This window comes from Acinetobacter sp. SFA (assembly GCF_001647535.1).
Lineage (GTDB): Bacteria > Pseudomonadota > Gammaproteobacteria > Pseudomonadales > Moraxellaceae > Acinetobacter > Acinetobacter pecorum.
Genome location: NZ_LSZI01000002.1, coordinates 77,849 through 168,833, shown reverse-complemented (window position 1 = coordinate 168,833; position 90,985 = coordinate 77,849). Strand labels below are relative to the sequence as shown.

The window sequence follows — 90,985 nt, the reverse complement described above, 5'->3', positions numbered from 1 at the left end:
TAATCCACCCGATCGCAATGGACCCAGGTCTACGTTTTGCGATCCGTGAAGGCGGTCGTACAGTTGGTGCTGGTGTAGTTTCTAAAGTAACTGCATAATCACTTGATTGTAAAAAAAGCGCTCCTTTGGGGCGCTTTTTTTAATTCTTATTTTTATGAAACCAAAAATAAATTGTCTGACAATTTTATCTAAAGCTGTCCTTAACTGATATTGGCTTGACCTAAACAGCGCTTATGTAAAAAAAAATCCCACGTAATATACAGATAAGAATATGAATATTACATTTTCAGGCCTGGACGGGCTTGATGGGAGTAGTCACATGAACGCTAAAGTAAATATTACCAATCGTGCGGGTGCAAGTTTTCCAGTTCGTCGCATGAACTTCGATTTTGATGCTGTACCAGAATACTGGATGAATGGTTCAGCTGGTCTTACTCATTTTATGACCGCATTATCTGCACTGTTTCCAGCAGGTGAAAAGTTTTTTATAGATTCAGTCCGCGCGGTGCGTAAACATCCTGCGATTTCTCACAATGAAGCCTTACAAAAAGAAATTTCCGCCTTTATTGGTCAGGAAGCGATGCATACTCACGAGCATATCGGCTTTAATGCTTCTGCGCAAAAGTATGGTCATGATGTCGATACGCTTGATCATTACACCGATAAAGTCATTCAAACAACGCGAAAGTTCATGGCAAAGTTGGCTAAACCTGTGGGTATTAGCCAGGAAATGATAGATTTAACCGCGACAACAGCACTTGAACACTTTACCGCAACCATCGCCTCACAGCTGTTAACCAATAGCCATATTCAGGAACTGATGACAGATGAGACCATGAAAACCATGTGGTTATGGCATGCAGTCGAAGAAAATGAACATAAGGCAGTCGCTTATGATGTCTTTGAGGGGGTTTTTGGCAAAGGCTTAAAAGCATATGCACTGCGTACGTCTTCCTTGGTCATCGCAATGGCCACCTTATTTGTGGTGCAAAGCTATTTCCTTGCACGATTACTCAAACAGGATCAGCAGCTCAATCTTGAATCCTTGAAGGCCATTTATAGCTATGCCTATAGTCCTTCCAAAGGCATCATTACCGGCATGGCTAAGGAAATGCTGATGTATTTTAAACCGGGATTCCATCCGAATGATCATTATACAGATCAACTGCTGGCGGGCTGGAAAGCAAAATTGGGTATTTAATAAAGATGAAGAGTGAAGAGCGACAGGAATCGCTCTTTTTTTTTGCTCGATTTTTTTTATGAAGTTTCTATAATGCGGAGGTTGAATCTATATAAGATGAACGAAGATGATTCGTTTGATGCAAGCAGCGGATGTAGAGGCCGTTGTAAAAATTGAAAGATTGGTCCAATCACATCCTTGGACCTTAAAGCAGTTTCAGGATGCAGTGACTGCTTATCAAAGTACCGTGATTGAAGTGCAAGGGCAGGTAGCCGGATTTTGTATTTTACAACCGGTGCTGGATGAAGCCAATTTATTGCTGATGGCGATTGATCCGGCACAACAGGGCCAGGGCCTGGGCTATCAGTTGCTGGAGGCGTCAGTGGCGATGCTGAAAAATAATCCGGTGCAGATTTTCCTGGAAGTACGCGAGAGTAATCAGGCTGCGATCAAGCTATATGAAAAATCAGGCTTTCATCAGATTGATCTGCGCAAGAACTATTATCCAAATGCCAATGGCAGTCGTGAACATGCCATCATTATGGTCAAGGCATGTACGGATGATTTTGCCAGCCTGTTTAAATAAGAGAGACGGGCCATCTTATTTAATAATCTGATGATTCCATCCGCTAGGTAAGGTCGTCATTAATGAGTTTCCCAAATGCTGAATCTCTGCGGCACTCAAGGCATGATTTAAGCGTCGCCATTGTCCATCGATCAGTAATTCAAGCGGCAGGTATTGGGATTTGTAGTTCATCTTGGCTGAATGGGGAACCCAGTAGCCCAGATAAACAAATTTCAAACCAAGCTTTTGTGCGTGTTCAATCTGTTTCAAGATTGCAAATGCGCCCAGCGAACGGCGATTTTCATTTGGGTCAAAGAAGGTATAGACGGCCGAAATGCCATCATCCAGCAGGTCGCAGGTGGAAACGCTGATTAAACGCTGATCCTGCCATAATTCCAGAAAGAAGCTGTCAGTACAGCTTTGCAATAAAAATTTTTCAAACTGATCGCGAGTCGGAGGGAACATGTCGCCATCTGCGTGACGTTCGTTTATGTAGCGTTCATACAATGCATAATGTAAATCACCCGCCTGCTCTGGAGTGGTAATTTTCATCACCAGATCCTGATTACGTTTCCAGGCTTTTTTTTGTGAACTGTTCATGCGAAATTCAGTAACAGGTACGCGCGAAGACAGGCATTGACGGCAAAGATGGCATTCAGGGCGATAGACGAAATCACCACTGCGGCGGAAACCGGTACGCGACAGCTCGGATAAAGTTACCACATCAATACGATGTGCAGGATCCAGAAAAACCATGCGCGCCGACTTATTGGGCAGATAGCTGCAATCATGCGGCGGCGTAATATAATACTGTAAATCGTTCAGTAGGGCCTTGGGCTGATAAGAGTTCATAACAACTACCCTCTGTTATTTTCATTCACTTAATCGCGCGTTTTGCGCTATTGTTTTACTTGAAAATACACCTTCCTGATACTTTTTCCAATCAATCGCCGGCTTTTTTACGATATCTTGTAACGAATTAAGATAGGCTTGGCGAGAAAGTGTACAGGCACCCAGACTTAACAGATGATCATTAACCAGTTGGCAGTCAATCCAGGGCAGTTTATTTTCTTGCCCAATCAACATTAAAGTGTAGAAAGCCATTTTAGAAACATCAGTTTGTGTACTAAACATGGACTCACCAAAACAGCCCTGACCGATGGTCACACCATAAAGTCCACCGACGATGCGATTTTCATCCCAGACCTCAATGCTATAGCCGTATCCGGCTTCAAACATGTCGCAATAGCCTGCGATAATATCTTCACTGATCCAGGTATCTTCAGCATAAGCACGCGGCAGGGAGCAGCAACGGATTACCCTTTCAAAAGCATGGTTGACTGTAATTTTATAATCCTGCTTTTTCATATTGCGTAGCAGGGATTTGCTTGGATGATAATCTTCGGGGCGAATAATGCAACGCGGTTCCGGACTCCACCAGCAAATCGGATCACCTTCTGAAAACCATGGAAATAAACCATGCGTATAGGCTTCAAAAAGTGTGGAAGGGGAGAGGTCTGCACCAATACAAATCAGGCCTTCACCTTCAGGATTAACCTCGAGCGGATTGGGAAATATATACTGTGAAGGAGGAAGGAGATGCATGCAAAAATCCGATCTTTAAATAGGCTATTTTTATCATACATAAAAAAACCGCCCAAGATGGACGGCTTTTTATAGTTGCTGCTTAGTCCAGTTTGCCCATTGCATCAAGATATTTATCTGCGTCCAGCGCAGCCATACAGCCTGAACCTGCAGAAGTAATGGCCTGACGGTAAATACTGTCAGCAATGTCACCAGCTGCAAATACACCCGGTACAGAAGTTTGTGTTGCATTACCTGTAGTACCGCTTTGCACCTGGATATAACCATCACGAAGCTCTAACTGGCCTTCAAACATGCTGCTATTTGGCTTGTGACCAATTGCGACAAACATGCCGGTCACGTCGACATTTTGAGTCGAGCCATCCAGGGTTGATTTAATACGTACTGAGGTTACGCCGGATTGTGCATCGCCCAGGACTTCATCGACCTGATGATTCCAGATAATACTGATCTTGCCTTCTTTTTCTTTAGCAAATAAATGCTCTTGCAAGATTTTTTCAGAACGTAATGAGTCGCGGCGGTGAACCAGGGTTACGTGAGAAGCAATATTAGATAAATACAACGCTTCCTCTACAGCAGTATTACCACCACCTACGACCATCACTTTCTGATTTTTATAGAAGAAACCATCACAGGTCGCGCAAGCGCTGACACCTTGACCCATAAAGGCAGCTTCAGATTCCAGGCCAAGGTATTGTGCAGTGGCACCGGTACAGATGATCAGGGCATCACAAGTAAACTCTTCCATATCACCTTTTAATACGAACGGGCGCTGGTTAAGATCCACTTCATTGATATGGTCATATACGATTTTGGTGCCAAAGCGCTCTGCATGGGCCTGCATACGTTCCATCAAGGCTGGACCGGTTAGGCCTTCAGGATCACCCGGCCAGTTATCTACTTCTGTTGTCGTGGTAAGCTGACCGCCCAGTTGCAAACCTGCAATCAGGGTAGGTTTCAAGTTTGCCCGCGCTGCATAGACTGCTGCACTATAGCCTGCAGGACCAGAACCTAAAATAATCAGTCGTGAGTGACGTGCGCTCATCAGCTGTATCCTTTTTTATTTAGAAATTTATTGAATTATACGTGAAACTGTATAACAGTGGTGTGAGATTAAAGTCGATATTATTGATCATTGAAATCGATTTGGGCTATATAGCATAAGTAACATTGTGCTTGCACAATAGTGCATCTTTTTTTATAGAACAGGTGCATAATATATAGATTATTGCGTCGCTTTTTTTAAGTATTAAAGCAAAAGAATATTCATGAAGAATTGGTTACAGGACAGTATATGACAGCGGTGTCGAGTGCCTATGCACAGCGCTTAATAATGACATTATTTTTAGTCTCATTTGGGATTTATCTGTTTCTTGCAACAGTGACCTATACGCCATTTGATCCGGGATGGATGCACATTTCCAGTGATACACAAACCGTTTCGAATGCGAGTGGGGTTGCGGGTGCCTGGATTGCAGACCTTTTGTTTGGCTTTCTCGGTTGGGCAAGTCTGCTGATTCCTGTCTATCTGTTTATGGAAGCAATTCAGGTCTGGTGGCCGCGCAGCTTCCTGAACCGGCCATTTCGCTATGCTGCCCAATTCTTCCTGTTACTGACCACCTCAGCATTGCTGTTTTTATTTTGGCAAGTGCCTGCAGATACGCTGGATAATTCTTCCGGCGGTATTATTGGCTATGAATTAGGTCAGAGTCTGGAACAACTGCTGACTGTATATGGTGCAGCATTCTTCCTACTGGTGCTTTGGGTGGTATTATTTACCTTGGCGTTTGGGGTGAAGTGGAACAAGACCTGGAGCAGCCTCAAAGCAACGCCTGCTTATTTACAAGACCTGTTCTACCGTAATGTGCCTGAAGGCATGTCTGATTTTGACCGTACTGCACCTGTTGCGAAAAAAGAGCCAGTCAATACTACGAAAAAAGTAGCGGTTGCAGTCACGCCTGCGCCTGAGCATCAACTGGTAGAAATAGATCCGGTAGTGCGTGATCAGGTGGCTGAACGTCTATTTGATGATTTTGCCGATAAAGAATCCCAGCAACCCCGATTCGATGACGATATTCCTGAAAATGTGCAGCAGGTTGCTGAGGAGCCAGTCGAAACATTTAAAAAAGCACAGCAAGAGCCACCACAGTCTGATCGTGTGGTAGCAACAGGGCAGATATGGCGTGCCTTACATTCTACTGAGGATCAGCGCCATAAACAGGATATTGATGCCTTACTCAAAGCAGCCGAAGAGGAACAGCTTAACTCTTCTGTATCGCCTTTAGCTGCAGAACAAGCTGTTTCAGCGCAGGCTCCTTCTCAAACCAGAACCACATCTGCGCCACATACAGGCCTGGACTGGGATGATGATGAAATCTTTGACGAGCTTCTGGCTGCGGTTCCACAGGGCAAGACAGCGACGGATGTGCATAGCCCATTCAATCCGGTAACGGCTGAAAAGACCTCAAGAATTGTAGAGGATATGGTAAATGTTGCTCCGGCTATGGCTGCTATGGCAACGGCACATGGGGTGAAAAATAGCGCATTACAGGCCGATCTGGATGACCTGGGTGATTTGCTGATTGAGGAAGATGAACCAAGGCAACCGGTACGTGCATCGAGTTATGCGCAATCTTCTGCTTTTGTACAGGCCCCGATTCAGCATCAGGGTATAGAGCAGGCTACATCTGCCACTTCGGCCAGCAATGCTGCAGTCCGGGAAGCATTATCCAAAGAAGATTTTATTGAAGCCTGGCATGAAACTGCTGGCAAGCCACAGGATGAAGACGAGTTTGATTTTGATGCGCCTTTAACTGATGCATCAGGACGTCCGATGTCACGTGCCATGCAGGTGGCAGAGCGCCGTAAAGATTTATCACCGCTTCCAGGTCTGGATTTACTGGATGAAGTCGATCCCAATAAAAAAGTGAATTTTACCGAAGAGCAGCTGGCACGTTTATCTGAGCTGCTTGAAATCAAGTTGCAAGAATTCAACGTCAAAGCCAAGGTGGTAGAAGCACAGCCAGGCCCAGTCGTGACACGTTTTGAACTGGATCTGGCGCCAGGGGTAAAAGCTTCTAAAGTGACGAATATTTCGCGTGATCTGGCACGTTCGATGTCGATGGCATCGGTGCGTGTGGTTGAAGTCATTCCAGGCAAGCCGTATATCGGAATTGAAGTACCAAACAGCACCCGTGAAATGGTCCGTTTAATCGAACTTTTGACCATCCCCGCCTTTACTGATCCGAATAGTATTCTCTCTATGGCAATGGGTAAGGATATTTCCGGTAATCCGGTAATTGCTGATCTAGGTAAAGCGCCGCATATGCTGGTGGCAGGGACCACAGGTTCCGGTAAATCGGTGGCGGTCAACTCGATGATTCTATCGATGTTGCTGAAATATACCCCAGATGAATTGCGTCTCATTCTGATCGATCCGAAGCAGCTGGAACTGGCAAACTATAATGATATTCCACATTTGTTGACGCCTGTAGTCACTGATATGAAAGATGCAGTCAGCGCATTGAACTGGTGTGTCAATGAGATGGAACGTCGTTATAAACTGATGTCTTTCCTGAAAATCCGTAAACTGAGCGACTATAACCGCAAGGTGGAAGAGGCGATTGCCAATGGTGAAGACCTGATCGATCCAACCTGGAAAGCCAGCGATTCTGTTGTGGGTGAGCGTGCGCCGCGTTTGACGCCGTTGCCTTCCATTGTGATTGTCGCGGATGAGTTCGCGGATATGATCATGCAGGTGGGTAAAAAAGCCGAAGAAATGATTACCCGTCTGGCACAAAAATCACGTGCGGCCGGTATTCATTTGCTGCTTGCGACCCAGCGTCCCTCAGTAGATGTAATCACCGGTTTGATCAAAGCCAATATTCCAACACGTGTCGCATTGCGGGTTAACTCCAAGATCGACTCGCGTACTATTCTGGATGCGGGTGGTGCAGAAGACTTGCTCGGTCACGGTGACATGCTGTTCTTGGGTCCGGGTAAAATCGAACCTGAGCGTGTGCATGGCGCTTTTATTGCCGATGACGAAGTCAACCGGATCTGTGATGCATGGCGTGAACGTGGTTCACCAAATTATGTCGACGAGATCCTGACGCCATTTGATGAAGAGCCATCGAGCCGTGGTTTTGAAGACGGTGGCGACGGTGGATCAGACCGCGATGCGCTGTATGACCAGTGTGTTGCTTTTGTTTTGGAAACCCGTAAGGCTTCTACTTCATCCTTGCAACGTAAATTCAGTCTGGGCTATAACCGTGCTGCACGGATCATCGACCAGATGGAAGAAAACGGCATTGTCAGTGGTATGGGTGCTAATGGCAAACGCGAGATTCTGGTTTAGTAGTCTAGCTTCAATAAAAAAGCCTGCTTTGAAAGCAGGCTTTTTTATGTATTTTTGACTCAGGCAAACTTTGCCAAGACATCCAGAAACTCGGCACTTTGACGTGGGTAGGTGGCAATCACGTCATGAATGCGTTGGCCTTCCGGATTGGTTGCATTGACATTGCGGCCATCAGCAACAAATTTCGTCAACAGGCGTTCATAATCGAATGGACGCATATGTTTGAAAGCATGATACAGCACATGAAAATCCGCATTAACACCTGCAGGAGGAAGCTGGTTCAGGTAGGCAAATACACGCTCATCTGACCATTCTTCGTTAAAAGTTGCTGGTTGAGATAATGCCATCGCAATTTCCTTGATCTAATGTAGTTTTTTCGGCATGAAAAAAGGCAAAATATGAGTACGCAAGTGACAATGTCTTTAAAACGACGTTGTCTAGGCGAAGTCTCGTTACTCGTCTTGCGACTGGGTAAAGCAGAGCTTTATGACCAGCCTACTCGAAGTAAAGCTTCTCGTTTTGAGGCTTAGTGCAGTGTGTTACTACTAGCCCACTCGAAGCAAAGCTTCTCGCCTTGCGGCCGGGTAAAGCAGAGCTTTACTGATCCGGCCTCATATTTTGCCTTGAATCAATTTGCTTGACCAATCAAAAATCAGATTATCGTTCTTCAGGTAAATTGATATTCATTTCAAGCATTTCAATATTGGCTTCCGAACGTACCGACATTTGAATATGCTGCTCATCCACACCGCGGACATAACGATTGACCACCTGCATGATTTCAGTCTTCATCTGGTCAATTTTGTCCTGGCTCAAACGACGACCCAAGCCTTGTTCGGATGCAACGATGACCTTCAAACGGTCTTTAGCAGTCCGTGCACTTGATGGTTTATCCTCGCCACTAAAAAGTTTACTCCAGAATCCTGCCATGTCTACGCTCCAAATAGTCGTGCTAACCAGCCCTTAGGTTTCACCTCGATATGACGGTAAGGACGCTCTTCTCCAAGGAAGCGCGCAACCAGGTCATCATAGGCCTGACCAGCTGCAGCTTCAGTGAAATTAATCACTGGCTTACCTTCATTCGATGCCTGTAAAACGCTTGGACACTCAGGAATAACGCCTAAGGTTGGTACACGTAAAATATCCTTAGAAATATCATCAATGGTCAGCATTTCCTGTTTATCGGCACGTTCCGGATTGAAACGGGTAATACACAGGTGCTTACGAATGCGACCTTCATTTTGTTCTACTTTTTTTGTTTTGCTATCGAGCATGCCAATGATACGGTCAGAGTCACGGACTGAAGAAATTTCAGGGTTGGTCACAATGATCGCTTCGTCAGCATGGTACATGGCCAAAATAGCACCACGCTCAATACCGGCAGGTGAATCACAAATAATATAGTCAAATTCCTGCGAAAGCTCATCCATTACACGTGCTACACCCTCATCGGTTAAGGCATCTTTATCACGTGTTTGGGAAGCAGGTAAAATATATAAATTCTCAATATCTTTATCGCGAATCAGTGCTTGTTGTAATCGTGCTTCGTTATTTAAAACATTCACAAAATCATAAACTACACGGCGTTCACAGCCCATAATCAAATCAAGGTTACGTAAACCTACATCAAAATCAATAACAACAGTTTTGTGACCACGTAGGGCTAAACCTGTTGCAAAAGATGCACTTGTTGTAGTTTTACCTACACCACCTTTGCCTGACGTTACGACAACAATTTTCGCCACCGAATCCACTCCTGTTATGGTTCAAATCCCCTGTTTAAAATGGGGTTTTTGGTGTTTATTTATACATTAAAATTGTAGAGCTTCAAATACAAGCTCTAGTTGATCATTCAAGTAAATATGCACTGATTTTTTAACCACATGAGGTGGAATGTCATCCGCCACACAATAGGTTCCTGCAATCGAGATTAGTTCTGCTTCGAGGTTATGGCAGAAAATGCGTGCTGCAGTATTACCGCCAGCACCCGCAATCAGGCGACCGCGGGCACTGCCATAGACATGGATGTTACCCGATGCAATGATTTCTGAACCGCTGTTAAGACCGGCATTGAGAATAATGTCGCCATTATGTTGCACAATACATTGACCGGTACGCAGAATTTCATCATGGTATGAGGTGATGTGGGCAACGATTGGAGGCGCAGATGTTTGCTCATTATCCTCTGCAGCAGGTTCTGGCTTAACTTCCACGACCTGCTCTTTGGTGGCTTTAATTTCTTCTAGCTGGCGGTCAGGTGGCAGTACCGGGAACTGAATGGCACGCGCCTGATCGCCAAGTAAGCCTTCAGTTACGGCCATAGGCTGTACATCCAGACTGATTAACAGCTGGATTAATGCAATGAGTTCCTGTTCAACTGAACTTTCAATGACTGCCAAAGTGCCGGGTGGAAATGCTGCTTGTAATTTTGGGCTAAGTTGCTGGCGGATTGCATCATGATCATTGGTATCTAGGCTAATGCGTATCGCATTGACCATTCTGCCTTTTATCCGTATATCAGCCATAATTCTTCCTTAAATACTTCTGACGTGCTGGTTTTGTGTCGAAGCAATGTTGTAAATAGTGCAAATCCTAGAACAAATTGCAGTAATTCTCTAGCGATCTCAGTTATTTTTTTATGCGAACAGAACCGGACGGATTGATCCGATTCTGTACTTTAAAATTTACTTATCTATTGAGCTCTGATTTTGCTCATGTTCTTCTAGAATCTGCTGCCACTGTTTGACTTTTACCTGTTTTCGGATTGCTTCAAGTGTTTCAAAAACAGCCGATTCAACCAATTTATCAATATGTGGATTATGTTCAATCTGTATCTGGCTGATTTTATCTGAAATTAGGGTAAAAGTCGGATTTTCTTTTGTACCTGTATGGGTAAACGGCTCAATCAGGCCCTGAGTAATATTTTCGCCCAGGCGTTGACCAATACTTTGAATTTGCTGTTCAATCCGGCTGCCCACAATTGGAATCAGACGCAGCAGCTGAGTAAGTTCTGGAGTTTCTTCAATCGCCTGATTCACTACTTGTCCAACATTTTTAGCGATCATGGAACGTTGTGACTGTAGTTCCTTGCCTAAAGACTCCTGCAAGATATCTGCCAAGGCAATGGCCAGTAATTTACGGTGATGTTCCACCAAATCATCAATTAACTGTTTATGTGATGTGCTTGTGGTCAGTTCACGCTTGATACCGTCCAGTACGGTCAGGACCACCCGGCTGGAAAGCTCTTCCATCAGCATGTTGTAATAAAAATTGCCCTGGCGGTACCAGCGAGCGGGAATCACTTTATAACCATGGCTATGCAGGTTATAGCCAATCGCCACTGCACGCAGCAGACGCAGAAAACGCAACTGCGGGAGAATGGCTAAAATTTCATACCAGTGCACAAAAGGGAAGAACCACCAGCGTCGGTGATGACGCAGGACAATCGCAATGACCCAGCGTGCCAGTAATTCACAGATCAAAAAAGTGGTAAACCAGCCCTCGGTAATGATGACCCAAGGGCGTAATTCAGTTTTATAAAACTGCAATATTTCAGGTAAACGAATGAAGTCAAACAACCAGTGACCAAAATCGCTCATTAAAATGGCATTGGCACTGAGACAGAACAGGTTGATGATAATTAAAACCATCATGAAAATGTCGTAAATCAGTGCAATTTTCCAGCCCCAGGTTCCTTTACGAACAAATTTAAATGAGCTGGAGGTAATGTCTGGGTTGTCGTTGTTCATAATTACTCGGTTACAGATCCGATCGGGGCTTGGGCAAAGTTCTGCTGCATTTGTGCGATGAGCTGATCTTTTTCAGTCCAGATCTGATCTATCCATTTCTGGAAACGTGCGCGGTATTCAGCATCATCTTCATAATTGCCACCGAGCACCCAGTCAGGAATATCAATTTTTCTTAAATTTACCGCAATACGTGGCACTTCACCTAACCAGAATTCACCATAACCTGGAATGCCGTCAGGATAAACAATGGTCATATCGACCAGCGCATCAATTTTATCGCCAAGAATACTGAGTGCCAATGCCAGACCACCGGCCTTAGGCTTCAGTAAATAGGTATAAGGAGATTGCTGCTGATCATGCTTTTCCTGGGTAAAGCGGGTGCCTTCCAGATAATTTAACAAGGTAAACGGCTGACTGATCAGCTGTTCACAAGATTTACGTGCCTCTTCCATATCCCGGGATTTCAGCGCAGGATTTTTGGCAATCTGTTCCTTGCTATGTCGTTTCATCATCGGGAAGCCCAAAATTTTAAAGGCCTGACCAACAAAAGGAATAAAAATAAGTTCCCATTTGGTAAAGAAACGCGTCAGGGGCATACGGGATACGCCGAAGTATTGATTAACGGTCGTATCCACCCAGCTTTGATGATTGCAGGTCATCAAATAGCGGCCCTGCATATTCAAATCCAGTGATTCATCTACGCTGATTTGCCATTGCGTATTTTTCAGCACATGTTCAATCAGCCAGTTGTTGACCCCTAACCAGCTATTAGTAATTTTGATATTGGTTTCATCTACTTTTGCGGATTTTTTAAAAAGTTTAGTTAAGCCTAAAGCCAGCACCGGGGGACCATGAAAAAAAGTACTGCCGGTCATGACTGAAGTGACCGTCAGGCCACGTGCCAGTTTTTTCAACGTCGGTTGCTTGTTGCTATTCGATGACATATCAGATCAGTCCCCCGAGATTAATCGCTTAAATTTTTTCATATTTTGAGTAATATAGAGACAGTTGAGCAAATAAAAAAGTCTGAATAGGAAACTATGAAGATATTGTGATGAAGTACCTTGAAATAGTTACATATAAACATTACAAAATATTACTAAACGATTTATTATTAACAAAAATTCAATGGTGATCCCATTCTATTTCATCCATTATCTCGCTTATACAACAAAGCATACAAAAGGAGGCATGCAATGCGTGCACTAGTAATTTCAGCAGCTGTAGCAGGGGCAGTAGCGCTTACAGGTTGTCAATCAACAGGGAATAACTTGGGTGGTGTTGAGTATGACAAAACTGCTTTAGGTACCTTGATTGGTGCTGCAGCAGGATACGGTATTTCTAAAGGCAATGCGAATACTAGCCGTCAAAACAACCGTGCTGCTGCTATTGGTGCAGTCTTGGGTGGTGCAACGGGTGTTTATCTAGATAACAAAGAGAAAAAATTACGTCAGCAAATGGCGGGTACTGGTGTAGAAGTTAACCGTAATCCAGACGGCTCTGTTGGCTTGATCATGCCAGGTAACATTACGTTTGATACCAATAAATCGAATATCAAACCGAATTTCTACTCAACTTTAAACAAGGTTGCGCAAACGCTGACTGAAGATACCAAGAGCGGTATCCTGGTAACTGGCTATACCGACAGCACTGGTAATGACTCAATCAATATCCCGTTGTCTCAGGCACGCGCACAAGCTGTTGCAAACTACTTGATCGCTCAGGGTATTTCACCTACACGCATTAATGCGCAAGGACTTGGTTCAGCGGATCCAATCGCATCTAATGCGACTCCACAAGGCCGTGAGCAAAACCGTCGTGTTGAGCTAAGCATTTACGCAATCCAATAATTCTTTATGGATTGAACGGCGAATTACAAAACCACCTTCGGGTGGTTTTTTTGTGCCAGAACCTTGACCATTAAAAACGTAATTTGCATTAGGCAAAGTGCTACAGAGATGACTATAATCGGAGCCGAATCTAGAAGAGGAAGCCGTATGTCACTCGCCAGTCAGTTAAATGACAAGCAACTTGAAGCCATGAAATACACTCAAGGACCCTTGTTAGTACTTGCAGGAGCGGGTTCAGGCAAGACTTCAGTGATCACGCGAAAAATCGCGTATTTAGTCAAGCATTGTGGGATTCCCGCACATCGTATTACTGCGATGACCTTTACCAACAAGGCAGCACGTGAGATGAAAGAGCGTGTTAGCAAATTGTTGACGCGTGAAGAAAGTAAAGGCGTTTCAGTTTCGACCTTTCATACCTTTGGCCTAAATATGCTGCGCCTGGAGTTGAAACATACCCCACTTAAAAATAATTTCTCGATTCTGGATGCTGACGACTGTAAACGCATTCTGATGGATTTGATGCAGCGTGATAATTTATCCGGTGCAGAAAGCAAAGAACTGATTGCCAAAGCCATGAAAATGATCTCGGACTGGAAAAATGATCTCATTCCACCCGAGCAGGCGCACACCACCTGTGAAACTGCCGAAGATGTCCAGTTTGCGCATCTATATCAGCTCTATGAGCGTAATTTGCGTGCTTATAATGCAGTAGATTTTGATGACCTGATTGTGATGCCAACGCGCTTACTGCAGGAAAATGCCGAAGTCCGTGACAAATGGCAAAACCGCGTGCGTTATCTGCTGGTGGATGAATATCAGGATACCAACACAGCACAGTATATTCTGGTGAAATTACTGGTTGGCGTGATGGGACAGTTCACCGCCGTAGGCGATGATGACCAGTCGATTTATGCCTGGCGTGGTGCCAAACCGGAAAACATGGCGCTGTTACAGCAGGATTTCCCGAATCTGAAAGTCATCAAGCTGGAACAGAACTATCGTTCAACCAGTCGTATTCTCAAAGCAGCCAACACAGTCATTGGCAATAATCCGCATATTTTTGATAAAAAGCTCTGGTCGGACAAAGGCCATGGTGAAGTGATCCGTGTGATTACCTGCCGCAATGATGATGACGAAGCAGAACGCGTGGTCAAAGACCTGATCACGCATAAATTAATGAACGGTAAAAGCTGGAAAGATTATGCGGTGTTGTACCGCGGCAATTTCCAGGCGCGTATTTTGGAAACCCATCTACGTCAGATGCAGATTCCGTATAAATTATCTGGCGGACAGTCCTTCTTCGCACGTGCCGAAATCAAGGACATGATGAGTTATTTGCGCCTGATCATTAACCCTGAAGACGACAGCGCATTCCTGCGAATTATCAATACGCCAAAACGGGCAATTGGTCCGGTAACGCTGGAAAAACTTGGCTTATTTGCTCAAGAAAACAACTTGTCCTTGCTGGCTGCAGCAGCGGATCAGCGTCTGACCATGGCGATTCCGAAAAAGGCCACGACCCAATTGGCAGAATTTGCCGATTTTATTGAGGGCTTTACCCGCAATTTACTGGATGATGATGAACCGGTACCGATCATCCGCCAGATGATGATTGAAGCCGGTTATATCGATTACATCAAGGAAACTGCAGCTACGCCGGCACAGGAAAAAACCAAGCTTGACAATATCGAGGTGCTCTACAGTAGCATTCAGAGCCTGATTAACCGCGCTGAAGATGTTGATGAAAAAAATATTGAAAGTGTGATTCGTAAAATGGTGCTGCTGGATATGCTCGAGCAGCAACAGGAAGAAGAGGACACCGATAAAGTCAACTTACTGACCTTGCATGCGTCTAAAGGTCTGGAATTTCCTTATGTCTATTTAATCGGGCTGGAAGAAGAAATTCTGCCACATAAAAACTCGATTGCTGCTGAAACGGTCGAAGAGGAACGCCGTCTGATGTATGTGGGGATTACCCGTGCACGTCAGGGACTGACCATTACTCTGGCAGAACAGCGCAAGGCAGGCGGGCAGATGAAGCAGATGACCCCAAGCCGTTTCCTGGATGAATTGCCGGAAGATGAGCTGGAATGGTTAGGTCGCAAGAAAAAGCTGGCTGGCAACATCGATCCAAAATTACAAGCACAGCATTATCTGGATAATTTGCGCAACCTCATCAAACGATAAGGTGCAGCGCTGTCACTTATTTTAAATGAAACAACGGGAATGAATACATGAAAGTTCAGGTGAAAGTCCTTGACTCGCGTCTCGGTCAGGAATGGCCATTACCCACTTATGCTACGACGGGTTCAGCAGGGCTGGATTTACGTGCGTGTGTTGCAGAAACTACGATCATTGAACCGGGCCAAACGCTTTTGGTAAAAACTGGTCTAGCCATCTATATTGAAGATCCTGCATTTGCTGGCTTGATTTTGCCTCGTTCGGGTTTGGGCCATAAACACGGGATCGTGCTGGGTAACCTGGTGGGTTTAATTGATTCTGATTATCAGGGTGAGTTGATGGTGTCGGTCTGGAACCGTAGCCAAACTGCCTTTAGCTTAGAGCCGGGTGAACGTTTGGCGCAGTATGTCTTGGTGCCGGTAGTACAAGCTGAATTTGATCTGGTGAATGAATTTGAAGCAACCGAACGTGGTGCTGGCGGTTTTGGTCATACTGGTAAAAACTAAGTTTTAATAGTGACTTAAATGACTTACATTCTTTAAATATGATGTAAGTCATTTTTAGGTTGATGAGAAAATATTAAAGAATGGACTGATTAATATGCATTTAAACATACAAGTCTATTTTATGGTCAGATAGATTTATTTAAATTTATATAAATTAGCGTTTGAATAAGGCGATATTTAAAATAAATATAAGTAAGTAATCGCTATTTAATTACAAGAATCCTATACTTCTAAAGTTGTTGATTATATTTTTATAATTGATTGTTACATTGAAATCGTTTAAAAATGGCTAGTCTTAAAACAAAAACAAGTGTTTAAAGTCATTATGATGAAACCATCATTTTATATCTCCTGATACTAACCAATTGTGAAAAGAATAGTTTATGGGATCCCTGAAACATCCTCTCCCTTTACATATTTTTCGTGCTTATGACATACGCGGTAAAGCCAGTGTGTTGGGGGCGGGAATTATTGATGCAATTGCCCACGGTTTGGCACAGCAATATCGGGCTGCGGGACAGGTGCGTGTCGCCATTGGTTATGATGCGCGGCTCAGCAGTCCAGCTTTTGCAGACATTATCGCGCGTATTTTTAAAGATTATTCACTTGAAGCTACTATTATCGGCTGTTGCTCCAGCCCGATGCTTTATTTCACTGCACGCCAGTTCGATGGCAATGGCATTATGGTCACTGCCAGTCATAATCCTAAAGAAGATAATGGAATTAAATGGATCATCTGTGGTGAGCCGCCATGTCCTGATCTGATTCAGCAGGTGGCGCAGCTGGCAGAACCTCACTGTAGTCAGCAGTTGTTGACATTGCCGGAACAGCCACATCTGATTATTTCAGAGTTTTGTCTCCAGTATCAGCAGGGAATATTAGAAGATATTCAATTAAAGCAACCGTTTAAAGTGGTACTGGATGGCTTGCATGGCTCAGCTGGGCGTTGCGCCAATCTGGTACTCGGAAAAATGGGCTGTGAAGTAATTGCTTTACGTTGTGAAGCTAATGGACATTTTCCGGATCATGCGCCGGATCCTTCACAAGACAAACATCTTGAAACCTTACGCCAAACTGTCATGCAACAGCAGGCTGACCTCGGTATTGCCCTAGATGGTGATGGCGATCGCCTGGTTCTAATCGATGAGCAGGGTCAGATTATTACAGCTGATCAGTTGTTATGCCTGTTTGCCGAAATCTGCCTGAATGATTCGGTGCCACGCCAATTTGTTTATGATGTGAAATGTTCGACTCTGGTTCGAGATACGGTGCAACGTCTGGGTGGCGAAGCGGTGATGATCCGTACAGGTAGTTCCTTCTTGCGGACTTATCTGGCGCAATCTCAGCAGCAGGCGATTTTTGGTGGTGAATATGCCGGGCATTATGTATTTAATGATGGTCGTGGCTGGGGCTATGATGATGGACTCTATGCAGCGCTCAGAGTCATGGAGTATCTAGACCAAACGGGACAAACTCTGGCACAGGCCTTGGCAGTTTATCCAAAACGTCATGGTACTGAAGATCTTTATATTTCCACACATCACGTGCCTCCTGTTGAACTTTTAAACTTCGTTGAGCAGCAATCTGAAAGAATTAATGCGCAAATCAGTAAAATTGATGGCATACGTCTTGATTTTGAGGATGGTTTTGGCATCATTCGAGCATCCAATACAGGTGAGTATTTCACGGTGCGCTTTGATGCCAATAATGCCCAAGCTCTGAATGAGATTCGTCATCTGTTTGTAGCCATGTTGCGTGACCGTTATCCAGAGATCGCTCAAGACATTTTAGATGCTCAATAAGGAGAGGCGAATGCCAAATCAACAAACAGGCATCGACAAAGCACAGATTTTGACAGAAGCTTTGCCGTATATTCAACGCTTTGCGGGTAAAACCCTGGTGGTAAAATACGGCGGTAACGCAATGACCGATCCTGAGCTGGAAAGTTCATTTGCACGTGATATCGTATTATTGAAAACAGTCGGTATTAATCCGATCGTGGTGCATGGTGGTGGTCCGCAAGTCGATTCCATGCTGAAACAGCTGGGTCGCGAATCAGACCGTATCGACGGCATGCGTGTGACTGATCCTGCGACCATGGAAGTAGTCGAGATGGTACTCGGTGGTAGCGTCAACAAATCCATTGTGAATCTGATCAACCAGCATGGTGGCCGTGCCATTGGTCTCACCGGTAAAGACGGTAACCTGATTCGTGCACAAAAACTGCTGATGGAAAAAGTGGCTGAAGATGGTTCGGTTCAGCAAATTGATCTGGGTCTGGTCGGTGAAGTTGTTGGTGTAAAGACCGATGTTCTGGAAATGTTCACCAGTAGTGATTTTATTCCTGTCATTGCTCCGCTGGGTGTGGACGAAGCAGGCAATACTTATAATATCAATGCCGATCTGGTCGCTGGTAAAGTCGCTGAAGCTTTGGGTGCAGAAAAACTGATTCTGCTGACCAATATCACGGGTGTTCTGGATGAAAATAAAAACCTGCTGACTGGTTTGACCACTCAGGAAGTTGATCGTCTGATTGAAACCGGCGTGATTTATGGCGGCATGATTCCGAAAGTGGGTTGTGCCCTAGATGCTGTAAAAGGTGGGGTGGTGAGCGCACATATTGTCGATGGCCGTGTACCGCATGCAAGTTTGCTGGAAATTTTCACTGATCATGGTGTTGGTACCCTTATTACCAACCGTGTAAACCCGCATCGTTCATAATCGATTTTTTGTGAAAAAGAGTCTCTATGCAGGCTCTTTTTTATTTGGATTTCTTATAGCCAGCTATTTGAAATGGCAGGGACAGTCATGCACAATAAGCTTTTAAGTGAAATAAAGAGCTGAAATCAGACCATGTGCCAACTGCTCGGAATGAATTGTGCTACGCCAACAGATATTACTTTTTCTTTTCGCGGGTTTTCCCAGCGGGCAGGCATTACCTCTGATCATGCAGATGGTTTTGGGATAGCTTTCTTTGAAGATAAAGCCTGCCGTCTATTTGTTGATAATCAGTCTGCAGTTGAATCTCCGATTGCTGAACTGGTACGTAATTATCCGATCAAATCCCGCAATGTGATTGCGCATATCCGCAAAGCCACGCAAGGTAAAATCAATCTGGAAAATTCCCATCCCTTTAGCCGCGAACTTTGGGGCCGGCAATGGATTTTTGCTCATAATGGTGATTTGCATGATTATTTCCCGGCACTAAGTGGACGTTTCACTCCAGTAGGGAATACGGATAGCGAGCGGGCTTTTTGCTATCTGCTGGACCAGTTAGTGAAACGTTTTGGCTATCATGAACCAAAACTGGATCAGGTTTTTGATCTGCTGGCCGAAATTTCACCTGGAATCGCGGAACATGGTACCTTTAATTTCTGCCTGTCGAATGGTCAGGCGCTATTTAGCTATGCGATTACCAAACTCCACTGGCTGGTACGTGAATACCCGTTTAGACCGGCGCAGCTCATCGATATTGATGTCGAAGTAGACTTTAGTCAGGTCACCACACGTGAAGACCGTGTGGCAGTCATTACTACTGAACCTTTGACCCAGAATGAAGAATGGACAGCTTTTCAGCCCGGTGAAATGATCCTGTTTCAACATGGGATGAAAGTGCGTTCTCAAGTGACGCATGTCGAACGTTTGGAACGTGAACGGCTAGATCCTTCCCTAAAACGCATCACGCGCGCTGACCAATATTAAAAATTGCATCAAGACGGAGTTTAAACTCCGTTTTTATATTAAAAAATAGAGAAAAATTTAAGAATAAATAATAGTTTAACACTCATTTCTGGTTAAATAATATCTTAGCCTTTTACTCAAGATAAATTATTTTTAACTATATATAACAGAAACTTAAAATGAAAATACAGGCTTTAGGCTGAAAGCCGACTAATTTGCTTCATTTTTATTTGAATCAATAAGCTATATGCTCATTTTCACGTTATAAGTCCTTAATATTTCTAGGTGGTCGTATGAAAATGAAATGGGTCCCAGATTATAATACTGGTATCGATGTGATTGACGATCAGCACAAACGAATTCTCGATTATATCAACGAAATTGATGGAATCGATGCCAATACCGAACGTGCCCGTATTAAACAGATTCTTGACAATATTATTGATTATACCCAGTCACATTTTACCTTTGAAGAATCTCTTCAGGAAGAAGCCGGGTATAAATACCGGGTGCCGCATAAACGTGTGCATGACCTGTTTATTAAGAAAATCGAATCTTATCGTGACCGTTTTGAACTGGGACAGTCAATTGAAAATGAACTGCATGAAGTATTATCGAAATGGCTGATTAACCATATTCAGCATGATGATGCCGATTATGTGGGTGCAGTCAAAGAAAATATGATGGGTATCATTAAAGAAAAAGAACAGAAAAAAGGTAAAAACTGGTTCGCCCGGTTTTTCTCATAATAAAAGATTTCAGCAAATAAAAAGAATTAAAATTTAATTATAAATTTGGCGCAGCAAATCATCCTCATGGTGGTTTGCTTTTTGTTTTTGATTTTCACTGCTTCACAAGGCAAAATAGCGCTAGATTTTTATAGGAATGCATCATGCAGGACAATGCTATGTCAAAATGGTTATCGCCGCTGATGGCTTTCTGTCTATCGTTTATTATCATCGCGACACTCGCACCGATAACCGGTATACAGATTGAACGTCAGCTGGATTTCTGGATGCTCTGGTTAGCCACCATGCTGATTCTGGCACTTCCAGTCTGCTACTTGGAAATTGCTTTGGCCAAGCGCTCCAAAACGACGCCATTACAGGCGCTGTCGTCGCTGACCCGTGAAGCTGATGCGTCACAGAAATGGCGTATTGTCGGCTGGTTAAGTGTGATTTTTATTCCGTTTTTGGCAGGTGCAATGCTGAATAATGCCAGTAATGTTCTGGCAGTAGCGGCCCTTGATCTTGCACCAAATCTCTTGTTGATCGGATTGGCAATCGTGGCGCTGGCTCTTTCATTGCTACCGCGTCAAATCCTGTTAGCAATCACTGCGATTGGGGTGCTGGCATCTTTGATCTTGGCAAATGTAATGGGAACTGCACTACCTGCATGGCAAGTTACGCCAGTCGAGTTTTCTGAATGGGGAAATGCGACGGTATTGGCACTGGTTGCAAGTGGTCTGGGCATGGGCTTGTATTGGCAGTCTAGCCTGAACACTGTGCGACAACAGGATATCGCCAGCAAAACGGTATTGCCGATCTGGGTTGCGCAGTTAGTTGCTGTTATTGCATTTACCTTCTTCGCAGTACAAGCGCAAATTCCTGCATTTACTCTGGTCACCGCCATAGTGGCGGCTGCCGCATTAATGCTGCAAATGGCACGTGAACAGCTACAGCAACGTCAGCTTCATCCTGTAGTGCAATGGGCAATTATCGCTGTAGTCACGCTGATCTGGGCTATTCCAAATCTAAGCCCAATTTTCAATGTGGTCTTGCTCGTGTGGGGGCTGGTGATTTGTCTGATTTATGCACTGTTTGCCGGCTGGATCATGAAGATCAGTCATTTGCGTAAATCAATGAATTTCAGCTCTGAAGCATTCTATAACCTTTGGCGTATTGCAGTACGTGTGGTATTGCCAGTTGGGATTATTCTGGCAATAGCCGCTGTTCTAGGGCAGTTCGTCTGATGAATGAGGCGATGATCTGGGTGGCATATGCGACGCCGCAACAGCAGTTTCATCTGGCTGTGTCATTTCAGCCCGGCATGACGGCACTGGATGCGATTGAGCAAAGTGGAATCCGTGAGCAGGTCGACTTGCCTGAACCGTTATCTTTGGGCATTTTTGGCGTGCGTTTGCAGGATCATCAGCAACCACTGGTAGCAGGGGACCGGGTAGAAATATACCGGCCACTGACCATTAATCCCAAAGATATCAGGCGTAAACGTGCCGAGAGAAATCCGGTAGGACGTTATGCCAGAGGCAATCTTTTAAGAAAGCTGAAACCGTCTTCCGAGTGAAAAGCTGTTGGAAAGAACAGTGTGCTTCCATGATCTGCTCAATCAATCAACTTAATCAAAAAAGCCCCTGATGATTCAGGGGCTTTTTTATGAGGAACCGGTTATAGTGGCGGAGCATTTAAAATTGCTTCTTTTGATCCTGGTAAACCGGGTTGAGATTCAGGAATCGTTTCCAGACCTTCAATGCGTTCCACGATCCCAGACTGGTTAAAGTAGATTTTCAAATGCTGGCCTTGGGCCGCCGGGATCTTGGCTTTTTTAGCATAGGTCCCTGGGGTATAGTTATAGATGTAGTCCCAACGTAAAGGATTCAGGGGATCACTTACTGTTGGACTGCCCAGTAAGAAACGCACCTGTTGATGACTCATTCCCACCTGAATTTTAGCGGCTTGTGCCTTGGTTAAGGGAGTTCCTTGTGGAATATCTACTTTATAAACACCTAATGTCGAACAGCCGACGAGCAATGAAGTGACGAATAACGTCAGCATGATTTTTTGCATTTTGCTAAACTATCCCAAATTAATTATGATGCATTTGATCCAAGGATAGATCATACTGCATCTAAACTTTGTTGCATATTCCAACTTTGATTTTGTTGAGAGACCTTTTTACATGACTATTTCAAACCAAGATTTACGAAAAGCTGGACTGAAAGTTACCCTTCCACGAATTAAAATATTAGAATTACTAGAAAATTCAAGACAACATCATTTAAGTGCGGAAGATATTTACAAGACTTTACTCGATCAGGGTGAAGATGTAGGTTTAGCAACTGTGTATCGTGTGTTAACGCAGTTTGAAGCGGCGGGCATCATCGAACGCCATAATTTTGAAAATAATCATTCAGTTTTTGAAATTATGCAGGAAGATCACCACGATCACCTGGTATGTTTAAATTGCAGCAAAGTTGTTGAATTTATTAATGATACGATTGAAAAAGAGCAGCATGACGTTGCTGAGAAATTTGGATTTGAATTAACTGGTCACTCACTGAATCTGTATGGCTACTGCGATGCGCCTGCCTGTCAGGAAGTTTTCCGTAAAAAATAATTTGAGCGCTGGTTCAAACAAAAAAACAGGCTTCATGAGAAGCCTGTTTTTTTATGCCTTTACGATCATTAGCTCTGACCATCAAAAGTAATATTGGAATGCGCACGTAATAAGTGGCTGCCACCTTCTTCTGAGAGCTTGATTTGCAGACGCAGGTCGTTGGGTGAGTCCGCATGTTTCAGCGCATCTTTATAGCTGATCTGTTTTGCTTTATACAGATCATACAGCGCCTGATCGAAAGTCTGCATGCCCAGTTCACGGGAACGCTTCATCAGGTCCTTGATCTCATGCACATCACCTTTACGGATCAGGTCGGCAATCAGTGGTGAGTTAATCAGAATCTCAATCGCAGCACGGCGGCCATTGCCATCGATGGTTGGGATCAGTTGCTGCGCCACAATGGCTTTCATATTCAAAGACAGATCCATAAACAGCTGGTTATGCCGGTCTGCTTCAAAGAAGTGAATAATCCGGTCAATCGCCTGGTTGGCATTGTTGGCGTGTAGCGTGGCAAATACCAGATGGCCGGTTTCAGCAAAGGCAATGGCATAGTCCATGGTCTCGCGGGAACGAATCTCACCAATCAGAATCACGTCTGGTGCCTGACGCAAGGTATTTTTCAGAGCAATTTCAAATGAATCCGTATCAATACCGACTTCGCGCTGAGTAATAATACAGCCTTTATGCTGATGCACAAACTCGATCGGATCTTCAATGGTAATGATATGACCTTTGGAATTTTCATTGCGATAACCGACCAAAGATGCCAGCGAGGTTGATTTACCGGTACCGGTTGCCCCGACAAAAATAATGATGCCACGTTTGGTCATTGCCAGTTCTTTCAGAATTGGCGGTAACTTGAGTTCATCCATCGTGGGAATAACAGTTTCAATCCGGCGCAGCACCATCCCCGGTTCATCACGCTGCTGGAAAGCACTGACACGGAAACGTGCGGACTTGTCCGGATTGCTGATCGCGAAGTTACATTCACGTGTTTCGGCAAATTCCTTACGCTGCTTTTCGCTCATGATCGAGTTCAGCAGTTGCCCCACAGCCGGCCCCGGCAATTTCACCGAACCAATGGGTAGAATTTGACCGTTAATTTTGATAGAGGGTTCGACATCGGCTGTGATGAACAGATCCGAGGCCTTTTTCTCTACCATGTAGTTGAGTAAGCCGTTAAAGTCCATGATAAAACCCCAATAAAATGAATTTTTTTATAAGAATGATTCAGGCTGTTTTGCTGCAGTACGGGCGACTTGCGGGCTGATAATACCTTTAGACACGAGTGTTTTCAGGCTTTGATCCATGGTAGTCATACCATAATTGGCACCGGTCTGGATTGCAGAATACATTTGAGCCACTTTGTTTTCACGGATCAGGTTACGGATCGCCGGAATACCAATCATGATTTCATGTGCAGCCACACGACCGCCACCATTTTTCTTGAGCAGGGTTTGGGAAATCACCGCTTGCAGCGATTCAGACAACATGGCACGAACCATGTCTTTTTCTTCGGCCGGGAATACATCGATCACACGGTCAATAGTTTTTGCCGCTGAGGTGGTATGCAGGGTCCCGAACACCAGGTGACCGGTTTCTGCTGCAGTTAATGCCAGACGAATCGTTTCAAGGTCACGCATCTCACCGACCAGAATAATATCTGGGTCTTCACGTAATGCGGAACGTAATGCTTCATTAAATCCATGAGTATCACGATGCACTTCACGCTGGTTGATCAGGCATTTTTTGGATTGGTGTACAAATTCGATTGGATCTTCGACTGTTAAAATATGGTCATAGCGGTTGTCATTGATATAGTCTAGCATCGCTGCAAGCGTGGTCGATTTACCTGAACCGGTGGGTCCTGTGACGAGGACCAGGCCACGTGGGTATTCGCAAAGATCTTTAAAGATTTGGCCCATGCCAAGGTCTTCAATGGTCAAGACTTTAGATGGAATGGTACGGAAGACTGCACCTGCACCGCGGTTCTGGTTAAATGCGTTGACACGGAAACGGGCCACGCCGGGAACTTCAAAGGAAAAGTCAGTTTCCAGATTTTCCTCATAATCGCGGCGTTGCTTGTCGTTCATAATGTCGTACACCAGTTTGTGTACTTCTTTATGTTCCAGTGCAGGCAGGTTGATGCGACGGACTTCCCCGTCTACACGGATCATTGGTGGTAAACCTGCTGATAAGTGTAAATCCGACGCACCATTTTTAGCAGAAAAGGCTAACAGTTCTGTAATATCCATAAGGTCCCCGAGTTCATTAAAATGTTATTTATTTTGCTAGAATAATAAGGCTTTCCCACAGCTTAACCAACACTTAGTTCACGAGCAAGGGAAAAAAATCCGGACGAAATGAGAACCCCATCAATGAATATGCTGCAACAGTCACGAAATCAGGTCTTAGCTCAGATCCATGCCGCGTGCACTCAGGCCGGGCGTGAACCGGATTCGGTACAACTATTGGCCGTGTCCAAAACCCAGCCGAGTAGTGTGCTGGCAGAGATGTATCAGACAGGCCAGCGGGCCTTTGGTGAAAATTATTTACAGGAAGCACTGGAAAAAATCACCGAACTGAAAAACTTGGAGATTGAGTGGCATTTTATTGGACATGTGCAGCGTAACAAGACCAAGCATCTGGCAGAAAATTTTGCCTGGGTACATGGAGTGGATCGCCTTATTATTGCCGAGCGTTTATCAAATCAGCGTGGAGATAATCAGTCCGCACTGAATATCTGTATTCAGGTAAATATTGATGGTCAGGATACGAAAGATGGTTGTCAGCCGGCAGAAGTTGCAGATCTGGTGGCACAAATCAGCCAACTGCCGAATGTACGTTTACGTGGTTTGATGGTGATTCCAGCACCGAATAATCCTCAAGCTTTTGCTGATGCCAAAGCTTTATTTGATGTAGTAAAAACACAACATGCTCATCCTGAAGACTGGGATACTTTAAGTATGGGCATGTCTGGGGATATGACCGAAGCGATTACTGCGGGTTCTACCATGGTTCGTGTTGGCACAGCCTTATTTGGTGCACGGCCTAAAAAAGATGTATAAACTACTAATGTCAGTTTTTTGCAGCAAAGCGTTATCGCAGGGTATTGGATAACGCTTTTTTTCTGGCTGGTTCGAGCCATTTAGCCATCAGCCAGGCAAAAACTATTAAGCTGCACATGCTCGCAAGCAAGGCTAAAATTGCTCCGCCCAGACCATAGGCCAAAGTTGCCGGAATACATCCCAAAATAAATAATAGTAAGGGGAAATGGGTGACATACAAGGTATAGGAAAAGTCTGCAGACTGAACCCAAACCGGATGATAGTGACTGCGGTGATGTTGGAGTTGTACCAGCCAGCAACTAAATGCCAGACCCAGACAGAAATTAAAAGGGACAAAATTCACAGCACGGTATTGCTGGGCCTCATCAATCACCTGAAACTGGTAAGCATCAAAACAGGCGATTAGAAATGCTAAGCCGAATAGGGCTAATTTGACCGATTGTAAGCGGTTTAAAAAACGTATCTGGATATATCGAAATGAACAAGCAAAGGCACTAAGCCAGACCAGAAAATAAATAAAAAACTGGATGTTCAGTAATGATAGTATAGCCAGAACCATAAAAAATCCGATTTTGGCTATTTCCGAATTTTTTAAAAAAGGTAGGAATCCGGCCAGCACATAAAACCACACTTCATAGCTCAGGCTCCAGAGCGCAGCATTGGCTGAAACCGTTGGCGTCACAAAGCCATTTAAAAATAGCAGCGAACCAACAAATTCCATCATGTCTACACTATAGTCAGTCCGGATCATCATGCTAAAACTGTGTTGAAAAGCATGCGTGTGGCTGGCAAACAATAGTGGAGCGAGTAGATATAGAACCAGGGTCAACCCCATGGCAAACAGAAAGGGTGGTAAAATTCTGCTGCAACGCTGTCGAGCAAAACGGTGCAGATTGAACTGACCATACTGATGAATGTTGTGCTGAATCGAATAGCCAATCAGATAGCCACTTAAGGCAAAGAAAATCATGACTGCAGCCTGCCCAAGCAGGCGTATCCATGAATAAATGCTGGTATCGAAAGGCGCAATAAATGCCTGAAAGCAGTGACTGAACAGCACCACAATGGCACTGATCCCCCGTAGGCTCTCAAGCTGTAGGCTGAAATAGGGCGAGAGCGTGTTCGGGGCAGGGTGACTCATCGTTAACCTATAATCTGAATGGTACTGGCGCCTGCACCGACAGGCTTGACCTGAATTTGTACCGGAATCCGTTCATGCATTTCCTGTATATGTGAAATCAAAACGACTTTACGGCCCTGGCTTTGCAAATGATCCAGCGCATTCATGACCATATGTAAGGAGGCTGGATCTAGCGTCCCGAAACCTTCATCAATAAACAGTGATTCCAGTTTCATGGAGCCGGAGGCCATATTGGCAATCGCCAAAGCCAAAGCCAATGAAACCAGGAAGGTTTCACCCCCCGATAGGGACAGCACAGGGCGGACTTCACTATTCATGTCCAGATCAATAATCGCCAGACTCAGGCTTTCCGGAATACGGTGTAACTGATAGCGGGGTGCCAACGGTTGCAACTGCTGATTTGCATATTCCACCAGAATATCCAGATGATGTTCCTGGGCAATTTTCTGGAATTTGGTGCCTTCCTTATGTCCGATCAGATCGTAAATACGTCCCCAACGGTATTCTTCTGCTTTGATCTGCTCAATTTGCTGCTGATATTTGGCATAGGTGTTTTGATTATTGGCATTCATACGCAGTTTGGCATCAGTTTCATTGAGCACTTCCTGCTGCATTATTTTTTCCTGATGCAGCATGCCAAGCTTTTGTTCAATTTCCTCAAATTCATGTTCTGGCTGTAGTTTTAAATGGGCCTGATATTGTTCTTCCAGTAATTGCCAGGCTGTCCTGGCATTTTCGAGTGCCTGTTTCTGGTTGGCCAGATTCTGACGAATGCGTTGATGGGTGCTCAGATCAATACTGAGCCATTGTTCAATTTGAGCTGCCGTCACTTGCGGATGTGTTGCTTGCCATGCCTGAATATCTTGCTGATATTGAGCCAATTGCCGATCGATCTGCTGAAGTTGGCTGATAAATTCTTGCAGTTTTAAGTGGGTTTGATGCCACTGTTTTTCGGCCTGCGCCGTGCATTGACGCTGTTGTTCTAAAGCCTGCTCTAAGGTCTTGGCTTGTAGATCTAGTGCATCGCGCCATTCTGCAGCGATACGGTAGACTTGTCCTGCATGCTCTTTGGTCAGTTCAGCCAGTTGTTGACGCAGGTCTTTGCCTTGCTGAATTAACTGCTCTACAGACTGGCTTAATTGAGCAAAATTTTGCTGTTCCAATTGTAGTTGATACTGGCTCTTTTCCAATATCTGCTGCTGTTGATGCAGGTCAGATTCCAGCTGCTTTTGTACTGCCAACTGCTGCATGCGCTGCTCTAATTGTCGTTGCAACTGAGGTAAGCAGAGCATAGGTGGCTGCGACTGGTACTGCTCGGGCAGTACGCTTAAAACTGGATGTATCAGCTGGTCGAGTTGCTGACGTTGCTGTAGAGCCAGTTGTAATTGGTGCAATTGCTGTTGTTGTTGACGCCATTGTTGTAATGGTTGCTGGAGCTGTTGTTCCTGCTGTTGTGACAGTTCTAGCTGCTGGACCAGACTTTGAGTGTGATTTGCCAGTAACTGGATGAATGTAGGAAGATCATTGTGCTGCTCGGTAACCACTTCCAGTTTGAGTAGTTGAGATTTACAGTCAGCAGAGGATTGTTGAATCTGGTTTTGTAGGACCTGGCAACGCTGTTGCTGTTGCTCAATTACTGTTTGTGCTTTGGATATTTCAATGCGTTGCTGCTGCTGAGATTGCAGTTGCTGATCGAGCTGCTGTTTTGCCTGCCGTAACTGTTGCTCCTGTAACTGGCTCAGGCTCTGTTCCAGACGTTCATGGGCGGCATCGACAAAAGGATGGGCCATACTCCCACAGACCATGCATGGCTCATCCGGTTTTAACTGGGCACGAAGATCCTGCACACTTTGCGCATGCAATAAACGTTGCTGGGCAAGTATTTGTTCCAGGTGTTCATATGCCTGTTGTTCAGTCTGAATCTGCTGATACAGTGCCTGTTCGGCCTCTTGCTGGATTTTTAGTTGTTGCTGTTGGCTATTTACAGCAGATTGCAGTTGTTCAAATTCTTGTGATTGTTGAACGATTTGTTGCACCTGCTGTTGCAGCAGGTCGAGCTGACGCTGTTCGGTTTGGCGTTGCTGACGCACTTCCTGAATGGTTTTGAGCTGCTCTTCCAGCCGTTCCAGACTATGATGCTGTTGTATCCACTGGTTCAGATTTTCTGAAAGTGCTGTAACGGTTTTTTCCAGTTCAGGCAAAGGCTGCTTCAGGCTGTCCGGATTCTGTTGCTGCAGTTGCTGATACTGACGCATAAAGTCTTGTATACGTTGCAAGGTACTTTGCGGTTCCAGATCGAACACATTTAAAAAGCCAGATTCAGCCAATTGTTGTGCAACCTTTTCTTGCCGAGCTTGTAGCTGATTCAAAGTCTGCTGTTGCTGTCGAAGTTGTTCTTCTAAAGGCTGTAGACGAAGGATTTGAAACTGGCTTTGTTCTGCATGCAGTTTTTTGTACTGCTCTGATACCGTATCAATTGCATGATCCAGTCTTAAACCTGCTTCCAGATGCGGTTTCAGGCCTGCCAAGCGTTGCTGAAACTGTTGCTGCTTTTGTTGTAAGGCTGTAAATTTGGCTTCTTCTGCTACAAAGCTCTGTTTGAGCGTTTCAAATTCCAGTGTAAATTGGGTGTGCTGGTGCTGAATCTGCTCTTTTTGAGGGGCTAGACGGGTACGACTCACAAACTGATCCCGGATCGACTGGAATTCATCCAGCTGCTCCAGTAGCTGTTGCTGTCCTGCAGACTTATTTACTGCATCCTGCTGTACTTCGTAGACTTCTTTTTTGGCATGGACTTCTGCATAAAGTTTATGTCGGTCCAGATGCCATTGTTTCTCATTTTCCAGCAGTTTTTCAGATTGCTGCAAATTCTGAAGTTGCAAAGACAAAGAGTTCTGCTGCTGTTGTAAAGCGCTGATGTCTTCTTCAGACAAAATTTCAATATGCCCGATCAGCTTTTCCAGATCGTTGCGCTTGTTTTTGACTTCGCTGAATTTCTCTGCGGCTTTCTGACTGACCAGACTGAAAATCTGTGAATTAGTCAGATATTCCAGCAAATCTGCACGCTCATTGTCTTTGGCTTTAAGAAAGGCACCGACTTCTGACTGTGGCAATAAAACTGCGCGGGTAAACTGCTCAAAACTTAAGCCTACCAGTTTTTCAATGAGGGGGGTGACTTCCGATATTTTTTGCGTCAGTGTCGTGTCATCATCCAGACATTTGACGTAGCGGTCTACTTTTAGATTGCCATCGACTTTCTGGCGTGCCCGTTTAATTTCCCAGCGTGCCATATAGCGTTTGCTGTCGAGTGCAATAAATTCCAGTTCGGCAAAACCATGCACGCAGCCACGGCGCAGAATATTCTTGGAATCCTTGATGGACACATCCTGACCGCCAGTATCTTTCAGGCTGCCTGTGGCACCTTTTAGGCGAGGAATTTCATTGTATAGCGCCAGGCACATGGCATCGAGCAGGGTAGATTTCCCGGCACCAGTCTTGCCGGTGATGGCAATCAGGCCGGCATGAGCCAAAGGACTCGATTCAAAATCAATATGATGGGTGCCGGTGAGGGAGGCCAGATTATTAAGACTTAGACGTAAAATTTTCATGGCCGATCCTAGGCTTGTTGTTTTTGTGCAAGTTCGTGTTGGGCTTCATTCAGTAATTCCTGAAAATCCTGTTGTACCGAGTGATCCTGCTCATAGCCCATTTTTTTCCAGATATTGAAAAATAGCGATTCCGGGGTAGGGGGTGCCAGATCAATTTTAGACTGGCTTGAACTAAGGTCGACCTGTTGCTGGTAAATCCGGCTGATGCGCAGCAGTCGGTAACGGTTAGCAGGTAGGGCCTGTTCTATTTGCTGACGCAGGTCTACCGGAGGCGGCGCATCAGTGGTGTATTCCACTTCCAGAAAATGCCGTGCAGAAAGCTGCCCGATTTCTCCGGCAGGCAAGGCCTGAATTGTAGTGATTAAATTTTCCAGCTTTTCACGAATGCGGAACAGCTCGACAGTACGCGGAATGCTTAAGGCATCGTACTGAAAGCGGTTTTCCGGGTTTTGTTCGGGATCAATCCGGACTTCAACCACCTGATGCTGGTAATGGATTTCACTAAATGACAAAGGGATTGGGGAACCACTATAGCGAATATGCGGCTGACCGACTTTTTGTGGTTTATGCAAATGCCCTAGCGCGACATAATCAATCACGTCATCAAACAGCGCCGTCGACAGGGCTTCTTCATTGCCGACAATAATCGGACGCTCGGAGTCCGAGGTCTCACCACCTTGCATGTGCGCATGTGACATTAAAATCAGTGCCTGATGTGGCTGTTTGCGGGCTTTGGCTTCGGCAATCAGTTGTTGATGCAGATAACTGATCGCGTTCTGGTTATTGCTGGTATGTTCATTCAGTCCGGTAATTTCGGCACTGCGTAAATAGGGCAGGGTCAGACACCAGGCGATGATATTTTTATCCTGATCATAAATAGGAATAAGCAGACGATCTAGGTTCAAGGTATTTTCTGCCGTGCGGCCTACAATTCCCACTGCTTTGGCATTGAATTTGGTCAGCAAAGGTTCAACCTGCTCAATCCGGTAACCGGAATCATGATTGCCTGCAATCATCAGGGTCTGCATATGTGGCGCCAGGTCGTGGGCATCGGCCAGAAACTGGTACAGCTGTCTTTGCGCACTGGATGCAGGATTGATCACATCAAAAATATCACCGGCAATCAGCAGGGCATGCGGTTGCTTTGCTTGGATTTGCTCAAGTAGCCAAGTCAAAAACTGTGCATGTTCAAATTCACGGTCATGGTTATGGAAAAATTGTCCCAGATGCCAATCGGAAGTGTGAAGAAAATGAACTGCCATGTAATGAACCCCAAGATATCTGCCTTGCTACTATAGGAAAAAGCACAGGTAAAAATCTACTTGTAAAACGATATTTCAGCGAATTGTTAGTGATGTTGAAGCTGAATTTATTTTGATCAGTATGGATATTACTGGACGGTTGTATCCAGGTCATCAGATTTTAAAGGCTCTGCAAGCCCTGAGATTTTAAAAATAGGGATTTAAAAAAATAAAAACCGACGATTCGAGTGATGATGAAATCGTCGGTCAAATTTGTGTTACAGGAAGATTTTGGCTGCTATTCAAAATTTTCCTGTACACTAAGACTTATTGCTTTAGCTCTAAAGGTCAGCAAAAATTCGTGGATGCCAGTCCAAATTTTTGCCCCTTGTACTCTATATAACGTCACCCTCTAGTGGATGGTTGACAATAAAATGAAAAAAAATTTAATTTTTTTTATACTCACCTGTTGAAGATCACCGAGTCATGCACATGTTGCCACTAAGTCGTTATTTTACCTGGTTTTTCTTTATCTGTTTTATTTTTACCTGTATTTGTGGTGTGGTGGCAGCCCTATTACCGATGGGTATGGGCGCAATCTTGACGATTGTTCCCTATCTGGTGGCCATGATTTGGGTGCTTTTTAAATTTCTAAAACAGCAAAAACGTGCGCCGACCCAAGCAGAACGTAAAAAATTCACGCTCGGTTTTAGCCTGATTTATTGGGGCTATAATTTATTGTTTCTCTTGCTCGGTATTGTGATCGCCACCCGTTCCAATCCGAATGCCTGGCAGGACTTTCTGCTGTATCTACAGCAACCACAGTTTATGAGCATAGTGCTGATCATGTTTTTGATGATTGCGATTCCGCTGTATCTGCTGACGTACTGGTTTTATGGCAAGCAGGCCCAGCGTATGGCAGAGAAAATGTTTGGCCATTCGCCTCAGTGAGTATTGATGAATCATTGTGTGACAGCCGATCTTCATAAATTGATTGAATGATGAAAGATACAAATTCTCCACTACAAAAATATTCCTGCTTTAAAAAAGCTGAAGATGAGTGGCGTATAATTTAAACCAAGAAAATAATAAGGCGAAGAATGACTGATGTATAAACCTGTAGTGCTGGTGACGGGAGCGAGTGGTTTTATTGGCAGTCATCTCGTACGGTTTTTATTGGATCGTGATTATCGGGTGACTGGTCTGACCCGTCAGAAAAATAAACCTGAACCACATCCGGACTTTCACTGGATTAACCAGTTGGATGAATTAAAACAGCATCAGCTTGATTATGTGGTCAATCTGGCTGGCGAAAGCATTGGTCAAGGCCGCTGGACGGCAGCACGTAAAAAGAAATTGCTGGATAGCCGTTTAGACACCACCAAACAGGTTTTTGATTATTTAGAAAAAAATCAGCTTAAACCGAAACGAATTATTTCAACATCGGCCGTTGGTTATTATGGCATTGACCCCAATGAGCGCTGGGAACAGGTCTGCACGGAGCAAAGTCCGCCACAAGATATTTTTATGTCTGAACTTTGTGCAAAGTGGGAACAGCTGGCCTTGTCCTATACTAACCAGAACACCAAGATTGTTCGCTTTGCGGTGGTGTTTGGCAAAGGTGGCGGGATTCTTCCGCAGATGCTATTGCCGATTAAATTGAATCTGTTCGGGCGGATTGGTCATGGACGTCAGCCAGTGACCTGGGTGCATCTAGAGGATGTACTGCGAGCGATTGAATTCTTGATGCTCGAGGATACAACAGAGCAGATCTTTAATGTGATCGCGCCAGAAAAGAGCAGTCAGGCCCAGTTTGCGCGAACCGCGGCCCAGATTCTGCAGCGTAAATCCTTACTGCCACTGCCGGCATGCAGTCTGAAAATGATGCTGGGAGAACAGTCACAACTGGTATTGAACGGTCAGTATGTACAGCCCAAAGCCTTGCAGGAGGCTGGATTCCAGTTTCATTATCCAACCCTGAAAGAGGCGATGGATAATATCCTAAAGCACTAAGCGACTGGGCTCGAATAAACGGACTGGATCATAAGGATCTGGATCAACGATTGGCGCTTGTTCAAGGATGAGTTGAGCGAGTAGTTTTCCTGATGCCGGCCCCATACATAAACCATTCCGGAAATGTCCAAAATTGGCCCAGACATTGTGTAGCTTGGGAATTTTTCCAATATAGGGAATACCATCGGGTGAGCTGGGTCTTAATCCGGCCCATTGCTTGACCAGCGGAAAATCTGCCAGTTCCGGTACCATCTCGATGCACGCCTGCAAAATATCCTGCCGGATTTCCCTAGAAGGCGAGGTGTCAAAACCGACCTGACGCATACTGGAACCACATAACACATGTCCGTCTGGTCGTGGAATCAGGTACATAACCTTATTCATGCACATGGTCGGCAGCCAGTTTTCTGGCGTTTTAAACAGCAGCATCTGACCTTGCACCGGTTGTACCGGAATTCCCAAACCAAGTTGCTGTGACCAGTATTGTGACCATGCTCCGGTTGTGAACACATACTGATCTGCCTGAAAAAGCCGGCCATGTTCATCTGAGATACTTTTTACACGGCCTTGCTGAATATTGAGCCGAGTGATTTTACAGTCTTCTTGCCAGGTGACACGAGTATGCTGCTTCAAATAGCGAATGATCGACTGTAATAACCGTGGATTACGGATATTGGCCAGTTCAGGGAAATAAATCGCCTGTTTGAATTTGCTCTGATTAATTCTGGGATTGAGCTGTTGCAGCTTAGCCTGATTAAGTAATTTTGCCTGTTGCTGCGGCTCTTGATGTGTTGTGGCATAACTTAAACCGATTTCAAAATCGGCTTTATCAAAAATCAGCATACCTGTTTCATGAATCTGGAAATCGATGCCAGTGAAAGGTTGCAGTTTTTGATTCCAGTCCTGATACATGGGTTTGGCATGTCGGGCCAAAGCATTTACAGGAGCGGGATAACGCCAGGGATACATCGGGGAGAGGATGCCTCCTCCAGCCCATGATGCAGCCTGTCCGGCGGCCTGCTGATCAAAAAGAGTAACAGAACATCCCTGTTCAAGCAGTTCCAGCGCCGACATCAGACCGGTGATGCCAGCGCCGATAATGGCAATATGCATTACGCCGCAGTCCTTTTACTTCATGTCTTTCAGTTTAAGCGCAGCTTCTTCAGCAAAATAGGTCCAGATACCATCTGCACCGGCACGACGACAGCTCATCAATGATTCTAAAATGACGCTATCAGATAACCAGCCATTTTGAATTGCCGCAGCCAGCATCGCGTATTCGCCACTGACCTGATAAACAAAGGTCGGTATGCCAAAAGTGTCTTTGACTTCGCGGACGATATCCAGATAAGGCATGCCCGGTTTAATAATCACCATGTCTGCACCTTCCTGAATATCCAGCGCAATTTCATGCAGGGCTTCAGCACGGTTACCGACATCCATCTGGTAATTGTATTTATTGCCGCCTTTTAAATTGCTGGCAGAACCGACTGCATCACGGAACGGGCCATAGAAGCTTGATGCATATTTGGCTGAATAGGCCATGATCGAAGTATAGATATGACCATTTTGCTCAAAGGCCTGACGAATCGCACCGATCCGGCCATCCATCATGTCACTTGGAGCAAACACATCTGCACCGGCTTCGGCATGGCTCAAGCCCTGTTTAATCAGGCACTCGACCGTTTCATCATTTAAGACATAACCGTTCTCATCAATAATGCCATCCTGTCCATGCGTGGTATACGGGTCTAATGCGCCGTCAGTAATCAACACCATTTCTGGCAGTTCTTTTTTCAATAAACGTAAGGTGTTTTGCACCAGACCATCTTCACGCCATGCGGCTTCTGCAGTCAGGCTTTTATCTTCTTGTGGGGTGACCGGAAATAGCGCCAGTTTATTGACACCGAGTTCCAGCAGACGTTCTGATTTTTTTAACAGCAAGTCTGCTGATAGACGCTGGATATTCGGCATGCTTGGAATATTTTGGGTCTGGTTTTGTCCTGGCAGGACAAATACTGGATAAATGAGATGATCTGCCGCGAGATGGGTTTCACGAACCATCGAACGTAAATGTTCATTTTTACGAATACGACGCATGCGAGTTGCAGGAAACGCGGGACGATTGAACGTATAAGTCATAAAAATCTCAGTAATCAGTATTAAACTAGGCCTCTATTGTAGCCCTAACTCAAATTTTTGGGCATAAATTAGCGGTTTTTTATTGTGGTGGATTCGGGCAGAGTGATGAGTAAGACAGAGAGAAACTGGACGGGTAATATACATCTGGGCTCGAAAGTGGATATTGATGTAGTCCTGAACCAGCTGGTACATGCTTTTAATAGCTCTCCTTTTTTTAAGCATAACGGCATGACCATGCGGGTGGTCGAGGGCCAGATTGAGGCCTATGTAGAAATGCAGGATTTCATGATTGGTAATGTGGCTTTCCAGATTCTGCATGGCGGTCTGGCTGCAACTGTACTGGATAGTGTCGGTGGTATTGTGGCCATGGGCGAGCTGTATAAAAAAGCCGAACCGGAAACGATTGCAGATACCATTAAAAAAGTGTCGCGTCTGGCGACGGTCGATATGCGGGTGGATTATCTGGCGCCTGGACGTGGCAAATATTTTATTGCACGTGCAGAAACCTTACGTTTGGGGCGTAAGGGCTGCACCATGCGCATGACCATGGTCAATGATGAAGATAAGGCAATTGCAACAGCGATTGCTTCTTATGCCTATTAATGAAATCGTGAATTGAGGAAGTTAAAAAGCACTGTTTAACAGTGCTTTTTTATGATGATCAAATATGAACCTAGAGGATTTAGAGATCAGATTTAGCCCGTTTCAAGGCATTTTTCCATTTGGCTAAATGCATTTCTCTTTCGTCATTTTGCATTTTGGGTTCAAAAGCACGGTCCAGCTGCCAGGACTGGGAAATTTCATCCAGGTTTGAAAATACGCCAGCTTTTAATCCGGCCATGGCGGCCGCACCCCAAGCAGTAGCTTCCAGCATTTTCGGACGCAGTACCGGTACATTCAGAATATCGGCCTGAAATTGCATCAGCATGTCATTGCTGCTGGCACCACCATCAACCCGCAGTTCTTTAAGTGGATGTGCAATATCAGATTGCATCGCACTGAGCACATCCGATACCTGAAAGGCGATTGATTCTAATGCTGCACGAGCGATATGCGCTTTGGTCGTACCGCGTGACATGCCACAGAGTAAGGCACGTGCTTCACTATCCCAATGCGGCGCGCCCAGACCGGTAAATGCCGGAACCAGAACCACGCCGTCACTATGCTCGACCTGGTGTGCCAGTTTTTCCACATCACTGCTTTTTTGAATAATTCCGAGGCCATCGCGTAACCATTGCACTACAGCACCAGCCATAAATACGCTGCCTTCCAGCGCATAGGTAGTTTGGCCTTGGGCTTGCCAGGCAAGAGTAGAAAGCAGCTTGTTCTGGCTGAGCTGAATATTATGCCCGGTATTGAATAGCATAAAGCAGCCAGTACCATAGGTGTTTTTAGCGCTGCCCACCTCAAAACAGGACTGGCCAAAAAGTGCAGACTGCTGATCCCCCAAAATTCCGGTAATGGGAATATTGGCCCCAAGTAAGCCAGAAGCAGTGTCAGCGACATAACTATCAGAAGAGATAATTTTCGGTAAGACCGAAGCCGGGATATTAAACAGCTCGAGTAGCTCTTCATCCCACGATTGTTGCTGCAGATTCATTAACATGGTACGTGAAGCGTTACTGGCTTCAATGACGTGCTCTGCGCCTTGGGTCAGATTCCAGATCAGCCAGCTATCGATCGTACCAAATGCCACATGGCCTTGTTCAGCGAGTGCCCGTACTCCCTCGACATGCTCTAAAAACCAGACCAATTTTCCCGCACTAAAATAAGGGTCAATCCGTAAGCCTGTTTTTTGCTGAATTTTGGACATCAAGCCTTGATCAATCAGCCGGTTACACCAGTCAGAAGTACGACGATCCTGCCAGACGATTGCCGGGGCGAGCGGTTTGCCATTTCGACGATCCCAGACTACAGTCGTTTCGCGCTGGTTAGTCAGGCCAATGGCCTGAATGTCTTTTGCCAGAATACCTGCAGTGGCTAAAGCTTGCTGTACCACAGCAATCTGTGAGCTCCAGATTTCTTGGGCATCCTGTTCTATCCAACCGGAGTGAGGGGTGTGGATCTGTGTTTCATGCTGCGCTGTGGCTTGAACTTGCCCGTGTTCATTAAAAATAATGGCCCGGCTTGAAGTGGTTCCCTGGTCCAGGGCCAGTAAATAGCTCATAATTTTTCTGTTATTCGGCTTGAAAAGTAAAATATTAGCGCAATAATGTAATTAAGCGCATCAAGTTGTGTAAATGTTCAGAAAAGGCATCGTAATTTTTGACATTTATGCTATGATTGCCTTGTACTTTGGGGGTGTTTCTGGCTTCGACGCTGGTGATGAAACTCATAGATGCATGCCGAGAGCGCATTTTCTCTCGTAAATCAAATTTGCATTTTTTAGTCGCAAACGACGAATCATACGCTCTAGCTGCCTAAGGGCAGCTTGTCCGCCTCTCCGAATACTTGTGGTTAGAGAGTCCGACTGAAGCGCACGCACACAAGTCCGTATAAAGCCAAGCCTCGGGGCTTTGTACTAAATTAAGAGGATCGCGATTTGTATCCTGTTCGTCGGGTCACAAAGAGTTAAAACAATAGACGATATCTAAGCATGTAGTATTCTCGAGCGTAATGCTGGCGGACGCGGGTTCAACTCCCGCCACCTCCACCAAAATTCTTTCCGAAGTAATCCATCGGAATCTAAAAAAGCCTTTAAACTCAATGTTTAAAGGCTTTTTTATTGGCTGTATTGTCCGACTCTGTCCTACGCTGTGTGACCCCATTTTTGCTTTGTATAGGTAAAAATAGGTAAAAATTTTCTTAATATATTAAAAATTAGTATGTTATACAGTTGATTCAACTGATGCTGCTTAGACTCTACTTTCTTTTTGACCTTTATAACTTCTGCACTATTGAGCAGATGCAATGACTTCGATATGCCCTATAAGCCATTTCTTAATTCTGGAGTTATGCATAAGTCTTAATTTTGAATATTCGTTTGAATTGGAGTTTATTCAACACGATCTGTAGAAATTCATATCAATATTTAAAATCTGTTTCTGAATTAAAAAAGAGTCTTATATGGACTCTTTTTTATGGGTAGTTATTTGGAGATCCTGCTTTATAAAGATAAGGTTCTGTATTTATTCTATAAGTTTCTCTGCCAAAAATTTATTGAAGTTTATATATCCAGGCTTAAGCTGATCTATATGTCTGTGTATCAACGAAATCGGATGGTAGATCTACATTTAAGTATAAAGTAGATATAACGATCTATCGGGATAGGATAGATCGTGACTGAGGACGATACTTTGTATCGAATGTTCCACGATTTTAATAAGCCTTAGCGAGTAACCAGATCTGCCCAACAGGTTAAAGAAGCGGCTGCAGAAGTTTTTTTATCGGGTATTGTTTCCACTTGTGCAGAAATCTAGCATGATTTTAAAATCATGAGTACAGATATACCTATGGGTAAGAGGCTATTTTATAATATTTTTTATTATGATAATCCATTAAGTAATCAGCTATAGCAGCTGTCATCAGAAAAACTATATTATGCTATAATTTTAATGTGTTATTTTTTGTGTGCAACGAAATAATTTATAACAAGAAAAATCCTTAAAAGGTTTTTTTATCTTTAAAAAATTTGAATAATGATTAAAACATAAACAATAAAATAGAGTAGATATGGCCAAGAATTATTATGAAATATTAGGTGTATCTCGAGATGCAACTGATGAGCAAATTAAAAAAGCTTATCGTAAACTTGCAAGAAAATATCATCCAGATGTCAGTAAAGAAGCTGATGCTCAAGAGCGTATGCAAGAAGTAAATGTTGCCTACGATGTGTTAAGTAATGAAGAAAAAAAAGCAGAATATGATTTTGAATTAGACCATCCACAGAGTAGCCGTAGCCAAGGTGGGAATAGTCATCAATATTATTCCAATATGGGCGGGCAGGATTTTTCAGGGTTTGAGGACTTGTTTGGTCGCTTTGGCGGTGGTTTTGGTGGTTTTAATGAACAGCGTTATCAAGGTCGAGCATCCTATAAAGGGGATGATCAACATGCGACTCTAGAAGTAGATCTGGATGTTGCATTCCATGGCGCAACTCAAAATGTCACATTACAGATTCCCACTATCAATGCATATGGGCAAGCAGAAGTACAGCGTAAAGTCTTAAAAGTTAAAATTCCAAAAGGCATGAAAGCAGGCCAAAAAATCCGTTTAACAGGACAAGGACAACCGGGTATTCATGGTGGTGAAAATGGCGATCTGTATATTGAAATCCAATATAAAGCTACAGATTCAACTTATGTTGAAAACGCGGATGTCTATCATCATCTGAAGATTAGTCCATGGGAAGCAGCACTTGGACAATCCATTATGGCAAGTTTACCCAATGGCAAACAACTCAATATTCAGATTCCTAAAAATGCAAAAACAGGTCAACAATTACGTTTAAAAAATCAGGGTATTCCTGCGAAAGATCCAGGGCATTTATTCCTGATCCTCGATATTGTGCAACCAGATGCGCAAACTGAGCAACAAAAACAGGCTTATGAAGCATTTGCAGCAGCATTTTCAAACTTTAAGCCGAGATCATCATAAGGAGTAAAATTATGACAACAGTTAAATATTATGAGGTGGTCTTAGAAGATATCCAGCAGGTAGAAGTTTTAGATGAACAACAACATTATGATTTAAATAGTTTTGCTCAAGTCTGTGGTCAAAGTCCTGAATGGGTTCTACAACTGATTGAATACGATATTTTGCCACATCGCTTAAATGCATCAGATTTATATTTTTTAGTAGATGATGTGTCACGTGCACAAAAAGCGTATCGTTTACAGCGTGATTTTGATGCAAGTTTTACTGCTGTGGCCATGATGCTGGATTTAATCGAAGAATTAGAGCAACTTCGACGTATAACTAAATATCAGAGATAGATTTAAAATATTGGGTTTATCTCTAAAAATTAGAGCTTAACTCAATATTTAATCATTATTCTATAGCTAAGGTTTAAAACTAGAAAATTAAAATATAATCAGCATATTTTTTTAAAATGCTTCCTAATTTTGGATAAATAATATTATCTTTTTTAAATTGTAGTTCTTTTAATCAAATGATGTGTGGTACTAATTGGAATATAGTCAGAATAATAACAATTATTATGAATCCCTTTTAACTGTAAAACTTACCAAATAACTGAGACTTGAATATTTCATAACATTTTTTTAATCATCTTTTTGGTTGCTCAGATAAGGAAACATTCACAGTATAAATTAGCATGATCTCGTATAATTAATAATAATCGAAAATCTTTCTTATAGCTTCTGCAATATAGCTTTCGTGTCTAATTCTTTATTAAAAATAGTTAAATATATTTGATCTAATTTCCCCTTATTTTTGCTTTACAAAAACTCAAGATTATTAACAACTCTAGCCTTAAGATCCATGCCCTATAAGCGTTTAATGTGATTATGTCTGCTGTTCATGACGGGTTTTTTTGACTTATAGCCTCAAAAGATAAAGGGCAATTTTGCATCTGGATTATTTGGACTCAGACATTACCCGAAAAAATATGCAGTTAGCCTGATTCGGGAAGTCATATAGCCTTGAAATCCGCATAATCTCTGGATGTGGCCGGGCATAATTTTTTGTCGGAAAGAGGTGAAATGTATCTATAAAAAGAAGAGAGAGCAAGTTCAGGATCGTAAGTTTCTTTTTTATGAGAGAGTACTTTACTAAGTATATTGCAACGGCATTTATCTTGTAAAAAACATCCAATTCTTCAACAGATTCTTTTCTTTATTGACTCTCATTTGGCTGGATACTGAATGACTTCACCGGCTGTTTTAGGAGTAGAAAATGAAAAAATTACCGAAAGTAGCATTGGGCACCTGGTCCTGGGGAACAGGATTTGCAGGAGGAGATACCGTATTTGGCAATCACCTTTCTGATAGCCAGATGGCCGAGATCTTCAGCAAGGCTATGCAGCAAGGGCTGAATTTATGGGACACAGCTCCTGTTTACGGGATGGGGAGTTCCGAAACGGCGCTGGGTAAGCTGATTCCTCAATATCCGCGCGAAGATATCATTATATCAACCAAGTTTACGCCGCAAATTGCAGATGAGCAGTCAGCTGAACCCGTAACAGCCATGCTCAATGCCAGCCTTGAGCGTCTGGGTGTGCAAGATATTGATATTTATTGGATACATAATCCTGCTGATGTAGAGCGATGGACGCCAGGTCTGATTCCTCTTTTACAGAGTGGAAAGGTAAAGCAGGTCGGTGTTTCAAATCACAGCTTGAAACAAATAAGTCGTGTAAACGAGATTTTAAAACCAGCCGGTTTCTCGGTCAGTGCAGTTCAGAATCACTACAGTATGCTCTATCGTTCCTCTGAAGAAGCCGGGATTCTCGATTATTGCCATCAAAATAATATGACCTTTTTTGCCTATATGGTGCTCGAGCAAGGTGCTCTCAGTGGTCGTTATGACTCGCAACATCCTATGCCTGCGGGTAGTGACCGTGCTGAAACCTATAACAATGTTTTACCGCAGCTAGAAAAACTAACTGCTGCAATGAAGGAAATGGGAGACCAGAAGAATGCCAGCGTGGCCCAGATTGCCATTGCCTGGGCAATTGCAAAGGGAACGCTCCCCATCATCGGCGTAACCAAAGTTGATCATGTTACAGATGCTTCCAGAGCAGCAGAGATTCAGCTTAGCGCTGACGAAATGGTCACCTTGGAGGAGTTGGCTAAAGCAACAGGCGTGGATACCCGAGGTGCCTGGGAAAAACCGATGATTTAACAGGTCTGATGCCAGCAAAGAGGTCCCTTTGAGTAGACTTTTAACCATATTCAGTTGATGGTTGTGTTGGCCCTTTGTATGAAAGACATCAGCAGAAACAAGTTGGCGTCATCTGTATCACTTGCGAGAAAAAAATGAAAATAATTTGTGTGGAAGAACACTATCTCGATAAGGCATTTTCTAAAGCGTCCATGGCTGTCGCGCTTGCACAGGCTCCATTTCTGCTTGACTGGGCAAAGACGGTTACAGATGGTAATTCTCCGGATCGAAGCCGTCCTCAAATTGAGAAAAATGATCTAATAAATTTAAAAGGTTCAGACCTAGGTAGCGGACGTCTGGCGGATATGGATCAAGCTGGGATTACAATGCCGGTTCTTTCTGTTGGCGGATTTCCTCATTTGGCACCTGCTGCTGAAGCGGTAAATTTAAGCCACGCCGCGAATGACCGCCTTGCTCGAGCAGTGAATGCTCATCCCGACCGGTTTGCGGCATTCGCAACGCTCCCTTGGGCTCAGCCGGATGAGGCCGAAAAAGAGCTGGAGCGAACGGTCAAAGAATTAGGTTTCAAGGGTGCTCTGCTCAATGGGCGGCTTTCATCCCATTTTATTGACCATCCCGATTTCAACCGGCTACTGAAATGCTTTAACGCGCTGGGCGTGCTCACCCCGGGCTTCCTGTGCGCAGCGTACAGCAGGCGTATTACAGCGGTTTCAATAGTGAGGTGACTGCCAGACTTTCCATGTTTGGCTGGGGTTGGCATCACGAGGCAGGTATTCAGCTGCTGCGCTTAATCCTTTCAGGTGCTTTTGATAAATATCCAAATCTTCAGGTCATTAGCGGTCACTGGGGAGAGATGTTACCGTTCTGGTTGCAACGCCTAGATGACAGCCTTCCCCAGGCCGCGACAGGATTAAAGCGTACCCTGACCCAAACCTTTCAGGAACAGGTATATGTGACCCCATCAGGTATGCTCACGCTGCCACATTTTCAGTTTATTTATGGACTGATGGGGCCACAACGGATTCTTTTTTCTGTGGATTATCCTTATCAGACTCTAGATGGCATACAAGAATTTATTCAAAGTTTACCCATTTCGGAAGAGGACAAAGAAGCAATAGCCTTCCGCAATGCTGAACGGTTACTCCAAATAAAGTCATGATGAAACAGGCTATAGAGCACGATATGCATGCGCTGCTGAATTGGCTTAAACGTCATTAAGCGTATTCATACGCTAATAGAGAATAGGGTCGACTTATACCTGAGGCTTGAATGGCTAGAAGAATTTTTTGATCAGTAGGTTGAGGATAATCAAAGCCGGTTAAATTAAAAACTCTCAGCAGACTCTGCAAGCTGGTCAGATCAATAATGTGAATCGTGATGAGCTAATGCCAATTCCGGGTGTCAGTTCTTATTTTCACGATTTGGTTACTTATGAAGTGTGTGAATATCAGGAGGTGCAGATGAGCTGGGATCCAGATCTACTTGATCAAATTAACAAGGCAGATGATTTGAAAATTGCGCCATATCATCATGATATGCAAACAACAGGTACACCGACCTGGATATGGGAGGTGGTCGTTGAAAACCGTCTTTTTGTACGGGCATACAGCGGAGTAACATCCCGTTGGTTCAAAGCTGCCCTTAAGCAAAGGGCCGGCAGAATCTATGCAGCAGGCAAGGTTTATGAAGTCAGTTTTTCACCTGTGTCTGATCCCTTATTACAGCAAAAAATTGATGATGCTTACCGCCATAAATATGCTCAAAGCAGCTACCTGCCTAGCATGATTAGTGAACGAGCTATCTCAGCTACGGTTGAAATTTCACCCAAAAATGATTGAGGAGTGAATAGTCAAATGCAATATACACAACTGGGCAAAAGTGATTTAACGGTATCTCGTATTTGCATGGGATGCATGGGTTTTGGCGATCCGTCCACAGGTCAACATAGCTGGACACTGGGAGAGCAGGAAAGTCGTGACATTATCCGCTATGGTCTGGAACAGGGAATTAATTTTTTCGATACTGCCATTGCCTATCAAAATGGATCAAGTGAGCGTTATGTGGGTCAAGCGCTGCGCGATATGACACAGCGCGATAAAGTCGTTTTGGCCACCAAATTCTTACCGCGTACACCCGAACAAATTACCCGCGGTATTGACGGGAAGCAGGCGATAGCACAATCCCTTGATCAGAGCCTGCAAAATCTGGGCATGGACTATATTGATCTCTATATTTACCACATCTGGGATTACAATACTCCCATCATTGACGTGCTTGAGGTTCTGCATCAGGCCATCAAGAGTGGGAAGATCCGTGCGATTGGCATCTCCAACTGCTATGCATGGCAATTGGCCAAAGCGAATGCACTGGCGGAGTGTGAAGGGCTTAGCCAGTTTGTTTCCGTGCAGAGTCACTACAACCTGATCATGCGTGAGGATGAGCGTGAACTTTCGGGTCTGTGCGCTGAAGAAGGGATTGCAATGACGCCTTACAGTGCTTTGGCCAGCGGTCGTCTCGCCCGGCAGAAAGACTATCAGACCCGACGCGCCGTTGAAGATGATTATGCAAAACTGAAATACGATAAAACGGCTGCTCAGGATCAGATCATCATCGATAGGGTGGCTGAACTTGCCAGACGTTATCAGGTTTCAATGACTGAAATTTCACTGGCATGGCTGCTCACAAAAGTTACAGCTCCAGTCGTAGGCATAACTAAAAAATATCAGATTGATGATGCAGTAAATGCCGTAAATTTACAGCTCAAGCAAGAAGATATTGATTATCTGGAAGAACGTTATCAGCCACATTTTCTGTCTGGAGTCATGGCACAAAACACACCGCTCCCTAAACGATAATTGTCGTATTAAATTTCACCCTGATTTTAAAGGAAATCAGCTCGAGCAGGGAAGTGTTGCATACCCCTAGCTTAGTTTTTTCTGAAAGCAGATAAAAATCGAAGAGTTAAAAAAATATTTAAAAATACTCTATAAAAACAAAATATTAACTGGTAAGGAATTTTTGAATTAGCACCACGGAAAAGGGAAATTGCCTTCCAGATGGATTAACTCATACTGAAGATGTACCAAAGCGAGGAACATCTTAAATGAAACATACACGTATTAGAACATTCAACACAAAAGCCACTTATCCAGAACAAAGTTTAGATAACGATTTATGCCAGGCAGTAGTGGCACGTGGCAGCACAGTTTTTCTTCGTGGCCAAATTGGCCAGAACCTGGATACCTCTGAAAGTGTATGTGTTGGCGATGCTGCAGGTCAAGCTGAGCAGGCGATGTATAACATCAAAATGTTACTGGAAGAGGCGGGCGGCGAGCTGGAAGACATTTGCAAAATCACAATCTATATCATTGATCCACGTTACCGCGAAGAGGTTTACCGTGTGGTTGGCAAATGGTTAAAAGGTGTTTTCCCAGTATCGACCGGTATTGTCGTTTCTGCCCTGGCACGTCCAGAATGGCTGGTCGAAATTGATGCAACCGCAGTCATTCCTGATTAATGCAGAAAAGGATAACTGCCTATGACATTTTCTATTATTGCTCGTTGCCACAAAACGGGGCAATTTGGAGGGGCGATCAGTTCCTCTTCTCCAGCTGTAGCAGCACGGTGCATCCAGGCCAGAGCGGGCGTAGGGGTTGCTACATCTCAGAACATCACAGATCCACACTTGGCAAACATTTTGCTAGATATGATCAAATATGATCTGGCTCCAGAAGAATCGATCGTGGAATTAGTGAAAAATACGGAATTTATCGAGTATAGACAGCTAACAGTGATCAATTCTGACGAAAAACCTGCTGCATTTAGTGGCAAGAATACACTGGGTGTTTATTCACAGTGCATTGGTGAGCATGCTGTTGGTGCGGGAAATCTTCTTGCCAATGAAACTATTCCCAAAGTGATGGTCGAGGTGTTTCATCAAACTGAAGGTAGTTTGGCAGAGCGCCTGTTAAGCGCTTTACAAGCAGGTTTAGCAGCAGGAGGCGAGGCTGGTCCAGTTCATTCAGCAGGTCTTTTGGTGGTGGATAAGCTGGAATGGCCTATAGTTAATTTACGGGTTGACTGGTCTGAAACGCCAATAGAAGACCTCTATCAATTGTGGAAAGTCTATGAGCCGCAAGTTGAAGATTATGTTATTCGTGCTTTAAACCCATCTGGCTCTCCGAGCTATGGGGTTGCTGGGGATGAATAAGACTTCAATGAGCGCTGACCAAGGATGTAAGCGTGCTAAACAGAATCTCATTACGCCAAATGCAATACTTTGTTGCTACCGCAGAAAGCGGTAGCATCATCATTGCTTCAGAAAAAATTCACGTATCTTCACCTTCTATTTCAGCTGCGATAGCACATATTGAATCTGAATTGCAGGTTCAACTGTTTATACGCCAACATGCAAAAGGTTTGATCCTGACCAGTATTGGTGAAAAGGTCATGCATGAATGCAAGTTCATCTTAAGTCAGGCCAATAGTTTATATGCCCTGGCCGCAGATTTTTCAGGCTCTATCCGCGGGCCGTTAAAACTTGGATGTTTTACTGCATTTTCCCCCATGATTTATGCCGAAATCATTCACGGATTTACCAATTTATATAAGGGTGTGACGCTTGATTTATGCGAGGATGACCAACAGGTTTTGCTAAATGCTCTGGTTCGGAATGAGCTTGATGTGGTGCTGACCTATGATTTGAATATTGACCATAACCTCATTAATTTTGAGCCACTGGCCGTATTGCCACCGCACGTATTGGTGAGTGAAGCTCACCCCTTAGCACAGAATGTTGCAGTTACTTTAGAAGAGCTTGCAGAACTTCCAATGGTGCTCCTCGATCTGCCATTCAGCAATGACTATTTTATTTCGTTATTCCGCAATCATAAGCTCAGTCCGAAAGTCGTGCATTCTTCGCGTCATGTTGATGTTGTACGTTCCATGGTCGCCAATAATTTGGGCTATACCATTTTAAATGTACGTCCAAAAAACAATTTTTCTCTCGATGGAAAACGTCTGGTCCGTTTGCGAATTGCAGGTGAACACCGTCCTATGCAAATCGGGCTGGCAACGGCAAAAAACGCCAATCTGAATACAGTATCTCAAGCTTTCATTAGCCGTTGCCGTTCCTTTTTATCCAATCAATATATTCCGGGAATGGGAGATGCGCATTTCTTTGACCCACACGTCAAAATGAAACGTGAGACGGAAGAGGTTTAATTTATGAGTGATTTAAGTAGAGTGGCGCTTTTATCGAGACTGATCGCATTTGATACCACATCATATAAAAGCAATCTTGATTTGATCTTATATGTTAAAGAGATTCTGGAACAGAGCGGAATTCGCGTAGAGCTGAATTTTAATGCTGAACAAAACAAAGCCAATTTATTTGCGAGTACAGGCCCGCTTGATCAGCCTGGAATTTTGCTGTCTGGACATTCAGATGTCGTCCCGGTCGAAGGACAGCTTTGGGACAGTCCGGCATTTGAAGCTATCGAAAAAAACGGCAAGATCTATGGTCGTGGCAGTGCAGACATGAAAGGCTTTTTGGCCTGTGCCATCGTGAGCATGTTGAAAGCCAGCCAGTATTCCCTACAACGGCCAGTACATTTATGTATTTCCTATGATGAAGAAATTGGCTGTATTGGTGTACGTGGTATTTTGGATCAACTCGCTTCCACGATTGTTTCTCCGCTAATGTGTGTTATTGGTGAACCGACCATGATGCAACTGGCTTTAGCTCATAAAGGTAAAACAGTGTTCAGAGCAAAATGCTGTGGCGAGGAAGGCCATTCAGCTCTTGCACCCCGATATGTGAATGCGATTCATGTAGCGAGTAAATTGGTTGAATCACTACAACAGGTTCAACATGATCTGCGTGACTATGGTGCACAAGACTCAGGTTACGATATTCCGTATACCACAGTTCATGTCGGGAAAATTTCGGGAGGAACCGCACTCAATATTGTGCCGAATCAATGCGTGGTTGATTATGAGATTCGTCATCTAGCACAGGACAGTAGTCAGCGTATTCAAGCGCAGATTCTTGAATCGATTCAATCCGAATTTCAGCAGCAAATTGATGTTGAAGAAGTGAATCAGTATCCGGGACTCAGTACATCATCGACCATTGAAGCAGTGCAGTTTATTCAAACTTTACTCCCCAAAGAAACATCTCTTGGAAATATTTCTTTCGGTACGGAAGGAGGCTTGTTCCAGGCTGCTTTAACTTGTCCGGTTGTAGTTTGTGGGCCTGGGAATATTGCGGTCGCACACAAGCCAAATGAATATGTGGCTATAGAGCAGTTAAATCAGTGTGATATTTTTCTTGAAAAATTATTAATGAGTCTATGTTAGTTTTTTAAGTGCCGTAACTTACATTTTTTAGTTTATAAATATTATTGAGTTTGCATGTTTGTATTATTTCGCCGTTTTTTATTTATTTTAATCAAAGAGACCTGTTTATTTTTATGGTCTCTTTTTTATTGCTTAAAAAAAACATTGCTAATACATCAATTTTTCAAAATTACTTATTGATATAAATTCCGATATAACAAAGGTAATAGGAAATAATCATGCAAATAGGGGGGTATGAATGGATTTTAATTGGTCATATACATTTAGTTTATTGTCAAACAGCAATTTCTGGAAGGCAACCTGGACGGTTATTGAGCTGAGTGTGCTGGTGTGGGTCATCGGGATTATAGCAGGCTTTGTCCTTGCATTGGGGAAACAGTCCCGTTTTAAACCGCTCGCATGGTCAAGTGATGTATATATCTGGTTCTTTCGCAGCCTTCCATTGCTGGTTCTACTGGTTTTTGTTTATAACCTGCCACAAATTTTCCCAAGTTCAAGCGTAGTTTTAGCTTCGCCTTTTCTTGCAGGTTTAATCGCAATGACCTTGAGTGAAGCCGCCTATATTGCAGAAATTCATCGGGGTGGTTTAACTTCAATTCATAAGGGACAAATTGAAGCAGGTAAAGCGCTGGGTATCAAATATTCGGGTATTCAGCGTCTGATTGTGATTCCCCAGGCATTTCGCGTGGCACTGCCCGCTTTAGGCAATGAATATGTGTCGATTGTAAAATTAACCTCTTTGGTCTCGGTCATTTCCTTGACAGAAATTTTGCTGGTGGGCCAACGCCTCTATACCCAGAACTTTCTGGTTATGGAAACCATGCTGGCAGTTGCATTTTACTATGTATTGATTGTGACAGTATTTGGCTGGGCGATTAACTGGTTTGAACGCAAAATTGACATTACCAATCGTAACCCCGGACTGCTGAATGAAAATGACCCTTTATATCAGTTACCTGTTGCCTCGGTTCGGGCACGTAAAGAAATTAGTGGCGAACGTTCAGGTATGTATGCTTTGGAAGCGATTGATATCCATAAATCCTATGGCGATCAGGAGGTATTAAAAGGGATTAACCTGAATGTGAAATGGGGTGAGGTGATCTCCATTATCGGTCCATCGGGTTCAGGAAAAACGACCTTTATCCGTACCTTGAATGGTCTGGAAGCATTAAATAAAGGTACAGTAAATTTACTGGGTCAAGCATTTTTAAAAGACCAGGAATTAACCGATGAATCTGCTGCCTATAAAAAACAGATTATTCATGTAGGAATGGTATTCCAGAGCTTCAATCTGTTCCCGCACAAAACGATTTTAGAAAATGTCATGCTGGCACCTCTGTACCACAACATGGGAACAGTACTGGACAGCAAAATTACTGCATTGGCCATGCTTGAAAAAGTAGGTATGAAACAACATGCCAACAAGTACCCGCACCAGCTGTCCGGTGGACAACAACAGCGTGTTGCGATTGCACGTGCCTTGGCTATGCAACCTTCGATTATTTTATTCGATGAACCGACATCCGCACTTGATCCAGAACTTGTGAATGAAGTACTGAAAGTGATCGAAGAGCTGGCGAGGGAAGGTTTGACTATGATTATTGTAACTCATGAAATGCATTTTGCTTTCAAAGTTTCAGATCGAGTCGTATTTATGGAAGGTGGGCATATTGTTTTAAATGATAGTCCTGAAGCGTTAAAACAAGTGGGTAATGAACGTTTAGATAAATTTATGTCCAGAGCTGCTTAACTTTTAAATATCGGTTTAAAGCAGTCTGTTTATGACTGCTTTTTATTTTAGGTTTGTGCAGATTATCGAAATTTATTTTTATAAAGCATTACATAAAAAAATCCTAATCGGATTATTCAACATATTCTTTTATATTTTAAATAAGAGAAAAAAGACCATTGAGTCTGGGGTGATAAATGAAACATAAATCTATTTTAATGAGTGCTTTAGTCGGCAGTTTATTATTGGCCGGATGTACAAAAAATGAAGAACTTGTATCTACAGTAACAGATGCATCAGTTAAAAAATCAGTCAGTGTGGGTTCGGACCTCACTTTTCCCCCTTATGAATATTTAGATAACGGTGTACCTGCAGGCGTCAGCGTTGCCATTATGGAAAAGATTGCAGAGGTTGACGGTACTTATAAACCGGAATGGGTAGATACCCGTTGGGCCAATCTGATACCAGGTTTAAAAGGTGAGAAATTCGATATTTTATTCTCATCTATGTACATCACCAAAGAACGTCTTGAGCAAATTGACATGATTCCGTATTACAAAACGGATATTTCCCTATTGGTGCGTAAGGACAACGATATTTCACCAAAAGGTCCTGAAGATCTATGTGGTCGTGTTGTCGGTGCGATGAAAGGAACAGCATTTGCGACACAAGTATTCGAAATTTCCAAAGATCGTTGTGTTGCACAAGGTAAGAAAGAAATCACTATTCGTGAATTTGAAACTTCACCGCAAACCACTCAGGCATTATTGGCCCGTGCAGTAGAAATTCAATATGACGATGCGGCAGTAATGAATGCAGCTGTAAAAAATTTACCGGATAAAGTCAAGATTACATCGACTGAACAGTTCTTCCCAACAGTGGGCGGGATCGGAATCCGTAAAGGAGATACAGCGACTTATAAAATGGTGGAAGAGGGACTGAATAAACTTAAAGCTTCTGGACAATTTGAAAAAATCCTCAGTACTTATGGTTTACAAGCACCAACTGAGGCAGACATTGCAGCAGTGATGAACAAGTAATTAAAGTAAAAGCATGAAGGTAAATACAATGTTAAGACAAGAGCAAATTGAACAATTCCATCGTGACGGTTTTTTAGTTGTTGAAAATGTAATGAGCCCTAATGAACTGGCAGGCCTGCGCGCGCAGCTTGAAACATGGGTAGACGAGAGCCGTCAGTATACGGAAGCGTACGGAGAAACGATTGATGGCCGTTCACGTTTTGATGTGGATCCTGTCGACCATGATGCCGACCATCCAGCATTACGCCGCGTGAGTTCGCCGACTGAAATTTCAGAGGTGTATTATGAAACCGCGATTCATTCGAGTATGGCGGAAATGGCAGGACAATTGATAGGTGGCAGCGGCACACGTTTTCATCACAGTAAAGTGAATGCCAAACTACCCCATACCGCTACCACAGTGAAATGGCACCAGGACTTTCCCTTTACCCCGCATACCAATGACGACATGATTACTGCATTACTCATGGTAGGGGAAGTCACAGCAGATAATGGCCCATTACAAGTCATTCCGGGAAGTCATAAAGGTGAGTTATTTAATCACTGGCAAGATGGCCGTTTTAGCGGAAAAGTGGAAACGGAAGTCGAAGCTGCACATTGCCAAAACTATGTCTCATGTATTGGCCCTGCGGGTTCAGTATGCTTTATGCATACACGTTTGCTGCATGCTTCTGGTGCTAACAACACTGAACTGCCACGTTATCTGTTTATTACGGTATATGCAGCTGAAGATGCGGTAGCCTTGTCGGACAATCCCTTGCCAAGCATACACCAAGGGCAATTAGTATATGGTGTAGAAAGTGGACAGGTTCGTATGACAGTGAATCAATTAAAGCTTCCTCAAAAACCAAAAGGGGCATCATTCTTTGTCCAGCAAGCTGGTTTAGAAATGGCATAAAGCACCTATAAAAAAGAGCTTCAACTGAAGCTCTTTTTTATGCATGAAATATCACATTAGTCGAGTACGCTCGGATCTTCTTCCACGAGAATCGCTTTCATTTGTTCAAAATGCGCAATGCTGAAATCTTCAATTTTTTCCCAATCCTGGGCGGTCTTTTCTGCAACATGATCAGCCAGAATATTTAAAGTCTGCCCGGTAGAATAGGCATGAACCAGGATCTGGCTGGCTCGTTCAAAGGTATACATATCGTCAAATGCCACACCAATATCATGTGAGCCAATCAGAATGCCATGATTGCCCATGAGCAAGCGCGAATTGTTGTTCAATAAATTTGCAAGGCGTTGACCTTCTCCCAATTGGTCTGCCATCCCGCCATAATGGAAGTCATAAGATACGCGATTAAAGTAGCGGGCACTGTTTTGTTCAATAGGCAACAAGGTCGGATTTTTTAAGCTTGAAAGGGTGGTGGCATAGACAGGATGCAAATGCATAATCACTTTAATGTCCGGTCTTAATTGATGGATCTGTCCGTGAATTGCCCAAGCCGTCGAATCAATTTTTCCTTTCTCAAAACTTTCTGGATCATCTGCATGAACCAAAATCAGGTCACTGGCTTTGACCTTGGAAAAATGCACCCATTTGGGATTTAAAAGAAAGGATTTTCCATCCTCAGATACAGCTGCACTAAAGTGATTGGCTACTGCTTCATGCATGCCAAGTTTTGCACTAAGACGGAGTGAAACGGCTAAATCAATGCGTATTTTGGATTCACTTTTCACTGGTTTTATCTCCTTGAAATATAAGAAAAGTCTAATATTTTTTAGAGTAAATACTGCATCGTTTTTTCTGGATTATTAGCACGGAAATTCAAAATTACTTTCTACGAAAAACTCACGTATAACAATTTTAAAGTCATTCCAAAGATGGTCTCTTGAGGTGAAATATGAAGGTAGCGTTGAAAGTAAAACCATTGATTATGGCACTCAGTTTGGCATGTGGATTATCTGCATGTAGCGATAAGCCAACTGTTCAGGAAGCAGTCACAGCAGAAAGTACAGGAAAGGTATATCAAATTGGAAGTGATATGACCTTTCCGCCATTTGAATATATGGAAAATGATAAACCTGCAGGTTTTGATATTGATATTGCCAATAAAATCTTTGAACAATCAGGTGATAAAGCAAATTTTGTAGACAGTCGGTTTTCAAATCTGATTACAGGACTGGAAGCCAAAAAATTTGATCTGGTAATGTCAGCTTTATATATCACCCAGGATCGTCTCGAAAAAGTTGATATGGTGCCGTATTACATGACCACAGAGGCTCTCGTGGTATTGGCAGATTCTGAGTATCAACCTAAAACCCGTGACGATTTATGTGGCAAAACGGTCGCTTCACAAAATGGTTCCATGTTCCCTGAACAACTCCGTCAAATGTCGCAAGAAAGCTGTGTGTCCAAAGGAAAAAAGCCAATTACCATCCGTGAATTTGTGACGTCCCCCGAAGCGGTTCAAGCATTGCTCGCAAAAGCAGTCGATGCACATTATGACGATGCCAGTGTTGCAAAAAGTACTGTAGAAAAATTAAAAGACCGTCTGGTGATCAGTTCAACTGAACCATTCTTTCCAGTTTTAGGAGGCATTGCCGTACCTAAGGGAGATCAAAAACTTCTTAATAAGGTTAAAAACGGTTTAGACGCGATTAAACAATCTGGGGAATACGATCAGTTGATTGCCAAGTACAACTTGCAAGCACCGACGGATGAAGAAATTCAGAAATATATGCCGAATTGATTGATCGGCATCAAAACTAAGCAAAGCTAAATATTTGAGAAGTTATTTTAATGAAAATGAATATTTTAACTCAGTCCTGTTTATTGGCTGTTGTTACCAGTGTAAGTATGCCGGTATTTGCAGGACTCAGTATTGGGGATGCAAAGACGGCTACCGGCGAGCTGAGTGTTTCGGGGTTTGTACGTGCAAAATATCAGGATAAAAGCTGGACAGATAATGATCATAAACTGACATTTGATGCGGCGCGTATTAATGTCGACTATAAGTCTCCCAAGCTGTTTGGTCATATTGAATATCGTTGCTATCAGTTCGATAAACTCTGTGATTTTTCAACACTAGTTGATGCTTATGCAGGCTATAATTTTAACGCACAGCAACTGATTCAAGCAGGTATACAAGCCGTACCTTTTGGACCAGGCCGTTTCTGGGAAAGTAACTATTACGGCGGGGTGATGACTCAAATTGGTCTGGAAGATGTGCATAACCTCGGGATTAAATACCAAGGTAAATTTGCTGCAGGTACTCAGCTTGAACTGGGGTATTTTCCGGGAGATGGAGGAAGTTATTCAGGTCCGTATTCTGAAGATGCGAGCCGTTATACCACCAACTTTGTAAAACCTGAAAATGGCTCCATCACACACCTTGATGAAACGGATATGTTTATTGTGCGGGTGAAGCAAGATATTACTAGTTTACCAGAAGGGGTCTCAAGTAACATCGGCGCGTCTTATTGGTCATCGGACATCGACAATAAAACCTTTGGCACCACAGGTGACCGTCAAGCGTGGGCCGTGTTTGGTAATTTGAATTATAACAATCTTGAGTTGATGGCGACTGTCGGTAGAAACCAGGTCGATAATGCCGATCCTGTGACCCCTAAAGCCTCTTTAATGGGTTCATTTGATGATAACTTTATGGTGGCAAATGAAGGTATGTTCTATACCATCGATTTAGCGTATTCGTTTAAAGATGTAGGTAAATTTAAGAAGATTCAGCCGCACTTTATGTACAGCGAATACGATAAATCTGAAAGTGGTTTCAAAGACTCGACTCGTCATATTTTAGGGGTTTCTGCTTATTATAATGATCTGCTTTTTGTTGCCGATTATATTGTAGGTAAAAATGACTTCTTGATCGGTGGTCCAAGCGATTCGTATGCAACAGGCAGTGCCAATCAAAGCGAAAGTATGCTGAATTTACAAGTATCGTATTTGTTCTAAGTTTTAAATTTGATTGACTTAAAAATACCGTATTTCAGATACGGTATTTTTTTTGGAGAAATCGGAAATTTCTATTTTTGGAGGTACAGGTATACTTCGTATAATCGCCATTATGTTAAATGGATGAGTTAAATCCATCCTCCAGTAATGAAATCTCCTGAATCATATCCAACAGAATACCCAATCTTTCTCTCTGGATAAGCGGTTTTATAATGATTGATTGATGCTTGTGCCAACTTAAGTGCATAAGCTAAGAACAAAGGATATTCAGCATCATTATCTAGTTTGGTTTCATCTGCTAAATCTTCAATAGATCGTAAAATTTTAGAGCTAAAATCTCCTTGCTCAGGATAATATGTTTTGGCTTCAGACATCCAATCGAGGTTATCTTCTTCTGCAATATAGTGATCTGATACTGCAAAATATAGATACCCATTATCAGAAAGACCAAACCAAAACCCTTGCTCAATAAAGGGACAAGCTTCTTTTTCTAAAGTGTCAATTATATGGGTTGTTAAACTTTTAACTTCAATTGTGTAATCTAATTCTTTGAATAGATCCCAACTTTTATTTGGCTGCATTTCATAGCAATAATTAATGATCCTAGTCATGAAATTATCAATATCAGGATCATTTTTATGAAGATCAATTTCTTTAAAGATTTTTACAAAGTCGAATGACATAACCAGCCTACATTTCCCAAGATTTTAATAAGTAAATACTTTTTAGATTCCCTAAAATTAACATAATACACGTTATATGAATTAATATTTTTTATTTCATATAAATCATATGCTTATTTTATTTTGAAAGCCCCGTTCTACCGATCTGGGCTTTTTTTAATGATTTTTCATGTTTCACGCCTAATATTTGAATAATGTTCCACAATATTTTTTAAAAATCTTAAACATCATTACAAATCTTTCCGTAAACTGATCTTTAATAAAGAGGCTATTTCAGCCTCTTTTTTATTATTCTCCAGAACCTTAAGCGGCTTGTCCTAAATCTTTTGGAATTCCATTACGCCCGGGGAAGTCTTTGGCTAAGCGTCGCGCATTTGGCATCTTTAACCATAACCGTAATAGTTTACGACGTTTTTTCAGGTCGGCATCATCTTCAAAAGAAGAACGCGAATGCATCACACAATAGTTATTACAAAATTGAATATCGCCCGGTTCAAGCATCATATCCAAACGTAAGCTTGGGTCATGACTGATCTCATCAAAAATATTCAGGGCCTCAATTTGCACTTGAGATAAGGGCATACCACGACGCTCATGCCCAAGTTCAATATAATGACGCAAATATCGACATGCCAATTTACCTTCTAAGTAACTAAAAACTGGTGTTAAAGATGGCTCAACCTTACCCAAATGATCGTACCAAGCAGTATGGTAAAAATAGCCCAAATATTCAGGGAACTGTTCCAAAATTCGGTTATATACGGTTGAAGAACTGACAATACTGCTCAGTCCGCCATGTTTGGCCTTACGTATGGATAGTAAACCTACTACATCGCTTAAGTCAGAATGGTAAGGCAAATAATCATTGGTTTCATACACCCGCGTCATTTTTTGAGTCTTGTCACCGATATTTTCAACATAACCAAGCAAATCACCGCGTGCATTTTGTGTCACGGCATCGCCCATATGTAAGCCTAACAGATAATACAGATTGGCCAATTCTGCTTCGCTATATTTATTAGCATCCAAACCACGAATCACGATAAAACCATAACCATTTTCAAGCTCATTCGTGATCTTCTCAATTTCAGCTAAAAACACAGGATCTTCAATATAAGCATCATATTTGTTAAATTCCGGTGCATTTAAGTTTTTGGCTTCAAGCACTTTAAGTGCTTGATCTAGCACAGCCAATATATGCGGTGAAAGCTGGTAGATCCAATCAGTCTGATCTGCAATTTCACTGCCGTTCCATGCACATTTATCGGTAATTTTTGATTTTAAAATGCTGTTCATAGCACCCCCAAGACATAATTTTTAACTACGGTAGAGACCAACAAAAAAATGCACATATCAGCCGATCCAGCTCTATAGGTGCATTTCAGTCCATCAGTTTTTAAGCTGAGTGTTTCAATAAATTTTTATCGGTTTGATATTCCTTGTATTTACGCTGAATATCGATATGTTCAGCGATATGTTTGGCATCGTGCCATACCCCCCAAATAAAGCTCGAGCCACGACCCGTTAAATAAGGTAATCCCAGGAAATACACACCACGTTGTGGCGAAATCCCTTGTTTCTGAATGGGTTTATTGAACTCATCAAAGGCATCGACCTGTAACCAGCTAAAGTCATAGCCAAAGCCTGATGCCCAAATTACAGTGCTAATGTTGTTGGCTTGTATATCCAGCTCAAGAATTGGGTTGGTCACGCATTCAGGATTTGGCAATAATGTGCGTGCTTGCGGTTCAGGTGGTAAATCCAAACCGTTGTTGGCGATATAGGCATCTGCTTCATCATAGAAGGCCAGTAATGCCGCATCACCCTCATCGAGATTCTGTTTCAGGTTGTTTTTAAATTTCACTGTGTGTTCATCAAAGGATTCGGTACTGCCGACCAAGGTGATGCCCTGTTTTGCCAAGACACGGAAATCGACATTAATCCCGCCATGCGCACCACTCACGGCAAATCCTTTGAGTGGGCCTGTATCGGTACGCATAAAGTCCCACCCCCCCAGCACACCTAACCACCATACATTGTCGCGATTACGATAGGTACGAGGTGGACGCTCATGACGACCCACAGACAGATAGACCTTTTTACCGGCACGATTCAGTTCATCGGCAATTTGCACACCTGAAGAACCTGCACCAATCACGAGAACTGCACCTTCAGGCAGTTGTTCAGGGTTTTTATAATCGTCCGAGTGAATTTGATAAAAAGATGGATTTTGCAATGCCAGGGGTGGAATCACGGCTTTTTGGAAGGCACCCGTTGCAGAGACGATATGTTCGGCGTAAATGGTGCCTTCTGATGTTTCTACGGTATAGCCCACACGACCCACAGATTTATGAACTTTATGAACGGTCACACCTGTATGAATCGGAAGATTGAATTTTTTTGCATATTTTTCAAAGTATTCTGCGACTTGATCATGGTGTACAAATGCATCAGGATCGGCATTGAATTCCATATTGGGGAAACGGTCATGCCAGCAAGGACCATTAGCCACCAAAGAGTCCCAACGACGGGTACGCCAAGCTTCTGCAATCCGATTTTTCTCTAACACCACATGTGAAATCCCTAACAGGGTCAAATGCTCACTCATTGCCACGCCAGCCTGACCTGCACCCACAACCACAGTATCTACCATCAAATGATCTAATTTCATTGTCTCTATCCTTTTCTTCATGCTCACTGTGACAGTGTGCTGATTATTTTTTTGTTTTTTGGAAGCCCGACACTTCACAAAAAATCAAATTTGTTTCGATGGATTCAATATAAGTAGGTCGGTTGAATAGCGAAAATCATATAAGCAGAACATATGAATCAAAAAAACCGAATTGCTTCAATCATCTGAACTTCATATAAAAGTGAAGAGAAATTTTTGAATAAAAATTTTATTGTTTGTTTAATTTTTTAAACCAGCGATACCATAAATTGCAGGATCAGCAGGACCAAATATGAAATCACGTGCAGCAGTTGCTTTTGCTCCAGGACAGCCTTTACAGATTGTGGAACTGGATGTTGAACCGCCCAAGGTAGGAGAAGTCTTGGTCAAAATCACTCATACAGGGGTGTGTCATACCGATGCCTTCACTTTGTCAGGCGCTGACCCTGAAGGTGTATTTCCTGCAGTACTTGGGCACGAAGGCGCAGGTATTGTGGTTCAGGTAGGAGAGGGAGTTACCAGTGTGCAAACGGGTGACCATGTGATTCCACTCTATACCGCAGAATGTGGTGAATGCTTATTTTGTAAATCAGGTAAAACCAATCTATGTGTGGCTGTTCGTGCGACTCAAGGTAAAGGTGTAATGCCAGATGGCACCACCCGTTTTTCTTATCAGGGTCAACCAATTTTTCACTACATGGGCTGTTCAACCTTTTCAGAATATACCGTGGTGGCGGAAGTCTCGTTGGCAAAAGTGAACCCAGAAGCCAATCCTCAACATGTATGTTTGCTTGGCTGTGGCGTAACCACCGGGATTGGGGCAGTGCATAACACAGCCAAAGTCCAAGAAGGGGATTCGGTCGCCGTGTTTGGTCTGGGAGGCATTGGTCTGGCGGTGGTACAAGGTGCACGTCAGGCCAGAGCGGGCAAAATTATTGTGGTCGATACCAACCCAGATAAATTTAAACTGGCAGCAGAGTTTGGTGCGACTGACTTTATTAACCCGAAGGATTATGACAAGCCTGTCCAGGAAGTGATTGTAGAAATGACCAGTTGGGGCGTGGATCATTCCTTCGAATGTATTGGTAATGTCAATGTGATGCGTTCAGCACTTGAATGTGCACACCGTGGTTGGGGACAGTCAATTATTATCGGTGTTGCTGGGGCAGGTCAGGAAATTTCAACCCGTCCCTTTCAATTGGTGACTGGCCGCAAATGGATGGGCAGTGCATTTGGTGGTGTGAAAGGGCGTAGCCAATTGCCAGGTATGGTCGAAGATGCCATGAAAGGCAAGATTCAGTTAGAGCCATTTGTGACCCATACCATGGGCTTGCAACAGATTAATGAGGCCTTTGATTTAATGCATGAAGGCAAATCGATTCGTACTGTTATTCACTTTTCTGAATAACATTCCTTAAGTTAAAAAGCTCCAGTCATTGGGGCTTTTTATCAAATTCAATGTTTCCTCATCCAAATAAAAAAAACCAATGTTCAAACAGGCGAACATTGGTAACAGAGGAAATAACAGTTGTGGAGAGCTAAGTTAGGCTACGAACGGAAACTCATCTTCAGGTAATGCATCCCCCGTAGAGAGCTTGCCAATATATTGCGGGTACTGTGGAGAAGTTTTCCCGCCACGATTGACATAGACTGCATCATCCCCTAACCAGCGGAATGAGACTGCACGTCTTGCATGTTGAGTAGATGCATTGCCTGGCGCGCCATGAATGGTCAGATAATTAAATGCAATCGCATCACCCGGTTCCAGTGCCCAGCCGACAATATTGTAATCTTCACGCTGGCTATCAATATCCGGAAGGATTTCTTCAGGTGTGTCGCCATGATCATAGTATTCACCGTTAAAGCTTTGTGGCTTGAAGTGTTTACCCCATTTGTGCGAGCCGGCAATAAACTCAATGGCAGATTCTCTCGCTACCGGATCCAGAGGAATCCATAGACTTAAGGTCTGCTTTGCATCTACAGGATAATAAGGGGCATCATGATGCCAAGGCGTAACCTTGGATGAACCTGCACCCTTAACCAGTACATGTTCATGAAACATGCGCACACTTTGAGACTGCATTAAGGCTTTGACTATCTTGGCTGCGGGACTTTGTTGGACAAATTCATTGAATGCATCAATGCGTTGCCAGTTACAATAATCTGCCCAGAACTGGCCATGGGTCTGTCCAGGAGTATAGTCACGAAACCATTGACCAGGATTTTGTTGATTGGCTTTTATGCCGGATTTTAACAAACCTACCCAGTCTTTAAAAAAGCCCCGTAAAACCACCACGCCATCTCGTTCAAATATTTCTCTTTCATCTTCCAGCATGCATGCTACTCCTTCATCAGTAGGGAAGAATCTATTTCCATCAATGTTTTTTGATGTTGGAGAAAATATAAGCATCAAAGCGGAAGTTAAGAAATAAGCAATTTAAGAAGTAATGATTCATTTTTTTTAAATTAAACATAGGATTATTAAAAGGTAGAAGAAGTATTGCAACAGCTCTATATCTTGTTCAAGTGATGGTGAGCCTCTCTCTTTTGAATAGCTGAATGAAGCTTCACTCGAATTATTGTCTCAATTTTTTCAGAATCAGACTTGCAATAATGGCAAAAAAACCGCCTATGAATGTTTCGTAAAGTCTGGAAAACGGTACAAAATAATTTGGATGATAGGTATAGAATGTTCTTTCAATTAATAAAATAACAAACAGAGTTGTGCCAAAGCTTGTAAGAGCATTTTGCAGTTTAAGTAAACTGGGTAAGATAAAAACCAGAATTAAAAAAATAAATAAATATAGGTGTGTGTGATTTAAACTAAGCAACTTAAAAAGTAATATAATAAATATGACTGCTACCAAACAGCCAATGAATCTGTCTATTGTTTTTTTGAGAATATTGATTTCTTTAGGTCTTAATAAAATAATAAAAGTAAGTGCGGCCCAATAAGGTTTATATAATGAAAAATGATAGGAAATATAAAGGCTCAAAAAAGCAAATGAACTATAGGTAACTGAACGTTTAAATATTCTCTCATTCGTCAAATATGTGCTTTTTGAAAAAATACCATTTTTAAAAGAATTGTTTTCATACTTTTTATAGCGCAATAGACTGAGTAGCAATAAGCTGATAGTAATCCCTGTTAAGTAGGCATATATTATTTCTATATTTGCATTTTGAAAAACGGTTCCTATACAGGAAAAAATAAGTACAAAAGGAAATGTTCTATCGATATAAGGGTCTTTCCCGTACATCATATAGTATAAGAAGGCTAATACAAAAATATAAAAATAGAACTCAATTGATATTTTTAATAAAAAACCGATACAACCACCCAGTATTGCGAAAGATAATAGAAACCACATATATATTATGTTTGCTTTATCTTCTTTTGCTCCATATACGAGGTTGCTAAAAAGAACTGTGGTAAAACCGAAAACTAAACCAATCACACCAAAAAAATAATAACATATTCCACTATTTATAATTGAAATTAAAAGAAAAACCCCGTTATCATGAAAACTTATCTTTAAAATTAAGTTTTTTTTATTAATTGTCGTCATAAAAATTCCATCTAAAGAATTTTATTAAGTATTTTATTCTACCTTAATCTTTTTCACTCCCTATTTGCTCATATATAAATATATAAAGAAGGTAACTGCTTGTACAATGGGCCCAATTAATTTTTTCTGGTCGTTAAAATTCTTCAGTGAATAAATCAAAAGTTTATAATCATTTTTTAGCCTGTTTTCTAGGCTTCTTATTAAATATTCAAGCGTTAATCCTATTTCACTGCTTCAAAAACATTTAGTCGGTCCATAAGAGGCTATGCATATTTGAGCTTCGGTACATGCAGAGGGGGTAGCTTAGTCATAAGCAACCAGCAAGCTAAAAATGTGCTAGATGAATTTTACTCACCTTTAACTGAATTTATATCGTTTTACTCATCTTGGGATTCACGCTTAAATAAAGCCAGACAGAAATTTAGCTTTTTATATTTTTATAAAAATTTAGGGTGGCATATCTCCATGAGTACAGCATTTCAATGTTCAATTAAACGTATTCGTTTTGATGAGAACTACAAACCAGCAAACAATACACGTCTAACCACCAATTTTGCCAATTTAGCACGTGGTGAAAGCCGTCAGGAGAATCTTCGTCGTACACTTGCGATGATTAACAACCGCTTTAACAGCTTGGCGACTGCCGATAATCCTAGAGGTGATCGTTATTCACTGGAGATTGATATCATCTCTGCTGAAATTGATATTGAGGGCAATGGTCAAACCTTTCCATTTATTGAAACCTTGAAAAGTACCATTATCGACCATCATACCAATGAACGCATTGAAGGCATGATCGGGAATAGCTTCTCATCGTATGTACGTGATTATGATTTCAGTGTGGTATTACCATCACTCGGCTGTAAGGCCAATGAAAAACCTGAAGACTTTGGTGACCTGCACGGCAAGCTGTACCAGCATCTTGTGAATTCAGAAGTCTTTAAAGCTGAATTTAATAAACAGCCCGTGATTTGCCTGAGTGTTTCAACCACGAAAACCTACTACCGTAGTGCGAATGTTCACCCGATATTAGGTGTGGAATACACCAATGATGACTACTCACGTACCGATGAATATTTAAAAAAAATGGGCTTAAGTGTTCGCTACTTTAAACCTGAAAATGGCAATGCACCCTTGGCATTCTATTTTGCGGGCGACTTGCTGCACGATTACACCGATTTTGAACTGATCAGTGCGATCAGCACCATGGAAAGCTTCCAGAAAATCTATCGTCCTGAAATTTACAACACAAATTCATCTGCAGGTGTGGTGTATCAGCCTAGCTTGAGCTATGGCGACTATTCATTAACTCGCATTGTCTATGACCGTGTTGAACGTGGGGAGCTGGCGGTCAAACAAGGTAAATGGACAGAGGAAAACTTCATTAAGCCGTATAAAGACATTCTGGATGAATGGGCTGTCAATTTTAAAGTAGCAACGGCTCAGCAAGACAACGCTGCCTGATAGATCACATATATAAACGAATTTAGAGAAAGAAGATTAGACATGGCACTTTTACAACCTGAAAAGTTACTCCCGACCTCTACAGCAGGCAGCTTGCCAAAACCGTCCTGGCTGGCAGAACCTGAAAAGCTTTGGTCAGCTTGGAAACTCGAAGGTGCAGAACTACTAGAAGCGAAACGTGATGCACTGAAACTGTCCTTGCATGAACAAGTCCATACCGGCATTGATATTGTCAGTGATGGTGAACAGACCCGTCAGCACTTTGTGACCACGTTTATCGAGCATCTTGAAGGGGTAGATTTTGAGAAACGTGAAACCATGCGTATCCGTAACCGTTATGATGCCAGCGTACCTTCAGTAGTCGGTGAAGTTTCCCGTAAAAAAGCAGTGTTTGTGGATGATGCGAAATTCCTGCGTAGCCAAACCACGCAGCCGATCAAATGGGCACTGCCAGGTCCAATGACCATGATTGATACATTGTACGATGGTCACTACAAGAGCCGTGAAAAACTGGCATGGGAATTTGCCAAAATTCTGAACCAGGAAGCACTTGAATTAGAGGCAGCAGGGGTTGATATCATTCAGTTTGATGAGCCAGCATTCAATGTGTTTTTTGATGAAGTAAATGATTGGGGTGTAGCAACTTTAGAGCGCGCGCTTGAAGGTCTGAAATGTGAAACTGCAGTACACATTTGCTATGGTTATGGCATTAAAGCCAATACCGATTGGAAAAAGACCCTGGGTAATGAATGGCGTCAGTACGAAGCAGCCTTCCCTAAATTGCAACAATCAAAAATTGATATTGTATCGCTTGAGTGTCAAAACTCACGTGTACCGATGGATCTGATTGAGCTGATTCGGGGTAAAAAAGTCATGGTCGGTGCGATTGATGTTGCAACCAATCAAATCGAAACGCCTGAAGAAGTTGCCAATACACTGCGTAAAGCATTGCAATTTGTGGATGCAGACAAACTGTATCCATCAACCAACTGTGGGATGACACCGTTGTCTCGTCAAGTGGCTCGGGGCAAACTCGAAGCACTTAGTGCAGGAGCTGCGATTGTTCGTCAGGAGCTGGGTGCTTAAAAGAAGCATGGCTAAACCAGAGTAGGGCAAATGATCTGTAGATCATTTACCTGCCTTTGAGTACAGGCACATCGTATATATAATTGAGATGAAAGAGATGATTGAAGCAATAGACTTTAGAAATGCAATGTCCCTGTTAACCACGGCTGTGAATGTGATCACGACCCAAGGTGTAGCAGGTATGCATGGCTTTACCGCATCGGCCGTATGCAGTGTGACTGATACCCCACCGACATTGCTGGTCTGTATGAATCAATCCTCTCGTTCACATGAACATTTCATTAAAAATAAAGTACTCTCAGTCAATGTACTCAGCACGCAGCATGAATACATCTCCAATGCATTTGCTTCAAGCAAATTTAACTCTGAAGATCGCTTTAAACTCGGTAAGTGGAGCACGCTTGAAACAGGTGCTCCAATTTTAGATGATGCTTTGGTGAGCTTTGATTGCCAGATTGAAGAAATTCAAAAAGTGGGCACACACAGTATATTTTTATGTCGTGTCATCGCGATTAGACAGAGTCAGCAGGAGGAAAGTCTGGTGTATTTTAACCGTGCGTATCATCAGGTCGGTCAATTAGAAACTGTTTAACTTTCCCTCGCTACAATGTTCTAGCCCTTATCGTGTTTAAATCCAGATAGCGAATTAAAACTGGAAGAAATAAAAGTTATTTCTTCCAGTTGAGTAAGCGTTTAAGTGAAGTGTAAAAGCTATCGAGCACAGTTAAAGCTTTCAGCTTTTTCGCTATCTCCCCGACCGCTATAACGTGCAATTAATGGGTATGGACAGAGTGGGCGGGTCCGGTTTGGTGCCCAGTTTGACGGGATTTCAGAATTAATGTCTCCACTCGGATTACCCGGACCGCGTGCAGTGGCAATAATACGGTCAGGTTTTTCACCATATTCCACCCATCTGACCAGTGCAGTCAGTCCATCAAACTGGTCAGTAGCCACACCCTGAGAAACATGGTTCATACCCGGAACCCGGAAAAATCGTACTGAATTCTGTATAGTGGCTGAATAACGTTGCAAAAGCTGATCATACCAGTTTTGTGATTCCTTCTCGGAGGTAGAGCCATCCGCTACTGCATGTACTACCATAATTTTACCTCCTCTTGAAGTGAGAGGCGTCACATTTAATGGATCAGGTGGTCCCATAAAAGCAGTTGAGCTTTCCTTATAGGTGTTATCTGTCCTGTATAGCTTGATAAGGTCAGTATCGAAATTATAATTCAAGATATATTCACTCGGTCTTTCCAATCCTAATAAATTAGGTGGAGTCTCGAACACAGTGCCTAATACTCCAGCACTACGATCTAAAGCGCTAAGAGGTGCTAGTTTCAAATTGGCCCATTTCTGTCCAACGATTCCTGGATCATAAGGTTCACTGACATAAAATTTTTCACCTTTAGAGTTTACAGGTGTATCAAATACAGCAGCGATAACCTGTATCTGTTCTGCTGACAGGCAGGTTCCATTACGTTCTCCCTGACACACCGGAACATCTCTTTGGATATTAAATTCTGATTGGCATCGGTCTACATCCTGTACCATGCCATCTACAATACCATCCAGCTTGTCACATTTATTTAAGACAGAATCCGCTACAACTTTTCTTTCAGCATCGGTAAAAGCTGTTATTGTCTCATCAATTTCCGTAGCGACTTTTCGGAGTTCTTTAAAATCATAAATTTGTGCTATTGATGAAAGAGGCGGCTCAAAGGAAGGCGAGTTGGCATAAATACCATCATATTCCCTTGGTAAGCGTGTAGCTGCATTCAGCGCCAGATTTCCACCTCGTGAAGCGCCACCTGCATAAGATCGGTCTGGCAGTTTGTCATAGCTAAACCTGATGAGCTGCTTTGCCATCGGGGTTAACTTGATCATCGAGTCATAACCATAATCAAGCCTGGCCTGTGGGTCTATACCAAAAGTAGTAATTTGTTCAAGTGTATGACCCATATCTGAGGAGATCACAGCAAAGCCTTCATATAAGGCATTGGTGAGTGGCCCCCCGCTTCCAACATAACCTAAGGCTGGAATGAGTTCTCCACCAAATCCACCATTGGCCTGAAAAAGAAAGCGGCCACTCCAGTCCAGAGGAAGACGCATCTCAAAACCAATTCGATACTCTTGCCCATCTATAGGACTGATTCGTGGAAACATATAGCCTGTGACTACACAATGGGCCCGAATGGGTTTTTCAGCTACAGTCACAGCACCCGCAGCCTCAGCAGTGGCTGAAGTAATCGTGGTATTGGCATATTGAAATGAACCCAGCTGTTCACACCGTTTCTTTATTTTAGCTCCAACAGCAGGTGATAATTGTGGTGTTTGATTAGAAGGAGGATTACCTTGATATCTGTCATTGTCATTATCGCCACCACAGGCTGCCAATAAAAAAGAAATCATCATAAGCAGGCTTAATCGGGATAATATATTGTTATTTAAATCATTCATTTGAAGCTCCATCTTGCAGTAAAACTAAATGGTTGAGTGACTTCATAGAAATATATTGATATTTAAATAGCCTGTTTCATTAAATAAAAGTTTTAATTATCAACAAGATCAAGAGTAATAACTCAAGAGTTATGAAGGCTGTTCTTATTTTAGCAATACTTAATGCCTGAAAGTGAGTCACTTTCAATATTTAAAGTTTTGTTACCTGATTTAATAAAACAGGAAGAGATGTGTACCTGAATCAGGATGCCCTTGAGTTAGAAGCAACCTTGCAAAGTGTAAGTGGAACAACTATAGAATTTCAAATTCCTCACTAAAACTGGAAGAAATAAAAGTTATTTCTTCCAGTTGAATAAGCGTTTAAGTGAAGTATAGAAGCTATCGAGCACAGTTAAAGTTTTCAGCTTTTTCGCTATCTCCCTGACCACTATAACGTGCAATTAATGGGTATGGGCAGAGTGGGCGGGTCCGGTTTGGTGCCCAGTTTGACGGAATCTCGGGATTAATTTCTCCACTCGGATTGCCAGGACCTCGTGCAGTGGCAATGATACGATCAGGTTTTTCACCATATTCCACCCATCTGACCAGTGCAGTAAGTCCATCAAACTGGTCAGTAGCAACACCCTGAGAAACATGGTTCATACCTGGAACCCGGAAAAACCGAACGGAATTTTGTATATTGGCTGAATTGCGTTCCAAGAGTTGTTTATACCAGTTTTGTGACTCATACATGGAGGCAGTAGATCCATCTGCTACTGCATGGACTACAATAAGTTTACCTCCTTTTGAAGTCAGAGGAGTCAGGTTTAGTGGATTAGGTGGTCCCATAAATTCAACCGAACTTTCTTTATAGGTATCATCTGTCCTGAACAACTTGATAAGATCGGTATCGAAATTATAATTCAATGCAAATTCCAGTGGATTTTGCAAAGGTGCCTCCTCAGGCGGGACCTGAAAAGTAATTGCTGTGGCACTAGCAAGACCTTCTAGATATTGAGTAGAAAACAATTTTACATTGGCCCATTTCTGCCCGATGATACCCGGATCATAAGCTTCACCCACATAGAATTCTTCACCTTTAGAATTTACCGGAGCTTTAAATACATCGGAAATCACCTGAATCTGTTCTGCTGACAGGCAAGTACCATTTCTTTCACCCTGACAGACAGGAACATCTCTCTCAATATTAAATCGTGTCTGACACTGATCCACATCCTGCACCATACCATCGGTAATGCCATCAAGCTGGTCACACTGCCTTAAAACAGCATCTGCCACAACTTTTCTTTCTTCTAGAGTAAAAGCTGTCACTAAATCATCAACATCGGTGGCGACTTTTCTCAACTGTAGTGCATCATATATTTGTGCAACTATTGCCACTGGTAAGTCAAATGGAGGTGAATTGGCATAAATACCATCAAATTCATTTGGTAATCGCGTAGCTGCAATTAATGCAAGGTTACCGCCACGGGAAGGTCCAGCAGCATATGATCTGTCAGGCACTTTGTCATAACTAAACTTGATGAGCTGCTTTGCCATCGGGGTTAACTTGGTCATGGCAGCATAGCCATAATCAAGTCGCGCCTGAGGATCCAGTCCAAAAGTAGAGTTTTGTTCAAGCGTATGGCCCATATCTGAAGAGATCACTGTAAAACCTTCATAGAGAGCATTGGTGAGTGGCCCCCCACTTCCGATAAAACCTAGCGCTGGAATGATCTCGCCACCAAACCCGCCATTGCCCTGGAAAAGAAAGCGTCCATTCCAGTCCAGAGGAAGACGCATCTCAAACCCAATTCGATATTCTTGTCCGTCTACAGGGCTGGTTCGTGGAAACATATATCCTGTAACCAGACAATGTGCCCGAATGGGTTTATTGGCAACGGTCTCAGCACCTGCCTCCAGGGCAGTAGCTGAAGTAATCGTGGTGTTGGCATACTGAAATGAACCGAGCTGTTCACACTGTTTCTTTATTTTAGCTCCAACAGCAGGTGATAATTGTGGTGTCTGGTTCGAAGGAGGATTACCTTGATAGTTGTTATTGCCATTATCACTACTGCAAGCGGCCAATAATGAAATCATCATCAGCAGGCTTAAACGGGATAATATATTGTTATTTAAATCATTCATTTGAAGCTCCATTTTGTAGGAAAGCTAAATGGTTGAGTGGCTTCATAAAAATTTATCGATATTTAATAGCTTGTTTTAATTAGATAAAAATTTTAACTATCAGTTGGATAAAGATTTTAAGATGCAGGACTTTAGAGTTATGAAGGTTGTGTGAAGTTTAGCAGATATTAATGGTATAAGTGATATTCACTTTCAATACTTAAAGTTTTGTTACCTGATTTAATAAAACCGGATTCGATACGTAGCTCAACTATTTTTTATAAGGGTTATAACAAGCTATGAGCATCGAACAAGAACCTCAATAAAATGGAGAGGTAGAGTGAAATTTAGATAGAAAGGAAGCAAAGTCCTATCAATGAATGGGAAATACAAATCTTCTGATTCGCTCAGAAATTTTAAGTGATACAAATAGCTTTAAAAGCATTATAAAGATAATTCTTTTCAAAAAAATTAAAAAAAATAAACTGTTCAAAGATACATAGGTTGTAGTATCAAAGAGAGAATAGGAAACTTGATTAGATTAGGAAAATAAATAGCTTTTACTCACCACATCAGCCTTAAAAATGAGACATGAAAGAAAAATAAAGGCGATATAGTCTAGAGTTTTTAGAAATATTTTTATAAGTTTAAATGAATATAAACAAATTCCTGTACCTTGTTCACTCATATACAATTATTTAATCCTCAACCGGAGATGTGCAATTGCGTGTTGGCCGTTATAAGTTATTGATCATCATTGTCTTGCTGATACTGGTACTGGCTTTTGCTCTATTTCGCTGGTGGCAGGGACCAAAGGTACCTAGTTATACCTTAAGCGCCATGCCGCTGGTACAAAATGTCGTTGCGAGCGGGCGGGTCACGACTGTGGCACGGACTCAGATCGGCAGCGAAATTACCGGGGTGGTTCTCGAAACAAGAGTCAAAGAGGGGGATAAAGTCAAGCCGGGTGACCTGTTGGTGGTACTGAAATCTGATGAGCTTCTGGCCCAGGTTAAGCAAGCCGAGCTGGCACTCACCGATTTGGCTAAGGTCAAGCGCCCACAGGCAGAGGCCGAACTGGCCAGTGCCAAAGCGCAGCTAGATCAGGCCAGCCGTGAAGCAGCACGTAGACGCGCTGCTGGTGTAGGCATACTCTCGGCTGAAGAAATAGAACAGGCGGTAGAGACAGAAAGGGTAGCACGTAACAATTTTGAAACGGCCCGCCTGAAAGCTGAAGCCCTGGCATCCGGACAAGTTGAAGAAGCTTCACTGCGCCAACAGCTCGCGGTGGCACAGGCGCAACTGGCCAAGGCAAAAATACGTTCTACGGTGGCAGGAACGGTGCTGACACGTGATGTAGAGCCTGGCGATCTGGTTCAGCCTGGACAAACACTATTTACGCTGGCCTTGAATGGCAATACGGAAATTCGGGTGCCCTTGGATGAGCGGAACCTGCCGCAACTGGCCTTAGAGCAAACAGCTACTGTGATTGCAGATGCGTATCCGGATCAGAGCTTTCCGGCGCGTATCAGCTTTATTGCACCGAGTATTGATCCGCAACGTGGTACAGTAGAAGTCAGATTGATTGTTAATCCGGTGCCTGATTTTCTTCGGCAGGATATGACTGTTTCGGTCAATGTCGAAACTGCCAGACGGGAGCGGGCACTGGCCATTCCCAATGATGCCTTAAGCAGTATCAAGGGAGATAAGGCGGTGGTGATTACGATTCATGATGGGAAAATAAAGCATGGGCAGGTCAGTTTAGGCTTGCGTGGCCTGACCATGTCAGAAGTGGTTTCCGGCTTGAAAGCAGGTGACCAGGTGCTGGTGAATGCAGACTCTTCATTAAAGGATGGGGCTAGAGTTCGGGTAGAGCCGCAAAAAACCTCCGTGATGAATTCTGCTAATGATAATACAGATAGTAAAAATGAGTTACCGGTGAATTTCGATTGAAAAACTTTTTCGGGCGGCTCTGGATCGAATGGAAAATCGCGGTCAGTTTTTTGCGCGAGGGCCGGGCACAATCTCTGATGATCACTGTTGGTGTCGCGGTAGGCGTGGCTGTAATTGTATTCATTACTGCTTTGATTCAGGGGCTGCAAGCAAATATTATTGAACGTACGCTAGGCACCCAGGCCCATATCCGTCTGCTGTCACCAGATGAAGTCAATCAGGTGGTGTCGCCTCCTGCGGGTACTGTGCAATTGTTGCAAGAAGATAAACGGGCACAGCGACTGCGTTCGATTAATAACTGGCAGCAGATTACCGAAACCCTGGACCAGTTGCCTGTGTTGACTGCTGTCTCACCGGTTGTGTCAGGGCCTGCCTTTGTTCAGCGCGGTGATGCGATCGAGTCGGTGGCGCTGGTCGGAATGAATCTGGAACGTTATCAGCAGATTATTCCCTTAAAAGAATATCTGATTAGCGGGCAGTTACGAGTTGGGGCAGATGATGTATTGATTGGCAGTCAGTTGGCCAAAGATCTGGGAGTACAGGTCGGCAGCAAGCTGCGACTGGATACTGGTCAGCAGAACAGCGCTGTGGTCAATATTGCCGGTATATTCGAACTTGGGGTTCGTGATCTGGATGCTCGCTATGTTTATCTGGATTTAAAGCAGGCGCAGTCTTTGCTCTCCCTGCCGGGCGGAATAACAGTCATCGATCTGACCATTGATGATATTTTTCAGGCAGACCAGGTTGCAGCACAAATCGCGCGCCTGACTTCGTTGAAGACGGAAAGCTGGATTGAAACCAATACGCAGCTTATGAATGCAATTACTGCCCAAAGTCTATCGACCAATATGATTATTGTCTTTGTAGCGATTTCGGTTGCGTTCGGTATTGCCAGCGTCATGTCTGTCAGTGTGGTACAGCGCACCCGGGAGATTGGAATTTTGCGAGCGACCGGTGCGACCCAATCACAAATTTTGAGGGTTTTTTTGTTTCAGGGGGCAATCTTTGGCTTGCTTGGTTCGGTACTGGGAAGTGTGGTCAGTTATGGTCTGGTTTGGGTCTTTAACAACTTTGGTCCGGGTCTATTCTATATTCCTATTTCGATTGAACTGGTCTTGCTGGCTCTATTGCTGGCGACATTAACAGGGGTGCTGGCTGCGGCAGTACCATCACGTCGGGCAGCGGCACTTGATCCGGTGGAGGCGATTCGTCATGTCTAATCAAGCTGAAGAAGTCCTACGTCTGGAAGCATTGCGAAAATCTTATAATATTGGCCAGCCTAATGAGGTAGAGATCTTGCATGGCATTGATCTGCGCATTGATCGCAATGACTTTGCTGCACTCATTGGCCCTTCGGGTTCTGGTAAAAGTACTTTATTAAACATTTTGGGGTTGCTGGATAAACCGACAAGTGGCGAACTGTATTTGTTGGGACAGCCTACCAGCGCGATGGATGATGCCGCCCGTACTGCATTGCGTGGCACCAGCATCGGATTTGTATTCCAGTTTCATCACCTGATCCAAGCCTTTAGTGCAATGGATAATATTTTAATGCCTTTAATGATGGCGCAGGGCAAGCCGAAGCAGCAGGCATTGCAACGCGCACGAGATTTGCTGGCCGCAGTAGGACTGGAAAAATTTGCTGAACGTAAACCGAATGAACTTTCGGGAGGACAGCAGCAGCGGGTAGCCATTGCGCGAGCTTTGATCACTGAGCCGGCATTATTATTGGCAGATGAACCTACAGGCAATCTGGATACCCAGACCGCGGCTGACATGTTTGAGCTGTTTCGTAAAGTGCATCGTGAACGTGGTTGTGCTGTACTTCTGGTAACGCATGATCCGCGCCTGTCAGCCACTTGTGACCGTACCATTAATCTGGTCGATGGCCGGATTGAAAGTGATTCAAGCAATTCTCCTCAAGATTAAGCTGTACTACAAGGAGCCAGGAGGGCTAATTTTTTGAAGCGAGAGAAAAGATATTTCAGATTTATAGCTTTCAAAAAATGATCGCCATAGCTGAGAGTGAAATAATCTATTTTTAAAAAAGGATGTAGGCGAGTGCCTACATCCTTAAGATTTTAACGGGTTACTTTTTACCATTATATTTAGGCTGCTTTCTTTTAAGCTGCTTTAGTCACTTAGGATCAATAAATCTAACTAATAAAACTAATAAAAACGTTAGAGCGTACCTATGCACTTAGGGTGCTCTGTTAAATATCTACTTCATCCTGTGAAATAAGCCGGGCTTCTCATTTGATTCAGTCTGGCTCTATTGCTCCAGACTGCTTCTGAGCATCCAGGCCGTTTTTTCATGCACTTCCAGACGCTGGGTAAGAATATCAGCTGTCGGCTGATCATTTGCCTCTTCAATCGTTGAAAAAATACTTCTGGCGGTACGTGCCACAGTTTCATGTGCATCTACGAGTAAACGCAACATTTCGTCAGCAGTGGGTACACCTTCGACTTCCTGAATGGAAGTAAGTTTTACAAACTGTTTATAGGTGCCTGGTGCTGCAAAACCCAAAGCACGGATACGTTCAGCAATAATATCCAGTGCATTCCACTGTTCGGTGTATTGTGTCATAAACATGTTATGCAGACTGTTGAACTGAGGGCCGGTGACATTCCAGTGGAAATTATGAGTCATCAAATACAGGGTATAACTGTCTGCTAAGAGTCTAGACAAACCGTCGACAATTTTGGCGCGATCATCATGAGAAATCCCGATATCAATTTTCATTGCTTTAGATTCTTTTTTAGAAGAGGCCATGCTCTTACTCCTTAAAACTTAATGCGATACTGTGTATGAGAATAAATTCGGATGGATTCAAAAACCTGAGTCAGAAGATGAGGTCATCCCTATAACTGGATAGTTGATCTCTCTATGAGGAGATCGATTTAAGTGGTTATAAGTTATAGATATTAGATGAGTATGCAGACATAAAGTTTAGTCATTATGTATAAGTGAGACGTAGGAGTGTAACCATTTAAAAATGACCATTTTGATCACGTTTACTAGCTAACGAGTTAATTCTTTAAAGCAAATGGATGCTTTAAAAAGTCTTTATCATTTCAGAAGTATAATAATCTAGAGTGCTGATTTATGAGTAAAATCACGTATTCTTATACTTAATCCGACTTGCCCACATCATTGGAGTATTTCTAATATCTTATTTTAAATAAATGGTTTATGTGAAAATTTAAAACATAAATAAAGCGAGAGTTTATAAAAAAATAACACAACACTGCCTTAATTAAACAAGTGACTACAAACAATAATAAATCTCGCTTCTAAATACAGTTATGTTAGGACACAGGCGAAACCAATGAGCATTTCTGCAAGTCAAATCTCTAAAAGTCAAAAATCTTCCAGTCAGTACATTTATAGTAGATGAAATGTGAGACTGCGACAAGCTGTAGACGATTAACTTACGGATAAAGATGAACTGGTCAAGCCAAGCGACATACAAGCTCAAGCGATTTTGAGACAGACAAAAATATCTGCACTAAACTTAAGCTCAGCAAGGAAAAAAACATCATGAAAATTAAGGCCAATAGCCCTGCGTCTGGAAAAGACGGTTTAGATAAACAAAATACCAATAAAAAAAGTGAGCAGCTCGATGTATATCGTAGTGATGCTACCGAGCAGGCACTCACCACCAATCAAGGGGTTAAAATTTCCGACAACCAGAACAGTCTCAAGGCAGGCGTTCGCGGTGCCACCTTGATCGAAGATTTCATTCTTCGGGAAAAAATTACCCATTTCGACCATGAACGAATTCCTGAACGTATTGTGCATGCCCGTGGTGTTGGTGCACATGGTTATTTTGAGGCTTATCCGGGGAATGAAAAACTCACCAAAGCTAGCTTCCTGACCAATACCGACGTACAAACACCAGTATTTGTGCGTTTTTCTACCGTACAGGGACCGCGTGGATCAGCAGATACCGTGCGCGACATTCGTGGTTTTGCCACCAAGTTCTATACTGAAGAAGGTAATTTCGATTTAGTGGCGAATGATGCGCCAGTATTTTTCATTCAGGATGGCATCAAGTTCCCGGATTTCGTGCATGCGGTCAAGCCTGAACCACAGACCGAGATTCCTACCGGTGCCACTGCACATGATACTTTTTGGGATTTTGTCTCATTGGTTCCTGAATCTGCACATGCGGTCATGTGGGCCATGTCAGATCGAGGCATCCCACGTAATTTAAGAGCCATTCAAGGCTTTGGTGTGCATACTTTCCGTTTTATCAATGCCGAGAATAAAGCAGTTTTTGTGAAATTCCACTGGACCCCCAAACAGGGTCTCGCCCAGCTAGTCTGGGATGAAGCACAAAAACTGGCGGGTAAAGATCCGGATTTCCATCGTCGTGACTTATATGAAGCGATTGCCTCCGGTAACTATCCGGAATGGGAGCTGGGTGTACAGGTGGTTCCAGAAGAAGATGAGATGAAGTATGACTTTGACTTGCTGGATCCAACCAAGATTATTCCGGAAGAACTGGTGCCGGTGACGCCAATTGGCAGAATGGTACTGAACCGGAATGTAGATTATTTCTTCGGTGAAACCGAGCAGGTGGCATTCTGCCCGGGACATATTGTGCCAGGACTGGATTTTACCAATGATCCATTATTACAAGCACGTCTGTTCTCCTATACCGATACTCAGCTTAGCCGTTTAGGTGGTCCGAACTTCCACCAGATCCCAATTAACAAGCCGGTTTGTCCATTCCACAATAACCAGCGTGACGGTTTACATCAGCGTATTGTACATACCGGTCAAGCCAGTTATGAGCCGAATTCGATTGACAATAACTGGCCGGCTGAAACTCCGCCCGCAGCACAAGGCGGTGGCTTTGAAAGTTATCAGGAACGTATTGATGGACACAAGATCCGTCAGCGTAGCGAATCATTCGGTGATCACTTTAGTCAGGCCCGCCTTTTCTACCGCAGCCAGGCACCACATGAGCAAAAGCACATTGTCGATGCCTATGTCTTTGAGCTGAGCAAGGTAGAGCGCAAATATATTCGTGAGCGTGAAGTTCTGGAAGTGCTCTGTAATATCGATCTGGACTTGGCTCAGCAAGTGGCTGATCAATTGGGTATTGAAATTCCGGCAGAGAAAAAAGCTGCAACATTGCCGGATGTGCAGATTTCACCACGTTTATCTTTCGAGGCATTCAAACCTGAAGATATTAAAGCACGAAAAATTGCCCTGTTGGTACACGATAAAGCCAATGAGGCCAGTATCAAGGCTGTTCAAGCCTGGGCAGAATCAGAAGGGGCTGTAGTCGATGTACTGACTCCAAAACCGGGTCCGGTACTGGGTCTGCAAGGTGATGTGATTCCTTCCGATGGTATGCAAAAAGCCGAGCCATCCATCGCCTATGATGCCGTGGTGATTGCTGACGGTGATAATTACGATGTGGTGATGAAAGACGGTGTGGCGACTCATTATCTGCTGGAAGCCTACAAGCATTTAAAACCAATCGTGTTCTTGGGCGATAAAGGCAAGCTGATTGAACATTTACGCTTGGTTAGTGATGAAGGAACCTTGGCAAACGGACAGTTTGAAGCAGTACAAGATAGCTTTAAGACTTTGATCCTGAATCATCGTGTCTGGGCGCGTGAAGCAATTGCGGAAGCGATTCCTGCTTAATAAACCACCCATCCTATTATGTTGGAGGATAGAGGCTCCGGCTTCTATCCTCCCGGTTTTTATATGGACGAAGAGATGGTGAAACCGGATGTCAAAAAGTTGTTGGCACAAGTACAGCAAGCCAAATGGAGCAGAGAACAGGACATTTATCTCATTGAGCATAATCATTTGCCTTTAGATGAACTCATGCAGCAACTCTGTTTCAATGAAGAGGAGATTAATGCAAGGCGTAAGGTATTAGGATTAACTACACGTTTAAAACAAATGCGTAAGCTTTCTCACTCACTGAAATAACTGACTTTAAAAAAACACAAAAGTATTCTCCAAATTTTATGAGGAACCGCATGCATGAACCTCGGTTCAATATTACAAAGATTTGAAACTTCTCCTCTGGAGCTACAAGAAAAAATTCACCACACTTTAATGGAGCTGGTGGAGATTTCCGCTCAGGTGCCATATCCCGCTTCTGGAGCTACCTTAAAACGCTGGCAGATACTCAGCCAGGTCTCAGCCAGTAATCTGAGCTTAGGAAAACTGTTTGAATCGCATTTAGATGCTTTGGCCATTTTGCATGAACTGAATATTCCAGTCATGAAAAATGGCTTATGGGCAGTATGGGCAGCAGAAGGTGGCCCCCGACCTTTAAAGCTGGAAGCAGGAAATCTCACCGGAATTAAGCCTTGGTGTTCTGCATCGGTCTGGGTGCAACACGGCCTGCTCACTTATCGTGATGAGCAGCAACAATCCCAGTTACTGATTCTGGATCTGCAGCAAGAAGGCATTCAGCATTATCAGGATGCATGGCAGGCAGTGGGCATGCAGCATACTTTAACTGCCAGGCTAGAATTGGATCGGGTAGAGGTGGAAAAAGTCGCTGCTCCGGATGCCTATCTGGATCGGCCTGGATTCTGGCATGGTGCCGCAGGTGTGGCTGCGTGCTGGTATGGTGCAACTGTCCGTTTGGCTGAGTATTTAAGGCAGACGTTCTTGGTCAAACCGCATGCCTATAAAGCCATGTATCTTGGTGAAATCAGTCGGGAGCTTCTAGCAACACAAGCCTTATTTTATCAAGTTGCTGAATTAATTGATCAGCAGCCACAATACTCACATGAATTAAACATTCGCAGTCTGCGTGCTCAGGTTGAAGCAACGGCTTTAAACGTGCTCACTCATGTGGGGAAGGCCCTAGGTGCTGCGCCGTATTGTGAGCATCCGCATTTTGCCCGGCTTGCAGCAGATCTTCCGGTATTTATTCGTCAAAGTCATGCTGCATTTGATTTGGAGCGAATTGGTGAATTAAGCGCACAGGAGGAAGCACTATGGACATTATAAGACATGAGATTGTGGGTGATCGTGTCATCCATGGTGAAGGTACAAGGCTGGAAGAATGGCGTACCTGTGAGATTTTGCAACAGATGCCGGAATTCGATATTCCTCAGGTTATTCCAACGGATGCCAGGATCTGCATTATTGCCCCTCATCCCGATGATGAAATTTTGGGCTGTGGAGGTCTGATTCAGCGCCTGGACAAACTTGGATATCAAATTGTACTTTTTGCCGTTACCAACGGGACAGCCAGTCATCCGGGCTCTAGTCTGTATACTCCCGAAGAGTTGAACCAGATTCGTCCTGCTGAAACGCGAGCAGCTTTAGAAGGGTTGCCTTTAAAACAGAATATTCTGCGGATCGCTTTAGACATTCAGGATGGCAAGGTGGCAGAACAGCGTGATTTGTTGCAGCAGCACCTGCAATCTTATCTGCAGCCGAATGATGTGTTAATTACCACATTTGTTCATGATGGGCATCCAGATCATGAAATTACAGGGCAGGTCACCCAGCAGCTGGCGACTGAGCTTAATTTGGCCTGTATTCAGGTCCTGATTTGGGCGTGGCACTGGGCAACCCCTGGAGATACCAGAATTCCCTGGAGCGTCGCTCATCAACTCAGATTAACTGAAGAAGAACTGCAATATAAGTCTATAGCTGCGCGATGTTTTAAGAGTCAGCTCGAGCTTGACCCTACCACAGAACAAGCAGCTATTCTGCCAGAACAGGCATTACAACGTCTTTTACAACCCTGGGAGGTGTATCTGTATGAACAGTAACGCAGCCTATGATCAGGAATATTTCGATGCTCTATATGCCCTGAATCAGGGAGATCCCTGGCAATATGAACAGCGTTGGTATGAACAGCGCAAACGGCAGATTTGTCTGGCACTATTGCCGCTGTTGCGCTTTGAATCTGCAATTGAGATTGGTTGCAGCAATGGCGTCTTTAGTCAGGAACTGGCGCAGCGCACCGATAGCTTAATGTGTCTGGATGCTAACGATACTGCGATCCGGTTGGCCCGGCAACGTTTACACACTTATCCGCATGTACAGATTTTGCAGCGTATCGTGCCCGATAACCTGCCAAAACAGAAATTTCAGCTCATTGTGGTCAGTGAAATTTTATATTATCTGAACTCCACTGCACTGGATCAGGTACTGACATGGTTGCATACTGCATTGGAACCAGGGGGATGTATCTTGAGCTGTCATTGGCGCACGCCAATCTCAGGCTATAGTTTGAATGGTGAAGATATCCATCAATATCTCAAAGCGCATTTAAACTATACACATCATTTAAGTTTACAGGACTCCGATTTTTTAGTAGATCTCTGGCTAAATAAAGCGCAATCTGTGGCAGAGCTGGAGGGTTTAAGATGAAAAAAATCGGTGTGGTGATTCCGGCCTGTAATGAGGAAGCTTATATTGAACGCTGCCTGCTGGCGTTAAAATCAGCCCAACTTTATTTTTTTCAATATTTTAAATCAATAGAGAATCTTCCGGAAATCCAGATTCTTGTGGTCCTGGACAATTGTACCGATAATACCGCAGTTAAAGTTCAGCAAATGGGTATTCAGGCCATCAGCTGCGATTTTCGAAATGTAGGCAAGGCGCGTCATCTGGGCGTTCAGCAGATGATCGGACAGGGCTGTGACTGGATTTGCTGTACTGATGCCGATTCATTTGTACAATGTGACTGGTTTCAGGTCATGTCACAGCATCAACCGACCGATGCGATTTGTGGCGTGGTGGAGCTGGATCAATGGGATCATTTAAGTCACAAGACCCGTCAGGCTTACCTGAGACATTATCAGGACAGGATGGGGCATCGGCATATTCATGGCGCAAACCTGTGTTTTAAAGCTTCAGCTTATGTGAAAGTTAACGGTTTTCAGCAAATGGAGTGTCATGAAGATGTTGACTTCATCCATCGTTTAGAAGAAGCTGGCGCCCAGATTGTCTGGTCAAATCAGCTCAGAGTCACGACTAGCAGTCGTCTCAGTTCAAAAATTACTGCAGGTTTTGCCTATTTTTTACAAAACCTTGAGCTTAAACAGGCTACAAAAAAAACGATCAGCCTATGCAAATAAAAACATAAAACTATAAATTTTATACAATCAGAGACTTGTAAAAAATCTCAAATTTTGTGTCTAAAAAGTATTCCATTTAAAATTATTCTGTTTATAATTCACACAAATTCAGCCCTGCATACTTATATATTTTAACTATAAGTCTGTGGGGTTTTTATATGGATGCTCGGTAATGGATGCCTGAACCTTCTTTTTTGGTAATACAATGTTCAATCAAACACTGCTTTCTCGAATTCAGTCTCCATCACCATATTTATGGCAGAAAATAGCGACTGCGTTGTGCTTCTTCTGCTTGGGCTTTGGTACTGCGGCTTGGGCGCCGTTAATTCCATATGCACAGCAGCGCCTGTTATTAAATCATGCTGATTTCGGTCTGCTATTGCTCTGTGCGGGGATCGGTTCGATGCTGGCTATGCCACTGGCAGGCCGACTGGCCAATGCCTTGGGTTGCCGTGCAGTTTTAGCAGTGATTCTGAGTGCATTGATGTTCATTCTCCCTGCGCTGGCTTATAGCCCAAATCATATAATGATGGCTGTCAGCCTGTTTTTGTTTGGTGCAAGTGCTGGCGCTTTGGGTGTTACTGTCAATATGCAGGCTGCACAGATTGAGAAAAAACTCGGTAAAAGTTTAATGTCCGGTTTTCATGGGGTATGTAGTCTAGGTGGTCTGGCTGGGGTGCTGGGTATGACCATGTTGATGGGATTCGGACTGGCACCTTTAAGCGGTGCGATCATTGTCAGTGGCATTTTGCTGCTTATTGCCTTAATTGCTGTTCCTTTTAGCTTGGGTGCTGAGTCTAAAACAGTGACAGATGAAGCATTGTCACCAGAACAGCCTGTGAAAAAAGCAGCACCGACCTTGGCGATTTTAGGCATTGGCCTGATCTGTTTTGTTGCCTTCCTCTCTGAAGGTGCCGCCATGGACTGGAGTGGTATTTATCTGAGCACTGAGTTCAGTTTACCAGCTGCACAAACCGGTTTAGCTTACAGTTTCTTTGCTGGCTTGATGGTATTGGGACGTTTTAGCGGACACTTGATTGTTAACCAGTTGGGTGAAAAAAATACGATTTTATTAAGTGCGCTCCTGGCGACCACCGGTTTGTTGACAGTAGTGTTTGCGCCAGTCTGGCAGGTGGTATTGGTAGGTTATGCAATTTTAGGCTTAGGTAGTGCCAATATTGTACCGCTGATGTTTTCCCGTGCAGGACGTCAAAAAACCTTGGCTTCACATGTAGCATTGTCTTATGTATCGGTATTTGCTTATACAGGTTCATTGATTGGACCAGCATTGGTAGGATTTGGCAGTGAAATGATTGGATTAAGTCTGGTATTTAGCGTAATTGCGATTGGCCTGTTGGGTATTACGATTTTGAATCATCTCACTGCAGAGCCAAGAGAAGTTCACCAAGGCGGAGATGCAGTTGCCCCTCTTCAAAATGAAACACCAGCTTAATGCTGGTGTTTTTTTAGGCTCAAAACTTAAGCAGTTACGCTGAACTGGGTTGACGCTCCGGTAGCCACAGGGCGATAGATCCGCAGACTTTGCGAGTTTTTCAGGTCAGTAATGAACTGATCACGCCAGCGAATAATATCGAAGTTTTTCAAGCCCTGATTTAAATACCGATAACGCTCTAAACGTTCTGATTTAGGCATGCGTAGCGCTTTTTTCAGCGCCTTGGCCATACTGTCGTGTTCATATGGATCCACCAGTAAAGCTTCTCTCATTTGTTCGGCAGCGCCGGCATATTTAGATAGAATCAAGATACCGGGATCTAGAGGATCCTGTGCAGCAATATATTCTTTGGCAACCAGGTTCATACCGTCCCGGATCGAATTTACCCAGCAGATATCTGCCTTGCGATAGAGTTGCATCAAGGCTTCATGCCCCAAGGTGTCATAGCTGCAATCAAAAGGTACCCAGTCCGCTGTACCCTGCTGGGTATTAAGTTCCTGCACGGCAGATTTAAATTGCTCATACAGATTTTGGTAGGTTTTTACATCCAGACGGCATGGGCAGGCAATTTGTAATTGCTGGAACTGATTTTTAAATTCTGGCTGATCTTCTAGCAGGCTCTGCAAAGACCCGATTTTTTCCAATAAGCCTTTACTGTAATCAATCCGGTCAACCGAAATGATGGTTTTATAAGGCGGCACTGTATCAAGATTAAAGGGCAGCTTTTCTAGATGGGTATCTGAGGCCTGATTTTGTAGTTGCACAGGATGCACACCAATTGGATAGCATTTCACATGAATCTTTCGAGATTGATAATTCAATATTTCACTATGACGATGTTGGACTTTCAAGGTCTGTTCAAGGAACTGCAGACAATTTTCCTGATCGCGAGAAGTTTGTAGACCCACTACATCATAATTGGCTAAATGATGGGCCAGATCGCGATAAGCAGGTAAAGTCTGCCAGAGTCTCAGTTCAGGAAAAGGAATATGCAGGAAAAAGCCAATACGGTTACGCATGCCGAGCTTACGACAATAATGCGCCACACTTAAAAAATGGTAATCATGGATCCAGATGATGTCATGAGGAGAGGCCACCTGTTTCAGGTGTTTGGCAAAACGTAAATTAACATCCTGATAAATTTTAAAATCTTGGGGCTGATAATCTACCAGTTGATGTTGATCGTGCATTAGTGGCCATAATGCATTATTGGCGAAACCGCAATAAAAACCCTGATATTGGGACTCGGTCAAAGGGCTCGTATGATATTCAACATTCTGATGTTTCAGGATTTGGAATTTCTGTTCTTTCGTTTGTTCAACTCGGGATCCATTCCAGCCAACCCAGATACCGCCTATATCATGCAAAGCATCCTGCAAAGCAACCGCTAATCCACCTGCCTGGGTATTGTCTGCCTTGGGTAGATTTACACGATTAGATAACACTATGAGTTTTGACATGTAATTTCTCCAATAATAATTGTTGTTGTGCTTTCAATATTTCTAAGAATTCCGCAAGAAAAGCCTGCACCTGGGTTACCTTTTCAAGGCGATGGTGTGCCAGGGTTTTGCCTGGGCCGACTTTAATGGAGCAGCCTTTAAGAGTATTGATGACCTTAAAACCGGCTTCGTCAGTCAGATCATCTCCAATAAAAATGGGGTAATAATCATTTAAATGATAATGTTGAATAATCTTTTGGATCGCTGCACCTTTATTTGCACCTTTGGGTACCAGTTCAAATACAAACTTTCCAGCCTTAAGTTCAAAATCTTGAAAGTGAGCGAGACAATCTAGGGCAAATGTGTGTACTTGTTGTTCTAAATAAGGATGTTCACGAAAATGTAGGGCGATAGAATAATCTTTAATTTCTATCCGAAGCTTAGGAAAATCAAGGCACCGCTCATTAATGTGGTTTTTTAATAATTCAAACTGTCTAGAATTTAAATTAACTAAATTTGTTAAATTTGACTGATAGCATAATTCTAGACCATGAGAGCCGGCAATATTCCAAGTGAATGGATAAATGAGTTTTTGTGCTTGTGCAATTGAGCGGCCTGTCACTAATACCAAGCTAATATATTTTTGTAATTCTTTTAAGATATTTAAAGTTTCGTTCCTGATTATACTTTTTTCCGGGTCAGGGTGAAATTCAGAAATGGTCCCGTCAATATCAAGAAATAAAACTACTTTATGTGAATAAATAAAAGATTTGAGCTGGGTTAAAATCATATGAGGTAATATATAAAAAGGGCTTACAAGTGAATCTTCTTGGTCTTGATCTGCCTTTGGAGTTGACATAAATATTACCTAAGCCTCTGAAATTAAATTTAATTAAAATTTAAAACCATTTGAATTGTCATTGGTTTAATTAAATTTATAGCATATTTCATTTAAAAGTCTGGCTTTAAGTGCAGAAACGAAACACTTTTAACAAATATTGTTACTTTGTAAGATTTAGAAATATTTAGATGAGGTGCTATTATTTTTAATTAAATTTAAAAATGGATTAAGAGGAATCTTTAATGCTTTTATTTAAATAGGATGGTTTTTTTGTTGTATTTTAATAATTGTTCCTATTATATTAATAATGAGTATTGTTTGGATAATAAATATATTTATTCAAGGATATATTTTATTTTTAAATATTTTTATTTTTTTAAGTATTAATATTTTTAAATTTTTTATTTAAAATAGTTTATTGATTAAGTTTATGAAAAATAAAGATTTTATATGTTAATGAATAATCTAGAAAAAGATTATTTACTGAAATAAATCATAGAAGAAGATTTTCATTATAAAATTTTTACAGATTAATTTTTTAAATTTATTTAGCTGAAGCAGCCTGGTAAATTGAGAGTCAAGGTTGATTTTTTCATTCTGGTCTATGTATTTTACCATAAGGTATAAATATTTTGAGAAAAGGCAAGTTTGTAAACTGTTATTTGTCGACCATAAATAACTTGAAAGTTCTCATTCTTTAGATGAGGAAAAGCAGTTGGATAAAGTTGTGCTAAAGAGACAGGAGTGATGCAATGGACTTTTTAGGAAAATAAAGTTAACAAAAAAGATCAAAAAATGACTATTTCTAATTTTTTACTATTAATAAATAAATGAATTTCATAAATATTTTTTGAAGGAATGAATAACTTTAGAATGAGTATATGCAGGGCATTACAAGCGAGAGAATAAGTTTTAAGAAATAATGAATAAGCTATGAGAGGGAGGCTAAGTTGGGGGTCGTACCATTTAAATTAAAGCGCCAATACCTGATACAACCCAATCATCAACATGGGGGGAGGGGAAATACTCAGATTTCTCTCCAGACCTCATTTTCGTCTTTTAAAGGAATTGTAAAGTTAAAGTCATCATCATTACTCACCAGAAGACTGGTTGGAGTCTGCATGACAACTTTCAAAACAGTGCCTGCTTCAAAAATAATAGGATCGCAGTTTTCCTTTCTTAGCGTCACTGGTTTGAGTAATTCAATTACCGAACTTTCCATAGCTTTTCCAAAATAAGATTACTTTTCGATAATTAAATCATAGCATGATTTTTGAAAATTTAACCATTTCTTCAAAAAACTGAGAACTCGATCAATGACTTGTTTAAGTAAAGAGAAATACGGCCATTCAGAGAGGAATCTCCAGAAGAGATGCGGTATACATGATTTTCAACCCACTTTTTCAGAGTATAGATGTATTAGATTTTTTACAGAAACCCGACAAATAATAAAAATAGAAAATTTGCGCAGAGGGAAAAGTTCAAAAAAATTATGATCTTTGTACTTTTTACTCCCCTACTATGAAGAGTTAGCGGGTAGTAACTGAGAATATACGAAAAAGAATTATCATGCAGAGTTGACAGCTAAAAATAAGCTTTCAGAGAACAAGTATCCTCCTGTCTTTTACACTAAATTTAAAAATAATGCTTTATAACAGTAAAAATCCGCAATAAGAATAAAATATGGATTATTTGAATGACCAAAAAACATAAGGAGAGCTGTGTCGGTATGTTTAAGTCATTTTTCCCACAACCCGTCTGGTTTTTTAGTAGTCTGATTTTGTGGTTTATCATTAATCTTGTGCTTTGGCATAGTGGCGGATCAGGATGGGGCGTTTATCTGGGTTTCCCTGAAGGCTCTCCTGATGAAAAACTTACGATAGGCATCGGTCGTTTCTGGTCGGACCAATTTATCTGGTTCTATCTCTGGTATTGCATTGCGACTGCTATATTTGCCCTGTTCTGGTACTGGAAAGCCAGACATCCATGGCAGCGCTGGTCAGTCTGGGGTTCGGCATTTATCCTGTTTAATATCTGGTTTGGAGTGCAGGTAAATGTGGTATTAAACGAATGGTACAGTCCATTTTATGACCAGATCCAACAGATGCTCACCAAAGGCGGCGGTGATGTGTCATTGCTTTATCAAGGGGCATTAACCTTTATTTATATTGCAATAGTTTATGTCACTTTGGCCGTATTTAACCTGTTTTTTGTTAGCCATTACGTCTTTCGCTGGCGTACTGCGATGAATAACTATTATACCGCGCATTGGGAGCAATTACGCCATATTGAAGGTGCATCGCAGCGTATCCAGGAAGATACCATGCGTTTTGCTAAAACTACGGAACAGTTGAGTGTTTCGCTGATTGAAGCACTTATGTTACTAATGGCCTTCCTTCCGATCTTGTATCAGCTATCTAGTCACGTGAAGGTCTTGCCAATTGTGGGAGAAATACCACATGCTTTAATGTGGGCCTCAATCGGCTGGGCGCTATTGGGTACGATCATTTTAATGGTTGTAGGAATGAAACTGCCCGGACTGGAGTTCAATAACCAGAAAGTTGAGGCAGCATATCGCAAAGAGCTGGTATATGGCGAAGATTATGCTGATCGGGCACATCCGTTGACATTACAAGAACTGTTTAGCCGGGTACGCTGGAATTATTTCAGGCTGTATTTTCATTATGCTTATTTCAATATGGTGCGGATCTGGTATTTGCAGTTAGACAATATTTACGGATTATTTATTCTGTTTCCAAGTATTGCGGCGGGTGCTATTACGCTGGGTTTGATGATGCAAATCCTGAACGTGTTTGGCAAAGTCCGCGAATCTTTCCAGTATTTGATATTGTCATGGCCTACCATTATTGAACTCATGTCAATCTATAAACGTTTGAAAGCATTTGAATCACATATCGATTAATTTTTTCTCATATTATTAGTGTACTTTATCAGCCAAACAGAGTTAAGTTTGGCTTTTGTTTATTGTGATTTAGTTCACAAAATCCAATGGAAAATAACGATCCAACCCTAATCTAAATGAACCGGAAAAATAGTTGTAGAACCTCCTAATATTGGGGTATTCAATTATTTTTTTCTTGGCTAGAATCCTAATGGCCAGCCAAGATGGTGTTTAATTTCCAGTGGTTCACGTATAAAAATAAAAAATGTACGTTGAGGAAATTATTCTTATGCTGATCTTGTTCAGGCAATGCTATAGTGGATAAAAGGTAATTTTTATTACACATAATAATAAAGCTCTGTAGCGTTATCTGAATAAGCCGCTGAAGAAGGAATCACCGCCTTCTTCAGTTTTTTATGTGTTTTTTCTTTCTTTTTCTTGAGTCCTATATAGTATTGTTTATTATTTGATCTGGGTTAATAATGATACTTGTGTCAATTTTTATCATGTGAAGCTTGGCACAATTAGCAGACTTGAGACGGATATGTATTTTTTTACCGTTTAAATTTTATAATTATCAATATCTTGTGTTTATGGTTTTGTGCTATTTTCGCTTTGTTATACAGGGGTTTGGGGTTGAGATGTTTGCTGAGAAGCTAAAAGTAATTATTCTAATAATAGGGGTAGCGAGTTTAGTCGGTTGTAATAGCATGAACCGGTTGAAAACAGAGGTTTTACATCCTTTTGCCAGTCCTGACGAGCTAATTGCCAAACGGGCTTTAAATCAACGTGATGGTAGTGCAAAAGATTATATTTATCTTTGGGGGCAAGCACAGAAAAATAATACCACTCAGGCGATGTATCCTCGGTCCATACTGACGCAATATTGTCATGAACAGGGCGGTAAATTTTCTCTGCTGTACAAAAGTACTTTTAATGCTGTAGCAGATGTGGCTCAACGCAAACGATTGAGCAGCAATCGAGGTGTTGTCCAGGGAAGTGGTGCCTATCAGTGTCGTATGGATGATCTGACAGAAAGCTGGATTGTTTCGATTGAGCCGATTTCTGAGCGGCAGGTTGATAAAACCAGCCAGACGCGCAGTGTTCGATTACTCACCCAACTTATGAGTCTTTCCAAAGCCCAAAATTTTTATCGTCCTAAAGCCAAGCTTGCAGCTGAAAAAAATATGGCTTCCTCGCTCAAAAATACCACTACTAATAAAGCTTCTGCTGCAAAGAATACCAAGGAACTTAAAGAATTAGCGGTCAAAGATATGGAGAGAAAAGAAGTAGAGCGCAAAGAATTAGAAAGAAGAGAGCTGGAGAAAAAAGAAGCAGAAAAAAGACAGCTGGCAGCATCAGCTCGCGCTGTGGTGGCAGAAACACCTCAGCAACAACAGATGAAAAGTTATGTGGCGGCACGTCGTGATATTAACAGCGGCAAGAATCTTAACAATGCCTGTAACAACGCACAGCGTGCCTATAATTATGGAAAATTGCAGGGTACAGAAGGGACCCGTGTCTATACTGAATCAGGGATGCTGGTCGCGCGCTGCCTGAACAGTATTCCGGTCTATGCCAGCCGTTTCCCGAATGCTAAAGCTCAATCCAAGCGGATTCTGCAAAATTTAGCCAATAACTATAATCATAGTGGTGCAAAAAATATGTTAAGACAGATCAAGTAACTTTAAGATCTTTTCGTGAAAATTTTAGTGCCTGAAAAAGAGAGCGTGTATCTCTTTTTCAGGCGATCGAAATGAAAAATAGTTTGATTTATGCTTATAAGCACCAAGATAGAGAATATTAAAAATAGCTCTAAAACTGATAAAATATTTTGCTTTTATGGGGTTAGAAAAATGAATAATGACTGGTATGGTGATATTAAAAAATTTAGTAGGTCAGAAGTAAAAAGAAGCTTTCATATCAGGTAGTAGTCATTATCTGGAATTTATTTATTATTTCTGTTGATTAAATTTAAGATTATTCAACCATATATAATGAGCTATATTGGTACATCCTTTGCTTAAAACTATTCAGTTTTGAATATAGAGGACAATGCATTAAAAAATAAAAACCAATTGATTTCAACCATATAAAATAATGAGATTTATCGCTTGAGAAAATATATTTTAAGTCACTTGATTTTTATGGGTGCATTTCTAGCTTCACCAATGAATCATGCAGTGACTACGACTTACTTAAAGTCAGCAATTGATCTTAGCTCTATTGATAGGACAGTAGACCCAAAGCAGGATTTTTATCAGTTCGTAAATGGAAACTGGCTGAAAACTGCAAAGATTCCTGAAGATCAGGCCCTATCAGGTGCATTTGCCGAATTGAGTATGAAGTCAAGTCATCAGTTATTTACCATTTTTAATGAACTGGCTAAAAAGCAGCATCCGCAAGGCAGCAATGAACAAAAAGTCGCAGATTTATACGCCAGTTATATGGATAGCAAACGTCTGGAACACATTGGGTTAGCAGGATTACAACAAGACTTGCAGCGGATTGAAAATATCAGGACTAAAAAAGATCTGGCAGAATTCTTTGCCTATGCAGAAAAAATTGACCTGAACTTGCCATTTTCTACCGATTTTCATCAGGACCGAAAAGCGTCTTCAAAGGCTATGATGTTTGTGGGGCAGGGTGAATTGGGCATGCCTGACCGTGATTTTTATTTGAGCGAGCAACCACGCCATCAGGAACTTCGGAATACTTATCTGCTGTATGTTGCCAATACCTTAAATTTTGCCGGTCAGCCCAAGCCGATTGAAGATGCACGCACCATCCTGGCTTTGGAAAAGGCATTGGCAAAAATTAGCTGGTCAGCCACGGAGTTACGCCATGATGAGGTGAAAGCCTATGTCTTTGCACCTAAAAATGTTATTACCTTCATGCCTTCTTTTGACTGGATGAGTTGTTTTTCAGAACTAGGCCTAAAAGGTATGGGAAAAGAGGTTGCTATCTCTCAGGTTGATTATTTACGACAACTGGACGAATTATGGAAGGTCATTCCGATCGAAACCTGGCAAACCTATTTGAAATTTAATTTGATCAACAGTTATTCACCATATTTAACTGAAGTTTTTCAGAAACATTATTTTGATTTTTATGATACTGCTTTGAATGGAATCCAAACGCGTTCTCCACGTGATGAATCTGCTCTTGAACTGACCAACGGCATTTT

80 protein-coding genes, 1 other RNA gene and 2 pseudogenes (1 of these 83 only partly in view) are annotated in these 90,985 nt (G+C 42.7%); 53 read left to right on the top strand and 30 right to left on the bottom strand.

Annotated elements, in window-relative coordinates:
- From AY607_RS14770 to rimI, 3 genes and pseudogenes are all read left to right on the top strand, one after another.
- Window positions 1-98 (top strand): annotated as a pseudogene (locus AY607_RS14770) (elongation factor Tu); the annotation flags it as partial.
- A gap of 221 nt (window positions 99-319) precedes the next feature.
- Window positions 320-1,201, top strand: coding sequence for a metal-dependent hydrolase (locus tag AY607_RS02325; RefSeq protein WP_064095804.1), 882 nt, complete (start codon window positions 320-322; stop codon window positions 1,199-1,201).
- A gap of 106 nt (window positions 1,202-1,307) precedes the next feature.
- A complete protein-coding gene (gene rimI / locus AY607_RS02320) occupies window positions 1,308-1,766 on the top strand; it encodes a ribosomal protein S18-alanine N-acetyltransferase (RefSeq protein WP_064101642.1) in 459 nt (152 codons plus the stop codon).
- A gap of 15 nt (window positions 1,767-1,781) precedes the next feature.
- On the opposite strand, the gene AY607_RS02315 is transcribed toward rimI, so the two are convergent.
- From AY607_RS02315 to trxB, 3 genes are all read right to left on the bottom strand, one after another.
- Complete coding sequence (locus tag AY607_RS02315; protein ID WP_064101641.1) at window positions 1,782-2,597, bottom strand: arginyltransferase; 816 nt, start codon at window positions 2,595-2,597, stop codon at window positions 1,782-1,784.
- A gap of 21 nt (window positions 2,598-2,618) precedes the next feature.
- Entirely contained in the window at window positions 2,619-3,350 is a 732-nt protein-coding gene (aat, locus tag AY607_RS02310) for a leucyl/phenylalanyl-tRNA--protein transferase (RefSeq protein ID WP_064101640.1), read from the bottom strand.
- An 82-nt stretch (window positions 3,351-3,432) separates the two neighbouring features.
- Entirely contained in the window at window positions 3,433-4,395 is a 963-nt protein-coding gene (gene trxB, locus AY607_RS02305) for a thioredoxin-disulfide reductase (RefSeq protein ID WP_064101639.1), read from the bottom strand.
- Between the two features lie 249 nt (window positions 4,396-4,644).
- Between trxB and AY607_RS02300 the strand changes: the two genes are divergently transcribed.
- Window positions 4,645-7,707 (top strand): DNA translocase FtsK, encoded by a 3,063-nt coding sequence (locus AY607_RS02300; RefSeq protein WP_064101638.1) that lies wholly within the window; start codon window positions 4,645-4,647, stop codon window positions 7,705-7,707.
- Between the two features lie 59 nt (window positions 7,708-7,766).
- On the opposite strand, the gene AY607_RS02295 is transcribed toward AY607_RS02300, so the two are convergent.
- The 6 genes from AY607_RS02295 to AY607_RS02270 all read right to left on the bottom strand — a co-directional run bounded on the left by AY607_RS02295 (window position 7,767) and on the right by AY607_RS02270 (window position 12,400).
- Window positions 7,767-8,054 carry a PA4642 family protein gene (locus AY607_RS02295; protein WP_064095798.1) on the bottom strand — a complete coding sequence of 96 codons (288 nt, stop codon included), beginning with the start codon at window positions 8,052-8,054 and terminating at the stop codon, window positions 7,767-7,769.
- A gap of 310 nt (window positions 8,055-8,364) precedes the next feature.
- Window positions 8,365-8,637 (bottom strand): cell division topological specificity factor MinE, encoded by a 273-nt coding sequence (gene minE / locus AY607_RS02290; RefSeq protein WP_005096032.1) that lies wholly within the window; start codon window positions 8,635-8,637, stop codon window positions 8,365-8,367.
- 2 nt (window positions 8,638-8,639) lie between these two features.
- Window positions 8,640-9,452, bottom strand: coding sequence for a septum site-determining protein MinD (minD, locus tag AY607_RS02285; protein ID WP_064095797.1), 813 nt, complete (start codon window positions 9,450-9,452; stop codon window positions 8,640-8,642).
- A 66-nt stretch (window positions 9,453-9,518) separates the two neighbouring features.
- The gene (minC, locus tag AY607_RS02280; protein ID WP_064095796.1) at window positions 9,519-10,232 is read right to left on the bottom strand and encodes a septum site-determining protein MinC; all 714 of its coding nucleotides are present in this window, start codon (window positions 10,230-10,232) and stop codon (window positions 9,519-9,521) included.
- 159 nt (window positions 10,233-10,391) lie between these two features.
- Window positions 10,392-11,456 (bottom strand): hypothetical protein, encoded by a 1,065-nt coding sequence (locus tag AY607_RS02275; RefSeq protein WP_064101637.1) that lies wholly within the window; start codon window positions 11,454-11,456, stop codon window positions 10,392-10,394.
- Window positions 11,457-11,458: 2 nt separating this feature from the next.
- Window positions 11,459-12,400, bottom strand: coding sequence for an acyltransferase (locus tag AY607_RS02270; RefSeq protein ID WP_064101636.1), 942 nt, complete (start codon window positions 12,398-12,400; stop codon window positions 11,459-11,461).
- Window positions 12,401-12,652: 252 nt separating this feature from the next.
- Between AY607_RS02270 and AY607_RS02265 the strand changes: the two genes are divergently transcribed.
- From AY607_RS02265 to AY607_RS02225, 9 genes are all read left to right on the top strand, one after another.
- Entirely contained in the window at window positions 12,653-13,306 is a 654-nt protein-coding gene (locus AY607_RS02265; RefSeq protein WP_064095793.1) for an OmpA family protein, read from the top strand.
- A 147-nt stretch (window positions 13,307-13,453) separates the two neighbouring features.
- Window positions 13,454-15,493 (top strand): UvrD-helicase domain-containing protein, encoded by a 2,040-nt coding sequence (locus AY607_RS02260; protein ID WP_004730583.1) that lies wholly within the window; start codon window positions 13,454-13,456, stop codon window positions 15,491-15,493.
- A gap of 47 nt (window positions 15,494-15,540) precedes the next feature.
- On the top strand, window positions 15,541-15,993 hold the full coding sequence (gene dut, locus AY607_RS02255) for a dUTP diphosphatase (RefSeq protein ID WP_064101635.1): 453 nt from the start codon (window positions 15,541-15,543) through the stop codon (window positions 15,991-15,993).
- Window positions 15,994-16,376: 383 nt separating this feature from the next.
- Complete coding sequence (locus AY607_RS02250; RefSeq protein WP_064101634.1) at window positions 16,377-17,795, top strand: phosphomannomutase/phosphoglucomutase; 1,419 nt, start codon at window positions 16,377-16,379, stop codon at window positions 17,793-17,795.
- A gap of 10 nt (window positions 17,796-17,805) precedes the next feature.
- Complete coding sequence (gene argB, locus AY607_RS02245) at window positions 17,806-18,714, top strand: acetylglutamate kinase (protein ID WP_064095790.1); 909 nt, start codon at window positions 17,806-17,808, stop codon at window positions 18,712-18,714.
- Window positions 18,715-18,846: 132 nt separating this feature from the next.
- On the top strand, window positions 18,847-19,695 hold the full coding sequence (locus AY607_RS02240; RefSeq protein ID WP_064101633.1) for a class II glutamine amidotransferase: 849 nt from the start codon (window positions 18,847-18,849) through the stop codon (window positions 19,693-19,695).
- A 272-nt stretch (window positions 19,696-19,967) separates the two neighbouring features.
- Window positions 19,968-20,423 (top strand): bacteriohemerythrin, encoded by a 456-nt coding sequence (locus AY607_RS02235; protein WP_064095788.1) that lies wholly within the window; start codon window positions 19,968-19,970, stop codon window positions 20,421-20,423.
- Window positions 20,424-20,566: 143 nt separating this feature from the next.
- The gene (locus AY607_RS02230; RefSeq protein WP_064101632.1) at window positions 20,567-21,646 is read left to right on the top strand and encodes a hypothetical protein; all 1,080 of its coding nucleotides are present in this window, start codon (window positions 20,567-20,569) and stop codon (window positions 21,644-21,646) included.
- Entirely contained in the window at window positions 21,646-21,978 is a 333-nt protein-coding gene (locus tag AY607_RS02225; protein ID WP_064101631.1) for an RnfH family protein, read from the top strand. Before AY607_RS02230 ends, AY607_RS02225 begins: the two co-directional genes overlap by 1 nt.
- Window positions 21,979-22,079: 101 nt before the next feature.
- Here the strand turns inward: AY607_RS02225 and AY607_RS02220 are convergent, their stop codons facing one another.
- Entirely contained in the window at window positions 22,080-22,478 is a 399-nt protein-coding gene (locus tag AY607_RS02220; RefSeq protein WP_064095785.1) for an outer membrane protein assembly factor BamE, read from the bottom strand.
- Window positions 22,479-22,590: 112 nt separating this feature from the next.
- On the opposite strand from AY607_RS02220, the gene fur reads away from it, so the two are divergent.
- Window positions 22,591-23,028, top strand: coding sequence for a ferric iron uptake transcriptional regulator (gene fur / locus AY607_RS02215; RefSeq protein WP_005096051.1), 438 nt, complete (start codon window positions 22,591-22,593; stop codon window positions 23,026-23,028).
- Between the two features lie 68 nt (window positions 23,029-23,096).
- Here fur and AY607_RS02210 read toward each other — a convergent pair whose 3' ends face one another.
- Together AY607_RS02210 and AY607_RS02205 are read right to left on the bottom strand one after the other, a co-directional pair.
- Window positions 23,097-24,218: a PilT/PilU family type 4a pilus ATPase gene (locus AY607_RS02210; protein ID WP_064095784.1), complete on the bottom strand. Its 1,122-nt coding sequence runs from the start codon at window positions 24,216-24,218 to the stop codon at window positions 23,097-23,099.
- A 27-nt stretch (window positions 24,219-24,245) separates the two neighbouring features.
- Window positions 24,246-25,283: a type IV pilus twitching motility protein PilT gene (locus AY607_RS02205; RefSeq protein ID WP_064095783.1), complete on the bottom strand. Its 1,038-nt coding sequence runs from the start codon at window positions 25,281-25,283 to the stop codon at window positions 24,246-24,248.
- Window positions 25,284-25,406: 123 nt separating this feature from the next.
- Here AY607_RS02205 and AY607_RS02200 point away from each other — a divergent pair, with 123 nt between their 5' ends.
- Entirely contained in the window at window positions 25,407-26,096 is a 690-nt protein-coding gene (locus tag AY607_RS02200; RefSeq protein WP_064101630.1) for a YggS family pyridoxal phosphate-dependent enzyme, read from the top strand.
- Between the two features lie 31 nt (window positions 26,097-26,127).
- On the opposite strand, the gene AY607_RS02195 is transcribed toward AY607_RS02200, so the two are convergent.
- The 3 genes from AY607_RS02195 to AY607_RS02185 are packed head-to-tail and all read right to left on the bottom strand — an operon-like array spanning window position 26,128 to window position 32,107.
- Window positions 26,128-27,237: an acyltransferase family protein gene (locus AY607_RS02195; protein ID WP_064101629.1), complete on the bottom strand. Its 1,110-nt coding sequence runs from the start codon at window positions 27,235-27,237 to the stop codon at window positions 26,128-26,130.
- Between the two features lie 2 nt (window positions 27,238-27,239).
- Window positions 27,240-30,845, bottom strand: coding sequence for an AAA family ATPase (locus tag AY607_RS02190; RefSeq protein WP_064101628.1), 3,606 nt, complete (start codon window positions 30,843-30,845; stop codon window positions 27,240-27,242).
- An 8-nt stretch (window positions 30,846-30,853) separates the two neighbouring features.
- Window positions 30,854-32,107: an exonuclease SbcCD subunit D gene (locus AY607_RS02185; RefSeq protein ID WP_064101627.1), complete on the bottom strand. Its 1,254-nt coding sequence runs from the start codon at window positions 32,105-32,107 to the stop codon at window positions 30,854-30,856.
- Window positions 32,108-32,578: 471 nt separating this feature from the next.
- Here AY607_RS02185 and AY607_RS02180 point away from each other — a divergent pair, with 471 nt between their 5' ends.
- Both AY607_RS02180 and AY607_RS02175 read left to right on the top strand, forming a co-directional pair.
- A complete protein-coding gene (locus AY607_RS02180) occupies window positions 32,579-33,037 on the top strand; it encodes an ABZJ_00895 family protein (protein WP_064095778.1) in 459 nt (152 codons plus the stop codon).
- A 156-nt stretch (window positions 33,038-33,193) separates the two neighbouring features.
- Window positions 33,194-34,099, top strand: coding sequence for a TIGR01777 family oxidoreductase (locus tag AY607_RS02175; protein WP_064095777.1), 906 nt, complete (start codon window positions 33,194-33,196; stop codon window positions 34,097-34,099).
- Here the strand turns inward: AY607_RS02175 and thiO are convergent.
- Entirely contained in the window at window positions 34,088-35,212 is a 1,125-nt protein-coding gene (gene thiO, locus AY607_RS02170; RefSeq protein ID WP_064101626.1) for a glycine oxidase ThiO, read from the bottom strand. The two genes, AY607_RS02175 and thiO, sit on opposite strands and share 12 nt — an antisense overlap.
- 15 nt (window positions 35,213-35,227) lie before the next feature.
- Window positions 35,228-36,241 carry a porphobilinogen synthase gene (gene hemB / locus AY607_RS02165; RefSeq protein WP_064101625.1) on the bottom strand — a complete coding sequence of 338 codons (1,014 nt, stop codon included), beginning with the start codon at window positions 36,239-36,241 and terminating at the stop codon, window positions 35,228-35,230.
- 105 nt (window positions 36,242-36,346) lie between these two features.
- Here hemB and AY607_RS02160 point away from each other — a divergent pair, with 105 nt between their 5' ends.
- Window positions 36,347-36,844 (top strand): thioesterase family protein, encoded by a 498-nt coding sequence (locus AY607_RS02160; RefSeq protein WP_004646146.1) that lies wholly within the window; start codon window positions 36,347-36,349, stop codon window positions 36,842-36,844.
- Window positions 36,845-36,923: 79 nt separating this feature from the next.
- Here AY607_RS02160 and glpK read toward each other — a convergent pair whose 3' ends face one another.
- Entirely contained in the window at window positions 36,924-38,408 is a 1,485-nt protein-coding gene (glpK, locus tag AY607_RS02155) for a glycerol kinase GlpK (protein ID WP_064101624.1), read from the bottom strand.
- A 130-nt stretch (window positions 38,409-38,538) separates the two neighbouring features.
- On the opposite strand from glpK, the gene ssrA reads away from it, so the two are divergent.
- The 16 genes and pseudogenes from ssrA (at window position 38,539) to AY607_RS02085 (ending at window position 53,072) form a co-directional block, all read left to right on the top strand.
- Window positions 38,539-38,897: a transfer-messenger RNA gene (ssrA, locus tag AY607_RS02150) on the top strand.
- A 1,016-nt stretch (window positions 38,898-39,913) separates the two neighbouring features.
- On the top strand, window positions 39,914-40,837 hold the full coding sequence (locus tag AY607_RS02145) for a DnaJ C-terminal domain-containing protein (protein ID WP_064101623.1): 924 nt from the start codon (window positions 39,914-39,916) through the stop codon (window positions 40,835-40,837).
- Between the two features lie 11 nt (window positions 40,838-40,848).
- Window positions 40,849-41,175, top strand: coding sequence for a chaperone modulator CbpM (locus AY607_RS02140; RefSeq protein WP_064101622.1), 327 nt, complete (start codon window positions 40,849-40,851; stop codon window positions 41,173-41,175).
- A 922-nt stretch (window positions 41,176-42,097) separates the two neighbouring features.
- On the top strand, window positions 42,098-43,045 hold the full coding sequence (locus tag AY607_RS02135; RefSeq protein ID WP_064095757.1) for an aldo/keto reductase: 948 nt from the start codon (window positions 42,098-42,100) through the stop codon (window positions 43,043-43,045).
- Window positions 43,046-43,119: 74 nt separating this feature from the next.
- Window positions 43,120-43,770, top strand: a complete 651-nt coding sequence (locus AY607_RS15280; RefSeq protein ID WP_319822782.1) for an amidohydrolase family protein — start codon at window positions 43,120-43,122, stop codon at window positions 43,768-43,770.
- The gene (locus AY607_RS15275) at window positions 43,722-44,204 is read left to right on the top strand and encodes an amidohydrolase family protein (protein WP_205630791.1); all 483 of its coding nucleotides are present in this window, start codon (window positions 43,722-43,724) and stop codon (window positions 44,202-44,204) included. Before AY607_RS15280 ends, AY607_RS15275 begins: the two co-directional genes overlap by 49 nt.
- Window positions 44,205-44,505: 301 nt before the next feature.
- A complete protein-coding gene (locus tag AY607_RS02125; RefSeq protein ID WP_064101646.1) occupies window positions 44,506-44,883 on the top strand; it encodes a DUF2255 family protein in 378 nt (125 codons plus the stop codon).
- A 15-nt stretch (window positions 44,884-44,898) separates the two neighbouring features.
- Complete coding sequence (locus tag AY607_RS02120) at window positions 44,899-45,900, top strand: aldo/keto reductase (RefSeq protein ID WP_064101621.1); 1,002 nt, start codon at window positions 44,899-44,901, stop codon at window positions 45,898-45,900.
- A gap of 248 nt (window positions 45,901-46,148) precedes the next feature.
- Window positions 46,149-46,562, top strand: coding sequence for a RidA family protein (locus AY607_RS02115; protein ID WP_064101620.1), 414 nt, complete (start codon window positions 46,149-46,151; stop codon window positions 46,560-46,562).
- Between the two features lie 21 nt (window positions 46,563-46,583).
- The gene (locus AY607_RS02110; protein WP_064101619.1) at window positions 46,584-47,255 is read left to right on the top strand and encodes a DUF1028 domain-containing protein; all 672 of its coding nucleotides are present in this window, start codon (window positions 46,584-46,586) and stop codon (window positions 47,253-47,255) included.
- Between the two features lie 32 nt (window positions 47,256-47,287).
- On the top strand, window positions 47,288-48,268 hold the full coding sequence (locus tag AY607_RS02105) for a LysR family transcriptional regulator (protein ID WP_064095752.1): 981 nt from the start codon (window positions 47,288-47,290) through the stop codon (window positions 48,266-48,268).
- Between the two features lie 3 nt (window positions 48,269-48,271).
- Window positions 48,272-49,405, top strand: a complete 1,134-nt coding sequence (argE, locus tag AY607_RS02100) for an acetylornithine deacetylase (protein ID WP_064101618.1) — start codon at window positions 48,272-48,274, stop codon at window positions 49,403-49,405.
- A 238-nt stretch (window positions 49,406-49,643) separates the two neighbouring features.
- Window positions 49,644-50,294, top strand: a pseudogene (locus AY607_RS15395) (amino acid ABC transporter permease); the annotation flags it as partial.
- A gap of 117 nt (window positions 50,295-50,411) precedes the next feature.
- The gene (locus AY607_RS15390; protein WP_413772518.1) at window positions 50,412-51,155 is read left to right on the top strand and encodes an amino acid ABC transporter ATP-binding protein; all 744 of its coding nucleotides are present in this window, start codon (window positions 50,412-50,414) and stop codon (window positions 51,153-51,155) included.
- A 176-nt stretch (window positions 51,156-51,331) separates the two neighbouring features.
- Window positions 51,332-52,174 carry an ABC transporter substrate-binding protein gene (locus tag AY607_RS02090; RefSeq protein ID WP_064101616.1) on the top strand — a complete coding sequence of 281 codons (843 nt, stop codon included), beginning with the start codon at window positions 51,332-51,334 and terminating at the stop codon, window positions 52,172-52,174.
- 28 nt (window positions 52,175-52,202) lie between these two features.
- Complete coding sequence (locus AY607_RS02085) at window positions 52,203-53,072, top strand: phytanoyl-CoA dioxygenase family protein (protein ID WP_064101615.1); 870 nt, start codon at window positions 52,203-52,205, stop codon at window positions 53,070-53,072.
- Window positions 53,073-53,128: 56 nt separating this feature from the next.
- Here AY607_RS02085 and AY607_RS02080 read toward each other — a convergent pair whose 3' ends face one another.
- Complete coding sequence (locus AY607_RS02080) at window positions 53,129-53,854, bottom strand: class II aldolase/adducin family protein (RefSeq protein WP_064095747.1); 726 nt, start codon at window positions 53,852-53,854, stop codon at window positions 53,129-53,131.
- Between the two features lie 164 nt (window positions 53,855-54,018).
- Here AY607_RS02080 and AY607_RS02075 point away from each other — a divergent pair, with 164 nt between their 5' ends.
- Entirely contained in the window at window positions 54,019-54,867 is an 849-nt protein-coding gene (locus AY607_RS02075) for an ABC transporter substrate-binding protein (RefSeq protein ID WP_064095746.1), read from the top strand.
- A gap of 50 nt (window positions 54,868-54,917) precedes the next feature.
- A complete protein-coding gene (locus AY607_RS02070; RefSeq protein WP_064101614.1) occupies window positions 54,918-56,087 on the top strand; it encodes a hypothetical protein in 1,170 nt (389 codons plus the stop codon).
- A gap of 128 nt (window positions 56,088-56,215) precedes the next feature.
- On the opposite strand, the gene AY607_RS02065 is transcribed toward AY607_RS02070, so the two are convergent.
- The 3 genes from AY607_RS02065 to AY607_RS02055 all read right to left on the bottom strand — a co-directional run bounded on the left by AY607_RS02065 (window position 56,216) and on the right by AY607_RS02055 (window position 59,441).
- Window positions 56,216-56,770 (bottom strand): hypothetical protein, encoded by a 555-nt coding sequence (locus AY607_RS02065; protein WP_064101613.1) that lies wholly within the window; start codon window positions 56,768-56,770, stop codon window positions 56,216-56,218.
- 303 nt (window positions 56,771-57,073) lie between these two features.
- Window positions 57,074-58,066: a TauD/TfdA family dioxygenase gene (locus tag AY607_RS02060; RefSeq protein WP_064101612.1), complete on the bottom strand. Its 993-nt coding sequence runs from the start codon at window positions 58,064-58,066 to the stop codon at window positions 57,074-57,076.
- A 100-nt stretch (window positions 58,067-58,166) separates the two neighbouring features.
- Entirely contained in the window at window positions 58,167-59,441 is a 1,275-nt protein-coding gene (locus tag AY607_RS02055; RefSeq protein ID WP_064101611.1) for a flavin-containing monooxygenase, read from the bottom strand.
- 292 nt (window positions 59,442-59,733) lie between these two features.
- Between AY607_RS02055 and AY607_RS02050 the strand changes: the two genes are divergently transcribed.
- On the top strand, window positions 59,734-60,849 hold the full coding sequence (locus AY607_RS02050; protein WP_064101610.1) for an S-(hydroxymethyl)glutathione dehydrogenase/class III alcohol dehydrogenase: 1,116 nt from the start codon (window positions 59,734-59,736) through the stop codon (window positions 60,847-60,849).
- A gap of 135 nt (window positions 60,850-60,984) precedes the next feature.
- On the opposite strand, the gene AY607_RS02045 is transcribed toward AY607_RS02050, so the two are convergent.
- Window positions 60,985-61,776, bottom strand: coding sequence for a phytanoyl-CoA dioxygenase family protein (locus AY607_RS02045; RefSeq protein ID WP_064095741.1), 792 nt, complete (start codon window positions 61,774-61,776; stop codon window positions 60,985-60,987).
- Window positions 61,777-62,017: 241 nt separating this feature from the next.
- The gene (locus AY607_RS02040) at window positions 62,018-63,010 is read right to left on the bottom strand and encodes an FUSC family protein (protein WP_064095740.1); all 993 of its coding nucleotides are present in this window, start codon (window positions 63,008-63,010) and stop codon (window positions 62,018-62,020) included.
- A gap of 465 nt (window positions 63,011-63,475) precedes the next feature.
- On the opposite strand from AY607_RS02040, the gene AY607_RS02035 reads away from it, so the two are divergent.
- From AY607_RS02035 to AY607_RS02025, 3 genes are all read left to right on the top strand, one after another.
- On the top strand, window positions 63,476-64,474 hold the full coding sequence (locus tag AY607_RS02035; protein WP_064095739.1) for a putative oxygenase MesX: 999 nt from the start codon (window positions 63,476-63,478) through the stop codon (window positions 64,472-64,474).
- Window positions 64,475-64,516: 42 nt separating this feature from the next.
- Window positions 64,517-65,560, top strand: coding sequence for a methionine synthase (locus AY607_RS02030; RefSeq protein WP_064101609.1), 1,044 nt, complete (start codon window positions 64,517-64,519; stop codon window positions 65,558-65,560).
- Window positions 65,561-65,657: 97 nt separating this feature from the next.
- Window positions 65,658-66,152, top strand: a complete 495-nt coding sequence (locus AY607_RS02025) for a flavin reductase (protein ID WP_064101645.1) — start codon at window positions 65,658-65,660, stop codon at window positions 66,150-66,152.
- Between the two features lie 119 nt (window positions 66,153-66,271).
- Here AY607_RS02025 and AY607_RS02020 read toward each other — a convergent pair whose 3' ends face one another.
- Both AY607_RS02020 and AY607_RS02015 read right to left on the bottom strand, forming a co-directional pair.
- A complete protein-coding gene (locus AY607_RS02020) occupies window positions 66,272-68,020 on the bottom strand; it encodes a tannase/feruloyl esterase family alpha/beta hydrolase (protein ID WP_064095737.1) in 1,749 nt (582 codons plus the stop codon).
- A gap of 378 nt (window positions 68,021-68,398) precedes the next feature.
- Window positions 68,399-70,147: a tannase/feruloyl esterase family alpha/beta hydrolase gene (locus tag AY607_RS02015; protein ID WP_064101608.1), complete on the bottom strand. Its 1,749-nt coding sequence runs from the start codon at window positions 70,145-70,147 to the stop codon at window positions 68,399-68,401.
- Window positions 70,148-70,849: 702 nt separating this feature from the next.
- On the opposite strand from AY607_RS02015, the gene AY607_RS02010 reads away from it, so the two are divergent.
- From AY607_RS02010 to AY607_RS02000, 3 genes are read left to right on the top strand one after another with little or no spacing between them, the layout of a single operon-like run.
- On the top strand, window positions 70,850-72,079 hold the full coding sequence (locus tag AY607_RS02010; RefSeq protein WP_064095735.1) for an efflux RND transporter periplasmic adaptor subunit: 1,230 nt from the start codon (window positions 70,850-70,852) through the stop codon (window positions 72,077-72,079).
- Entirely contained in the window at window positions 72,076-73,299 is a 1,224-nt protein-coding gene (locus AY607_RS02005) for an ABC transporter permease (protein WP_064095734.1), read from the top strand. Before AY607_RS02010 ends, AY607_RS02005 begins: the two co-directional genes overlap by 4 nt.
- Window positions 73,292-74,008: an ABC transporter ATP-binding protein gene (locus AY607_RS02000; RefSeq protein WP_064095733.1), complete on the top strand. Its 717-nt coding sequence runs from the start codon at window positions 73,292-73,294 to the stop codon at window positions 74,006-74,008. Before AY607_RS02005 ends, AY607_RS02000 begins: the two co-directional genes overlap by 8 nt.
- A gap of 343 nt (window positions 74,009-74,351) precedes the next feature.
- On the opposite strand, the gene AY607_RS01995 is transcribed toward AY607_RS02000, so the two are convergent.
- Entirely contained in the window at window positions 74,352-74,852 is a 501-nt protein-coding gene (locus AY607_RS01995) for a Dps family protein (protein WP_064095732.1), read from the bottom strand.
- Between the two features lie 768 nt (window positions 74,853-75,620).
- Here AY607_RS01995 and katE point away from each other — a divergent pair.
- The 7 genes from katE to AY607_RS01960 all read left to right on the top strand — a co-directional run bounded on the left by katE (window position 75,621) and on the right by AY607_RS01960 (window position 82,616).
- Window positions 75,621-77,744 carry a catalase HPII gene (gene katE, locus AY607_RS01990; RefSeq protein ID WP_064101607.1) on the top strand — a complete coding sequence of 708 codons (2,124 nt, stop codon included), beginning with the start codon at window positions 75,621-75,623 and terminating at the stop codon, window positions 77,742-77,744.
- A gap of 75 nt (window positions 77,745-77,819) precedes the next feature.
- Window positions 77,820-78,038 carry a hypothetical protein gene (locus AY607_RS01985; protein ID WP_064101644.1) on the top strand — a complete coding sequence of 73 codons (219 nt, stop codon included), beginning with the start codon at window positions 77,820-77,822 and terminating at the stop codon, window positions 78,036-78,038.
- Between the two features lie 54 nt (window positions 78,039-78,092).
- Window positions 78,093-79,076, top strand: a complete 984-nt coding sequence (locus AY607_RS01980; protein WP_064101606.1) for a hypothetical protein — start codon at window positions 78,093-78,095, stop codon at window positions 79,074-79,076.
- Entirely contained in the window at window positions 79,064-79,849 is a 786-nt protein-coding gene (locus AY607_RS01975) for a PIG-L deacetylase family protein (RefSeq protein WP_064101605.1), read from the top strand. The genes AY607_RS01980 and AY607_RS01975 overlap by 13 nt, the downstream gene beginning before the upstream one ends.
- Window positions 79,839-80,453, top strand: coding sequence for a class I SAM-dependent DNA methyltransferase (locus AY607_RS01970; protein WP_064101604.1), 615 nt, complete (start codon window positions 79,839-79,841; stop codon window positions 80,451-80,453). The genes AY607_RS01975 and AY607_RS01970 overlap by 11 nt, the downstream gene beginning before the upstream one ends.
- Window positions 80,450-81,163, top strand: coding sequence for a glycosyltransferase (locus AY607_RS01965; protein ID WP_064101603.1), 714 nt, complete (start codon window positions 80,450-80,452; stop codon window positions 81,161-81,163). Before AY607_RS01970 ends, AY607_RS01965 begins: the two co-directional genes overlap by 4 nt.
- A gap of 205 nt (window positions 81,164-81,368) precedes the next feature.
- Entirely contained in the window at window positions 81,369-82,616 is a 1,248-nt protein-coding gene (locus tag AY607_RS01960) for an MFS transporter (RefSeq protein WP_064101602.1), read from the top strand.
- Window positions 82,617-82,642: 26 nt separating this feature from the next.
- Here the strand turns inward: AY607_RS01960 and AY607_RS01955 are convergent, their stop codons facing one another.
- The 3 genes from AY607_RS01955 to AY607_RS01945 form a co-directional block, all read right to left on the bottom strand.
- A complete protein-coding gene (locus AY607_RS01955) occupies window positions 82,643-84,076 on the bottom strand; it encodes an alpha,alpha-trehalose-phosphate synthase (UDP-forming) (RefSeq protein WP_064101601.1) in 1,434 nt (477 codons plus the stop codon).
- On the bottom strand, window positions 84,051-84,914 hold the full coding sequence (gene otsB, locus AY607_RS01950) for a trehalose-phosphatase (protein ID WP_064101600.1): 864 nt from the start codon (window positions 84,912-84,914) through the stop codon (window positions 84,051-84,053). Before otsB ends, AY607_RS01955 begins: the two co-directional genes overlap by 26 nt.
- Window positions 84,915-85,923: 1,009 nt before the next feature.
- On the bottom strand, window positions 85,924-86,118 hold the full coding sequence (locus tag AY607_RS01945) for a hypothetical protein (protein ID WP_064095723.1): 195 nt from the start codon (window positions 86,116-86,118) through the stop codon (window positions 85,924-85,926).
- A 507-nt stretch (window positions 86,119-86,625) separates the two neighbouring features.
- Between AY607_RS01945 and sbmA the strand changes: the two genes are divergently transcribed.
- The 3 genes from sbmA to AY607_RS01930 all read left to right on the top strand — a co-directional run.
- Window positions 86,626-87,819: a peptide antibiotic transporter SbmA gene (gene sbmA / locus AY607_RS01940; protein WP_064095814.1), complete on the top strand. Its 1,194-nt coding sequence runs from the start codon at window positions 86,626-86,628 to the stop codon at window positions 87,817-87,819.
- A gap of 689 nt (window positions 87,820-88,508) precedes the next feature.
- Window positions 88,509-89,483: a hypothetical protein gene (locus tag AY607_RS01935; RefSeq protein ID WP_064101599.1), complete on the top strand. Its 975-nt coding sequence runs from the start codon at window positions 88,509-88,511 to the stop codon at window positions 89,481-89,483.
- A 462-nt stretch (window positions 89,484-89,945) separates the two neighbouring features.
- Window positions 89,946-90,985 carry the 5' portion of a M13 family metallopeptidase gene (locus tag AY607_RS01930; protein WP_227509944.1) on the top strand. Its footprint extends 967 nt past the window's final position, so only the first 1,040 of its 2,007 coding nucleotides appear in the window; it begins with the start codon at window positions 89,946-89,948; its stop codon lies off the right edge, out of view.

Bases quoted from the DNA above. Each gene is read 5' to 3' on its own strand.
- AY607_RS02140 (WP_064101622.1), top strand. From the start codon at position 40,849: ATGACAACAGTTAAATATTATGAGGTGGTCTTAGAAGATATCCAGCAG.
- AY607_RS02190 (WP_064101628.1), bottom strand. From the start codon at position 30,845: ATGAAAATTTTACGTCTAAGTCTTAATAATCTGGCCTCCCTCACCGGC.
- AY607_RS02260 (WP_004730583.1), top strand. From the start codon at position 13,454: ATGTCACTCGCCAGTCAGTTAAATGACAAGCAACTTGAAGCCATGAAA.
- fur (WP_005096051.1), top strand. From the start codon at position 22,591: ATGACTATTTCAAACCAAGATTTACGAAAAGCTGGACTGAAAGTTACC.
- hemB (WP_064101625.1), bottom strand. From the start codon at position 36,241: ATGACTTATACGTTCAATCGTCCCGCGTTTCCTGCAACTCGCATGCGT.
- AY607_RS02075 (WP_064095746.1), top strand. From the start codon at position 54,019: ATGAAGGTAGCGTTGAAAGTAAAACCATTGATTATGGCACTCAGTTTG.
- dut (WP_064101635.1), top strand. From the start codon at position 15,541: ATGAAAGTTCAGGTGAAAGTCCTTGACTCGCGTCTCGGTCAGGAATGG.
- aat (WP_064101640.1), bottom strand. From the start codon at position 3,350: ATGCATCTCCTTCCTCCTTCACAGTATATATTTCCCAATCCGCTCGAG.
- AY607_RS02135 (WP_064095757.1), top strand. From the start codon at position 42,098: ATGAAAAAATTACCGAAAGTAGCATTGGGCACCTGGTCCTGGGGAACA.
- argE (WP_064101618.1), top strand. From the start codon at position 48,272: ATGAGTGATTTAAGTAGAGTGGCGCTTTTATCGAGACTGATCGCATTT.
- otsB (WP_064101600.1), bottom strand. From the start codon at position 84,914: ATGTCAACTCCAAAGGCAGATCAAGACCAAGAAGATTCACTTGTAAGC.
- AY607_RS02200 (WP_064101630.1), top strand. From the start codon at position 25,407: ATGAATATGCTGCAACAGTCACGAAATCAGGTCTTAGCTCAGATCCAT.
- AY607_RS01935 (WP_064101599.1), top strand. From the start codon at position 88,509: ATGAACCGGTTGAAAACAGAGGTTTTACATCCTTTTGCCAGTCCTGAC.
- AY607_RS02205 (WP_064095783.1), bottom strand. From the start codon at position 25,283: ATGGATATTACAGAACTGTTAGCCTTTTCTGCTAAAAATGGTGCGTCG.
- AY607_RS02180 (WP_064095778.1), top strand. From the start codon at position 32,579: ATGTTGCCACTAAGTCGTTATTTTACCTGGTTTTTCTTTATCTGTTTT.
- minC (WP_064095796.1), bottom strand. From the start codon at position 10,232: ATGGCTGATATACGGATAAAAGGCAGAATGGTCAATGCGATACGCATT.
- AY607_RS02300 (WP_064101638.1), top strand. From the start codon at position 4,645: ATGACAGCGGTGTCGAGTGCCTATGCACAGCGCTTAATAATGACATTA.
- AY607_RS02270 (WP_064101636.1), bottom strand. From the start codon at position 12,400: ATGTCATCGAATAGCAACAAGCAACCGACGTTGAAAAAACTGGCACGT.
- AY607_RS01985 (WP_064101644.1), top strand. From the start codon at position 77,820: ATGGTGAAACCGGATGTCAAAAAGTTGTTGGCACAAGTACAGCAAGCC.
- AY607_RS02240 (WP_064101633.1), top strand. From the start codon at position 18,847: ATGTGCCAACTGCTCGGAATGAATTGTGCTACGCCAACAGATATTACT.
- AY607_RS02295 (WP_064095798.1), bottom strand. From the start codon at position 8,054: ATGGCATTATCTCAACCAGCAACTTTTAACGAAGAATGGTCAGATGAG.
- AY607_RS02110 (WP_064101619.1), top strand. From the start codon at position 46,584: ATGACATTTTCTATTATTGCTCGTTGCCACAAAACGGGGCAATTTGGA.
- AY607_RS02090 (WP_064101616.1), top strand. From the start codon at position 51,332: ATGAAACATAAATCTATTTTAATGAGTGCTTTAGTCGGCAGTTTATTA.
- AY607_RS02045 (WP_064095741.1), bottom strand. From the start codon at position 61,776: ATGCTGGAAGATGAAAGAGAAATATTTGAACGAGATGGCGTGGTGGTT.
- AY607_RS02325 (WP_064095804.1), top strand. From the start codon at position 320: ATGAACGCTAAAGTAAATATTACCAATCGTGCGGGTGCAAGTTTTCCA.
- AY607_RS01960 (WP_064101602.1), top strand. From the start codon at position 81,369: ATGTTCAATCAAACACTGCTTTCTCGAATTCAGTCTCCATCACCATAT.
- AY607_RS02000 (WP_064095733.1), top strand. From the start codon at position 73,292: ATGTCTAATCAAGCTGAAGAAGTCCTACGTCTGGAAGCATTGCGAAAA.
- sbmA (WP_064095814.1), top strand. From the start codon at position 86,626: ATGTTTAAGTCATTTTTCCCACAACCCGTCTGGTTTTTTAGTAGTCTG.
- AY607_RS02120 (WP_064101621.1), top strand. From the start codon at position 44,899: ATGCAATATACACAACTGGGCAAAAGTGATTTAACGGTATCTCGTATT.
- trxB (WP_064101639.1), bottom strand. From the start codon at position 4,395: ATGAGCGCACGTCACTCACGACTGATTATTTTAGGTTCTGGTCCTGCA.
- AY607_RS01995 (WP_064095732.1), bottom strand. From the start codon at position 74,852: ATGGCCTCTTCTAAAAAAGAATCTAAAGCAATGAAAATTGATATCGGG.
- AY607_RS02225 (WP_064101631.1), top strand. From the start codon at position 21,646: ATGAATGAGGCGATGATCTGGGTGGCATATGCGACGCCGCAACAGCAG.
- AY607_RS01955 (WP_064101601.1), bottom strand. From the start codon at position 84,076: ATGTCAAAACTCATAGTGTTATCTAATCGTGTAAATCTACCCAAGGCA.
- katE (WP_064101607.1), top strand. From the start codon at position 75,621: ATGAAAATTAAGGCCAATAGCCCTGCGTCTGGAAAAGACGGTTTAGAT.
- AY607_RS01970 (WP_064101604.1), top strand. From the start codon at position 79,839: ATGAACAGTAACGCAGCCTATGATCAGGAATATTTCGATGCTCTATAT.
- AY607_RS01975 (WP_064101605.1), top strand. From the start codon at position 79,064: ATGGACATTATAAGACATGAGATTGTGGGTGATCGTGTCATCCATGGT.
- glpK (WP_064101624.1), bottom strand. From the start codon at position 38,408: ATGAGCTATTTACTGGCCCTGGACCAGGGAACCACTTCAAGCCGGGCC.
- AY607_RS02125 (WP_064101646.1), top strand. From the start codon at position 44,506: ATGAGCTGGGATCCAGATCTACTTGATCAAATTAACAAGGCAGATGAT.
- AY607_RS02035 (WP_064095739.1), top strand. From the start codon at position 63,476: ATGAGTACAGCATTTCAATGTTCAATTAAACGTATTCGTTTTGATGAG.
- argB (WP_064095790.1), top strand. From the start codon at position 17,806: ATGCCAAATCAACAAACAGGCATCGACAAAGCACAGATTTTGACAGAA.
- AY607_RS02210 (WP_064095784.1), bottom strand. From the start codon at position 24,218: ATGGACTTTAACGGCTTACTCAACTACATGGTAGAGAAAAAGGCCTCG.
- AY607_RS02040 (WP_064095740.1), bottom strand. From the start codon at position 63,010: ATGACGACAATTAATAAAAAAAACTTAATTTTAAAGATAAGTTTTCAT.
- AY607_RS02230 (WP_064101632.1), top strand. From the start codon at position 20,567: ATGCAGGACAATGCTATGTCAAAATGGTTATCGCCGCTGATGGCTTTC.
- AY607_RS02275 (WP_064101637.1), bottom strand. From the start codon at position 11,456: ATGAACAACGACAACCCAGACATTACCTCCAGCTCATTTAAATTTGTT.
- AY607_RS02235 (WP_064095788.1), top strand. From the start codon at position 19,968: ATGAAAATGAAATGGGTCCCAGATTATAATACTGGTATCGATGTGATT.
- AY607_RS02175 (WP_064095777.1), top strand. From the start codon at position 33,194: ATGTATAAACCTGTAGTGCTGGTGACGGGAGCGAGTGGTTTTATTGGC.
- AY607_RS02060 (WP_064101612.1), bottom strand. From the start codon at position 58,066: ATGAACAGCATTTTAAAATCAAAAATTACCGATAAATGTGCATGGAAC.
- AY607_RS02115 (WP_064101620.1), top strand. From the start codon at position 46,149: ATGAAACATACACGTATTAGAACATTCAACACAAAAGCCACTTATCCA.
- AY607_RS02020 (WP_064095737.1), bottom strand. From the start codon at position 68,020: ATGAATGATTTAAATAACAATATATTATCCCGATTAAGCCTGCTTATG.
- AY607_RS02085 (WP_064101615.1), top strand. From the start codon at position 52,203: ATGTTAAGACAAGAGCAAATTGAACAATTCCATCGTGACGGTTTTTTA.
- AY607_RS02025 (WP_064101645.1), top strand. From the start codon at position 65,658: ATGATTGAAGCAATAGACTTTAGAAATGCAATGTCCCTGTTAACCACG.
- AY607_RS02315 (WP_064101641.1), bottom strand. From the start codon at position 2,597: ATGAACTCTTATCAGCCCAAGGCCCTACTGAACGATTTACAGTATTAT.
- AY607_RS01980 (WP_064101606.1), top strand. From the start codon at position 78,093: ATGAACCTCGGTTCAATATTACAAAGATTTGAAACTTCTCCTCTGGAG.
- AY607_RS02250 (WP_064101634.1), top strand. From the start codon at position 16,377: ATGGGATCCCTGAAACATCCTCTCCCTTTACATATTTTTCGTGCTTAT.
- AY607_RS02220 (WP_064095785.1), bottom strand. From the start codon at position 22,478: ATGCAAAAAATCATGCTGACGTTATTCGTCACTTCATTGCTCGTCGGC.
- AY607_RS02030 (WP_064101609.1), top strand. From the start codon at position 64,517: ATGGCACTTTTACAACCTGAAAAGTTACTCCCGACCTCTACAGCAGGC.
- minE (WP_005096032.1), bottom strand. From the start codon at position 8,637: ATGGCAGGATTCTGGAGTAAACTTTTTAGTGGCGAGGATAAACCATCA.
- AY607_RS01945 (WP_064095723.1), bottom strand. From the start codon at position 86,118: ATGGAAAGTTCGGTAATTGAATTACTCAAACCAGTGACGCTAAGAAAG.
- rimI (WP_064101642.1), top strand. From the start codon at position 1,308: ATGATTCGTTTGATGCAAGCAGCGGATGTAGAGGCCGTTGTAAAAATT.
- AY607_RS02185 (WP_064101627.1), bottom strand. From the start codon at position 32,107: ATGGCAGTTCATTTTCTTCACACTTCCGATTGGCATCTGGGACAATTT.
- AY607_RS02015 (WP_064101608.1), bottom strand. From the start codon at position 70,147: ATGAATGATTTAAATAACAATATATTATCCCGTTTAAGCCTGCTGATG.
- AY607_RS02065 (WP_064101613.1), bottom strand. From the start codon at position 56,770: ATGTCATTCGACTTTGTAAAAATCTTTAAAGAAATTGATCTTCATAAA.
- AY607_RS02145 (WP_064101623.1), top strand. From the start codon at position 39,914: ATGGCCAAGAATTATTATGAAATATTAGGTGTATCTCGAGATGCAACT.
- AY607_RS02195 (WP_064101629.1), bottom strand. From the start codon at position 27,237: ATGAGTCACCCTGCCCCGAACACGCTCTCGCCCTATTTCAGCCTACAG.
- AY607_RS02265 (WP_064095793.1), top strand. From the start codon at position 12,653: ATGCGTGCACTAGTAATTTCAGCAGCTGTAGCAGGGGCAGTAGCGCTT.
- AY607_RS02055 (WP_064101611.1), bottom strand. From the start codon at position 59,441: ATGAAATTAGATCATTTGATGGTAGATACTGTGGTTGTGGGTGCAGGT.
- AY607_RS02050 (WP_064101610.1), top strand. From the start codon at position 59,734: ATGAAATCACGTGCAGCAGTTGCTTTTGCTCCAGGACAGCCTTTACAG.
- thiO (WP_064101626.1), bottom strand. From the start codon at position 35,212: ATGCATATTGCCATTATCGGCGCTGGCATCACCGGTCTGATGTCGGCG.
- AY607_RS01965 (WP_064101603.1), top strand. From the start codon at position 80,450: ATGAAAAAAATCGGTGTGGTGATTCCGGCCTGTAATGAGGAAGCTTAT.
- AY607_RS02160 (WP_004646146.1), top strand. From the start codon at position 36,347: ATGAGTAAGACAGAGAGAAACTGGACGGGTAATATACATCTGGGCTCG.
- AY607_RS15390 (WP_413772518.1), top strand. From the start codon at position 50,412: ATGTATGCTTTGGAAGCGATTGATATCCATAAATCCTATGGCGATCAG.
- AY607_RS02070 (WP_064101614.1), top strand. From the start codon at position 54,918: ATGAAAATGAATATTTTAACTCAGTCCTGTTTATTGGCTGTTGTTACC.